The following is a 112,586-nucleotide window of genomic DNA, read 5'->3' as shown; positions in this document are numbered from 1 at the left end:
AAGGACTTCGTGTCGACCATCCCGAAGAACACGAAGGCCCAGGCGCCCACCCCGACCGCGCCCACCAGGTACACCGGCCTGCGCCCGACCCGGTCGGACAGCGCGCCGAACAGCGGGATCAGCGCGAACTGGATCGCGGAGGCGATCAGGACGGCGTTCAGCGCGGTCTGCTTGGAGAAGTGGGCGTGGGTGACGGCGTAGGTGAGCACGAACGTGGTCATCACGTAGTAGGAGATGTTCTCCGCCATCCGCGCGCCCATGGCCACCAGCACCTCCCGCCAGTGGTCCCGCAACACCTCCACCAGCGGCAGCCGTTTGGCCGTGTTCCGCTCCTCCTGGCGCTTGTGCTGCGCCGCCAGCGCCTCCTTGAACAGCGGCGACTCGTCCACCGCGAGCCGGATCCACATCCCGACCACGACCAGCACCGCCGACAGCAGGAACGGCACCCGCCAGCCCCACGCCAGGAACGCCGCGTCCGACTGCACCGCCGTCATCAGCGACAGCACCCCGGCCGCCAGCAGGTTCCCGGCCGGCGCCCCGCCCTGCGGCCAGGACGCCCAGAACCCGCGCCGCCGCTGGTCCCCGTGCTCCGACACCAGCAGCACGGCGCCACCCCACTCGCCGCCGAGTGCGAAGCCCTGCACCAGCCGCAGCACCGTCAGCAGCACCGGCGCCGCGACCCCGATCGAGTCGTACGTCGGCAGCAGCCCGATCGCCGTGGTCGACCCGCCCATCAGCAGCAGGCTCACCACCAGCAGCTTCTTCCGTCCCACCCGGTCCCCGAAGTGACCGAACACCAGCGCCCCGAGCGGCCGTGCCGCGAACCCGATCGCGTAGGTCAGGAAGGACAGCAGCGTCCCGGTCAGCGGATCGCTGTGCGGGAAGAACAGCTTCCCGAACACCAGCGCCGCCGCCGTTCCGTACAAGAAGTAGTCGTACCACTCGATGGTCGTGCCGATCAGGCTCGCAGCCACCACTCTCGGGAGTGAACTGCTCGCCGCCGTACCTCGTGCGGAGGTGCTCATGGCCACCACTTCCAGAACCAGGGGGGAGACGATGTCGCCACAAGGTAGGAAGCACCCGACCCCGGGACTATGTGGACGGCCCACACAGTCCCGGGGTCGAATGTGCCTTCCTGTCCTATGAGAGGGGAGGCCTGACCGCCGGGCGCTCCCCGCTCAGTGGGCGGTCCAGCCGCCGTCGACGGGGAGGCTGGCGCCGGTGATGTAGGAGGCGGTGGGGGAGCAGAGCCAGAGGGCGAGTTGGGCGACCTCGTCGGGTTCGATGAGGCGCTTCACGGCGGTGCGGTCGAGCATGATCCGCTCGACCACCTCGTCCTCGGGGATGCCGTGGGCGAGCGCCTGGGCGGCGATCTGCTTCTCCACCAGGGGAGTCCGGACGTAGCCCGGGTTGATGCAGTTGCTGGTGACGCCGTACGGCGCGCCCTCCAGGGCGACGGTCTTGCTGAGGCCCTCCAGCGCGTGCTTCGCGGTGACGTACGCGGACTTGAAGGCGCTGGCGCGCAGGCCGTGGACGGAGGAGACGTTGACGACCCGGCCCCACTCCTGCTCGTACATGTGGGGCAGGGTGCGGCGCAGGATGCGGAACGGGGCCTCGACCATGACGCGCTGGATGAGCGTGAAGCGGTCGGGCGGGAACTCGTGCACGGGCGCGACGTGTTGGAGGCCGGCGTTGTTGACGACGATGTCGGCGTCGTCCGGCAGGGCGTCCACGGCCCCGGGGTCGGCGAGGTCGGCGACGATCGCGCGGCCGCCGATCCGCTCGGCGAGTTCCTCGGCCGGGCCGGCCGCGAGGTCGACGACGTAGACCCGGGCGCCGGCCCCGGCGAAGGCCTCGGCGCAGGCCCGGCCGATGCCCGAGGCGGCCCCGGTGACCATGGCCGTGCGGCCGGCGAGCGGGCGGGCAGTAGAGGTGTCCATGGCCGAGAACGGTAGGAATCCGGCGGCCCCGCTCCCATGTGGCGGAACGCCACAGCAGTCCGTTGGGCTGTGGTGCTGTCCGCCATGACACCGGAGCGGGGTCCGAACGGTGGATCGACCCTCGGAGAGGCCCTCGGGGAAGCCCTCGGAACGGCCGGTGGTTCGACCCCGGACGACCAAACCCGAGATGGCCCCGCTTCCCCGAAATGGGCGCGGTTGCTTCACCCGTTCGGTGGATTGCTCGGTCAGATCCACCCATAGCGCCCGAATGCTCGCTACATTCACGCCGATTCCCGACAGGGGGCGCCGCCCCGGGCCGCCGAAGTGCTGGTGAAGCCCGGTGCGACGTCCGAGAGGTGTTGACAGACATGCCCCAACGGCCTGCAACCGACAGCCCGGCGTACGGACCGCTCGACCCGCTCGGCCAGCACCGAGGGACGGTCGGCCGGACCCTTCCGGACGCCCCCGACGCCCTGACCGCCGACACGCTGACCGCCGACGCCCCGGACGCCGAGGACCGGCGGCTGCCGGTGCAGGCCACACCCGACCGGCACGAGAACCCCGCCGCGCCCGTGCCCGGCCCTCCCCGCGGCCCCGGCCACTCCGGCCCGGCCCCGCAGAACGGCCAGCTCGCGGCGCTGATCGAGGAGGCCGGCTTCTCGCACGCGGGCCTCGCCCGCCGGGTCGACCAGCTCGGCCTGGAGCACGGCCTGGACCTGCGCTACGACAAGACCTCGGTCACCCGCTGGCTGCGCGGCCAGCAGCCGCGCGGGGCCACCCCGGCGCTGATCGCCGAGGTCTTCACCCGCCGCCTCGGCCGCCGCCTCACCGCCCAGGACCTCGGCCTGGACGCCTGCGCCCCGGTCTACGCCGGCCTGGAGTTCGCCGAGACGCCGCAGGAGGCGGTGGACATCGTGGCGAGCATGTGGCGCAAGGACAACGGCCCGCAGTCCGAGCTGCGCCGGATCGCCTTCACCCCGGCCGGCCTGGTCGTCCCCAGCCGGGACTGGCTGATCGGCCGCACCGACGAGCGGGTCGCCCGGGACGGCTCCACCCTGACCCGCTCGGACGCCGCCGCCGGCCCGCCGTCCGGCAGCGCCACCTCCGCGGCCATCACCGGCGCCCCGGCGCCGGGCGCGCCCGGCGCGTCCCCCGGGAGCCCGGCACGCGGCCCCGCCCCCGGCGTCCCCGGGGCCCCCACCGCCCGCAGCACGGCCGGGACCACCGGCACCGCCCCCACCATCGGCCGGGTGCCGATCCAGAGCCGCCGGCCGCCGGTCGCCGTCGAACCGCCGTACACCGACCCGGCCCGCGAGTCCCGCCCCACCCTGCGGGTCGGCCGCGGCGACATCGCCGCCATCCGCGCCGTCGGCGACCTCTTCCGCGCGCTCGACCACGCCTACGGCGGCGGCCACGCCCGCCAGGCGCTGGTCCGCTACCTGGAGAGCGAGGCCGAGCCGATGCTGCGCGGCCGCTACGGGGAACAGATCGGCCGGGCCCTGTTCGGCGCGGTCGCCGACCTCACCAGGCTGGCCGGCTGGACGTCCTTCGACATCGCCGCGCACGGCCTCGCCCAGCGCTACTTCGTCCAGGCGCTGCGCCTCTCCCAGGCCGCCGGGGACCGCGCGCTCGGCGGCTACGTGCTGGTGACGATGAGCCAGCAGGCCGTCCACCTGGGCCACGGCCGGGAGGCGGTCCAGCTCGCCCGGGTCGCCCAGCAGGGCGTGGGCACCGCCGTGCCGCCGGTCGTCCAGTCGCTGATGCACGCCGCCGAGGCGCGCGGGCACGGGCTGCTGGGCGACGTCCGGTCCTGCACCACCGCCCTGGTGCGCGCCGAGCGCTCCCTGGCGGCGGCCCGGACGGGCGACGAACTGCCCTCCTGGGCGCGGTACTTCGACGAGGCCCAGCTCTCCGACGAGTTCGCCCACTGCTACCGCGACCTCCAGCAGTGGCGGACGGCCGCGCAGCACGCCGAGAAGTCGCTGCGGCTGCGCTCGCCCGCCTACGCCCGCAGCCGGATCTTCTGCCGTCTGGTGCTGGCCACCGCCCGGCTCGGCATGGGGGACCTCGACGAGGCCTGCACCATGGCCACCGACGCGCTGCGGGCGGCGGGGGAGATGCGCTCGGCCCGCTCGCTGGAGTACGTCCGGGACTTCCACCGCCGCCTCACCCCCTACCGCGGCAGCCCGGTGGCCCGCGCCTTCGAGGAGACGGCCCGGCAGGCGGGGGTGATCTGACCGAAGGGCGGGTGGGGCCCGCCCCACGCACCCGGCGCACGGAGGTCCGGGCCCAGCGGCCCCGGCCCGGACCTCCGGCCGTTCCGCGGCGGCCGTCACCGGCGCGGAGCGGCCCGCGGACGGGCGGGAACGGGCGGGAACGGCTGGGAACGGCCGGGAACGGCGGCAGGAACACGGGCACCGGCCACGCGGTGCCCGTCGTTCCGGCGGGGCGCCGCGACGCCCGCCGAGGCCGAGGAGCCGGCCGATGCCGCTCGCCGTGCCCGCGCCTGTGCCCGGGCGCGGGCCCGGTCGTCAGGCCGCCGCCTCCGCCTCCCGGGCGTCGGCGGGGACACCGAGGTCGCCCAGCACCGCCTGTGCCGCCCGCCGCCCGGAGACCAGCGCGCCCTGCACGGTGCTGGTGTCCCGGTGGTCCCCGGCGACGTACAGCCCGGCCAGCAGCCGCACCGGGCGGCGGGGGTTGTGCGGCGGCGGCATCGCGGGCAGCGCGTCCGGGACGTGCCGCACGCCGAGGAACTGCCAGCCCGACGTCGAGCCGCCGTACAGCTCGGCCAGCCGGGTCCGGACGGCCGGCTCCAGACCGGCCGGGCCGCCCACGTCGAAGGCGCGCCGCCCGAGCACGGTGGTGGCGATCAGCGACTGGCCGGCCGGGGCGTAGGACGGGTGCAGCTCGCTGAGCACCAGTGAGTGCGAGACCAGCGGCGGGTGCCCGTTCGGCCGGTCGCCGTCGAGCAGCAGGACGGCCTCGCCCAGCGGGGCGGCGTCGGCGGCGTGGTAGAAGGTCGTGACGGGGTGGAAGTCCGGTAGCCGCAGCCCGGGCAGCAGTTCGGCGGCGGAGCGGGCGTCGGTGGCGACGATGACGGCCTGGGCGCCGATCCGCCCGTGCGCGGCGGTCTCCACGCCGTCCGCGGCGATCGAGGTGACCCGCACCCGGGTGCGGACGGTGCCGGCGGGGAGGGCGGCGGCCAGTTGGGCCGGTACCGCCGCGATCCCGGCGGCGGGCAGACAGAGCCGCCCGCGCGCGTACGAGCGCAGCACCAGGTCGGCGACCCGGCTGCTGGTCCCGAGCGCCGGATCGGAGAGCAGGGCGCTGAGCAGCGGTCGCAGGAAGCCGTCCACGGTGCGCTGGGCCAGGCCGTGGCCGGTCAGTGCGCGGGCGGCGGTGGTCTCCGGACGGGCCTGGAGCCGGCCGACCGGGGTGGCGGCGAGCCGGCCGAGCCGGCCCGCCAGCCGGGCCTTGTCCAGCGGGCTGCCGAGCGGGGACCGGGCGGCGGCCTGCCGGGCGACGGTGAGCTGGGGGTCCCCGGCGCGGTACCGGCGGCCGGCGCTGTGCACCAGCACGCCGGGCGCGAGCGGGCGCAGGTCGAGGCGGTCGAGGTCGAGCGTGCGGCGCAGCTCGGGGAAGGCGGTGTTCAACAGGTGACTGCCGTCGTCGAGCCGGAATCCGTCCTGTTCGCGGGTGGCCATCCGGCCACCGATCCGGTCGGTGGTCTCCAGGACCTGAACGGTGAGGCCGTGGCCGGTGAGCGCGCGGGCGGCGGCCAGGCCCGCGAGTCCGGCGCCGACCACGACGACGTCCGGGTCGGACGGCCGGCGGGCGCGGCGGGTGAAGTCGTACGTGGGCACTGGGGTGCTCCCTCCCTGGTCCCGGGGCTCCGGCCGACGCAGGCAGCGGGGTGCCGGGACACGGTCCGTGGAGGGTGATGCCCAGTCAGTGTGAGCATCAGACAAGCGCATCGGGCCGGATCCGAAGGCCGCGGAGGGTCCTGAGGCATCGGGCGGGGGAGTGGTCACGGACAGTGCGCCGTGGTGGCCGGGTTCGGGGGTCGGTGGGCGCGTACGGTCACCGGGGGCGTGCGACGCGCCCACCATGTGCTCCCGTGCGCCCCCTCCTCGGGCCCCCTCGGGCCCCGCTCGGCATATGCCGCTGGCCAGGGCGGATGCCGTCGTCGGAGTACATACGGGCTTCGCGCGACCCGCGCGCCCGCCTACCCTCCCGGCGCGCGCAGCCACCCCGCGCGCCCGCCGCCCAGCACCCGCCCCAGGGGCCGCACCGACCCGCGCACCCGCCCCGCCGACCGCGCCCGCCCCGTCGACCGCGCCCGCCCCGCCGGCCAGCACCCGGCACCCGCTCCGCGCGTGCCCCTGACGCCGCCCCGCGCACCCGTCACATCGCGGCGAGCACCGCCGAGTACACGTCCGGGTGGGTGAAGCGGAAGCCCGCGTCCAGCAGCCGCCGCGGCACCACCCGGTGGCTGCCGACCACCTCGATCGCCAGCTCGCCCAGCACCGCCTTGAGCACCGCCTCCGGCACCGGGAACGGCGTCGGCCGCCGCAGCGCCCGGCCCAGCGCGGTGGTCAGCTCGGCGTTGGTCGCCGGGTTCGGAGCGGTGAGGTTGAAGGCGCCGGAGAGGTCGTCGTGGTCGATCAGGAACCGCAGCGCGGCCACCTCGTCGTGCAGCGAGATGAAGCTCCAGTACTGCCGCCCGTCGCCGAGCCGCCCGCCGAGACCCAGCTTGAACAGCGGGAACAGCCGCCCGCCCGCCCCGCCGGCCGCGGACAGCACCATGCCGGTGCGCGGGTGGACGACCCGGATCCCGGCCCGCTCGGCCGGCCGGGCGGCGTCCTCCCACTCCCGGCAGACCTCGGCCAGGAAGTCGTCGCCGGCGGGGGAGTCCTCGTCGATCACCCGGTCGCCGGTCTGCCCGTACCAGCCGACCGCGGAGGCGCTCACCAGGACCTGCGGCGGCTCCTTGAGCCCGGCCAGGGCGACGGCCAGCGTCTCGGTGCCGTACACCCGGCTCTCCCGGATCTCCCGCTTGTAGGAGTCCGTCCAGCGGCGGTCGCCGACCCCGGCGCCGGCCAGGTGCACCACGGCCTGAACCCCGGTCAGTCCGTCCCGTTCGACCTCGCCGAGCAGCGGGTTCCAGCCGATCGCGGTGCTGCCGTCCGGCCGTGGGCCGGTCTTCGAGCGGTGCCGGACCAGCCGGACCACCTCGTGGCCGTCCGCCAGCAGGGAGCGGACGAGCGCCGAACCGATCAAACCCGTGGAACCCGTGACAGCGATGCGCATGCGCCCATCCTCGCAGCTCCCGCGCGCTCCCGCGGTGTTCCCGACCGGCCGTCACCTCCGCATGCGCCGTTAGCATGACGCGCATGCCTGACGACGATCTGATCATCCGTACGGCGCGGAGCGAGGACGAGCGCGAACTCGCCGTCCTCAACCACGCGGCCTGGTCCGTCCTGTCCGACGTCTCCCCGCAACCGCCCGTCGAGGACCCGCTCTTCGACGAGCGGCACGCCCCCGAGCACTACCTGCTGGCCGTGCTGGACGGCCGGATCGTCGGTTACATCCGGCAGGTCCCGGCCACCCGGCTGGCGAGCAACCGGCACGTGCGGCAGATCCAGGGCCTGGCCGTCGACGGCACCGTCCGCGGCCGGGGCATCGGCCGCCGACTGGTCGACGCGGCCTGTGCGGCGGCCCGGGCCGAGGGCGCCCGCAAGATGAGCCTGCGGGTGCTCGGCTGGAACGCTCCGGCCCGCCGCCTCTACGAGAGCTGCGGCTTCGTCGTCGAGGGCTCGCTGGCCGAGGAGTTCCTGATCGACGGCCGGTACGTGGACGACATCTGGATGGCCCGCGGCCTGGCCGACTGAGCGGCAGGGCACCCGCGCCCGCGCCGCCCTGCCCGCACCTTCCCGTCCCGCCCGCACCTTCCCGTCCCGCCCGCGCGCCGGCCGTTCGAACAGGCTTGCCGCCAAGGGAGGTTGGCCGTTCGCCGGGCGGTGCAGAGTCGTGACGGTCCCGACCTGTCTGGAGCGCCGCCGTGCCGGGTACCGTACGCCCGTGAGCAACTCGACGCCTCCCGGGTGGTACCCGGTCCCGGGTGCGGACGGCACCCCCGGTCACGAGCGCTGGTGGGACGGCAACGCCTGGACGGCCGAGGTCCGACCGCTCCAGGGCGGCGTCGCGGGCGGGCTCGCCGACGCCCCCACCCAGACCGGGTCGCCGTCCGACCGGAAGCCCGGCTACGGGTACCCGGGCGGCCCGGCGGCCCCGACCTACGGTTACCCGGGCCAGGACGCCCACCAGGCACCCGCCTACGGCTACCCCGGCCAGGACGCGTACCAGGCCCAGGCCCAGGGCGGTTACCAGGCGCAGGGCGGCTACCCCGGCCCGGCCCAGCGCGACTATCCGGGCCCGCCCCAGGGCGGTTACCCGCCCCAGGGCCCCGGCTACGGCCCCGGTTACGGCTACCCGGGCCCGGGCTACCCGCCGCCGGCCGGCCCGGCCCGACCGAAGACCGGTCTGATCATCGGCATCGCGGTCGCCGTGCTGGCGGTGGCCGGGATCGTCGCCGGGGTCGTCTTCAACAGCGGCGGCGACCACCGGGCGGACCCGACCCCGGACCCCACGGTCACCGCGCCCCGGAGCAGCAGCCCCACGCCGAGCCCCAGCCCCACCGCGCCCACCAGCAGCCCCGCGGCGCCCAAGCCCCTGCCGGCGGTCAAGAGCACCGTCCCCGACCCGGAGCACGCGATCACCGTGCCGGTCCTCGACGGCTGGGTGGTGTCCGACAACCCGCCGCACTCGACCGTCTACCTCGGCACCGACCGCTACACCTGCCCCGACGGCAGCTCCTGCATCCGCGGCCAGTTCTCGGTCGAGAAGGACATCGTCCAGGGCACCACGCCCAAGGCCGCCGCCGACGCCCAGATGCCCTCCTACGCCGGGCAGGTCTTCTCCGGCGTCAGCTCGCACACCGACGCCGGCTCCGGGTACATCAGCGTGGCCGGAGTGCTCGGCTACGCCACCCGCTGGCACATCCGCACCACGGACGGCACCCAGGGCTACGTCCTGCTGGCCGCCCTCCCGGCCAAGGGCGGTGGCTACGTGGTCATGGAGGGCGGCGTGGACGACAGTCCGGCCGCGCCGGACTTCGCGGTGCTGGACCAGATCCTCAAGGGCATCAAGCAGGACAGCTCCTCCGGCAGCAGCACCTGACCGCCCTCAGTCCCCGTACCGCTCCCAGAGCTTGGGGAAGCGCTTCGCCATGACGTCCGGATCGTCGAAGTCCAGCACCGGCCCGGCCGGCCGCTCGGGCTGCCGCACGCCCACCTCGGGCAGCGGCAGCCCGGTCAGCCGCTCGTACGCCTCGTCGGCGGCGTAGCCGAGGTCCTCGGCCTCGCCGTCCTCCTCCTCGTCGAACTCGGGCAGCAGGTCCGCCAGGTCGTCCGGATCGGTGAGCCCGCCCTCGAAGACCTCCCGGCCCTGGCCGATCAGCCAGGACCGGAAGTAGTCGAAGGTGTCGTCGGAGGCGCCGTCGAGCATCAGGTAGGCCGCGCCCCACAGGTCGTGGCGGTAGGCGCGCTGGAACCGCGCCTGGAACAGCCGGGCGAAGTCGATCACATCGTCCGGGGTCAGCTGGAGGAGCCGTTCCACCAGGAGGTCTGCCTGCTCGTCGGGGTCGCCGTCGGCGTCGTCCCGGGTGTCGTCGATGATCTGCCAGAAGTCCGTCTCGTCCATCACCGCTCCAGCATCCCCGTTCCGCCGCGTCCGTGCATGCCGCGACTCGGCGCGACTCCGGGACTCGGCGTGTCCGGGGGCCGGGAACGGCGGAACCCCGCGCCGTCCGGGGACGACGCGGGGTTCCGTGTGCGGGGTTCCGCGGGGACCTGGTGGGGTCAGAGGCCGAGCTCGACCTCGAACTCGCCGGCCTCCAGGATCTCCTTGACCGCGACCAGGTAGCGGGCGGCGTCGGCGCCGTCCACCAGGCGGTGGTCGTAGGAGAGCGACAGGTAGGTCATGTCGCGGATGCCGATGGCGGTGCCGCCGTCGGCCTCGATGACCACCGGGCGCTTGACGGTGGCACCGATGCCCAGGATGGCGACCTGGTTCGGCGGCACGATCACGGTGTCGAACAGCGCACCGCGGGAGCCGGTGTTGCTGATGGTGAAGGTGGCGCCGGACAGCTCGTCCGGGGTGATCTTGCTGTCGCGGACCTTGGTGGCCAGCTCGGCGGTCTTCTTCGAGATGCCGGCGATGTTGAGGTCGCCCGCACCCTTGATGACCGGGGTCATCAGACCCTTCTCGGAGTCCACCGCGATACCGATGTTCTCGGTGTCGAAGTAGGTGACCGTGCCCTCGGCGTCGTTGATCCGGGCGTTGACGACCGCGTGGACCTTCAGCGCCTGGGCGGCGGCCTTGACGAAGAACGGCATCGGGGAGAGCTTGACGCCCTCGCGGGCCAGGAAGCCCTCCTTGGCCTTGGCGCGCAGCGACATGATCTTGGTGACGTCCACCTCGACCACGCTGGTCAGCTGGGCCTGCTCGTGCAGAGCCTTCAGCATGTTGTCGCCGATGACCTTGCGCATGCGGGTCATCTTGACCGTCTGGCCGCGCAGGGCGGACGGCGAGGCGGCGGCCTTCGGCGCGGCGGCCGGGGCGGCAGCGGCGACCGGGGCCGGAGCGGCCTTGGCGGCCTCCGCGGCGGCGATGACGTCCTGCTTGCGGATGCGGCCGCCGACGCCGGTGCCGGCGACGGAGGCCAGCGCGACACCGTGCTCGGCGGCGAGCTTGCGCACCAGCGGGGTGACGTAGGCGTCACCGCTGTCGGCCACCGGAGCGGCCGGGGCGGCAACCGGGGCCGGGGCGGCAACCGGAGCGGCCGGAGCGGCAACCGGAGCCGGAGCGGCAACGGGCGCCGGGGCGGCGACCGGGGCCGGCGCCGGGGCGGCCGGGGCAGCGGCGACCGGCGCCGGGGCGGCAACCGGAGCGGCCGGAGCGGCGACCGGAGCCGGGGCGGCCGGGGCAGCGGGAGCCGGGGCGGCGACCGGGGCCGGGGCGGCGGCGACGGCACCGGCGGCGCCGATCAGCGCGAGCTGGGCGCCGACCTCGGCGGTCTCGTCCTCGCCGACCAGGATCTTCACCAGGGTGCCGGCGACCGGCGACGGGATCTCGGTGTCGACCTTGTCGGTGGAGACCTCGAGCAGCGGCTCGTCGATCTCGACGGTGTCACCCTCGGCCTTCAGCCAGCGGGTGACGGTGCCCTCGGTGACCGACTCGCCCAGCGCGGGCAGCAGCACCGGGGTGGCGTCGGCGGCCGGCGCGGCGGCGACCGGGGCCGGGGCCGGGGCGGCCGGGGCAGCGGCAACCGGAGCGGCGACCGGGGCCGGGGCGGCGACGGGCGCGGCCTCGACGGCGGGGGCCGCGGCGGCGACCGGGGCGCCCGAGCCGTCGTCGATGATCGCCAGCTCGGCGCCCACCTCGACGGTCTCGTCCTCGGCGACCTTGATCGAGGCCAGGATGCCGGAGGCCGGGGCCGGGATCTCGGTGTCGACCTTGTCGGTCGACACCTCCAGCAGCGGCTCGTCGACCTCGACACGCTCACCCTCGGCCTTCAGCCAGCGGGTGACGGTGCCCTCGGAAACGCTCTCGCCCAGCGCGGGCAGTGTTACTGAGACCGCCATGGTTTCAGCGACTCCTATCAAGTCTTGCGTACGGGAAGTACTTGCGTACGGGAAGTACCGGGAAAGGGGGTGGGGCGTGATCAGTCGTGCGCGTGCAGCGGCTTGCCGGCCAGCGCCAGGTGCGCCTCGCCCAGGGCCTCGGACTGGGTCGGGTGCGCGTGGATGAGCTGCGCGACCTCGGCCGGGAGGGCCTCCCAGTTGTAGATCAGCTGGGCCTCTCCGACCTGCTCGCCCATGCGGGCGCCGACCATGTGGACGCCGACCACGGCGCCGTCCTTGACCTGGACGAGCTTGATCTCGCCGGCGGTCTTCAGGATCTTGCTCTTGCCGTTGCCGGCCAGGTTGTACTTCAGGGTGACGACCTTCTCCTTGCCGTACAGCTCGACGGCCTTGGCCTCGGAGATGCCGACGGAGGCCACCTCGGGGTTGGAGTAGGTCACGCGCGGAACGCCGTCGTAGTCGATCGGCACCGGCTTGAGGCCGGCCAGGCGCTCGGCGACCAGGATGCCCTCGGCGAAGCCGACGTGGGCCAGCTGGAGGGTCGGGGCGAGGTCGCCGACGGCGGAGATGGTGGGCACGTTGGTGCGCATGTACTCGTCGACCAGGACGTAGCCGCGGTCCATCGCGACGCCGTTCTCCTCGTAGCCGAGGCCGGAGGAGACCGGGCCGCGGCCGATGGCGACGAGCAGCAGGTCGGCGTCGATCTGCTTGCCGTTCTCGGTGGAGACGCGGACACCGGTCTCGGTGTACTCGACGCCCGAGAAGCGGGCCTTCAGCTCGAACTTGATGCCGCGCTTGCGGAACGCGCGCTCCAGCAGCTTGGAGGAGTTCTCGTCCTCCAGCGGGACGAGGTGCGGCAGCGCCTCGACGATGGTGACCTCGACGCCGAAGGACTTCCAGACCGAGGCGAACTCGACGCCGATGACGCCGCCGCCGAGGATGACGGCCGACTTCGGGATGAAGCCGAGCTTCAGGGCGTGGTCGGAGGAGATCACGCGGTTGCCGTCGATCTCCAGGCCCGGGATCGAGCGCGGCACGGAGCCGGTGGCCAGGACGATGTGGCGGCCCTCGATGCGCTGGCCGTTGACGTCCACCGAGGTCTGCGAGGAGAGCTTGCCCTCGCCCTGGATGAAGGTGACCTTGCGGGAGGCCACCAGGCCCTGGAGGCCCTTGTACAGGCCGGCGATGACGTCGTCCTTGTACTTGTGGACGCCGTTGATGTCGATGCCCTGGAAGGTGGCCAGAACGCCGAACTCGGCGGCCTCCTTCGTCTCGTCCGCGATCTCCGCGGCGTGCAGGAGCGCCTTGGTCGGGATGCAGCCGCGGTGCAGGCAGGTGCCGCCCAGCTCACCCTTCTCGACCAGGGCGACGCTCAGGCCCAGCTGAGCGGCGCGGAGCGCCGCGGCGTAACCGCCGCTTCCGCCTCCGAGAATGACAACGTCGAAAACGGTGCTGGCGTCGTTCGCCACGTCACGTCCTCCATGCATGGGGTGGGTCGCCGGGCCGGTCGCGGTCCGGTGGGTCGGAAGCCTTTGTGGGGCGCCCAGTCGTGCCGGAAATACATCTTCGCACTTGTTCACGGTGGCTGATGTCCGGGTCCGCCCCAGGGGTGTCCCACGGAGCGGTCACCGGGGCGCGAACACCCCCGACGGAAGGGCATCATCGCAGCTCAGCGCGGTGTTGACAGCCGCCGGACGGGCGTCTTCCGCGTTGCCCGCCACAGCTTCTTCCGTACTGCGGAACAAAGTTTCGCCCGCAGCGAACAGAGGTGCGCCACGGCCACCGGTCCTACTCGCAGGTAACCGGGCCGGAACGACGGCGGGGCCCGGCGCACACGCGCCGGGCCCCGTCGCAGCGGGTCCTGGACCAGGGGGCGCCCCGGGTCCGGGGGGTGCCTGGTTCAGGGCATGCCTGGATCAGGCCTTGCCGTTCGCCCTCTGCTCGGCGAAGCGGACCAGGGTGCGCACCGCGCTCGCGGTGCCGCCCTTCGGGGTGTAGCCGTACGGCGCGCCCTCGTGGAACGCCGGACCGGCGATGTCCAGGTGCGCCCAGTCGATGCCCTCGGCCACGAACTCCTTCAGGAACAGGCCGGCCACCAGGCCGCCGCCCATCCGCTCGCCCATGTTGGCCAGGTCGGCGATGGTCGACTCGGTGAAGCCCTTGCGCAGGTCCGCCGGCAGCGGCATCGGCCAGGACTGCTCGCCCGCCTCGCCGGCCAGGACGTGCAGCTCCTCGCGCAGCTCGTCGCCGTTGGCCATCACGCCGAAGGTGCGGTTGCCCAGGGCCAGCACCATGGCGCCGGTCAGGGTGGCCACGTCGACGATGACGTCCGGGTTCTCCTCGCCGGCCCGCACGATCGCGTCGGCCAGCACCAGGCGGCCCTCGGCGTCCGTGTTCAGGACCTCGACGGTCTTGCCGCCGTACATCTTCAGCACGTCACCCGGGCGGGTGGCGGAGCCGGACGGCATGTTCTCGGCCAGCGCCAGCCAGCCCGTCACGTTGACGGCCAGGCCCAGGCGCTTGGCGGCCACCACGGCGGCGAACACGGCGGCGGCGCCGGCCATGTCGCACTTCATGGTCTCGTTGTGGCCGGCCGGCTTCAGCGAGATGCCGCCCGAGTCGTAGGTGATGCCCTTGCCGACGAACGCCAGGGTGGCCTTGGCCTTCGGGTGGGTGTAGGCCACCTTCACCAGGCGGGGCGGGTTCTCGGAGCCGACGCCGACGCCCAGCAGGCCGCCGAAGCCGCCCTTGGTCAGCGCCTTCTCGTCCAGCACCTCGACCTTGAGGCCGTGCTCCTTGCCGGCCGCCTGGGCGATCGCGGCGAAGCTCTTCGGGTTCAGGTCGTTCGGCGCGGTGTTGACCAGGTCGCGGGCCCGGTTCATCTCCTCGCCGACCGCGGCGGCGCGCTCCACGGCGGCCTTGGCGTCCTTGCTGCCCTTGCGGGCGGCCAGCAGGACCAGCTCGCCGACCGGCTCCTTGCCGTTGCCGTTGGCCTTGTACGTGCCGAAGGCGTACGAGCCGAGCAGGCCGCCCAGCGCGACCGCCTCGATGTCGGCGGCGGACTCGGCGGGCAGGGCCAGCGCGGCCTTCTTGGCGCCGGCCAGCGTACGGGCGGCGACACCGGCGGCGCGGCGCAGCGCCTCCAGCTGGTAGCCGTCCTCGGCGGCCTCGCCCAGGCCGACCGCGAGCACGAGCGCGGCCTTCAGGCCGGCGGGGGAGGGGACCTTGACGGCCTCGCCCTCGGCGCCGGTCGCGCCCAGGGTGCTGAGGACCTCGGTCAGCTTGCCCTCGAACGCCTCGTTGACGGCCTCGGCGCCGGGGGCCAGCACGATGCCCTTCGGGCCCTTCGCGACACCGATCACCAGGGCGTCCGCGCGCAGCGAGGCGGCGGAGGAGGTGCTCACAGACAATGCAGTCACGTAATGCGTCCTGTTCTTTCGCGGTCCACGGCCGGCCACGGCGAGGCTGCCGCACCGGCGCAGCCCGCCGTCGCAGGCCGTCCGCCGGCGGGCCTCCGGGGTCCGGGCCCCCTGGCGCGCGCGTCCGTCCGAGGCGGCCGCGCACACCAGAGGCCCCGGCTCCTCGGTGCGCGCCGGGCGGGCAGGACCTGCCACGGTGCAGGGCTGCGGTGCTCCACGCATGGTAGTCCGCATGCTGGGATCACGCGCCGCCCGGTATCAGCCGAGCAACGCCAGGGCGAACAGCGAGGCGGTCGCGGCGGTTTCGGCCATCGCGCCGAGCACGTCACCGGTGATCCCGCCGAACCTGCGCACACACCGTCCGAGCAGCAGTCGGGCGCAGCCCGTGCCGAGCGCAACGGCCAGCGGGAGACGGAGGGCTGACCATCCGTCGGACAGTCCCGCCGCGGCCAGGGCGAGCGCCGCGACGGCCGTCGCGGCGGCGGCTCCGACGGGCGCCACGGTGCCCGCCACCATCGCCCCCAGCCCGCCCGGCCGGGCGGCCGGCACCGACCGCAGGCAGCCCCAGGCGAGCGCGCACCGCGCGGCCGTCGCCGAGGCGAGCACCGCGAGCGCGCCGCGCAGCGGGGAGTGGGCGAACTGTCCGGCCAGCGCGGCCACCTGGGCGAGCAGGACGAGCACCAGGGTCAGCACGCCGAACGGACCGATGTCGGACTGCTTCATGATGCGCAGCGCGTCCTCGGCCGGCTTGCCGCTGCCGAGTCCGTCGGCGACGTCCGCCAGGCCGTCCAGGTGGAGTCCCCGGGTCAGCCCGGCGAGCACTCCCACCGCGGTCACCGCGCCGAGCGGCCCGCCCGCCCGCCAGGCCACCAGGGCCCCGGCCGTGGCGGCCAGCGCGCCCAGCACCAGCCCGACCAGCGGAGCCGTCAGCATCGCCCGGGCCGCCGCCGCCCGGTCCCACCGTTCCACCCGCACCCGCAGTACGGACAGCGTCCCGAACCCGAACCGCAGGCCGTCGGCCCAGGTGGCCCGATCGGTGCCGCTGGCCATGAACACGTTCCTCTCACGGCGGGAACGCCCCTGGCAGGGGCGTTCCCGGGTTGTCGTGCCGTCGGCCGGGGGCGCGGGCCGGTTCGCTACAGCTTCCGCAGCAGGTCCGCCGCCGAGGGCAGCCTCGGCTGCTCCTTCGGCGCGCTCGGCGCCATCGGCACGAACGGCTTCGGAGCCTCGTCCGCGAGCACGTCCCCCGCGGCCTGGAGCAGGGGCAGCGCCAGCAGCGCGCCGAAGCCCTCGCCCATGGTGATGCCCTGGTCCTGCAACGGCGTCAGGGTCAGCCGGTCGTACGCCTTCGCCTGGGCCGGCTCGCCGCTGGACTGCCCGGCCCGCCACCACTCGGGCGCCCGGAAGGCGATCCGCTGCGCGACCAGCGCACAGGCCGCCGAGACCACACCGTCCAGCACCACCGGCAGCCGCCGCACGGCCGCCTGGAGCAGGAAGCCGGTGATCGCCGCGAAGTCGGCCCCGCCGGTGGCGCCGAGCAGCGCGAGCTGGTCGCCGAGCACCGGCCGGGCCCGCCGCAGCGAGTCCCGGATCGTGGCGCACTTGACCATCCACACCCGGTCGTCGATCCCGGAGCCGCGCCCGGTCACCGCCGCCGCGTCCGTCCCGCAGAGCGCGCCGACCAGCACGCCGGCCACCGTGGTGGCGCCGACCCCGAGGTCGCCGAGCAGCACCAGGTCGGTGCCGGCCTCGGCCTCCTCGTCGGCGACGGCCATGCCGGCCCGGAACGCCCGGACGGTCTCCTGCGCGGTGAGCGCGTCCTCGACGTCGATCCGCCCGGAGCCGCGCCGGATCCGGTGGGTGACCACCTCGTCCGGGAAGTCGGCCGGGTCGGCGTCCACCGCGACGTCGACGACCCGCACCCGGGCGCCGTAGCGCGCGGCCAGCCGGGACACCGGCGCGCTGCCGTCGAGCACGGCCCGCACCCGGGCCGCGGTGCCGCCCTCGGCGGGCATCCGGGACACCCCGAGCGCCGCGACGCCGTGGTCGGCGGCGAACAGCAGCACCTTGGGAGCGGAGATCGGCCGCACCGGGGAGCGCCCCTGCACGGAGGCCAGCCAACTGCCCAGCTCCTCCAGCTTGCCGAGCCCGCCGCGCGGGCGGTCGGCCGCCTGCCAGCGCTCGTCGGCGGCCCGCCGGGCGCTCTCGTCGGGGCGCTCGACGAGAGAGGAGAACGTATCGAGATCCACGGTCGTGTCCATCGTCCGGAAGGCTACACGCCGAAGGTGTTCAGCCTGCGGCTGGCTTGACGGTCAGCACCTGCCCGGCCACGACCAGCAGGACCCGCTCCGAGGCGTCCGCCACGGCCATGTTGAGCCGGCCCAGGGTGTCGCGGAAGCGGCGGCCCGCGGCGGTGGCGGGGACGACGCCCATGCCGACCTCGTTGCTCACCGCGACGACCGTGCGCCCGGTGGCCGCCCAGGCGCGTGCCAGCGCCTCGCAGCGGCGCTGGACCGCGCTTTCGCCCCGGTCCGCCCAGACCTCGTCGTCCCAGGCGTCGCACTCGTCCATGACGGAGGTCAGCCACAGCGCCAGGCAGTCGACCAGCACCGGGGCCGGGTCGGTGGGGTCGGCCAGCACGGTCTCCAGGTCGCAGGTCTCGGCGGTGCGCCAGCTCGACGGGCGGCGCTCCCGGTGCAGCGCGACCCGCTGGGCCCACTCGGCGTCGCCGTCCCGGGTGCCGCCGGTGGCCACGTACAGGACGTCCGGGTGGTCGGCGAGCAGCTGTTCGGCGCGGGTGGACTTGCCGGAGCGGGCGCCGCCGAGCAGCAGGGTGCGGGGCAGCGGGGGACGGGTGGGCTCGGAGGGGGTCGCCATGCCGCCCATCCTGCCGGACCGGGCCGCCGGACCGGGCCGCCGGACCAGGCATACGGAAGATCGGGCCGGGCAGGCTATGGTGCGCAGCAACACAGGCAGCGTGGTCAGTGGGAGGAGCCGGCATGGTCTGGACGTGGCGGTACGAGAAGGCGGACGGCAGCGCGGTGACGCCCGGCGGCGGCCAGGAGGAGTTCGCGGGCCAGGGAGACGCCGAGACCTGGATCGGGGAGACCTGGAAGCAGCTCGCGGAGGACGGTGTGGACACCGCGGTGCTGCTGGACGACGACCGCGTCGTCTATGCGATGAGCCTGCGCGAGGAGTAGGCCCGACGGGGTGGGGCGGTCGCCCGGCGGCTGCTCCGCCCCGGATCCGCTCCGGCTTCGCCCGGATCGGCCCAGCCCCGGGCTACTTCGCCCCGATCACGTGCAGGAGCGCGGCGACCTGCCGGTACGGGTCGGTGCGGCCGGCCCGGTACTCGGCTTCCAGGAGCTGGGCCAGCTGCCGCCCGTCCACCGGCGGGGCCGCGTCGTCCGGGGCGTTGTCGGTGAAGACCCGCACGCCGTACCAGTGCCGCAGCGGCACCGACACCTCGGAGAGGGTGACGGTGAGGTCGCCGAGCCGGTCGGCCCGCGCGGCCAGCCCGAGCCGGTTGTAGTACCGGTCGCTCTCGAAGGCGTGCAGGGCGGCCCGCCAGTCCCCGGCGGCGGCCGGCCGCAGGGCGAGCGCGTCGCGGTTGCGGACCAGCAGCGAGAGCAATCCGCCGGGGGCCAGCAGCCGGGCCAGCGAGGCGATCATCGGATCGGGGTCGGGCAGGTACATCAGCACGCCGTGGCAGAGCACCACGTCGAAGCTGCGCGGGCCGAACCAGCGCCCGCACTGGTGGCCGTCGCCGCTGAGCAGCTGCATCCGGCCGCGGACCTCCGGCGGCTCCTCGGCGAGCGCCCCCTGGGCGACGCCGAGCGCGACCGGGTCCGAGTCGATCCCGGTGACGTAGTGGCCGGCCCGGGCCAGCCGCAGGGCCTGGGTGCCCTGGCCGCAGCCGATGTCGAGCACCCGCTGCGCGCTGCGCCCGGCGAGCTGCTCGGCGAGCTGGCGGGCGACGAGCTCCTGGCGGACGAAGTTGCGCAGCCCGCCGAGCCGGTCCAGCCAGGCGCCGGTGCCGCCCGCGAAGGACCCGCTGCGCGAGGGCAGCCTGCGCTCCTGGGCGAGACGGTCGTGGCCGCCGTCCCCCTGCCCCGGAAGCGCGTAGAGGCCGGGCCCCTCCCAGGACGGGGGGGCCCAGCCGGAGTCGACCGGTTCGGCGGTCAGGGCTTCTCCCCGCGCCGCACCTGCGGCTTGGGCAGGCGCAGCCGGCGCATCTGGAGGGTGCGCATGATGCCGTACGCGACGGCGCCGCGGGTGTTCTGCCCGGCGAAGCGCTCGGCGAGCTGCTTGCGCAGGCCGAAGCCGAGGCGGACGAAGTCCAGGATCACGAGCACGAAGAACAGCAGGAACAGCAGGGTGGAGAGCAGCTGGAGCGTCGGCACCTTGACGATGCTGAGCACCAGGATGACCACGGCGGCCGGCAGGAAGAACTCGGCGAGCGACCAGCGGGAGTCCACGTAGTCGCGGGCGAACTTGCGCACCGGGCCCTTGTCACGGGCCGGCAGGTGGCGCTCGTCGCCGTTCATCAGGGCCTGGCGCTGCTTCTCGCGCTCGGTGCGCATCCGCTCGCGCCCTTGACGGGCGGCCTCCTTGCGGTCCTTGGGCACGGTCACCCGGGTACGCCGGTTGGCCTCGGCCTCACTGCGCTTGGGGGTGGGGCGGCCCTTCTTGGCCTGCGGATCGCGGGCCTGGGTCGTCTCGTCCTGCTTCTCCAGCACGGTGGCGGAGGCGGCGGCATCATCTGAACGGCGTCGGAACACACCACCAGCGTACGGGGTGCGACGCGGCTTCCACGGGTGCCCTCGGACCCAAACGCATATCGATACCGCCAGGTCGCCGTCCGAAGCGGGTTTCCCGGGGCCTTCCCGTAGGGGATCAGTCGGATGGACGATGGGGGGTATGAGGGGCGGATCCACCCGGGGGAGGAGGAAACGCCACTGGTCCCTGTAGCAGTCTTGTTGCAGGCAGGTGCACTGCGGCGACGGGCTCGCTGCACATACACTCGTCGTGTCTGGTAACGAGATAAAGACCGCAGGCCGGAGAAGGGGGCACCCGAGGCCCATGAGCGACGGAATCATGAAGCGTATGGGGTTGATCTTCCGCTCCAAGGCGAACAAGGCCTTGGATCGGGCGGAGGATCCCCGTGAGACGCTCGACTACTCCTACCAGAAGCAGCTCGAACTGCTGCAGAAGGTACGGCGTGGTGTCGCGGACGTCGCGACCTCGCGCAAGCGGCTCGAACTCCAGCTGACGCAGCTGCAGCAGCAGTCCGCCAAGTACGAGGACCAGGGCCGCAAGGCGCTGTCGCTCGGCCGCGAGGACCTCGCCCGCGAGGCGCTGACCCGCAAGGCCAGCATGCAGTCGCAGATCACCGACCTGGAGACGCAGTACCAGCAGCTCCAGGCCGAGGAGGAGAAGCTCACGCTCGCCTCCCAGCGACTTCAGGCCAAGGTGGACGCCTTCCGCACCAAGAAGGAGACCATCAAGGCGACGTACACGGCCGCCCAGGCGCAGACCCGCATCGCCGAGTCCTTCTCCGGGATCTCGGAGGAGATGGGCGACGTCGGCCTGGCGATCCAGCGTGCCGAGGACAAGACGGCCCAGATGCAGGCCCGGGCCGGTGCGATCGACGAGCTGCTCGCCTCGGGCGCGCTCGACGACGCGAGCGGTCTCGGCCGCAAGGACGACATCGAGGCCGAGCTGGAGCGGGTGGCCGGCGGTTCCGACGTCGAGCTGGAGCTGGCCCGGATGAAGGCCGAGCTGTCCGGCCCCTCCTCGACCGGCCCCGCCGCGATCGAGCAGGGCAAGCAGGACGCCCAGCCGCAGCCGCAGCAGGACACCCCGCGCATCAATTACAACAAGTGATCTGAGCTCGACCCACGAACCAGGGAGACGCACGGCATGATCATGAGGGTCATGGGTGAGGGGCAGTACGAGGTGGGCGACGACCACCTGAGCCTGCTCAACGAGCTCGACGCCGAGCTCGTCACTGCGGTGGATTCGGGGGACGAGACGCTCTTCCGCCAGGCCTACGGCAAGCTCATCGACGCGGTGAAGCAGTACGGCACCCCGGTGCCGCTGGATTCGCTGGAGCCGTCCGAGCTGATCCTGCCGAGCGCCGACGCGACGATCGACGAGGTCCGCGAGCTGCTGATGGCCGACGGCGAGGGCGTGATCCCGGGCTTCCCCGAGTAGCGCCAGCGGCTGCTGCCAGACGAAAGGGCGGGCCCCCTCCGGTGGGAGGGGGCCCGCCCTTCGCCGTTGTCCGCGGGACGGGCTACGGCAGGGCCAGCATCCGGTCCAGGGCCGCCTTGGCGTGCTTCTCGGTCTCCGGGTCGACGGTGATCACGTTCGGTACCCGGCCCTCGACCAGCGACTCCAGTGCCCACACCAGGTGCGGCAGGTCGATCCGGTTCATGGTGGAGCAGAAGCAGACCGCGCGGTCCAGGAAGACGATCTCCTTGTCCGGGTGCGCCTTGGCCAGGCGGCGGACGAGGTTCAGCTCGGTGCCGATGGCCCACTTGGAGCCGGGCTCGGCGGCGTCCAGCGCCTTGATGATGTACTCGGTCGAGCCCACCATGTCGGCGGCCGCGACGACCTCGTGCTTGCACTCGGGGTGCACCAGGACGTTCACGCCGGGGATCCGCTCGCGGACGTCGTTCACCGAGTCCAGGCTGAACCGGCCGTGCACCGAGCAGTGGCCGCGCCAGAGGATCATCTTCGCGTCCCGCAGCTGTTCGGCGGTCAGGCCGCCGTTCGGCCGGTGCGGGTTGTAGACGACGCAGTCGTCCAGCGAGAAGCCCATGTCCCGCACCGCGGTGTTGCGGCCGAGGTGCTGGTCGGGCAGGAACAGGACCTTCTGGCCCTGCTCGAAGGCCCACTCCAGGGCGCGCTTGGCGTTGGAGGAGGTGCAGATGAGGCCGCCGTGCCGGCCGGTGAAGGCCTTGATGTCGGCGGAGGAGTTCATGTACGAGACCGGGACGGTGACGTCGGCTATGCCGGCGTCGGTCAGCACGTCCCAGCACTCGGCGACCTGCTCGGCGGTGGCCATGTCGGCCATCGAGCAGCCGGCCGCGAGGTCCGGCAGGACGACCTGCTGCCGCTCGCTGGTGAGGATGTCCGCGGACTCGGCCATGAAGTGCACGCCGCAGAAGACGATGTACTCGGCCTCGGGGCGGGCCGCCGCGTCGCGGGCGAGCTTGAAGGAGTCGCCGGTGACGTCGGCGAACTCGATCACCTCGTCGCGCTGGTAGTGGTGGCCGAGGATGAAGACGCGGTCGCCGAGCGCGGCCTTGGCCGCGCGGGCGCGCTCGACGAGGTTCGGGTCGGAGGCCGGGGGGAGGTCACCGGGGCATTCGACGCCGCGCTCGCTGTTCGGATCGGCCTCGCGGCCGAGCAGCAGCAGAGCGAGCGGCGTCGGAGTGGGGTCGACGCCGTGGGTCTCGGTGATGGTGGTGGTCACGGGCGGGTGCCCTTCTGTGCGGCCGAGCTAGCGGTGGGGCCTTTTCGTCTAACTGACGCTATCTATTCTAACCGCTTAGCGTCAGAGTGACGATGGCCATCCTGTCGATGTGACGAGAACCGCTCGCCGAAACGGACCCCCGGCGGAGCCCGATAGCCGATTCGGGGCAGTCCGGCGTGGCCGAATCGATACTTCGAAGCCCACGGGTATGGCTGAGCCATGAAAGCAATCGCGATCAACCGCTACGGCGGCCCCGAGGTGGTCGAGTACACCGACCTGCCCGACCCCAAGGTCGGACCCGACTCCGTCCTGGTCGAGGTCCGGGCGGCCGGGGTGAACCCGGTGGACTGGAAGGTCCGGGACGGCGCCCTGGACGGCATCCTCGACGCGCACTTCCCGCTGGTCATGGGCTGGGACCTGGCCGGCGTGGTGCGCGCCGTCGGCGGCGGGATCACCGAGTTCGCCCCGGGCGACGAGGTCTACGGCTACGTCCGCAAGGACGCCGTCGAGCACGGCACCTACGCCGAGTTGGTCTCCGCCCCGGTCCGCACCCTGGCCCGCAAGCCGGCCGCGCTGGACTGGGCGCAGTCCGGCGGCCTGCCGCTGGCCGGGCTCACCGCCCTGCAGGGCCTGCGGGCGCTGCGTCTCGCCGAGGGGGAGACCGTCCTGGTGCACGCCGCCGCGGGCGGGGTGGGCCACCTGGCGGTGCAGCTGGCCCGGGCCTTCGGTGCCCGGGTGATCGGCACCGCGGCCGAGCGCAACCACGACTTCCTGCGGGGCCTCGGCGCCGAGCCGGTGGTGTACGGCGAGGGCCTGGCCGACCGGGTCCGCGCGCTCGCCCCCGACGGGGTGGACGCGGCCCTCGACCTGGTCGGCCACGGTGCCGTCCAGGTCTCGGCCGGCCTGGTGGCCGACCCGGGCCGGATCGCCTCGACCACCGACTTCGGGGTCAAGGCGCTCGGCGGCCGGTACGTCTGGGTCCGCCCGGACGCCGGCGACCTCGCCGAGCTGGCCGCGATCGCCGACGACGGCCGGCTGACGGTCACCGTCGCCTCGACCTTCCCGCTGGCCCAGGCCGCCTCCGCCCAGGCGCTCAGCGCCGAGGGCCGCACCCGGGGGAAGATCGTGCTGCTCGTTCCGTGACGGCCTCCGGCCCGTCATCCTTCGGCGGTGAACTCGTCCAGGTCATCCGCCAGAATGGTGACGAACCGTTTCGGCAGTGGCAGCCCGCCGCCGGAGCGCCCCACCGACCCCCGTACGACCCGTGGAGCCCCGCACCCATGACCAGCAGCCGAGCGCACGAGGTGGTCGGGGCCGACCTGGACGAGACCGACCGGCTCCTGCTCGCCCGGCTCGGCAGCGACGGCCGTGCCTCGTACGCCGAGATCGGCCTGCAGGTGAACCTCTCCGCCACCGCCGTGCGCCGGCGGATCGACCGGCTGCGGGCGCGCGGCGTGGTGCGGGGCTTCACCGTGGTGCTCGACCCGTCCGTGCTGGGCTGGCAGACCGAGGCCTTCGTCGAGGTCTACTGCCGCGAGCGCACCGCCCCCGAGGAGATCCTCGCCAGCCTGCGGCAGTTCCCCGAGGTGATCGCCGCCTGGACGGTCACCGGCGACCCGGACGCCCTGGTGCACCTGCGGGCCGCCGACATGCGCCACCTGGAGGCCGTCATCGAGCGCATCCGGCGCGAGCCCGGAGTCCAGCGCAGCCGCTCCTCGGTGGTCCTCTCCCAGCTCATCGGGTGACCCGGGCGGTGTCCCGCGGGCCGTCGCCGGGCCCGCCGGGACCCACCGGACGCGACCTTCCCGGCCCCCACGCAGGAATCCTGCGCGGACCGGCCCGAAGACGCCCGAAACCTGCCTGACCAGCCGCGTTCCGACGCGCGGTGAGGCGCTCGTGCTGCCTACGCTGATCACGTCCGGTCGTCGCGGTGAGGCGTCCCGCCGGTCGGACGCCCCCCGACACCCCACGCCGAGAGGGACAGCCGTGTCCGCAGCACCCGACCGCATGCACCGGCCCGACAACGAACTGGTCGACCTGGTTTTCGACTACATGCGGGAGCGGCTGCAGTACGACCCCGTCCCGCTCGACCACCCCGGGGACGGCGAGCACCTGCGCGCCCAGCTGTCCGGCCTGCTGAACCAGGACGGCAACAACCCGGTCGACGTGCTCAAGCTGTACGACCACGAGCTGTCCCGGGCGGTCATCTCCGCCGACAGCCCGCGCTACCTGTCCTTCATCCCGTGCGCCCCGACCAAGGCCGCGCTGCTGTTCGACATGGTCGTCTCCTGCGCCTCCCTGCAGGGCATCTCCTGGCTGGAGGCGGCCGGCGCGATCGCCGCCGAGAACCAGGTGCTGCGCCTGATCGCCGACCGCGCGGGCCTGCCCCAGTCGGCCGGCGGCACCTTCGTCTCCGGCGGCTCGGCCGGCAACCTCTCCGCCCTGGTGGTCGCCCGCGACACCGCCCGCCGCCGACTGGGTGTCGGACCGGAGGCGCGGCTGCGGATAGCCGTCGCCGACCAGGTGCACTCCTCGGTCAAGAACACCTTCAACATCATCGGCGTCGAGGCCTTCAAGGTCCCGACCGTCGACCGCAGGTTCACCGGCGAGGCGCTGCGCGCCGCCCTGGCCGCCGACCCGAACCCGGAGACGGTGATCGGCGTCGTCGGCACCGCCGGCACCACCAACGAGGGCATCGTCGACGACCTCAAGGGCCTGGCCGAGGTCGCCCGCGAGCGCGACCTGTGGTTCCACGTGGACGGCGCCTACGGCGGCGCGGGCCTGTTCGCCCCCTCGGTGCGGGAGCGCTACGAGGGCATCGAGCACGCCGACTCCTTCGTGGTCGACCCGCACAAGTGGCTGTTCGCCCCCTTCGACTGCGCCGCGCTGATCTACCGCAACCCGCAGCTCGCCCGCGCCGTGCACACCCAGGACGCCTCCTACCTGGACGTCCTGCACACCGAGGGCGACGAGTGGAACCCCACCGACTACGCCTACCACCTGACCCGGCGCGCCCGCGGCCTGCCGCTCTGGTTCTCGCTGGCCGTGCACGGCGTCCAGGCCTACACCGACGCCATCGAGGCCGGCCTCACCCTGGCCCGCGAGACCGCGCAGCTGATCCGCGAGAACGAGCACCTGGAGCTGCTGTTCGACCCGCAGCTCTCGGCGGTCTGCTTCAAGCGCAAGGGCTGGACCAACGACGACTACTACCGCTGGTCGCAGCAGCTGCTCGCGGACCAGATCGGCTTCGTCACCCCCACCGGCTGGGACGGCGAGACCGTCGCCCGGTTCGCCTTCCTGCACCCGGGCACCACCATGGAGATGGTCCGGGAGATCCTGGACACCATGGCCTGAGCCCGCTCCCGTCACGGCCCCGTCGGCAGTCCCGGCGGGGCCGTACGCGTGCCCGCGCCCTACAGGAACGCCCCGCTCGGCAGGTACGGCGCCGGCGGCCGCATCCCGCGGACCCCGACGAAGCCTGCGGCCCGCGGCGTCAGCCCGACCTCCAGCCCGACGTCCAGCGCCCACTCCTGCTCCGCGGTCAGGTGCTCCACCCGCGCCTCGGTCCCCTCCGGCACCCGGGACAGCGCCTCGCGCAGCAGCCGGGCGGCGATCCGCTTGCTGGTGGCCGCGAGCAGCCGCACCACGCCGCCGTCCCGGTAGCAGTAGCCGCTGCCGGCCAGCGCGTCGGCGATCAGCAGCTCCTCGAAGTGGCCCAGCATCAGCTCGTGGTCCGGCCCGTGCGCGGACCCGCGCAGCCGCCGGTCCACCGAGTCCAGCAGGTGCAGGTGGGTGGCGTTGCCGCGGTGCACCGGGATGTCCCCCGGGTCGAGCAGCCCCTCCCGGTCCACCCGCCCGGCCAGCCGCATCGCCGGGTGCAGGGTGAAGCCGGCCAGCCGGTAGCGGCGGGCCGCCGCCGGGGAGTCCGCCGCGCAGACCATCCCGCGCAGACAGCCCCGGGAGTGCGCCGCCGCCCGTTCCAGCAGCAGCCGCCCGACGCCCCTGCCCTGCGCGGACGGCCGGACGGCGTACAGCGACGGCGCCCACAGGCCCTCCCGGCGGATCGACAGCACCGCCCCGACCGGCTCGCCGGCGCTCTCCGCCAGCCAGCAGCCGCCGGGATCGGTGCGCGCCAGGTGTCTGGTCCGGGCCAGTCGCAGCGGCGTCGGCCCCGGCGCCGCCGCGGCCGGGGAGGCGTCGGCGAACGCGGCGTCGGCGAGCTCCTGGACGGCCTCCGCGTCCGCGGCGGTGTCCCTGACCGGGCGAAGGATCATGGGAACCATCCTGGCGTCCGGCGGCCCGCCGCGGGGCCGGTTCGCCCGGATCCGCACCTCGCGCGGTGACCCGTCCCGCGGGGGTGTGCGAGCATGGGGAGCGTAGGGGACGCGGGTGGCACACCCGGCCCACGGATATTCGGTCGCGAACAGGCCGCAGAAATCAATCGCCGTCCGGGAAATGAAACCGGACGGCTGTTGGTTGGCACTGGCGGCAGACCGTCGTCAAGACCGGGAGAAAGCAGATGACCGTCCAGGACGAGACCACCGTCGAGAGTGGCATCCTCCTCACCGATGCCGCCGCGGGCAAGGTCAAGGCCCTGCTGGAGCAGGAGGGCCGCGAGGACCTCGCGCTGCGCGTCGCCGTCCAGCCCGGTGGCTGCTCCGGCCTGCGTTACCAGCTGTTCTTCGACGAGCGCTCGCTCGACGGCGACGTGATCAAGGACTTCGACGGCGTCAAGGTCGTCACCGACCGGATGAGCGCCCCGTACCTGGGCGGCGCCACCGTCGACTTCGTCGACACCATCGAGAAGCAGGGCTTCACCATCGACAACCCGAACGCCACCGGCTCCTGCGCCTGCGGCGACTCGTTCAGCTAGGCCCGCTGCGGAAGGCGGCCCCGGGGATCACCCCGGGGCCGCCTTCTCGTTTCCCGCCCGCGCGGGGCCGCCCGGCGCCCGCGGGGACGGCTACCGTCCGGCGACGTCCGGGCTCACCGGGTCCGGCCCCATGTGCGGGTCGCCCTCCAGCGGCAGCTCCTGGCCGCTGGTCCGGTCGACGACGGTCCGCCCGGCCAGCGGCGAGCGCAGGTCGGCCGAGACCGACTGCCGCTTGGCCAGCGCGTTGCACACCTGCCCGGGCTGGACGGTGGGCGGGCCCGGCACGACCAGCACGTCCACCCGGCCCGGCTGGGACTCGTCCGCCTTCAGCGTGTACGTGGTGCAGACCCCGCCGAAGAAGTAGACGGTCAGCTTGGTGGTGCCGTCCACCCGGTAGGCGACCGGCGGACGGACGGGCGCGCCAGAACCGTTCGGGTTCGGCTCGCCCACCGCGATCCCGTTGCCCGGGGGAGTGCCGGGGGCCGGCTGCCCGGGCGCGGGCGAGGCCGGGGTGGGCGTGAAGCCGCCCGGCGGCCGGGCCGGCTGCGAGGCGCCGGAGGAACTCCCGGTCGGCGCCGCCGAGGACGGGCTCGCGGAGTCCGTCGGGGCCTGCGGGGAGGCACTCTCCGAGGCCGACGCGGCGGCCGAGCCGCTCGCCGCGGCGTCCGAGGCGGGCTTGCCGCCCCCGCCGCAGCCGGCCACCGTCATCACCGCCGCCAGCGCCAGACCCGCCAGGGCCACCGCCCGCCGACCGCGCCGGGGCATCGTCTCCGGTTCCATCTGCACATCCTCCCGAGGGTTCAGCGGTGCCGCTTCCTCGCCGCTCCGCGCGGATGTGACGTGCTCCGGTCGGATCCGGTTCCGTACCGGTCGGATCCGTTCCGGCGCGGGCTCAGAAGCCGTACTCGGCCATCCCGGCCACCATCCGCTGCGCCCCGGACGGGACCCGGAAGCCGGTCGGTGCGGGGGTGGCGGGCTGCGGACCGGCCGCGAGCTGCGGCCAGAACCGGCGCAGCCGCCGGGAGGAGTCCACCAGGGCGTCGAGCGTCTCGCCGTCCTCGGTCCGCAGGACGGGCGGGGAGCAGTGGTCGGTCATCATCGGGCATCGCTCCGATCCAGGGCCGTGGCCACGCTGCCACGGTCGACGGCGGGGCCCGCGCGACGGGCCCCCACGGCCGACCCTAGGCAGGGGCCCGGCCGCCCACCAGTGCTACCGGGAGGTAGTACACGTTCGAGGGCCACGGGTGCCACCATGGCCGTGCGGGCGGCAACTTGCGGCACTCTTGCCTGGGCGCTCCCCGGGGCCGGGTACCGTGGGTGGGTTCATCCCCGCCTGCCCGTTGGCCCCGCAGCCATCCTGAGGAGACCTTCCGTGCGTATCGCCGTTGCCGGCTCGATCGCCACCGACCACCTGATGACGTTCCCCGGCCGGTTCGCCGACCAGCTCGTCGCCGAGCAGCTGCACACCGTGTCGCTGTCCTTCCTGGTCGACACCCTGGACATCCGCCGCGGCGGCGTCGCGCCGAACATCACCTTCGGCATGGGTGTGCTCGGCCTGCGCCCGGTCCTGGTCGGCGCCGCCGGCGCGGACTTCGCCGAGTACCGCAGCTGGCTGGAGCGCAACAACGTGGACTGCGACTCCGTCCACATCTCCGAGACCCGGCACACCGCGCGCTTCATGTGCACCACGGACGAGGACCACAACCAGATCGCCTCGTTCTACACCGGTGCCATGGCCGAGGCCCGCAACATCGAGCTGAAGCCGATCGCCGACCGCGTCGGCGGCCTGGACCTCGTCCTGATCGGCGCCGACGACCCGCAGGGCATGGTCCGCCACACCCAGGAGTGCCGCACCCGCGGCTACGCCTTCGCCGCCGACCCCTCCCAGCAGCTGGCCCGCCTGGAGGGCGACGACATCCGCGAGATCGTGGACGGCGCCGCGTACCTCTTCACCAACGAGTACGAGGCCGCGCTGATCGAGAGCAAGACCGGCTGGGGCGCCGAGGAGCTGCTCACCCGCGTCGGCACCCGGATCACCACCCTGGGCAGCAAGGGCGTCCGGATCGAGCGCAAGGGCGAGGCGCCGATCCTGGTCGGCTGCGCCAAGGAGGAGGCCAAGGTCGACCCGACCGGCGTCGGCGACGCCTTCCGCGCCGGCTTCCTGGCCGGCCTGTCCTGGGACCTCGACCTGGAGCGCTCCGCCCAGCTCGGCTGCATGCTCGCCACCCTGGTGATCGAGACCGTCGGCACCCAGGAGTACGAGCTGCGCCCGGCCGCCTTCCTGAAGCGCTTCGAGGAGGCCTACGGAGCCGAGGCGGTCGCCGAGATCAGCGGGCACCTGGTCAAGTAGTCCGCCCCGCTCAGGAGCGACGCAGCACGAGGTAGGCCGAGCCCCGGTCGCCGCCGTACTCGGCGGCCGGGGCCTCGCCCGCGTACTCCTGCCCGCGCATCCCGCACCAGGCCGGGATGTCCAGCCGGGCCGCCTCGTCGTCCGCCAGCACCGCGACCGTGCCGCCCCGCGGCACCTCGCCGATCCGCTTCGCCAGCTCGATCACCGGCAGCGGGCAGCGCTTGCCCAGCGCGTCGATGACCAGCAGCGACTCCCGGGCCGCCGGCTCGGGTTCGGGCGCGGGCCCGGGCGCCGGCAGGTCCAGCCCGAGCGGCGCCCGGACGCCGGCCACCAGCTCCGGCAGCACCGCGAGGAACCGCTCCACGTCGGCCTCGGCCGTCCCGTACGGCAGCGAGACCCGCACGTTCCCCTCGGTGAGCACGCCCATCGCCGCCAGCACGTGGCTGGGCGTCAGCGTGGACGAGGTGCAGGAGGAGCCGGAGGAGACCGCGAAGCCCGCCCGGTCCAGCTCGGTCAGCAGCACCTCCCCGTCCACGTACAGGCAGGAGAAGGTGACGATGTGCGGCAGCCGCCGCACCGGGTCGCCGACCACCTCGACCTCGGGCACCAGCTGGGGTACCCGGGTGCGGATCCGCTCCACCAGCGCGTGCAGCCGGCTGTTCTCCCGCTCGGCCTCGGCGCGTACGGCGCGCAGCGAGGCGGCCGCGGCCACGATCGCGGGGACGTTGACGTAGCCGGGCACCCGGCCGCCCTCGCGCTCGTCGGCCGGCAGCGGCGAGGCGTACCGGACGCCCTTGCGCACCGCCAGCACCCCGACCCCGGGCGGGCCGCCCCACTTGTGGGCGCTCGCGGTCAGCAGCGACCAGCCCGCCGGGACGTCCATCCGCCCGGCGCTCTGCGCGGCGTCCACCAGCAGCGGGACGCCGGCCGCGGCGCACAGTTCGGCGACCTCGCCGACCGGCTGGACCGTGCCGACCTCGTGGTTGGCGCTCTGCAGCGCGGCCAGCGCGGTGTCCGGGCGCAGCAGCGCGCCGAAGGCCGCCGGGTCGGCCCGGCCGCCGCGGTCCACCGGCGCCACCGAGACCTCGCCCCCGCCCGCCAGGTGGCGTTCCGCGACGTGCAGCACGCTGGAGTGCTCCACCGCGGAGTGCGCGAAGTGGCCGCCGCGCCGCCGGTTCCCGGTCAGCGCGCCCAGCAGGCCGAGTTGGACGGCCTGGGTGCCGCTCGCGGTGAAGGCGATCTCGTCCGCCCGGGTGCCCAGCACCGCGGCCACCGTCTCGCGGGCGGCGTCCAGCAGCATCCGGGCCTGTCGGCCGGAGCGGTAGAGCCGGGCCGGATCGGCCCAGCCCTCGTCCAGGGCGGCGGTCAGAGCCTGCCGCGCGACGGGGTGCAGAGGGGCCGTCGAGGCCGCGTCGAAGTACACGGTGACATTTAACGACACACCCGGCCGGAGTCAGGGGCCCCTCGCACGGCTCACCCGCCGTCAGTCGATCATCCCGAATGTCCGCTTCGTCCGCGTCCGACGGGCCGTCACGGGCGTCGTCCGAGGTCATCCCCCGATCGGGCGTACGGACCTCGAATGCCTACGATGACCTGCGACGCAGCCCCCACCGGGCCTGATCGGGCTAGCGGGCGGCGCGTTACCGGGGGCTGCCCGTCAGGAGCGCATAAGGCTGGAGTAGGGTTTGGCCCGCATAAGCATTCAAACCGTGCCCGTGGACGGGTCGCCGGGGAGGCTCACACTCCTCCCCGGGGCGACGCGAAGGCGGGCGAGACTTCGGGAAGGCGCTACGTGAGTCCCAACGGCTCCGACCGCTCGCCGCAGCGCACGATGCGGCGGAAGCTGCCTCAGGCGCTGGCACTGGGCCTCGTCATCGCGACCGCCACCGGCTGCTCGGCCAACGACCTCCCCAGGCTTGGCCTCCCGAGTCCCGTCACCCAGGAAGGGCCCTTGGTCCTCCGGATGTGGCAGGGCTCCTGGATCGCGGCGCTGGTGGTCGGCGTACTGATGTGGGGTCTGATCATCTGGAGCGTGATCTTCCACCGGCGCAAGCGCACCGGTGTGGAGGTCCCTCCGCAGACCCGGTACAACGTGCCCATCGAGGCGCTCTACACCGCGGTCCCCATCATCATCGTCTCGGTCCTCTTCTACTTCGTCGCCCGCGACGAGGCGAAGCTGACCGCCACCTCCGAGAAGCCGCAGCACTACGTCAACGTGGTCGGTTTCCAGTGGAGCTGGGCGTTCAACTACGAGAACACCGAGACTCCCGACCCGGCCAACCGGGACGCCGCGTACGAGGTCGGTACGCCCAAGGACGCTCCGACGCTCTGGCTGCCGGTCAACGAGTCGGTTCAGTTCCGCCTCACCTCGCGTGACGTCATCCACGACTTCTGGCCCGTCAACTTCCTGATGAAGATGGACGTCGTGCCGGGCGTGGTGAACAAGTTCGAGGTCACGCCGACCGTCAAGGGCGAGTACATGGGCAAGTGCGCCGAGCTCTGCGGCGTCGACCACTCGCGCATGCTGTTCAACGTCAAGGTCGTCGACCGCGCCGACTACGACAAGCACCTGGCCGAGCTTCGTGCCAAGGGCCAGAACGGTGCGGTGCCCTCCGGCCTGATCACCATGGGAAGTGAAGAGAAGTGACAATCCTCAACGAGCCCGCCGCGGCCGGCGGGGGCGCCGAGGCCGTCACGGTCGGGGCGCAGCGGACCCGCAAGCCGGGTTCGACCATCATCAAGTGGTTGACCACCACTGACCACAAGACGATCGGCACGCTGTACCTGGGCACGTCGTTCGCCTTCTTCCTGATCGGTGGCATCCTCGCCCTGGTCATGCGTGCCGAGCTGGCTCGTCCCGGGACCCAGATCCTGTCGAACGAGCAGTTCAACCAGGCGTTCACGATGCACGGCACGATCATGCTGCTGATGTTCGCGACGCCGCTCTTCGCCGGCTTCGCGAACTGGATCATGCCGCTCCAGATCGGCGCCCCGGACGTGGCGTTCCCGCGTCTGAACATGTTCGCGTACTGGCTGTACCTCTTCGGCTCGACCATCGCGGTGGCGGGCTTCCTGACCCCGAACGGCGCCGCGAACTTCGGTTGGTTCGCCTACTCCCCGCTGTCCGACGCGGTGCACTCGCCCGGCATCGGCGGCGACATGTGGATCATGGGTCTGGCCTTCTCCGGCTTCGGCACGATCCTCGGCGCGGTCAACTTCATCACCACGATCATCTGCATGCGCGCTCCGGGCATGACGATGTTCCGGATGTCGATCTTCGTCTGGAACGTCCTGCTGACCTCGGTGCTGGTCCTGCTGGCCTTCCCGGTGCTGGCCGCCGCGCTGTTCGCCCTGGAGGCGGACCGCAAGTTCGGTGCCCACGTCTTCGACCCGGCCAACGGCGGTGCCCTGCTGTGGCAGCACCTCTTCTGGTTCTTCGGCCACCCCGAGGTGTACATCATCGCGCTGCCGTTCTTCGGCATCGTGTCGGAGATCATCCCGGTCTTCAGCCGCAAGCCGATGTTCGGTTACTCCGGTCTGGTCGCGGCCACCATCGCGATCGCCGGTCTGTCCGTGACGGTGTGGGCGCACCACATGTACGTCACCGGGCAGGTGTTGCTGCCGTTCTTCTCGTTCATGACCTTCCTGATCGCGGTCCCGACCGGTGTGAAGTTCTTCAACTGGGTCGGCACCATGTGGAAGGGCTCGCTGAGCTTCGAGACCCCGATGCTCTGGACGGTCGGCTTCCTTGTCACCTTCCTCTTCGGTGGTCTGACCGGTGTTCTGCTGGCCTCCCCGCCGATCGACTTCCACGTCTCGGACTCGTACTTCGTCGTCGCCCACTTCCACTACGTGGTCTTCGGCACCGTCGTGTTCGCGATGTTCGCCGGCTTCCACTTCTGGTGGCCGAAGATGACCGGCAAGATGCTGGACGAGCGCCTCGGCAAGATCACCTTCTGGACGCTGTTCTTCGGCTTCCACACCACCTTCCTGGTGCAGCACTGGCTCGGCGCGGAGGGCATGCCCCGCCGCTACGCCGACTACCTGGCCTCGGACGGCTTCACCACCCTGAACACCGTCTCGACCATCGGCTCCTTCGTGCTCGGCCTGTCGATCCTGCCGTTCCTCTACAACGTCTGGAAGACCGCCAAGTACGGCGAGAAGGTCACCGCGGACGACCCGTGGGGCTTCGGCCGCTCGCTGGAGTGGGCGACCTCCTGCCCGCCGCCGCGGCACAACTTCCTCACCCTCCCGCGGATCCGCTCCGAATCCCCGGCCTTCGACCTCCACCACCCGGAGATCGCCGCGCTGGACTACCTGGAGAACCACGGCGAGCCGGCCAAGCACCTCGCCGGTGTGACCCCGGCGAAGTACGACGCCCCGAAGCTGGGCAAGGGCAACAAGGAGGGCGACGCCTGATGAAGGAACAGGGAAAGATCTTCCTTGGCCTGTCGGTCTTCGTGCTGGCCATGGCCGTGACCTACGGCCTGTGGACCAACCACTCGGACAAGGGCATCGAGGCGGCCGGTACCACCGCGCTGTTCCTGGCCTTCGGCCTGTGTGCCTTCATCGGGTACTACCTCGCCTTCACCGCCCGCCGGGTGGACAGCGGCGCGGGTGACAACCCCGAGGCCGAGGTCGCGGACGACTCCGGCGAGCTGGGCTTCTTCGCCCCGCACAGCTGGCAGCCGCTCTCGCTGGCGCTCGGTGGCGCGCTCGCCTTCCTGGGCGTGATCTTCGGCTGGTGGCTGATGTTCTGGGCCGCCCCGATCATCATGATCGGCATCTTCGGATGGGTCTTCGAGTTCTACCGGGGCGAGAACCAGAACCAGTAGGTTCCCGCCTCCGCACCAGGGCCGGTCCTCCCGCACGGGGGGCCGGCCCTGCTGCGTCCCCCGGCGTTGCCGCGTTCCCCGGTCCTGCTGCGTCCCCGGGATGACGGCCTCACTCCGGTGGGTGAACGGGAAGTCCCTCGGATGTCGCTTCACCGGGGGGCGTTCCTACGATCTGATCAATCGTGCGAACCCTCGGAGGCGGTCATGGCCGACAGGCGTGGAATCGCAGCTCTAGGCGGCATCTCGCTGGCCCTCGCAGTGCTGGCCCCGCTGGCCGCCTGCACGGCCGGGGTCGACGAGCCCGCCGGGCCGCACCGGATCGACGCGGCCCCGCTGGTCCACCTCTCGGCGGACGGCACGGCCGATCCCTCCCAGCCGGTCACCGTGAGCGCCGTCCAGGGCAGCACGCTCACCGACGTCACCGTGGTCGGCCCGGACGGCCGGGTGGTCGCCGGGAAGCTCGCGGAGGACCAGCGCAGCTGGCAGACCACCGGCCGGCTGAAGGCCTCGACCGCGTACACGGTGCGGATCTCCGCCGACGACGGCAGGGGCGGCCGCGGCGACACCACCGCGAGCTTCAGCACCGTCGCCGCCCAGCGCCTGCTGACCGCCAAGCTCGGCCCGGACTCCTCCGGCACCGGCGTCTACGGGGTGGGCCAGCCGCTCACCGTGCAGCTCTCCGAGGCGGTGACGGACCCGCAGGCCCGCCAGGAGGTCGAGCGGGCCCTGACGGTCGGCTCCCAGCCCGTCGTCACCGGGGCCTGGTACTGGGTGGACGACAAGAACCTGCACTTCCGCCCGGAGTCCTACTGGCCGGCCGGCACGGCCGTCTCGCTGGCTTTCGACGGCACCGGCAGCCGGATCGCGGACGGCCTCTACGGCGGCGACCGCAGCTCGCTGAAGCTGCGGATCGGCGAGCGGGTGGAGTCGGTGATCGACGCGGCCGCCCACGAGCTCACCCTGAAGCGCGACGGCGAGGTGCTGAAGACCATCCCGGTCACCACCGGCAAGCCCGGCTTCGACACCCGCAACGGCGTCAAGGTGGTGCTCGGCCAGGAGCGGTCGGTCCGGATGAACGGCGAGACCATCGGCATAGCCGCTGGCAGCACGGAGTCGTACGACCTCGACGTGAAGTGGGCCACCCGGGTGACCTGGAGCGGCGAGTACGTCCACGCGGCGCCCTGGTCGGTCGGCTCGCAGGGCATCGAGAACGTCAGCCACGGCTGCACCGGCATGAGCACCGGCAACGCCGAGTGGTTCTACCAGCACACCCGGGTCGGGGACCTGGTGACGGTGGTGAACAGCCGGGGCGGCGCGATGGAGTCCTTCGGCAACGGCTTCGGGGACTGGAACGTCGCCTGGACGGACTGGGTCAAGCACAGCGCCTCGGGACAGCCCGTCAGCACCACCGCACCGCCCTCCCAGGCCCCCGCCGCGGGGATGATCCGCCCCGACCTCTGACGGGCCCGGGAGGGGCCCGTCAGCCCTCCGGGAAGGCCAGCCGCAGAGCGGTGTCCACGGCGGCCAGGGCGTCCGAGCGGGAGACGCCCAGGCGGCTCGCCCGGGCGGCGAACTCGGCGGCGGCCTCGGCGGTCAGCCGGTGGGCGGCGTCCCCGGTGGCGGCGATCAGCGTGCCGCGCCGGCCGTGGGTCTCCACCACGCCGTCCGCCTCCAGCTCGCGGTAGGCCCGGGCGACGGTGCCGGCGGCCAGCCCCAGCTCCTCGGCCAGGGCCCGGACGGTGGGCAGCCGCAGCCCGGTCGGCAGCTCGCCGGAGCGGGCCCGGTCGGCGATCTGGGCGCGGATCTGCTCGTACGGGGGAGTGGCCGAGGCGGGGTCGACGGACAGCTGCACGGGGGCTCCTGGTGGCGCGGCGGGCGGGTACGGGACTGGCAGACCTGGGAAAGCCCGAGGGCCGCCGACCAGAAGAACTCTGGTCAGCGGCCCTCGGGGTGGCGCTGTGGCGCTTACGGGATCAGTGGTGGCCGTGGCCGCTGGTGATCTCGTGGTGCTCCTCGGCGGTCGGCTTGGGGATCTGGCTGCCCTCGCCGTAGAAGCCGCGGGAGAGCTTGGCCCGGGTGCGGGTGAGGACGCCGGCCTTGCGGGCCACGCCGTTCTCGTCCGTCTGGGCCGGCAGCTCGACCGGCTGGTTCTGGTCGTGCGCGGTGAGCTTGAACAGGTCCTTCTGCGGCAGCTGGGCGTGCACCTCGATGAACTCGCCGTGCGGCAGGCGCTTGATGACGCCCGTCTCGCGGCCGTGCAGCACCTTCTCCTTGTCACGGCGCTGGAGGCCGAGGCACCAGCGCTTGGTGATGATGAAGACGACGACCGGGACGACGAAGAAGCCGACGCGGACGAAGTAGGTGATCGAGTTGATCGACAGGTGCAGGTGGGTGGCGAACAGGTCGTTGCCACCACCCATCAGCAGCACCAGGTAGAGGCTGATCCAGGCGGCACCCAGGGCGGTGCGGACCGGAGCGTTGCGCGGGCGGTCCAGGATGTGGTGCTCGCGCTTGTCGCCGGTGATCCAGCTCTCGATGAACGGGTAGACCGCGATCGAGACCAGGACCAGCGGGAAGATCGCCAGCGGGATCATGACACCCAGGTTGAGGGTGTGGCCGCCCCAGACGCTGATCTCCCAGCCCGGCATGACACGGATCAGGCCCTCGGAGAAGCCCATGTACCAGTCGGGCTGGGCGTCCGTGGAGACCTGGTCCGGACGGTACGGGCCGTACGCCCAGATCGGGTTGATCGTGGCGATCGCCGAGACGACGGCGATGAGGCCGAACACCAGGAAGAAGAAGCCACCGGCCTTGGCCATGTAGACCGGCATCAGCGGCATGCCGACGACGTTCTTCTCGGTCTTGCCCGGGCCCGCCCACTGGGTGTGCTTGTGGTAGAAGACCAGGATCAGGTGCGCCACCAGCAGGCCGAGCATGATGCCCGGGATCAGCAGCACGTGGATCGTGAAGAAGCGCGGCACGATGTCGTGGCCGGGGAACTCGCCCCCGAACAGGAACATCTGGACGTAGGTGCCGATCAGCGGGACGGCGAGGATCGCGCCTTCCATGAAGCGGATACCGGTGCCCGACAGCAGGTCGTCCGGCAGGGAGTAGCCGAAGAAGCCGTCGAACATGCCCAGGACCAGCAGCAGGAAGCCGAAGACCCAGTTGATCTCACGCGGCTTGCGGAACGCGCCGGTGAAGAACACGCGCATCATGTGCACGAGCATCGCGGCCACGAAGACCAGGGCGGCCCAGTGGTGGATCTGACGGATCAGCAGACCGCCGCGGACCTCGAAGCTGATGTCCACCGTGGAGGCGTAGGCCTCCGACATCGGGATGCCCTTGAGCGGCACGTACGAGCCGTCGTAGACGACCTCGGCCATCGAGGGCTTGAAGAACAGCGTCAGGTAGACGCCGGTCAGGATGATGATGACGAACGTGTAGAGGCAGATCTCGCCCAGCATGAAGGACCAGTGGTCCGGGAAGATCTTCCGCAGGTTGGCCTTGGCGAGGGAGTAGATCCCCAGCCGGCCGTCCGTCCAGTCAGCCGCGGCTTCCCACTTGTTGGCGGGCTTCTCACGCGTGCTGGAGGGCTTGGCGGCACCGGTCGTGGTGCTGCTCGCGCTACTCATCGAGCACGCTCCCAGTAGCTCGGGCCGACGGGCTCATCGAAGTCGCCGGTGGCGACCAGGTTGCCCTTCTCGTCAGTGATGATCTTCAGCTGCGGCAGCGGGTGACCGGCCGGGCCGAAGATGACGCGGGCGCCGTCCGCCAGGTCGAAGGTCGACTGGTGGCAGGGGCAGAGCGCGTGGTGGGTCTGCTGCTCGTACAGGCTGATCGGGCAGCCGACGTGGGTGCAGATCTTGGAGTAGGCGAGGATGCCCTCGAAGCCGAGCTCCTTGGACTTCTCGTCCTTGATGTCCTCGGGCGCGATGCGGACCAGCATCAGGGCGTCCTTGGCGATCCGCTGCTGGAAGTCCTCGCTGTGCGTGGACAGGCCCTCCGGCATGGCGAAGGTGAGCGAGCCGATGACGATGTCCTCGGGCTTCATCGGCTGCAGCGTGTTCATGTTGATCAGCGGCAGCGGCTTGGCCTCGGTCGCCTCCTTCCAACCGGTCTCCTTGAGCTTCTTCTCGGGAAGCGGGCCAAGGTCACGGAGCAGGACCACGCCGGAGAGCGGGACCAGCGCCATGGAGCCGATCAGGGTGTTGCGGATCATCTTGCGGCGGCCGAAGCCGGACTCGGCGGCGCCGGTCTTGAACTGCTCGATGACGTCCGCGCGGACCTCGTCGGAAGCCTCGATCGGGTGACGCTCGGCCGGCAGCTCGACGTCCGACATCAGGGTGCGGGCCCAGTGGACCGCGCCCGCGCCGATCATGAACAGCGCGATGCCCAGGGTCAGGCCGAGCGCGAAGTTCAGCGCGCTGACGTGACCGAGCGGGAAGATGTAGACGATCTTGTCCGGGTCGATGGCCACGTACGAGGCGATGAAGCCCACGGTGGCGAGCATCGAGATCACGAACATCAGCGAGACCTGGCGCTCGGCGCGCTGGGCGGCCCGCTCGTCGATGTCGGTGCGCCGGGGCTCGTGGGCCGGCAGGCCCGGGTCGGCGAACGGGCTGCCGTGGTCGGCCACCTCGCCGGCGGAGCCGTGCGGCTCCGGGAGCTTCTCTTCTGACATGTCGTGGCTCATGACTTCTTGGCCTTGGTGGTGTGGGCGGCGACCCAGATCGCGACCGCGATGAGCGTGCCGAGGCCGAAGATCCAGCCGAACAGACCCTCGGTCACCGGACCGAGGCTGCCCAGGGTGAGACCGCCGGGGTTGGGCTCATCGTTGGTGGTGTGGCGGACGAAGGCCACGATCTGCTTCTTCTGCTCCTCGGGCATGGTGGTGTCCGGGAACGACGGCATGTTCTGCGGGCCGGTCTGCATGGCCTCGTAGATGTGCTTGGCGTCCACGCCCTCGAGCGACGGGGCGTACTTGCCCTTGGTCAGGGCACCACCCTGGCCGGCGAAGTTGTGGCACTGGGCGCAGTTGGTGCGGAACAGCTCGCCACCCTTGGAGATGTCCTCGGGGTTGGTCGAGGTGAACTGCTCCTCCGTCGGGGTCACCGGGCCGGGACCGAGCGAGGCGACGTAGGCGGCGAGCTGGTCGATCTCGGCCTGCGAGTAGATGTTCTTCTTGCGCGGGACCTGGGCGCCGGGCTGCTGGGCGGGCATGCGGCCGGTGCCGACCTGGAAGTCGACAGCGGCGGAGCCGACGCCGACCAGGCTCGGACCGTCACTGCTGCCCTGGCCGTTCATGCCGTGGCAGGAGGAGCAACCGACGGCGAAGAGCTTCTTGCCCTCATCGATCGCGAGCGACTGCGCGGCGACGTCGGCCTGCGCCTTGTCGGCGGGCGCGAACGCGGCGTACAGCCCCCCGGTTGCCGCCAGGGCGAGAAGTAGGACGACCAGCGCCGCCAATGGGTGGCGCCGTCGTGCGGAGAGCTTTTTCACGGAATAACCCCGGTGTCAGGATCTGGTCGACTGGTGGGTGCACCCGGCGGCCGGTCTGGCCGGCACGAGGCTGCCTGTCTAGGGCTGCGCGCGCGGTCGGTCGGTGGGAGCGTCGGCACCGGCAGAAGCGGCCCGTCGCCGGTGAGGGCGGGGGCCGCAGCCGGTGGCCAGCGACCTGATCAGCTGGTTACTTGATCAGGTAGATGGTCGCGAACAGGCCGATCCACACGACGTCGACGAAGTGCCAGTAGTACGACACGACGATCGCCGCGGTGGCCTGCTCGTGCGTGAAGCGCTTGGCTGCGTACGTCCGTCCCAGGACCAGCAGGAAGGCGATCAGACCACCCGTCACGTGCAGCCCGTGGAAGCCGGTGGTCAGGTAGAACACCGTGCCGTACGGGTCGGAGGACAGCGACAGGCCGTCCTTCTTGACCAGCTCGGTGTACTCGAAGACCTGGCCGCCGATGAAGACCGCGCCCATGGCGAACGTGAGGATGAACCACGCCCGGAGCTTCTTCACGTCACCGCGCTCGGCAGCGAACACGCCGAGCTGGCAGGTGAGCGAGGAGAGCACCAGGATCGTGGTGTTGACCGAGGAGAAGGGCACGTTGAGGGCGTGGGCCTTCTCGGTCCAGAACTCCGGCCCCTTGACGGAGCGGAGCGTGAAGTACATCGCGAAGAGGGCCGCGAAGAACATCAACTCGGAACTGAGCCAGACGATCGTTCCGACGCTGACCATGTTCGGCCGGTTGACCGATCCGTGCGCGTGCCCGGTTTCTACTGCTGTTGCTGTCGCCACGACGGACATTATGTCGGTCCCTTATTCCGTCTTCACGTCGGGGGGTGTCCCTCGGAGTGTCCGGTGCGTGCGGTATGCCCCCTTGGGGGGTGCCGGGGTGCCCGGACGGGGGTTGAGCAGCGGCGTGTCCCTTTTCTGATGGTTCCTCGGAGGGGCCTGCGACCCCGTTGCCCGGCGCGTCGCTGCACGGTCGGAGCAGCCGTGGGAGGTAGGGGGACGGGCCCGGGGTCGGCCGTACGGGTGGACTGGACGGGATCGGGTGACGGGCCGTCCTCCGGGCGGGTGAGCCCGGGGCGCGGCGGCTCGGGACGGATCGTGCGCGAGGGGGACTCGGCGGAGGGTGATCGGGAGTAGCATCCGGATCAGGCGAACGTGGTCCGGATCACACTTGAGGGAGCAGGGTCCATGGCGTACACGACCGATGAGACGCTCACCGTCCTCGTCTACAGCGACGACCGCAACACCCGCGAGCAGGTGCTGACGGCGCTCGGCCGTCGGCCCGCCGAGGATCTTCCGGAACTGTCCTACCTGGAGTGCGCGACCACCCCCGCGGTGCTCAAGGCACTGGAGAAGGGGGGCGTGGACCTCTGCGTGCTGGACGGCGAGGCCGTTCCGGCCGGGGGGCTGGGGCTCGGGCGCCAGCTCAAGGACGAGATCTACGGCTGCCCGCCGGTGCTGGTGCTGATCGGCCGGCCGCAGGACTCCTGGCTCGCCGCCTGGAGCCGGGCGGACGCCGCCATCTCCCGCCCGGTGGAGCCGGTGGCGCTGGCCGGGGCGGTCGCCACCCTGCTGCGGGCGCGGCTGGCGAAGCGGACTCCGGTCGTCCGCTGAATTCCCCCCCGGCAACTGGAAAAGAGAGGGGTAGAAGCGGCCCCTTCGCTCGATAGGCTGGCTCCATCCGTACGGACGTCCCCCCGGAGCGGGGAACCGACAAACAGCTGGAGTCAGCCATGGTGAACGTGAACCCTGCGAACGGCGGTAGCGACCCCGCGCAGGTGATCCGCACCTGGCCGGACCTCCTGGCCGCGCTGTTGCAGGGGGAGGACCTCGACCGCGCGTCCACCGCGTGGGCGATGGACCGGATCATGAGCGGCGAGGCGTCCCCCGTGCAGGTGGCCGGGTTCATGATCGCTCTGCGGGCCAAGGGCGAGTCGGTCGAGGAGATCGCCGGCCTGGTCGACGCGATGTACGAGCATGCCGAGCCGCTGGAGATCCCCGGACCGGCGGTGGACATCGTCGGCACCGGCGGGGACCGGGCGAAGACCGTCAACATCTCCACCATGTCGGCGATCGTCGCGGCGGCCGCCGGCGCCAAGGTGGTCAAGCACGGCAACCGGTCGGCCTCCTCCGCCAGCGGCTCCTCGGACGTGCTGGAGAAGCTCGGGGTGGCGCTGGACCTCTCCGCGCAGCGGGTCGCCGAGGTGGCCGAGGAGGTCGGTCTCACCTTCTGCTTCGCGGCCAAGTTCCACCCCTCGATGCGGCACGCCGCCACCGCGCGGCGCGACCTCGGGGTGCCGACCTCCTTCAACATCCTCGGCCCGCTCACCAACCCGGCCAGGGTCACCGCGCACGCCATCGGCTGCTTCGACACCCGGCTGGCCGGGCTGATCGCCGGGGTGCTGGCCGAACGGGGCGCGACGGCGCTGGTCTTCCGCGGCGACGACGGGCTGGACGAGCTGACCATCACCACCACCTCGCAGGTCTGGCTGGTGCGCGACGGGGTGGTCACCGAGACCACCTTCGACCCGCGGGACGTCGGCATCGAGCTGGTCGGCATCGAGGCGCTGCGCGGGGCGGACGCCTCGTACAACGCCGAGGTCGCACGGCGGCTGCTGGCGGGGGAGCACGGGCCGGTGCGGGACGCCGTCCTGCTGAACACGGCGGCGGCGCTGGTCGCGCTGGACCTCGGCGAGGCGCCGCTCGCCGAGCAGCTGGCGGCCGGCATGGAGCGGGCCGCGGAGGCGATCGACTCCGGTGCCGCGCAGGACCTGCTGCGACGCTGGTCGGAGGCCACCAGCCGGATCTGAGGCGGTAGTTGGGGAGCCCGTGCCGGAACGCCGGCACGGGCTCCCGCGCTGTCCGGATGCTGGATGCCCGTTTGACCACCCGATGGACGCGGCCTAGAGTCTTGGCCAGGTCATGAGTGACAGTGCGAAGCCCCAGCTGGCTGTCCGGCAACCCTCCGTCCGTGGCGGGGTGCCCTGGGTGAGGACCGGGTCGTCACGGCAAGCCGTCCGTGCGACAAGCGCGGACGCCCGACGACTAGCACTCCCGGGGTCCCTCACCCCTGAAGGAGTGCATCCTCATGTCCCCTCTCGCCACCACCGAGACCTGCGCCCCGCTCGCCGTCCTCGGCGCCGACGTCCAGGTCCCGCTCGCCAACGGTGAGAAGGTCGGCTACGCGGCGCTGGACTACGCGGCCAGCTCCCCGGCGCTCCAGCGGGTGTGGGACGACGTCGCCGCCTACGCGCCGTACTACGGCAGCGTCCACCGCGGGGCCGGGTACCTCTCCCAGCTGTCCACCGACCTGTTCGAGCAGAGCCGCCGCACCGTCGGCGAGTTCCTCGACCTGCGCGAGGGCGACCAGGTGGTCTTTACCCGGGCCACCACCGACTCGCTCAACCTGCTGGCCGCGGCCCTTCCGGCCGGCACCCGGGTGTTCGCCTTCGAGACCGAGCACCACGCCTCGCTGCTGCCCTGGGCGCACGCCGGACTGGGCGTCACCTACCTGCGGGCGCCGCGCTCCCGGGCCGAGGCGGTGGCCGCCCTGGACGCCGCCCTCGCCGGGGCGCCCGAGGGCCCCAAGCTGCTCTGCGTCACCGGCGCCTCCAACGTGACCGGCGAACTGTGGCCGGTCGCCGAGCTGACCCGGACCGCGCACCGGCACGGCGCCCGGGTGGTGCTGGACGCCGCCCAGCTGGCGCCGCACCACCGGGTCTCGGTCCGCGAGCTGGACGTCGACTGGATCGCCTTCTCCGGCCACAAGATCTACGCGCCGTTCGGCGCCGGGGTGCTGGCCGGCCGGGCGGACTGGCTGGACGCGGCCGAGCCGTACCTGGCCGGCGGCGGGGCGACCCGGACGGTGGCCCGGGAGAGCGACGGCTCGGTGGCCGTGCAGTGGCACACCGGCCCGGCCCGGCACGAGGCCGGCTCGCCGAACGTCATCGGCGCCTACGCGATCGCCTCGGCCTGCCGGGCCCTGACCGAGGCCGGCTTCGACGCGCTGGAGGCCCGCGAGCAGCAGCTGATCGCCCGGCTGACGGCCGGGCTGGAGCGGATCCCGCAGGTCAAGGTGCTGAACCTGTTCGGCTCCGACTCCGCCCGGGTCGGCGTGCTGTCCTTCGTCGTCCGGGGCTGGAACAGCTCGCACTTCTCGGCCGCGCTGTCCGCCGAGTACGGCATCGGGGTGCGCGACGGCCTGTTCTGTGCCCACCCGCTGGTGCGCACGCTGCTCGGGGACGAGGACGTCGCCCCGTCCGAGTGCGGCGCGCCGGAGCCCTCGCTGCCGGGCGAGCGCAGCCTGAACGCGATCCGGGTGAGCTTCGGCGCCGGGACGCCGGACGAGCACGTCGACCGCTTCCTGACCGCCGTCCGGGAGCTGGTCACGGACGGGGCGGCCTGGAACTACCGCAACGAGGGCGGGCGCTGCGTCGCGACCGTGCAGATCGACCGGGGGCGGCGCGAGGGCTGAGCGCTACTCGTCCAGGCCGAGGGCGAAGGCGGCTTCCAGGTCGTGCTGGGAGTAGGTGCGGAAGGCGATCTGGGTCTCGGTGTGGGCCACGCCCGGGACCTTGTTGAGCCGGCCCGGGATGACCTCGGCCAGGTCGTCGTGCCGGCGCACCCGCACCATCGCCACCAGGTTGTAGCCCCCGGTCACCGAGTAGACCTCGCTGACGCCGTCGATGGCGGCGATGGATTCGGCGATCTCCGGGATGCGGTCGACACTGGTCTTGATCAGGACGATGGCGGTGATCACAGTTCGGGCTCCTTTGTGGGGTGCCGCCAGCGTATCGGGCGTCGGCCGGGTCGTCGCGGGGGGTGGCGAACCACGGTGCAGGCGTAGAGGAACCCGGCCGAGAAGCCGATCACGTGGACCAGGTACGCCACCCCGGGCCCGGCCGAGTGCACCGACCACCACTGCAGGGCGAACCAGAGGCCGAGCACCAGCCAGGCGGGGAACCGCAGCGGCAGGAAGAGCAGCAGCGGGACGAGGGTGGTGACCCGGGCCCGGGGGTGGAGGCGCAGATAGGCGCCGAGCGCGGCGGCGATCGCCCCGGAGGCCCCGATGAGCACCCGGGTGGAGTTCGGCGAGTGCGCCTCGGCGAGCGCGAAGCCGTACGTGGTCAGGCTGCCGGCGGCCAGGTAGAAGACGGCGTACCGTGCCCGGCCCAGACGCCGTTCGACGGTGGGGCCGAAGACCTGGAGGAAGAGCAGGTTCCCCAGTAGGTGGAGCCAGCCGGCGTGCAGGAAGAGCCCGGTGAGGACGGACAGGGCCGGGTGCTTGCCCGGGGTCGGGGCGGCCGGGCAGCCGGGGACCGGGTCGGGGGCCTCGGCCAGCTGCGCGGCGGTCAGCGGCCGCCCGGCCAGCACCTCGGCCGGGACGGCGCCCCAGCGCTGCTCGTACCGCTGCTCCGCGCAGACCCGGGCCAGGCCGGTGCCGTACAGCGGGTTGAGCCCGGCGGCCGGGCCGAGCAGGAAGACCAGGGTGTTGAGTGCGATCAGGGCGTAGCTGACCGCCGGGACGGTCGCGGCCGGGCGGCCGCCCCGGGCGGCGGTGTCGTCGGGGACCGCGAGCGCCATGCGGCCAAGCATCCCTCCGGGCGCCGCAGGTGACACGGCGGTTTACGGCAGGTGGACCAGTGCGGGTGTTCGGGCGACCGGTGGCCGCGATGGTTGCCCCAGGCAATAGGCTTGGGGCGGGCATTCCCGCCTCCCGCCGCCGATGCCGGGGCTCCGGGGGGAGCGCCTGGCCCACGAAGGGACCACCCGAGAGGACCCCCCGATGACCGTCCCCGCCCTGACCGCCGAGACGCGCTGGCGCTGCACCCTGTGCGGCAACCTCACCCGCTTCGACGTGACCCGCACCGCGCGGGTGACCGAGTTCCTGCACTTCGACCTGGCCGGCGAGTCCAAGGTCGAGGAGACCGAGGTGCTGAGCGAGACCATCGAGTCGGTGCGCTGCCGCTGGTGCAACGCGGTGGACCAGGTCGAGCTGGTGGCCCGCCCGGGTGCCGAGGGGGCGCAGGCCCCCACCGAGCAGGGCTGATCCCCGCCGCCGCGGCGGGTGGGTGCGCGGCGCACCCACCCGCGCCGCACGGGACAATGCAGAACAAGACGCACGGAGCGTGACGACAGGGGGAGGTCGCGGCCGTGCCCCGCTGGACCAGGATCGGAGCCGAGGACGTGGTGGACGCAGCGAAGGAGCCCGGCGAAGCCCAGGGGCTTCAGCCCGCTGCGGCCGAGGCCCGGGCCGGGGCGGCGGCCGGGGCGGCGAACGACTCCTCCGAGCCCGCGGCGGAGCACGCCGTCGAGAAGCTCGACCGGCCGCTGCCCGAGGGCGTGCGCCGGCGCGTGGTCGGGCTGGCCTCGGACGCGCTCGGCGGGCTTCCGGCGGGCGAGCTCCCGCAGAGCCTGCGTCAGTACGTGAAGTTCACCCCGGCGCGGCGGGCCAAGTACGCGGCCACCGCGCTGGCGGCGGCCCTGGAGGCGGAGCCGGCCTTCCGGGTGCGGATAGCGGAGCGGCTGCGCCTCGGGCAGCCGGACCTGGTGAAGGCGCTGGAGTCGGGCACCGTCCCGAGCGCCGCCGATCCGATGGACGTCGCGGCCGCCGCCTACCTGGTGCGTTCGGTGGGCTGGAGCCGGCTGGTGGCCGAGGCCGGCGAGGAGGCCGAGCGGGCCGGTGCCGAGGACGCGGCCGCGGAGTCGGCCCGGCTGGTGGAGAAGCTGCAGGCCGAGCTGGCCGAGGTGCGGGCCTCCGCGCGGGCGGACGTGGACCGGCAGCGGGCCGAGTCGGACGGCGTCCGCAAGGAGGCCGAGTCGCTGCGCAAGAAGGTGCGGTCGCTGGAGAGCGACACCCGCCGGGCGCAGGCCGAGACCCGCCGGGTGGCCGGCGAGCTGGAAGCGCTGAAGGCGCAGTCCGCGGCCGAGCGCGGTGCGGCCGAGACCGAGGCGCGCAGGCTCAGGCACCGGGTCTCGGAGCTGGAGAACGCGGTCGAGCAGGGCCGCCGGTCGGCCCGTGAGGGGCGCAGCGTCGAGGACATGCGGCTGCGGCTGCTGCTGGACACCGTGCTGCAGTCGGCCCAGGGGCTCCAGCGGGAGCTGGCGCTGCCGGTCTCCCAGATCCGCCCGGCGGACCTGGTGGAGGCGGTGGTGCCGGGGGCGGCCTCGCCCCACGACGTGGCCCGGCGCGGGCTGGCCGAGGACGATCCGGCGCTGCTGGACCAGCTGCTGGCGATCCCCCAGGTGCACCTGGTGGTGGACGGCTACAACGTGACCAAGACCGGTTATCCGACGCTGCCGCTGGAGCAGCAGCGGATCCGGCTGCTGGGCGGGCTGGCGATGCTGGCGCAGCGCACCCAGGCGGAGGTCACCTGCGTGTTCGACGGGCAGGACCTGGACGTCCCGGTGATCATGGCGCCGCCGCGCGGGGTCCGGGTGCGGTTCAGCCGGACCGGGGAGACGGCCGACGAGCTGATCCGCCGTCTGGTGCGGGCCGAGCCGCAGGGCCGTCCGGTGGTGGTGGTGTCCACCGACCGGGAGGTCGCGGACGGCGTGCGGAAGGCGGGCGCGCGCCCCGTGGCCTCGGTGCTGCTGCTGAACCGGCTGGCGCGCCCCTGACCCCGAGCGGCCGTGCGATGCCTGGTCAGGAGTGGTTCCGGGATGGTGTGCGGGTCCCGTGTCGTCAGTGTGCGGACCGGAGTTCACACCTTCGGGGGAGTGGCAAAACGGATAGATCTTCACTAGGGTCTGGCGTCAAACCTATTTTCCGGAATCTCATCCCATCAGGTGAGTCCGTTGGAAGAAGGAGCAGGACCCTTGGCCTCCCACCGCCGTCCCAAGCAGCCGAGCCGCGCGCGGATCTCCGTGCTCACCGCTGCTGCTGCGACCGCGGTCGCCCTCTCCGCCCAGGTGGCCGCGCACGCCGCGCCGCAGCCGAACAAAACGGACGTCAAGGCGCAGATCGACCAGCTCCAGGAGGAGCAGGAGCAGGCGGCGGAGAAGTACAACGGCGCCAAGGAGCGGGCCGACCAGCTGCGCAAGCAGGCCGACCAGCTGCAGGACCAGGTGGCCCGCAGCCAGGAGCAGATGACCCAGCTCCAGGGCGGCCTCGCCGAGGTGGCGGGCGAGCAGTACCGCACCGGCGGCATCGACCCGTCCGTCCAGCTGATGCTCACCTCCGACCCGTCCGGCTACCTGGAGAAGGCCTCCACCGTCCAGCAGGCCAGCAGCAGCCAGGCCGAGGCGCTCAAGGGGCTGCTGGACCAGCAGCGCCGGCTGGACCAGGAGAAGGTCGAGGCCTCCGCCGTGCTCGCCTCGCTGGACACCACCACCAAGGACCTGAACCAGGCCAAGGCGGACGTCAACACCAAGCTGAAGGCCGCCCAGGACCTGCTGAACTCGCTGAGCGCCACCGACCGCGCCGCGCTGAAGGCCCAGCAGGCGCAGGACGACCGCGCCTCGCGCGGCAGCGACCGGGTCGACCTCAGCAGCCTGCCGCCGGCCAGCGGCTACGCGGCCGTGGCGATGGCCAAGGCGATGAGCAAGCAGGGCTCGCCGTACGTGTGGGGCGCCACCGGCTCGACCACCTTCGACTGCTCGGGCCTGATGGTCTGGGCGTACGGGCAGGCGGGCGTCTCGCTGCCGCGCACCTCGCAGGAGCAGGGCCACTACGGCACCCGGGTGCCCTCGCTGGACCAGGCCCAGCCGGGCGACCTGGTGGTCTACGGCAACGACATGCACCACGTCGGGATGTACATCGGCAACGGCATGGTGGTCCACGCGCCGCACACCGGTGACGTGGTGAAGGTGATGAAGGCCGACGCGATGTCGATCAACACGATCCGCCGGGTCTGACGGCCCGACACGCCCGCGGGGCCCTTCCGGGGGCTGTGAAAAGCGCCACCCCTCGTTCGGGGGTGGCGTTCGGCTTTCCGTCCCTTCGCGACCACATGCTGAGAACTGATCAGCCATCTGTGTGCCAGTGGTCACCATCGGTCATTTTCACAGAAGAACTTGGGAAATCTTTGGTCTTTTTTCTGACAAGGATTTGAACCGATCACGGTTCAGTTACTAGGGTCGTGCCCTGAACCACCGCACTGTCGATCGCCCAGCCAGGGTGGCGGCGGTGGTTACCGTCGAGTTCGTGAGGCAGCGGGGCAGGTCGAAGCGACTGCCCGACAGGGGAGCCCAGTGTTTTGGGGGCGCTGCGGAGCGGAGCCGGGGAACCACGTTCCTCCGGGGTGAATCGACGCCAGGTCGGCCGATGGAACGGCCGTGAGGCGTCGTAGGGCATGCTTCCGGCCCGAACCCGTCAGCTCACCCGGTAGGCGGACGTAGGAAGAAGGAGTCCGCCTTCGTGGCGTCCCATCGTCGTCCCAAGCCCGCAGGCCGCGCCCGGGTCTCGATCCTGACCGGTGTCGCCGCGGCAGCCGTCGTCCTCTCCGCGCAAGGCGCCCACGCCGACCCGCAGCCGACCAAGGAACAGGTCAAGGGGCAGGTCGACCAGCTCAACGAGCAGGCCGAGATCGCGACCGAGAACTACAACGCGGCCCAGGCCAAGCAGCAGGAGCTGGAGAAGCAGGTCTCCGGCATGCAGGACCAGGTGGCCCGTCAGCAGGCCCAGGTCACCGAGCTCCAGGGCGGCCTGGCCGAGATCGCCGGCGAGCAGTACCGCAACGGGGGCATATCCCCGACCGTCCAGCTGATGTTCTCCTCCAGCCCGGACACCTTCCTCAGCCAGGCCGACGCGCTGAACCAGGCCGGCAGCACCCAGAAGGGTCAGCTGAAGGAGCTCCAGGAGCAGCAGCGCAAGCTCGACCAGGACCGCAACGAGGCCCAGGGCAAGCTCGCCGAGCTGGAGTCGACCACCCAGCAGCTGAAGGCCTCCAAGGAGGAGGTCCAGGGCAAGCTGAAGGCGGCCCAGGACCTGCTCAACACGCTGACCGAGCAGGAGCGCCAGGCGCTGCGCCAGGCCGAGGAGAAGGCCGCGGCCGACGCCAAGGCCAAGGCCGACGCCGCCCAGGCCCAGCAGCAGCAGGCCGACCGCGCCTCCCGCGACAACAGCCGCGGCGACCTCGCGGCCGGCTCGACCGCCTCGGCCGGCTCGACCGCCTCCTCCCCGGTGAAGGTGGCCCCGGGCAGCTCGCGCGGTGCCGCCGCGCTCTCGGCCGCCGCCTCCAAGATCGGCAGCCCGTACGTCTGGGGCGCCACCGGCCCGGGCTCCTTCGACTGCTCCGGTCTGATGGTCTGGGCGTTCAACCAGGCGGGCGTGTCGCTGCCGCGCACCTCGCAGGCGCAGGCCTCGGCCGGCACCCGGATCGGCTCGGACATCTCCCAGGCCCAGCCCGGCGACCTGCTGATCTTCTACACCGACGCCCACCACGTCGGCATCTACGCGGGCAACGGCCAGGTGCTGCACGCGCCCAAGCCGGGCGCGTCGGTGCGCTACGAGGCCGTCACCAACATGCCGCTGGCCTCCATCGTGCGGGTCTGATCACCGCTCGGACGCTTCCAGGCCCGGCCTCCCCCAGGGGAGGCCGGGCCTGCGGTTTTTCCTGCGGCTTTTCCCGAGGGCCGATCAAATGTCCGACAACAGCCTGAATATTCGGGTTGGCAGGGGTTTGGACTCGCTTGCCCTGACTCGCTAACGTCTGCCACCGGACTCCCGCTCGACGGCCGCCCGTCCCGGTGCGGCGGCGGGAGCCGCGCCGCAGGATTGGAGCCGCTGCCGCCATGCCCGTGCACCGCCGTTCCCAACTGCTCGCCCGGGCGCTGGTGCTGACCGCGGCCGCCGCCACCGCCCTGGGTGTGGCCGCCGGAGGCAGCGCCCAGGCCGCCCCCGGCAGCCCCGACCCGGGCGACCGCCAGGACGTCAAGACGCAGGTGGAACAGCTGTACGACGAGGCCGAGCAGGCGTCCGAGAAGGCCAACGCGGCGCAGGAGGCCCAGCGGCGGCTCCAGGGCGAGACCACGATCCTCCAGGGCGAGATCGCCGTGGCCCAGGACCAGCTCAACGGGCTGCGGGGCGACCTCGCGACGGTGGCCGGGGCCGAGTACCGCGGCGGCGGGATGACCCAGACCGCCCAGCTCATCCTCTCGCCCGACCCGGAGGGCTACCTGTCCCGCGCCCGCGCCCTGGGCCAGGCCGCCGCGCGCCAGCAGGAGACCCTGCACGAGCTGGTCGCCCGGCAGCGCCGGCTCGACCAGCGCCGGACCGAGGCGGCCGGCAAGCTCGACGAGCTGGACCGGACCCGCCGCTCGCTCGCCGACAGCAAGCAGCAGATCCAGCAGCGGCTGGCCAGGGCGCAGAAGCTGCTGAACGGTCTGGGCGCCGCCGAGCGGGCCCGGCTGACGGTCCAGGACGCCCGGGACGCCGAGCAGCGCGCCACCCGGGGCACCGACCGGCTGGACCTCGGCACCGCCCCGCCCGCCTCCGAGCGCGGGGCCGCCGCGCTGGCCGCCGCGGTGCGGATGATCGGCTCCCCGTACGTCTACGGGGCCACCGGCCCGCACGCGTTCGACTGCTCCGGTCTGATGTACTACAGCTGGCGGCAGGCCGGAGTGACCCTGCCGCGCACCTCGCAGGCCCAGGCGTACGCCGGGCAGCGGGTCAGCCTGTCCGAAGCGCGACCGGGAGACCTGGTGATCTTCTACCGGGACATGCACCACGTCGGCATGTACGCCGGCGGCGGCGTGATCGTGCACGCCCCCCGCCCGGGCGCCAAGGTCCGCTACGAGAGCGTCACCGCCATGCCGGTCTCCGGGGTGGTCCGGCTCTGAACGCCCCGCCGTCCGGCCCCGCCGACCCCACTGGCCCCGCCGGTATATCCGGCTCCCGCCCCCGCCGGACGCTGTCCCGGCGGGGCGCGCTGCTGCTCGCGGCCGGTGGGCTGGCCCAGCTGTCGCTGCCTCCGGCCGCCCCGGCGGCGCCCGCGGCCCGCTCGGCGGACCGGCACGCCGAGGTGGCCGCCGCGCTGGCGGAACGGGCGCGCTCGGCGCCGCCGTGGGCCGGGCTGCCGGTGGCCGGGGCGGGGTACCGCAACCTGGTGCTCGCCGCCTCCGGCGGGCCGGAGCGGCTGACCGCCGCCGCCGAACTGGCGGTGCGGATCGCCGGGTACGACGAGTACCCGGTGGTGTACCCGCGCCGGATCGAGCTGGTCCGGGCCGGCGACGGCTGGCGGGTCGAGCGCGAGGAGAGCGCGGGCGGCCCGCCCGCGCCGTGGGACTTCGGGCCGCTCCGGTCGGCTCCGGGAGCGAACTGCCTGGTGGTCGGGCCGGCCGCCGGGCCCGACCCGGCCGAGCTGGCCGCGGTGGGGGACCGGGCGGTGCCCGCCGTCACCGAGGTCTGGGGCGGCGCCTGGCCGGAGCGGCTGCTGCTGGAGCGGCCCGCCACCGGGGAGCAGTTCGCCCGGCTGCTGGAGGGCGACCCGGACGGCTGGACGGGCATGGCGGCGGTCACCGTGGCCGCCCCCGGCGCACCGTGGCACACCCCGGCGGACCGGGTGCTGGTCAACCCGGAGGTGTACGGGCGGCTCAGCGACTTCGGCCGCCAGGTGGTGATCACCCACGAGGCCACCCACGTCGCGACCAGGGCCGACACCCGGGCCTGGACCCCGCTGTGGCTCTCCGAGGGCGTCGCCGACTGGACGGCGTACCGCGACTCGGGCCGCAGCCCGCAGCAGGTCGCCCCCGAGCTGGCCCGGGACGTCGCCGCCGGGAGGACGCCCACCGCGCTGCCCGCCGACCGGGACTTCGCCGCCGGGGCCACCGGCATCGCCCAGGCCTACGAGCAGTCCTGGCTGGCCTGCGAGCTGATCGCCCGCACCCACGGGCCGCAGCGGCTGGTCGCCTTCTACCGCGCGATCGGCGCGGCCGACGGGCAGGGCGAGGACCGGGAGCGCCGCACCGACCGGCTGATGCGCCGCGAGCTGGGCGTCGGGCTGGAGGAGTTCACCCGGCAGTGGCTGGCGCGGATGGCGGAGCTGAGGGGCTGATCAGCGGCGCTGCTCGGCCGGGGCGCCCGGGTGGTCGATCCCGTCCAGCAGGTCCTGCTCGTAGGCGATGCCCGGGCGCACCGGGTAGCCGGCGGACGGCAGCGCGGCGGGCTCGCGGTCCAGCACCACGGTCGGCGGCAGCGGCGCCTCGCCGCGGGTCGAGCGCCAGAGCCGGACGCAGGAGAGCACGGCCGCGGCCAGCAGCAGCAGGTTGCGCGCGGCCAGCACGGTGACCGCCACCGGGTCGCTGGCCAGCACCTGGGTGAACATGGTCGGGAACTCGACCAGGGTCAGCGGGCAGGCGAGCAGGATCAGCACCGCCACCGGCCGCTGGCTGCTGTTGCGCACGGTCAGGCAGACGGCCGCGACGCCGACCAGCCAGACCAGGTACTGCGGGCTGATCACCCGGCTGGTCACCACGAAGATCAGCAGCGCGCACAGCGCCGCGTCGTACATGGTGGCCGCGCTGCGGCGCTTGGAGGTGTAGCGCCACAGCAGCAGCCAGGCGAAGCCCAGCACGGTGCCGGCCATCATCACCTTGCTGATCACGCTCACCCACGGCCCGAGCATCTCGGGGGAGCCGTAGTTCATCGTGACCCGGCCGTCCCAGCCGCCGGCGAGCCGGGCGAAGTGCAGCGGCAGCGCGCCGAGCGACTCGACCTCGATGCCGCGGTCCTTCTGGAAGGCCAGGAAGTCGAAGGCGCCGTTCATCCCGGCGGCCAGCAGGAAGCCGATCGAGACGGCGGTGGCGCCGGCCAGCGTCCAGGAACGGCGGGTGCGGCGGCCGGAGGGGGTGCCGATCAGGCCGAGCAGCGGCCAGATCTTGACGATGCCGCCCAGGCCCAGCAGCAGCCCGCCGACCGCCGGGCGGCGGATCAGCGCCAGCAGACCGGCCAGGGCGACCGCGGTGACGATGACGTCGAAGCGGTTGTAGATCATCGGGCCGAGCAGCGGGACGCCCACCACCCACATCCAGGCGCCGGTCAGCGCCCGGCCCCGGCGCAGGCCGGTGCGCACCAGCAGCGCGGCCGCGGCGGCGTCGGCGATCCCGCAGATCACCCAGAACGAGACCAGGTACGACCAGGGCAGCAGGCCCGGCAGCAGGATCACCAGGGCGGCGCCCGGCGGGTACTGCCAGGTGACGTCGTCGAAGGGGAAGGTGCCGGTCTGGAGCACGCCGTACCAGGCGTGGTAGATCATCCAGACGTCCGCCGTGACGTCGCCGCCGGGCGCCTTCAGCACGCCCGTCGCCAGCAGCACCAGCAGCGCGCGGGTGGCGATCCAGGTGGCGCCGAGCGCGGCGAGCGCCCCGAGCGGGCGGCCGAGGCGGCCGCGTGAAGAACCGGGCTCGGTGGCCGGGGCCAATTCCACTGCGCTCCCTCGTTCGTCTCGGACGTCCCCACCGGAGGCGTCGTGGAGACGGACGCCCGGGCCGCGTCGCACTGCGGCCTAGGTACTAGGACTGACCCGGGGGTCAAACGGTTGCCGTGCGCGGTTCCGTTCCCGGCGGGTCATGGTGTTGACCTATCGTACGGATCACCCAGCGGTACACCGCGCACCCCCCGACCGAGCGAGCCGTGGCCTGATGCACAGAACCTTGATCGTCACCAATGACTTCCCGCCGCGCCCCGGTGGCATCCAGGCCTTCGTGCACAACATGGCCGTCCGTCAGCCCGCAGGCAGTGTCGTGGTGTACGCCTCGACCTGGCGGGACGGCAGCGAGGTGGCCCGCTTCGACGCCGAGCAGCCGTTCCCGGTGATCCGGGACCGGACGAAGGTGATGGTTCCCACACCGCGGGTCACCCGGCGGGCCGCCGAGATCCTGCGCGCGGAGAAGTGCGACTCGGTCTGGTTCGGCGCCGCCGCGCCGCTCGGGCTGATGGCGCCCACGCTGCGCCGGGCCGGGGCCGGGCGGCTGCTCGGCATGACCCACGGCCACGAGGCCGCCTGGGCCCAGCTGCCGGTCTCCCGGCAGCTGCTGCGCCGGATCGGCGCCGGCACCGACGTGCTGACCTACCTGGGCGAGTACACCCGCTCCCGGATCGCCGCCGCGGTCGGGCCGCAGGCCGCGGCCCGGATGGTCCAGCTGCCGCCGGGCGTGGACGAGACGACCTTCCACCCGGGCTCCGGGGGCGCCGAGGTGCGCCGCCGGCTCGGGCTGGCGGACCGGCCGGTGGTGGTCTGCGTCTCTCGGCTGGTGCCGCGCAAGGGCCAGGACACCCTGATCGAGGCGATGCCGCAGATCCTCGCCGACGTGCCGGACGCGGTGCTGCTGATCGTCGGCGGCGGCCCGTACCGGGCGGACCTGGAGAAGCTCGCCGACGCCACGGGCGTGCGGGACTCGGTGCGGTTCACCGGCTCGGTGCCGTGGGAGGAGCTGCCCGCCCACTACGGGGCCGGGGACGTCTTCGCGATGCCGTGCCGCACCCGGCGCGGGGGGCTGGACGTCGAGGGCCTGGGCATCGTCTACCTGGAGGCCTCGGCGACCGGCCTGCCGGTGGTCGCGGGGGACTCCGGCGGCGCGCCGGACGCGGTGCTGGAGGGCGAGACCGGGTACGTGGTGCCCGGCGGCTCGGCCCCGGCGGCGGCCGAGCGGATCGTGCGGCTGCTGCGCGACGAGGAGCTGCGGCGGCGGATGGGCGAGGCCGGGCGGCGCTGGGTGGAGCGCTCCTGGCGCTGGGACCTGCTGGCCGGGCGGCTGACCTCGCTGCTGGCCGGGTGACGCCGACGGGCCCCGCCACCTTCCTGGAGTGGCGGGGCCCGTCCGGCGCCCGCGGTCGGGCCGCGTCGGGCGGCCGCTTCCGGCGGCTACTTCCGGTAGAGGGCCTCGATGTCGGCCGCGTAGTCCTTCAGCACGACGTTGCGCTTGAGCTTGAGCGAGGGCGTCAGGTGGCCGCTCTCCTCGGAGAACTCGGTGTCCAGCAGCCGGAACTTCTTGACCGCCTCGGCGTGCGAGACGGCGGCGTTGCCGTCGTCCACCGCGCTCTGGAGGGCGGCCAGCAGGTCCGGGTCGTCGGCGAGGTCGGCGACGGTGGCGCCGGCGGGCTTGCCGTTGAGCTCCTTCCACTTCGGGAAGAAGTCCGGGTCGACGGTGATCAGGCAGGCGATGAAGGGCTTGCGGTCGCCGACCACCATGACCTCGCCGACCAGGGCGTGGGCCCGGATCCGGTCCTCGATCACGGCGGGGGCGACGTTCTTGCCGCCGGCCGTGACGATGATCTCCTTCTTGCGGCCGGTGATGGTCAGGTAGCCGTCGGAGTCCAGCGAGCCGAGGTCGCCGGTGGCGATCCAGCCGTCCTTGAGGGTGTCGGCGGTGGCCTTCGGGTTGTTCCAGTAGCCGGTGAAGACGTGCGGGCCCTTGAAGAAGACCTCGCCGTCCTCGGCGATCCGCACGGAGGAGCCGGGCACCGGCTGGCCGACCGTACCGATCTTCGGCTTGTCCCACGGGTTGAAGGCGGTGGCCGCGCAGGTCTCCGTCAGGCCGTAGCCCTCCAGGACGGTGAAGCCGATGCCCCGGTAGAAGTGGCCCAGGCGCTCGCCGAGCGGGGCGCCGCCCGAGATGGCGTAGCTGGCCCGGCCGCCGAGGGCGGCGCGCAGCTTGCCGTAGACCAGCTTGTCGAAGACCGCGTGCTTGAGCCGCAGCACCAGGCCGGGGCCACCGGCGTCCAGCGCCCGGCTGTAGGCGATCGCGGTGTCGGAGGCCTTGTCGAAGATCTTGCCCTTGCCGTCGGCCTGGGCCTTGGAACGGGCGGTGTTGTAGACCTTCTCGAACACTCTGGGCACGCCCAGGATCAGGGTCGGCTTGAAGGAGGCCAGCTCGGCGGTGACGTCCCGGATGTCGGAGACGTGGCCGAGCTTGATCGGGGCCATCGCCGGGGCGATCTCGACGAGCCGGGCGAAGACGTGGGCCAGCGGCAGGAAGAGCAGGACCGAACTCTCGCCGGTGTTGAACATCGGGGCCAGGCGCTCGACGACGTTGCCGCACTCGGCCAGGAAGTTGCCGTGGGTCAGCTGACAGCCCTTCGGGCGGCCGGTGGTGCCCGAGGTGTAGACGATGGTGGCGATGTCGTCGGGGCCGGCGATCCGGCGGCGCTCCTCGATCGTCGCGTCCGGGACGTCCTGTCCGGCCTCGGCCAGGGCGGCGATCGCCCCGGCCTCGATCTGCCAGGTGTGCTTCAACTCCGGCAGCCGCTCGCGGACCGTGCCGACCACCCGGACGTGCTGGTCGGTCTCGGTGATCACGGCGACCGCGCCGGAGTCGCCGAGGATCCACTCGACCTGCTCGGCGGAGGAGGTCTCGTACACCGGCACGGTGATCGCGCCGGCCGTCCAGATCGCGAAGTCCAGCAGCGTCCACTCGTACCGGGTACGGGACATGATGGCGACCCGGTCACCCGCCTCGATACCGGCGGCGATCAGGCCCTTGGCGGTGGCGTGCACCTCGGCCAGGAACTGGACCGACGTCAACTCCTGCCACTGGCCGTCCACCTTCCGGCTGAGCACGGCGAGATCCGGGTGCATCTCGGCGTTCCGGTGCACCGGGTCGGCGAGGTTGCCGTTGCTCGGTACCTGGTAGAGGGCCGGAAGGCTGAAGTCGAGCAAGACTGCTCCTCGTACGCGACGCTGCGGGACGGCAGGACGTTACTGCCCGGTAGGCAGCTTCGACCAGAGGGGTCGGCTCCGGTGTTCGAAGTGTCACACCCGGCCGGGTCGGACCAGGCCGTGACCGGGTCGTTCGAATGGCACCCTACGACAGAGCAGGGCGACCGGCCGGTAACATGCCCGGCCGCCCGGCGCCCGCCCGCACCACGGCCGCCCGCCGGGCACGGCCCGCGCCGCCGCGCCGCCCGCCGGGCGCGATAGCCTGCTCCGGGCGGACCGGGCCGAGCGCGCCCCGGCCGGACCGGCAGGCAGAGGGACGAGGCGGAGGGCCATTCCAATGGCGGAGCACACCAGGTCGAGCATCACCATCGACGCGACCCCGGCCACGGTCATGGCCGTGATCGCCGACTTCGCCGCCTACCCGGCCTGGACCGGGGAGGTCAAGGAGATCGAGGTCCTCAAGGCCGGCGAGGACGGCCGCGCCGCCGAGGTCCGGCTGCTGCTCGACGCCGGCGCCATCCGCGACGAGCACGTCCTCGCCTACACCTGGGACGGCGACCGCGAGGTCTCCTGGACCCTCGTCCGCAGCCAGATGCTCCGCTCGCTGGACGGCTCCTACACCCTCGCCCCGCTGGCCGGCGGCCGCACCGAGGTGACGTACCAGCTCGCCGTGGACGTCAAGATCCCGATGCTCGGCATGATCAAGCGCAAGGCCGAGAAGGTCATCATCGACCGCGCCCTGGCCGGTCTGAAGAAGCGCGTCGAAGGCTGACACGACCGAACGGGGGGCCGGACGGCATGACGGCGACACGCACCATCCTGATCAGCGGTGACTCGGGGGCTCCCACGGTGGCCGCCGCCACCGCCCTGCACGCCGCCCGGCGCGGCCACCGCACCTGGCTGCTGGCCGCCGACGACCCGCACCGCGCCCTGGACTCCGCCCTCGGCACCCGGCTGGAGCCCGAACCGCTCCTCCACGCACCGGGCCTGACCGTCTCCCGGATCGACGAGCAGGCCGCCTTCCGCTACGCCGTCGGCGAGCTCACCGGCCGGCTCAAGCCCGCCCTCGACCTGCTCGGCGCCGAACAGCTCGACCCCGAGGAGCTCACCGCCCTCCCCGGCATCGCCCGGCTCGCCCTGCTGCGCGCCCTGCCCGCCGCCGACCAGGACGTCCTGGTCGTGCTCGCCCCGCCGCCCGCCGAGCTGATCGCCACCCTCGCCCTGCCCGAACAGCTCGCCCGCTACCTGGACCGGCTCGTCCCCGAGCAGCGGCAGGCCGCCCGGGCGCTGCGCCCGCTGCTGGCCGGGCTGGCCGGCGTCCCGATGCCCGCCGACTGGCTGTACGAGGGGCGCACCAAGGCCGTCGCGGCGCTCGCCGAGTCCCGCGCCGCGATCACCGGCCCCGGCACCAGCGTCCGGCTGGTCGTCCCGGCCGACGGCCACCCGTACCGCGAACTGCGCCGGATCCGGGCCGGACTCGCGCTGCACGGGCACCGGCCGGACGCCGTGGTGGTGCACGGAGCGCTGCCCGGGGCCGCCGTCTCCTCGCCCGACTCCTGGCTGGCCGCCCTGGCCCGCCGCCGGCAGGAGGAGCTGACCGCGCTCGCCGCCGAGACCGACGCCCCGGTGCTGGTCACCGGCCTGGCCGACGCCACCCTGGAAGCCGTCGCCGACCGGCTCTACGGGGACGGGGACGGGCCCGAGCGGCTCGCCCCCGGGCCCTGGCCGGTCGAGGACCGGCTCGCCGAGGAGGGCCTGCTGGTCTGGCACCTCGACCTGCCCGGCGCCGACCGCTCCGAACTGGACCTGGTCCGCCGGGGTGACGAACTGGTGGTCGGAATCGGCACCCACCGCCGGGTGCTCACCCTCCCGTCCGCGCTGCGCCGCTGCACGGTGGCCGGGGCGGGGCTGCACGACGGGGTGCTCTCGGTGCGGTTCGCCCCCGACCCGGCGCTCTGGCCCCGGGGCTGACGGGGGGTTCGGCGGCGCTCCAGCGGTGCTCCGGCGGGGGTCCGGCGGCTTTTCGGGCCGCCCGGCCGGTCGGGTAGCGTCGGGCCCAAGGGGCCGCGGGGTGCGGCCACGGCTGAGGAGGCGCCCGCGATGACCAGCACCGACGACCGCACCGAGCCCGGAGGCCGGCCGGACGGCGAGCAGGACGGCGAGCAGGGCGGCCAGGGGCACCCGTTCGGGCCGGAGCTGGGCCCGCTGGTGGACGAGGTGCGCCGGTTCGCCGGTGCGCTCGGCGACAAGGCCCAGGAGGCGAGCGCCACCACCCTGATCACCCTGTCCGGGCTGGCCGACCGGCTGCGCACCCAGCAGCCGGAGGTCTACTCCCACCTCGCCGCGGCCGGCACCGGGCTCGCCGCCGCGGGCGCCGAGCTGCTGGCCGCCTACCGCGCCGCCGTGGCCGGGCACGAGAGCCGCTGGACCGCCGGGCAGGGCGCGCCGACCGAGAAGATCGACCTCGACCTCGACCTCGACGGCGACCTCGGCGGCGATGTTGACGAGGCTGACGGGTCGTCCGTCAAGCAGTGAAACCGTGACTTTCGGAGGGTGATCGCGTTGCTCTCCTACGTCACGAAGAAGGAGATTAGATACGACTTTTGAAGCGTCACGGCCAGGCTGTCCCAGGATTGTCTTCGGATAATGTATGCGAGGCTGTGTACGGGGGCCGGGTTGGGCGGTAGCGTTCCGTCCAGCGGAACGAGTGAATAGCTGAGGGACACATGGCTCTGACCATCGGCGTCGATGTCGGCGGGACCAAGATCGCGGCAGGCGTGGTCGACGAGGCGGGCGCCATCCTGGCCCGGACCAGGGTGCCCACCCCGGCCGACCCGCAGTGGGCGGTCGACGCCATCGCGCAGGCCGTGCGCGAGCTCAAGGAGGAGCACCCCGGTGTCACGGCGGTGGGCGTCGGCGCCCCCGGGTTCGTCGACAGCAACCGCTCGACCGTGATCTTCGCTCCCAACATCGACTGGGAGAACGAGCCGCTGCGCGGCCGGATCGAGGAGCTCACCGGCCTGTCCACCGTCGTCGAGAACGACGCCAACTGCGCGGCCTGGGCCGAGTTCCGCTTCGGCGCGGCCGCCGACCACCGCGACATGCTGCTGATCACCGTCGGCACCGGCATCGGCGGCGGCATCGTCCTGGACAACCGGCTGCACCGCGGCCGCTTCGGCGTGGCCGGCGAGATCGGCCACCTCAACATGGTCCCCGACGGCCTGCTCTGCGGCTGCGGCGGCAAGGGCTGCTGGGAGCAGTACGGCTCCGGGCGCGCGCTGCGCCGCTACGGCCGGGAGAAGGCGGCCGCCGACCCGCAGCGCGGCCACCGGATGCTGGAACTCAACGACGGCGTGGCCGAGACCATCCGCGGCATCCACATCACCCAGGCCGCGGAGGAGGGCGACCCGCTCGCCCTGGAGTGCTACGCCGAACTGGCCGACTGGCTGGGCCGCGGCATGGCCGACCTCGCCGCGCTGTTCGACCCGGGCGTCTTCGTGCTCGGCGGCGGCGTCTCCGACTCCGGCCGACTGCTGCTCGACCCGGTCGCCAAGGCGTTCGAGCACTACCTGACCGGCGGGGTGCACCGCCCGCGCGCCGAGGTCGTGCTGGCCTCGATGGGCTCCGCCGCCGGCATCGTCGGCGCGGCGGACCTCGCCCGCACCGCCTGACCCCCTCCGAGCCCGCCGGCGGCGGTGCGACCGGGCCCCGACCGATCCCGGACGCACCGCCGCCGTCGCACGTCCCGGCCCGGCCGCGTACGGTCGGATCGATCCGGTGACCGCCCAGGGGAGGACCATGAGCGCCGCGACCACGACCACCGCCATGACCGGGACCACCGCCATGACCGGGACCGCCGCCGCGACCACGACCGCCGCGCGGGCCGAACCGCTGCCGCCGCCCGGCCCGGGCCGGCTGCGGCTGCTCAGCTACAACATCCGCTCGCTGCGCGACGACCGGCGGGCGCTGGCCCGGGTGATCCGGGCCTGCGAGCCGGACGTGGTCTGCGTCCAGGAGTCCCCGCGCTACTGGCGGCCCGAGGGCCAGGCCGCCTGGCTGGCCCGGAACACCGGCACGGCCGTGCTCGCGGGCGGCGGCCGCACCGCCGCCGGCCCGCTGCTGCTCGGCCGGCCCGGCGCGGTGGAACTGCTGGAGGTGCACGACCGGCTGCTGCCCAAGACCCGCGGCCTGCACGCCCGGGGCTTCGCCGGCGCGCTGCTGCGACTGCCCGGCACGGCGCCGTTCAGCGTCACCAGCTGCCACCTCAGCCTGGACCAGGAGGAGCGGCACGGGCAGTTCGAGCTGCTCCTCGACCAGCTCGCAATCGCCGAACTCGGCGTCGTGGCAGGGGACTTCAACGAGCACCCGGACGGGCCGGGCTGGCGGCTGCTGGCCTCGCGGCTCCAGGACGGGTACCCGACCGCGCCCTGGGGAGGCGAGTTCACCTCCGTGCCGGAGCGCCCCTACCAGCGGATCGACGCCGTGTTCGCCACACCCGGGATCACCGTCCTCGGCTGCGGGGTGCCGCACGGGCTGCCCGGCGTCACCGAGGCCGACCTGCGGGCCGCGACCGACCACCTGCCGGTGCTCGCCGTCCTCGAACTGCCGACGAGCCGACCGGGCGGCTGGCCGGTCGGTCAGCAGGTCGGTCAGCGGGTCCGCTAGACGACCGCGCCGTGGTCCGGGTCCTCCGGCTCGTCCTCGTCGCGGTCCTTCATCCGCGCGACCAGGGTCACGAAGCCGCCGAGGAAGGCGGTGATCCCGACCCAGGCGGGCCAGCCGGAGATCTCCCGCCAGACCACCGCGTCGACCAGCAGCAGCGCCGGGCCGCCGAGCACCGCCAGCCAGGCGAACTTGGCGGTCACGTCGGCGGCCGGCAGCGGCGGGGGCTCCGGCGGGACGAAGTGCCCCTCGTCGGTCTCCTCGGCCAGTTCGAAGTCGCGCGGGCCCGCGCCGCCCGCCGGCATCACCGGCCGGCCGGAGCGGGGGCGGGGCTGCGGGGCGAGGTCGGCCAGGTCGTCCTGGTCGCCGCGGCCGCCGGCGCCGCCTTCCTTGTAGCCGCCCTTGAGCTCGTTCTGCGCCCGGAGGTTCTCGACCTCGGGCCAGTTCGGGTTGTTGAGGTCGACCGGGTCGTCGAACTGTGCCACCAGGGCGGCGAAGATCGCGTCCTGCTCGGCCTGGCTGCGCTCGGGCGCACGGCGCGGACGGCGTTCGGCGGTGTCGCCCGCGGCCTCTCCCGCGGAGCCGGCGGCGGCGTCCCGGCCGGGTGGGGGCGTCGCCGTGCCCTCCGGGCCGGTACGGTCCGTCGGCGCACCGCCCGGGGTGGCGGCGTCCGTCCCGCCGTCCTTGGTCGCGCCGTCCTCGCGGGGAGTCTCGTCCCCGCCGCCCGCCGTGCTGCTCTCGTGCACTTCCGGCCCTTCAGCCATGGTGATCGTCGGATTCGACCCGGGTGACGCCCGCCGCGTGCGCGGGGGCCAGCCGTTGGATGAAGTCCTGGCCGGCCGCGAATATTTCCGCCGCGTCGTGGTCCAGCGTCGCGACGTGGAAACTGCGCTGGCACAGCCGCTCCGTCACGTCCGTCGAGGATATCCGGGCCAGTACCAGTTCCGAGTTGGCCGGCGAGACGACGTGGTCCTGCGGGCTGTGGAAGAGCAGCACCGGCTGGGTCACCTCCGGCAGCAGCCGCTGGACCTCCCGCCACAGCCGGCTCAGCGACCAGGCGGCGTGCAGCGGGGTGCGGTCGTAGCCGACCTCGACCGCACCGGCCCGGGCGATGTCGTTGGCGACCCCGGGCAGGCTGGGCAGCAGGTGGCGCAGCACCGGCAGCAGCACGCTCGCGGGGGTGTCCGAGCGCACCGACGGGTTGACCAGCACCAGCCCGGAGACCGTCGGCCCGTGCAGCGCGGCGAGCCGCAGCGCCAGCGCGCCGCCCATCGACAGGGCACAGACGAAGACCTGCTCGCACTCGTCGGCGAGCGCCAGCAGCTCGCGCTCGACCTCCGCGTACCAGTCCTCCCAGCGGGTGAGCTGCATGTCCTGCCAGCGGGTGCCGTGCCCGGGCAGCAGCGGCAGCGAGACGGTGAAGCCGGCCGCGGCCAGTTCGTCGGCCCACGGCCGCAGCGACTGCGGCGACCCGGTGAAGCCGTGGCAGAGCAGCACTCCCACCGGCCCGCCGGTGTGGCGGTACGGCTCGGCACCGGGCAGCAACGGCATGGCGGACTCCTTCGCGGGCGGGTGGCGCTGGGGGAGAGGACGCTGGAGGGGGAAGTGCTGCGAAATCGCATCGTCCCACGCTCCGCGCCGGGTCGTACACCCCCTGCGAAGGGGCCGGGCGCGGTCCGTACGGCGGGGGCGGGCACAGCGGACGGCCGCGGGGCATTAGGATCGACCGGTCCGCATAACAGGAGGCCCGGGTTGTTCTACCGACTGATGAAGATGATCGTCGCGCCACTGCTTCGGATCTTCTTCCGGCCCTGGATCGAGGGCGAGGAGAACATCCCCACCGAGGGTGCGGCGATCATCGCGAGCAACCACCTGTCCTTCTCGGACTCGTTCTTCTTCCCCGCCCTGATCAGGCGCCGGGTCACCTTCATCGCGAAGGCCGAGTACTTCAACACCCCGGGCCTCAAGGGCCGGCTGACCGCCGCGTTCTTCAAGGGCGTCGGCCAGCTGCCGGTGGACCGCTCGGGCGTGCGCGGCGCCGGTGAGGCCGCGATCCGCAGCGCCATCGCGGTGCTGGACAGCGGCGAGCTGTTCGGCGTCTACCCGGAGGGCACCCGGTCGCCCGACGGCAAGCTGTACCGCGGCAAGGTCGGCGGCCTGGCCCGCGTCGCGCTGGCCACCGGCGCCCCGGTGATCCCGGTCGCCATGATCGACACCGAGAAGGTGCAGCCGCCCGGCCAGGTGATCCCCAACTTCGGCATCCGCCCCGGCATCCGGATCGGCCGCCCGCTGGACTTCTCCCGCTACCACGGCATGGAGAACGACCGCTTCATCCTCCGTTCGGTGACGGACGAGGTGATGTACGAGATCATGCGGCTCTCCGGCCAGGAGTACGTGGACATCTACGCGACCGCCGCCAAGCGGCAGATCGCGGACGACAAGAAGAAGGCCGACGCCGAGCGCCGGGCCGCCGCCAAGGCGGAGAAGGCGGAGGCCGCCGAGGCCGAGAAGGCGGAGAAGGCGGAGAAGGCCGCCGAAGCGGAGAAGGCCGCCGAGGCGGGCACCTCGGAGAAGCAGCAGGAGAAGCCGGAGTAGGCGTCCGGACGGCCGCTCGGCCGCCCGGACGGGCCCAGGGGAGGGGCGGATGACGGACGACGGGGGCAGAGCCGGCGCGGTCGGCGGCACGGTGGCGGCCGGCGGCATGTCCGTCGAACTCCCGCTGTGGAAGGCGATCTCCTACTTCCGGGTGCTGGCCCTGTGCTACGCCCTGCTGCGGTACTTCAACTCGTACCTGCACTTCCTGCACCCGGTGGCCGGCTGGATCTTCCTCGGCGCGCTGACCCTGTGGACCCTGGCCAGCACCCGGGCCTTCGCCAACCCGCAGCGCTGCACCTGGTACGTCCTGGGCGCCGACCTCACCCTCGCCGTCACCGGCATCGTGATGAGCGGCATGACCGACTCCCCGGCCCGGATCAGCCACGGCGCGCCCACCCTGCCGACGATCTGGGCGGCCGGCACGGTGCTGGGCTTCGCCGCGAAGGGCGGCTGGCGCCCGGCGGCGGCCTCGGGCTCGGTGATCGGCGTCGCCAACATCCTCGGCCACGGCGGGCCGACCGGCGACAACATCCACAACATCGTGCTGCTGATGGTGGCCGGCTGCGCGATCGGCTACGTGATCGAGCTGGCCCGGGCCAGCGAGGCCACCCTCACCCGGGCGCTCCAGGTCGAGGCGGCCACCCGGGAGCGCGAGCGGCTCTCCCGGGACATCCACGACGGCGTGCTCCAGGTGCTCGCCCTGGTCCAGCGGCGCGGCGCGGAGCTGAGCGAGCGGACGGCCTCCGGCGCGGACTTCGCCGAGCTCGGCCGGCTGGCCGGTGAGCAGGAGCGCGCGCTGCGGGCGCTGATGACGGGCGGTCCGCTGCCAGCGCGGCGCGCGTCGCGGTCCGACGCCGCCGAGCCGCCGGACCCGCACGCGCCGTGCGACCTGACCGTGCTGCTGCGCCCGTACGCGGACGAGCGGATCACGCTCTCCGCCCCCGGCACCCCGGTGCTGCTGCCCGGTCAGGCGGCGGGCGAGCTCGCGGCGGCCGTCGGCGCGGCCGTCGACAACGTGCGCAAGCACGCGGGGGAGCGGGCCCGGGCCTGGATCCTGGTCGAGGACGAGCCGGAGGCCGTCACGGTCGGCATCCGCGACGACGGGCCCGGCTACGCCCCGGGCCGGCTGGGCGAGGCCGAACAGGCGGGCCGGCTCGGCGTCTCCCAGTCCATCCGCGGCCGGCTGCTGGACCTCGGCGGCACGGCCGAGCTGTACTCGGCGCCCGGGGAGGGCGTCGAGGTCGAACTGCGCGTCCCGAGGAAGGCCACTCAATGACCAGCCAGCCGATGACCGATCAGCCGACCGCCGACCGGCCGGTGCGGGTGATGGTGGTGGACGACCACCCGATGTGGCGGGACGCCGTCTCGCGTGACCTCGCCGAGGCCGGACTGGACGTGGTGGCCACCGCGGGCGACGGCGAGGAGGCCGTGCGCCGGGCCCGCGCCTGCACGCCGCAGGTGGTCGTGCTGGACCTCAACCTGCCCGGCCTGCCCGGTGCCGAGGTGTGCCGCCAGGTGGTCGCGCACGACCCGGCGGTGCGGGTGCTGGTGCTGTCGGCCAGCGGTGAGCACCAGGACGTGCTGGAGGCGGTGAAGTCCGGCGCGACCGGCTACCTGGTGAAGTCGGCCGGGCGGGAGGAGCTGCTGGACGCGGTGCGCCGCACGGCCGTCGGCGACGCGGTGTTCACCCCGGGCCTGGCCGGCCTGGTGCTCGGCGAGTTCCGCCGGCTGGCCGCCGAGCCGGCCCCGGCCTCGGCGCCGGCCGCCCCGCGGCTGACCGCCCGGGAGACCGAGGTGCTGCGGCTGGTGGCCAAGGGGCTGTCGTACCGGCAGATCGCCGACCGCCTGGTGCTGTCCCACCGGACGGTGCAGAACCACGTGCAGAACACGCTCGGGAAGCTGCAGCTGCACAACCGGGTGGAGCTGGTCCGGTACGCCATCGAGCAGGGCCTGGACGACGAGATCTGAGGGTCCGGCAGCGGCTGCGGCGCGGCCCCGGGCGGGTACGTCCGCCCGGGGCCGCGCCGTCGGCTCAGCGCAGTGCGGCCGTCGCCCCGCGCAGCAGGCCCGCCACGATGCCGACCCCGTCGCGGGTGAGCACCGACTCCGGGTGGAACTGGAGCCCCGCGAAGCCGTGCCCGCGCAGGGCGTGCACGTCGCCGGTGACGGCGTCCCGGGAGACCTCGACGCCCTCGGTGGCGAGCCGTGCCGCGTCGGCCTCCGAGCAGCGCGCGGTGAAGGTGTTGTAGAAGCCGACCGTCTGCTTGCCGCCGAACAGGTCGATGCGCTCCTGCGCCCCCTGGTAGGGGACGGCCTTGCGGCCCAGCGCGAGCCCGAGTTCGGCGGCCAGCAGCTGGTGGCTCAGGCAGACCGCGAGCAGCGGCGAGGTGCGGGCGCCGGAGCGGACGGCGGCCAGCGCGTCCGCGACGATCGGCCGCAGCAGCATCATCTTGGGGTCGTCCGCGAGCGCCGGGTCGCCCGGGCCGGGGCCGAGCACCAGTGCGCCCCGGTGCGCCGCGACCCGCTCGCGCAGCCCCGGCTCGTCGTACCGGGCCACCGTCACCCGGTGGCCGAGCGAGCCGAGCAGGTGGGAGAGCATCGAGGTGAAGGTGTCCTCGCCGTCCACGACCAGGGTCGGCTCGGTCTCGGTGATCTCGGCGGGCTGCTGCATCCGCAGCCAGAACGGCGCGAGGTCGGCCCGGCGGGAGTCCAGGGCGGCCTGCACCCGGTGGTCGTCGGCGAGCCGGGGCCCGACCGGGTGGGGCAGCCGGGCGGGCGTGGGCCGGGCGCCGATCGCGGTGAGCACTCCTGCGGCCTTGGCGTGGGTCTCGGCGACCTCGGACTCCGGGACGGAGTGGCGCACCAGGGTGGCGCCGACCCGGACGACCAGCCGGCCGGTGGCCGGGTCGATGTCGGCGGTGCGGATGCAGATCGGCGAGTCCAGCAGCTGCCCGCCGCTGGCGGAGCGGCCGATCAGGGCGAGCGCGCCGGAGTAGTAGCCGCGCCCGGTGGTCTCGTAGCGCTTGATCACCCGGGTGGCGTTCTCGACCGGGCTGCCCGTGACGGTCGCGGCGAACATCGTCTCGCGGAGCACCTCGCGGACGTCCAGCGAGGTGCGTCCGCGCAGCTCGTACTCGGTGTGGGCGAGGTGGGCCATCTCCTTGAGCCGCGGCCCGAGCACCTGGCCGCCGAGGTCGCCGACCGTGCACATCATCTTGAGTTCCTCGTCCACGACCATGGTGAGCTCCTCCAGCTCCTTGGGGTCGTGCAGGAACTGGAGCAGCGAGTCGAGGTCGGAGCCGCCGGCCGGGTAGCGGTAGGTGCCGGAGATCGGGTTCATCACGACGGTGCCGCCGCTCTGCCGGACGTGCACCTCGGGGGAGGCGCCGACCAGCACCCGGTCACCGGTGTGCACCAGGAAGGTCCAGTACGCGCCGCGCTCCTGCTCCAGCAGCCGGCGGAAGAGCGTCAGCGCGAGCTCAGGCGAGAAGTCCTCCAGCGTCGCGTGGAAGTCGCGCCGGATCACGAAGTTGGCGCCCTCGCCGTTGCCGATCTCGTCCCGGATGACCCTGCGGACGATCGACGCGTACGAATCGTCGTCCACATCGAACCCGCCACCGGCAAGTGAGACCGGCAATTTCGGTAGGGCATAAGTGAATTCGGCCAACGGCAGGGTGTGCTGCTCGGTCACCGAGAGGGCCTGCAGCGGGGTGTCGTCGTCGTGCACCTCGAAGCCGCGCTCGCGGATCTGGCGGTACGGGACGAGCGCGAGCAGATCGTGCACCGGGCCGCCGCCGGCCGGCGGGCCGCTGCGCACGGGCAGGTCGGCGAGGTGCTCGTAGCGGTCGACGGTGCCCAGCAGCACCTCGACGGTGTCCGGGCTGAGCCGGGGGGTGCGGCGGTGCAGCAGGGCGAACGCGGGGGCGTCCGGGCCGGTGAGGCGGGTGAGCAGGTCGACGGCGGTGGTCACGGGAACGGCTTCCTTCCGGGTGGGCTGGTGAGAGGCGGTGCAAGGTCCGCTCCCGGAGGGCCGTCTGCGCAGACGCCGACGGCCGCCCCGAGGGGCGGCCGTCGTGTTCGTCTAGGAACGCGTCGTTCGTGGGCCACCCTTGGGGGAGGCCCACCACCAGGAGTGGGTGTGGGGCGCGTGCATGGTTCGACCCTAGCGGATGCGCCGGGGCGGGTGAGGGCCGTCACGTCTTTGTCCGAGATATGTCTCATCCCTCGGGCAATAGTCACGAGTCACTCCTGTCACCCCGTAGCCTTGGCGATGTGACCGCTACGACTGAGACTTCGAGGGCTGCCCACTCCTGGCAGTCCCTGCCCGCGGCGCAGCAGCCTGAATGGCCGGACCAAGAGGCTCTGCGCAAGACCCTTGCCGAGCTCGCCTCCTATCCGCCGCTCGTCTTCGCCGGCGAGTGCGACCAGCTGCGCGCCCGGCTCGGGGCCGTGGCGCGCGGGGAGGCCTTCCTCCTCCAGGGTGGTGACTGTGCCGAGGCCTTCGACGGCGTCTCGGCGGAGCACATCCGCAACAAGCTGAAGACGCTGCTCCAGATGGCCGCCGTGCTGACGTACGCCGCCTCGGTGCCGGTGGTGAAGGTCGGCCGCATCGCCGGCCAGTACTCCAAGCCGCGCTCCAAGTCGACCGAGACCCGCGACGGCGTGACCCTGCCGGTCTACCGCGGCGACTCGGTGAACGGCTTCGAGTTCACCCCCGAGTCCCGCATCCCGGACCCGGAGCGCCTGAAGCGGATGTACAACGCGTCCGCCGCGACGCTCAACCTGGTGCGCGCGTTCACCACCGGTGGTTACGCGGACCTGCGCCAGGTGCACGCCTGGAACCAGGACTTCGTCCGCAACTCGCCGGCCGGCCAGCGCTACGAGCAGCTCGCCCGGGAGATCGACAACGCCCTGGCGTTCATGAGCGCCTGCGGCGTGGTGCCGGAGGAGTTCAAGGCGGTCGAGTTCTTCTCCTCGCACGAGGCGCTGGTCCTCGACTACGAGACCGCGCTGACCCGCGTGGACTCGCGCACCGGCGAGCTGTACGACGTCTCCGGCCACATGGTGTGGATCGGCGAGCGCACCCGGCAGCTGGACCACGCGCACATCGAGTTCGCCTCCAAGATCCGCAACCCGATCGGCGTCAAGCTCGGCCCGACCACCTCGGTGGACGACGCGCTCGCCCTGATCGAGAAGCTGGACCCGGAGCGCGAGCCCGGCCGCCTGACCTTCATCACCCGGATGGGCGCGGGCAAGATCCGCGAGCACCTGCCCACCCTGGTGGAGAAGGTCACCGCCTCCGGCGCCAAGCCGGTGTGGATCTGCGACCCGATGCACGGCAACACCTTCGAGGCCTCCAGCGGGCACAAGACCCGCCGCTTCGACGACGTCCTGGACGAGGTCAAGGGCTTCTTCGAGGTGCACCGCGCGCTCGGCACCCACCCGGGCGGCATCCACGTGGAGCTGACCGGCGACGACGTCACCGAGTGCGTCGGCGGCGGCGACGAGGTCCTGGTGGACGACCTGCACCAGCGCTACGAGACGGCCTGCGACCCGCGCCTCAACCGCAGCCAGTCGCTGGACCTGGCGTTCCTGGTGGCGGAGATGTACCGCGGCCAGTAGGTCCGGCGTCCGTCGGATGTGACGAAGGCCCCTCCGGATTCGGTGCTCCCGAGCCCGGAGGGGCTTTTTCGTACCCGTTTGCCCGGGTAAGGTAAGCCTCAGTGAACTAAGGCGAACCTTAGTCAAGATCCATTCCGCTCCACCCCGGGAGAGACCGCGATGTACGTGTGCATGTGCCATGCGGTCACCGAGGACCAGGTGAAGAAGGCGATCGACGGCGGCGCCAGCACCCCGCGCCAGATAGCGAAGGGCTGCCGGGCCGGCACCGACTGCGGGTCCTGCGTGCGCCGCATCCAGGCGCTGCTCGGCGAGCACGGCGCCCGCCCCTGCCCGACCGCCCGGCTGGCCGCGAAGCTCGGCCTCGCGGACCCGGAGGCCCCGGCCGCCCCGGCCCCCGCCCCGAAGGCCGCGCCGGTGGTCCCACTGCGGGCGGCCTGAACGGCCCGGGCCGTCCGGGCCGCCCGGGAGGACCGCCTCAGGACTCCGGCTGCTCGATGACCTGAGCGAGGTAGAGCGCCTCGCCGAGCTTGTCCAGCAGCTCCAGCTGGGTGTCGAGGTAGTCGATGTGGTGCTCCTCGTCGGCCAGGATGTCCTCGAAGATGTTCGCCGAGGTGACGTCGTTCTTGGCCCGCATCACCACGATCCCGCGCTTGAGCCGGTCGATCGCCTCAACCTCGACCTGGCGGTCCGCCTCGAACATCTCCTTGACCGTCTGGCCGATCCGGACGTGGAACAGCCGCTGGTAGTTGGGCAGCCCGTCCAGGAACAGGATCCGGTCGGTGAGCGTCTCGGCGTGCTTCATCTCGTCGAAGGACTCGTGCCGGGTGTACTTGGCGAGCTTCGTCCAGCCGAAGTTCTCCTGCATCTTGGCATGCAGGAAGTACTGGTTGATCGCGGTCAGCTCGGCGGTGAGCTGCTCGTTGAGGAACTCGATGACCTCGGGATCGCCCTGCATGGTGATGCCTCCTGCGTGAGTCCTGTCCTGCGTCCTGTGCTGGGTCCTGCGCTGCGCATCCTGGCACCGCTTCGGGAGGAAATTCCAGTAAGTTCACACTCACTAGGAGATGTGGCGGAATATCCGATTCATCACGGAACGTGCTGGTGGGGGCTCGACCGTTGCTCCGTACGGGCCGGGGCGCGAATCCGCGCAAAGGGGCGCGCGCCGAGGCTCGTCCGCCGTCTGTCACCATGGATCCATGGGTCAGTCGAAACACGAACCGCTTCCGCCGTCTGACCCGAGGCTCCCCCCGGGCCAGCGCGCGCAGCGCGGCTGGCCCGCCCTGCACTACGGGCCGGTGCCCCGCTTCAAGCCGCTGACCTGGGACCTCCAGGTGTTCGGCGCCACCGCCTCGGCGGAGAAGCACAGCTGGGACTTCGAGGCCTTCTGCGCCCTCCCGCGCACCACCGTCGTCGGGGACATGCACTGCGTGACCAAGTTCTCGGTGCTCGGCAACGAATGGACGGGCGTGTCGGCCGCCGCCGTGCTCGACCTGGTGCCCCCGGCACCGGGCGTCACCCACGTCATGGTCTGGGCCGAGTACGGCTACAGCGCCAACCTGCGGCTGGCCGACTTCGCCGACCCCCGCACCCTGCTCGCCACCCACCGCAACGGCGAGGCGCTCACCGCCGAGCACGGCTTCCCGGTGCGGCTGGTGGTGCCGCGGCTGTACGCCTGGAAGGGCCCCAAGTGGGTGCGCGCGGTGGAGTACATGCGGGCCGACCGGCGCGGCTTCTGGGAGGAGCGCGGCTACCACAACCTCGCCGACCCCTGGCGCGAGCAGCGCTACTCCTACCAGGAGGAGCCCGGCGACGGGCCGCTGCGCTGAACCCCTCGCGGCGGCCGAGCGGGCCGGACGCGGCCTAGAACAGCGAGAACTTGACCGTCACCACGCTGCGCTGCGGGCGCCGCTCGCCCGCCGCCGGGCTCTGGCCGGAGGAGGTGACCGCGCCGAACACGTCCCAGCCGCTGGTCTGCATGGTGAAGCCCGCCGCCTGGAGCGCCTTCTGCGCCTCGTCCTTGCCCATCCCCGTGACGTTCGGGACCGGCACCATGCCCTTGCTGACCACCAGCGAGACCGCGGAGTTCTCCTGCAGCAGCTGCCCGGCCGCCGGCGAGCTGCTGATCACCGAGCCCTCGGGCACGGTGTCGTCGTAGGTCTCGGTCACACCGCCCCTGGTCAGCTGGGCGCCGGCCAGGGCCGAGGCGGCGTCGGCGGAGCTCTTGCCGGCGAGGTCCGGCACCGCGATCCGCTTGGGGCCCCTGGAGACGGTGACGGTGACGCTGTCGCTCTTGCGGGTGCGCGCCCCCACCCCGGGATCCACGGAGATCACCTGCCCGGACGGCACGGACTCGCTGAACACCTCGACGAACCTGCCGTGCAGGCCCTCCTTGTCCAGGACCCGCTGCGCCTCGGCCCGGTCCTTGCCGAGCACGCCCGGCACCGCGCCGTACAGCCCCTCGGAGATCCCGTAGGTGGCGCCGCCGATCGCCAGGACCAGGGCGGCCACCGCGGCCGTCCAGATCAGCGGCCCGCGGGGGAGACGGCGGCGCGGCGTGGCCGGCCGGCGCCGCTGCACCGGGGTCGGCTCGTCGTACGGGCGGGGCTCGGCGAGCAGCTCGTCCATCAGCTCCGGCGGCATGTCCAGCACGCTGGTGCGCTCGGTCGGCGGGGCGTCGGCGGGCCGCGGCAGCGGCTGGACCACCGAGGTCGGCTCGGTGGTCGGGTAGCGCGGGCCGGGCCGGGTGGAGGCCGGCGGCTCGGCGTCCAGCTCGGCCGGGGTGAGGGTGCGGCGCACCCGCTGGAGGGCGGCGAGCAGCTCGACCGCGTCGTACGGGCGGGCGTCGGCGGACCGGGCGCAGGCGCCGGCCACTATCGCGTCCAGTTCGGGGCCGACGGCGGGGGCGACCAGCGAGGGGGCCGGGACGTCCTCGTGCAGGTGCTTGTACATGACCTGGACGGGATTGTCGCCGGTGTGCGGGCGGCGGCCGGTGAGCATCTCGTACAGCAGGATGCCGGCCGCGTAGACGTCCACCCGCTGGTCGGTCGGGGCGTCCGGGAGGATCTGCTCGGGGGCCAGGTAGGAGACGGTGCCCATGACCGTGCCGCCGGTGGCGGTGGTGGTCGAGGTGGGCGCGCCGTCGGCGGTGCCGAGCACCCGGACCAGGCCGAAGTCGGCGACCTTGACCAGGCCGCCGTCGGTGATCAGCACGTTCTCGGGCTTGACGTCGCGGTGGACCAGCCCGGCCCGGTGGGCGGCGCCGAGCGCGGCCAGCACCGGCTCCAGCACGTCCAGAGCGGCCCGGACGGACAGCGCGCCGCGGTCGCGCAGCAGGTCGCGCAGGGTGCGGCCGGGTACGTACTCCATGGCGAGGAAGACGTGACCGCCGTCCGCGCCCTGGTCGAAGACGGTGACCACGTTGGGGTGGGTGAGCTTGGCGACGGCCTTGGCCTCGCGGATGAAGCGGGCGGTGAACCCCTCGTCGCCGGCCAGCGAAGGGTGCATCACCTTGAGTGCGACCACGCGGTCCAGACGGGTGTCGGTGCCCTTGTAGACGGTGGACATCCCGCCGGTCGCGACGCGCTGCTCGACCCGGTACCGGTTGTCGAGCAGGGCGCCGATCAAGGGGTCGTGCAGTGCCATGTCCACTCGGAGAGTCTAGAGCCGCCCGGGACGGCCGGTCCCGGAGGACACCGCCTCCGGGACCGGCTTGTGACATGCGCGACGGTTCAGAACGCGGGGTGCTCGCGGGTGTCCAGGTCGGCCCGGCCGGCCATCGCGGAGGAGGCCTCGGCGTGGAAGCGGCGCGGGATCCGGCCGGCCCGGTGGGCGAGCCGGCCCGCCTCGGCGGCGTGCCGCATCGCCTCGGCCATCAGCACCGGGTCCTGAGCCCTGGTCACCGCGGAGGCGAGCATCACCGCGGCGCAGCCCAGCTCCATCGCCAGCGCCACGTCGGAGGCGGTGCCGGCGCCCGCGTCCAGGATCACCGGGACGCCCGCACCCTCCACGATCAGCTGGAAGTTGTGCGGGTTGCGGATGCCCAGGCCCGAACCGATCGGCGAGCCCAGCGGCATGATGGCCGCGCAGCCGACGTCCTCCAGCTTGCGGGCCAGCACCGGGTCGTCGTTGGTGTACGGCAGGACGGTGAAGCCGTCGTCGACCAGCGTCTCGGCGGCGTCCAGCAGCTCGATCGGGTCGGGCAGCAGGGTGCGCTCGTCGGCGATCACCTCCAGCTTGACCCAGTCGGTGCCGAGCGCCTCGCGGGCCAGTCGGGCGGTCAGCACGGCCTCGCCGGCGGTGAAGCAGCCGGCCGTGTTGGGCAGCACCCGGATGCCGTTGCGGGTCAGTACGTCGAGCACGGAGCCCTGGGTGGTGGCGTCGACCCGGCGCATGGCGACGGTGGTCAGCTCGGTGCCGGAGGCGAGCAGCGCGCGCTCCAGGACCTCCAGGCTGGGGGCGCCCCCGGTGCCCATGATCAGCCGGGAGGAGAAGGCCGTCCCGGCGATGGTCAGAAGGTCGTCGGCCATGGTTCAGCCTCCCTGCACGGCGGTGAGGATCTCGATCCGGTCGCCGCCGGCCAGCGCCGTCCCGGGCCACGAACCGCGTGGCACCACGGCCTCGTTGAGCGCGGCGGCGACACCGGTGTTGGCGGCGCTGACGGCGGCCACCACCTCGGCGAGGGTGGTCGTGGCGGACACCCGGCGGGGCTCGCCGTTGACGGTCAGGGCGATCTCGTTCGGGGTGATCTCGTTCGGGGCGATGTCGGTCATGCGGAGGCCTTCGCAGCGGGGGGTTCGGGGGAGAAGCGCAGGGGCGTGAACGGCCTTGCCGTTTCGGGGACTTCACCGGTGGCCAGGTACTCGGAGAGCAGGTCGGCGGTCACCGGGGTGAGCAGCACGCCGTTGCGGTAGTGGCCGGTGGCGGCGACCAGCCCGGGCAGTGACGTCGGGCCGAGCAGCGGGGCGTTGTCCGGCGAGCCGGGGCGCAGCCCGGCGGAGGTCTCCAGCAGCGGGAGTTCGGTGATTCCCGGGACCAACTCGTGCGCGTCGCGCAGGAGTTCGTACACCCCGCCGGCGGTGACGGTGGTGTCGTAGCCCTGCTCCTCGGTGGTCGCGCCGACCACCAGCTCGCCGTTCTCCCGGGGCACCAGGTACAGGTGCCGGCCGCGGACGACGGCGCGGACGTTGCGGGACAGGAACGGGCGGTAGGCGTCCGGGACGTGCAGCCGCAGCACCTGCCCCTTCACCGGGCGGATCGCGGGCAGCACACCGTCGGGCAGGCCGGGCAGCCGGTGGCTGTGCGGGCCGGCGGCGAGGACGACCTGCCCGGCGCCCACCCGTTCCCCGGTCGAGAGCCGGGCGCCGGTCGCGCGGCCGTCCTCGACCAGCAGCTCGACGGCCTCGGCGCGGTGCAGCAGGACGTCCGCGTTCTCGCAGGCGGCGGCCAGGGCGGTGAGCAGGCGCCGGGGGTCCACCTGGTGGTCGTCCGCGACGTGCAGGCCGCCGCGCACGCCGGGGGCGAGCATCGGCTCCAGCCTGCGGGCCTCCCGGCCGGTCAGCCAGGTCGAGTCCAGGCCGAGCCGCTGGTGGAAGGCGTGCAGCTCGCGCAGTTCCTCGCGGTCGTCGGAGTCCAGCGCCACGGCGACGGTGCCGCAGCGGCGGTAGCCGGTGTCCCGGCCGCCGCTCGCCTCGGAGAGCTCGGCGGCGAAGGCCGCGTACCGCTCGTTCGAGGCCATCCCGAGGCGCAGCAGCGGCTCCTCGCCGTACTGCAGCTCGGTGACCGGGGCGAGCATCCCGGCCGCGACCCCGGCGGCCCCGCCGCCGGGGGAGGGGTCGACCACGATCACGTTCCGCAGCCCGCGCTGCGCGGCGCGCCAGGCGACGGCGAGGCCGATGACGCCCCCGCCGATCACCAGCACGTCGGCGTGGGCGCCTGATGGCAAGCGTGACAAAGCTGCTCTTCTCCCTTCGCCGGTATGACCCGGATCAGGTTCGGACGGTCGCAGGCCGTGCCAGCCCGCCTCTCAGCCCGGTGCGCCGGGCTCCCGTGTGGTGCCCCCACCTTAACGCCGGGGGTCGGCCCGGCCGAAGGCCCGTACAGCGGGCGGACGGCCCGCAGGCCGCCGCGTCGCGCTGAGTACAGTGACGGGCGTGGCAGAGCTGAGCGGAACGGATCAGGTGGTCGTCGTCGGAGCCGGGCTGGCCGGGGCGCAGTGCGCCCTCAAGCTGCGGCAGGGCGGCCGGCAGGGGCCGATCGTGCTGGTCGGCGAGGAGCCGCACGCGCCGTACGACCGGCCGCCGCTCTCCAAGGACGTGCTGCTCGGCAAGGCCGACTCCACCGCCCTGGACATCGACTACGGGCAGCTCGGCATCGAGCTGCTCACCGGCCGCCGGGCCACCGGCCTGACCCCCGGCGTGCTGCACACCGACGGCGGCGACCTCCCGTACGGCTCGCTGGTGATCGCCACCGGCGCCGTTCCGCGGGCCCTGCCCGGGGCCGAGCGCGCGCACCTGCTGCACACCCTGGACGACGCCCTGGCGCTGCGCGCGCTGCTGCGCCCCGGGCTGCGGCTGGTGCTGGTCGGCGCGGGCTGGATCGGCGCCGAGGTGTCCACCGCGGCCCGCGCGGCGGGCTGCGAGGTGACCGTGGTCGAGGCCGGCCCGGCGCCGCTGCCCGGCGCGCTGCCGACCGAGGTCGGCTCGGCGATGGCCGCCTGGTACGCCGGGGCCGGGGTCGACCTGCGCTGCGGGGTCGGCGTGGCCGCCGTCGAGCCCGGCGCGGTGCTGCTGGCGGACGGCTCGCACCTGCCCGCCGACGAGGTGGTGGTCGGCATCGGGGCCCGCCCCGCGACCGGCTGGCTGGCCGGAACCGGGGTCGAGCTGGACGCGGCCGGCGCCGTCGTGGTGGACGGGCGGCTGCGCACCTCGGTGCCCGGCGTGTTCGCGGCCGGCGACTGCGTCAGCTACCCCTCGGCCCGGGCCGGGGCCCGGCTGGCCGTCCAGCACTGGGACCACGCCCTGCAGTCCGGCGAGGCGGTGGCCGCAGCCGTCCTGGGCGCGGACGCGCCGGCCTACGACCCGGTGCCGTACTTCTGGTCCGAGCAGTTCGGCCGGATGGTCCAGTACGCCGGCCGGCACGCCGAGGGCGACGAGCTGCTGTGGCGCGGCTCCCCGCGGGACGGCGACTGGTCGGTGCTCTGGCTGCGCGACGGCGTGCCGAGCGCGCTGCTGGCCGTGGACCGGCCGCGCGACCTCACCCAGGGGCGGAGGCTGATCGAGCGCGGTACGGCCCTGGATCCGGCCCGGGCGGGCGACCCGGCGGTGCCGCTGAAGTCGGCCGTCGCGGGGTAGTGCCTGGTGCGCGGTGGGCCGCGGAGGTGGCAGTCTGGTGGCGTGAGTGAGATCGAAAGCAAGATTGAAGCCCTGGTCACCGACTGGATGTACCTGCCCGACATCTCGGAGCAGTGGGGGGTCCGGGTCACCGAGGTGCGTGACCTGGTCAAGAACGGCGGCCTGATCGCCGTCCGGCGCGGGCCGAACAAGTCGCTGCAGGTCCCGGCGGCGTTCATCGACGGCCCGGGCCTGGTCAAGCACCTGTCCGGCACCCTGACCGTCCTGCGGGACTGCGGGTACAACGACGTGGAGATCCTGGAGTGGCTCTTCACCGAGGACCCGTCGCTGCCCGGCAGCCCGATCCAGGCGCTCCGGGAGAACCGCGGCACCGAGGTGAAGCGCCGCGCCCAGGCGATGCTGATCTGATGGCGGCGGACACGCTGCGTACCCGGCTGGCCGACGCCCGGCTCTACCTGTGCACCGACGCCCGCCGGGAGCAGGGCGACCTCGCCGAGTTCCTGGACGCGGCGCTGGCGGGCGGGGTGGACATCGTCCAGCTGCGGGACAAGGGCCTGGAGGCCAAGCAGGAGCTGGAGGCCCTGGAGGTCTTCGCCGACGCCTGCCGCCGGCACGGCAAGCTGCTGGCCGTCAACGACCGCGCCGACGTCGCCCACGCGGCCCGGCCGGACGTGCTGCACCTCGGCCAGGACGACCTGCCGGTGCAGGCCGCCCGGGCGATCCTCGGCGAGGACGTGCTGATCGGCCGTTCCTGCCACGCCGAGTCCGAGGTGGACGCGGCGATCGCCGAACCCGGTACGGACTACTTCTGCACCGGCCCGGTCTGGCCGACCCCGACCAAGCCGGGCCGCCCGGCCCCGGGCCTCGGCCTGGTCTCGTACGCGGCGAAGCAGGACACCGACCGGCCGTGGTTCGCGATCGGCGGGATCGACCTCGGCAACCTGGACGAGGTGCTGGCCGCCGGTGCCCGCAGGATCGTCGTGGTGCGGGCCGTCACCGCCGCGGCGGATCCGCGGGCGGCCGCCGCCGAGCTGTCCCGCCGGGTGCGCGCCGCGCTCTGACCGGCCCGGATCAGCGGGATCCGGGGGCCCGCAGGCCCCCGGGGCCGTCGCCGTCCGTCAGTACTTGCGGACGGTGGCGGCCTCGGCCAGGGCCAGCAGCACCGTACGGGCCCGGTCGTCGGCGAGCGGAGCGGCCTCCAGCGCGGCCAGCGACTGCCGCATCAGCTCCTCGATCCGGTGCTCCACCAGCTCGGGCGCGCCGCTGCGGGCGACCAGCGCGCGCAGCTCGGCGACCTCCGGGGCCGCCAGGTCCGGCGCGCCGAGCCGCTCGTCCAGGTGCCGGGCGTCGGCGGCCGGCAGGCCCCGCATCGCGTGCGCGACCAGCAGGGTGCGCTTGCCCTCGCGCAGGTCGTCCCCGGCCGGCTTGCCGGTGACGGCCGGGTCCCCGAAGACGCCGAGCAGGTCGTCGCGCAGCTGGAAGGCCTCGCCCAGCGGCAGCCCGAACGCCCCGTAGGCCTCGACCAGTTCCGGCCCGGCGCCGGCCAGCAGCGCACCCACCTGCAGCGGCCGCTCGATGGTGTACTTCGCGGACTTGTAGTGCAGCACCGTCCGCGCCCGGTCCAGCGCGCCCTCGTCGGTCGAGTCGCCGGCCACCGGCTCCAGGACGTCCAGGTACTGGCCGAGCATGACCTCGGTGCGCATCAGGTCGAACACCGGCTTGGCGGCGAGGACGGCGGCCGGCTCCAGGCCGGAGCGCAGGAACAGCTCGTCGCACCAGATCAGCAGCAGGTCGCCGAGCAGAACCGCGGCCGAGGTGCCGTACTGCTCGCGGTCGCCGCGCCAGCCGCTGTCCCGGTGCAGCGCCTCGAAGCGGCGGTGGACCGAGGGCAGGCCGCGGCGGGTGTCGCTGCGGTCCATCAGGTCGTCGTGCACCAGGGCGCTCGCCTGGAGCAGCTCCAGGGCGGCGGCCGCGTTGGCGATCGCCTCACCGGTGGCGCCCCCGGCCGGGCCGCCGGCGCCGCGCCAGCCCCAGTAGCAGAAGGCCGGGCGCAGGCGCTTGCCGCCGTCCAGCAGGAAGTCGCGCAGCGCGTCGGCGGCGGGGGCCAGCCGGGGCGAGATCTTGTCGAGCAGCACGGACTGGCCGTCCATGAACGCGGCGAGCGCCGCGTTGACGCGGGTGCGGACGTCCTCCACGTCAATGGGGTTGGCCGCACTGGGGTTGGCCGGCCGGGTGCTGGACGAGGTCACGATGGGGCTCCGCTGGTTCTCTGGGGTGCAGCAAGCGTAACGGTGCGGCTGGGAACGGGTGTGCGAGCGGCCCCGCGGGGGGCCCGGAGGAGGCGCCGCGGGACGGGGCCGGGGTGAACCGGAACCTCTTCCATCTCTTGTCTCAATAGGTGGAATACGGTTGTCCGGCCCCTTCGAACGCCGGATAGCCTGCCAGCATGGCACTCGGTATCGCTTCCACGAGAACGGATCGCGCACTGACGGTGCGCGACCTCCTGGCGGCCGGAAAGCGCTCCTTCTCCTTCGAATTCATGCCGCCGCGCACCGAGGTCGGCGAGCAGAAACTCTGGGACGCCATCCGTCGGCTCGAACCGCTCGACCCGAACTTCGTCTGTATGACCTACGGCGCCGGCGGCTCCTCGCGCGAGCGCACCGTCAACATGGTCGGCCGGATCGCGACCGAGACCACCCTGACCCCGGTCGCCCACCTCACCGCGGTGGACCACTCGATCGCGGAACTGCGCAACATCATCGGCCAGTACGCCGACCAGGGCGTGCGGAACGTCCTGGCGGTCCGGGGCGACCCGCCCGGCGACCCGATGGGCGAGTGGGTCAGCCACCCCGAGGGCGTCACCTACGCGTACGAGCTGGTGGAGCTGATCAAGGGCATCGGCGACTTCTGCGTCGGCGTCGCGGCCTCGCCGAACATGCACCCGCGCTCGACCGACTGGGACGAGGACATCCGGCACTTCGTGGCGAAGATCCGCTCCGGGGCCGACTACGCGATCACCCAGATGTTCTTCGAGGTGGACGACTACCTGCGGCTGCGCGACCGGGTCACGGCCGCCGGCTGCGAGACGCCGATCATCCCGGAGATCATGCCGGTCACCAACGCCAAGCAGCTGGAGCGCTTCCCCCAGCTCAGCGGCTCGGCCTTCCCCGCCGACCTGGAGGCCCGCCTGCGGGCGGCCATCGACGACCCGGCGGCGCTGCGGGCCATCGGCATGGAGCACGCCACGGCGATGGCCGAGCGCCTCCTCGCCGAGGGCGCGCCCGGTCTGCACTTCATCACGCTGAACCACTCGACGGCGACGCTGGAGATCTACCAGAACCTGGGGCTGCACCAGCGCTGACCGGCGGGCCGGGCCCGCGCCCGCGCAGCGCCGACGCCGGGTGTTCACGAGCCCGTCACCGCACCGACGGTGACGGGCTCGGTCGTGTGCGGCCGCCGTCCGGGGCGGTGGGAACGCGATGCGGTACCCCGGCCGTTGAACCGGTACAGTCGCCGCACACGCGCGGCGCACGAGCGCGGGTACGCGACTGGAGGTAGCGGGCGGATGGGCATCGGATACCTGCTGCTGTACGCCGCGTTGGCGGTGGTGGCGCTCTGGTTGGTCGCCGAGGTGCTGCTGCAGAACCGGGCGCCGCTGCACTGGCGGGCCCTGGCCCTGGCCGGCTTCCTGGGCGTGGCCGCCGGGATGGTCCTCGGCTCGGTCGTGGTGATCGGGGCCGGCGCCGCGCTGTTCGCGGTCGGCCAGACCTTCGTCACCCTCGCGGTCAAGCGCGGCCACCAGGCCGGCTGGTCCCTGCGGAAGGCCGACGGCAGCCTGCCCGGCCCGCTCGCCAAGGTGCCGCTGCTGGGCGCCCTGACCGGCGGCGCCGCCGCGGTGGCGGCCGTCGCCGTCGCCAGGAAGCGGGTCGGCGAGGTCAGCGCCGTCGAGGAGACCCGGGCCTCCGCGCCGGTCCCCGTCGAGGTGCCCGACGAGGTGCCCGCGGTCGAGCAGACCGCCGCCTTCGAGATGCAGGAACTCGCCCAGGACGGCGTCTACGCCCCCGGGTACTACGAGCAGCAGCAGCCGCAGGTCCAGCAGCAGCACCAGGACCCGTACGCCGCCGCCTACCAGTCCGGCTACGACCAGCAGCAGTGGCAGACCCAGCAGCAGCCCGCCTACGCCTACGAGCAGCAGCAGTCCTACGGCGGCTACCCCCAGCAGCAGGACCCGTACGGCGGCTACCCGCAGCAGCAGGACCAGCAGCAGGACCCGTACGCGGGCTACCAGCAGCCGCAGCACCAGCAGACCTGGGACCCGAACGCCCAGCCCCAGCAGCAGTGGCAGCCGCAGCCCGACCCGCAGGTCCAGGGCATCCCGCAGCAGCCGGCGTACGACCAGAACTACGGCTACCAGCAGCAGCAGAACACCTGGCACCAGGGCTGACCCGGCAGGGGCCCGGCAGCCGAGGCCGACCGGGCCGGGCCGCCGGGCCCTACGCCGGGCCGATCAGCCCGGCAGTGATGCAGGCCGACATGCCGACGCGGGCGAGGCCGCCACCGGGGTGGGCGTTGCCGCCGACCAGGTAGAGGCCCGGGACGGGCGACTCATTGGCGGCGTGCAGCCCCGCGTACGAACCCGCGAGCACCGGGCGGGCGACCGAGCCGAACAGCGCGCCGGTCTCCCGGCGGGTGTCCTCCGGGGTGCGCACGACCCGCCACAGCACCCGCTCGCGCAGTCCCAGGCCGGCCGCGTCGACGTGGGCGAGCAACTGGTCGGCGTAGCGGTCGGCGACACCGGGGGCGGTCCAGTCGACGTCCTCCTCCTGGGCCGGGACGGTCGCGGTCAGCACCACGCTCTCGTGGGCGTCGTCGGGGCGCAGCGCCGGGTCGTCCGGGCGGAGCACCTGCACGGTGGGACGCTCGCACAGCGGCGCGGACAGCGTGAGGGCGTTCTCCTCGGCGGCCGGGTCCACCGCGTGGACCACCGTCCGGTGCGCGGTGCCCTCGGGCCGGGGCCCGCGCAGGGCGAGCAGCACGCTGAACCGGCCGGGCACCTCGAACGGCTCCCAGTCCTCGGCCGGCACCCCCGGCCACTCGGCGATGCCGTGGCGGAACAGCGCGCGGGTGTCCATCGCGGAGATCACCAGGTCCGCGTCGATCCGGCCGTCCGCCGTCCCGACCCCGCACGCCCGGCCGTTCTCCACGACCACCCGGGTGACCGGGGTGTCGAAGCGGAACTCGACCCCGCGCAGCTCGCAGCGCCGGTACACGGCGTCCGCGAGCGCGCGCAGGCCGCCCCGGACGTACCAGACGCCGAAGGACTGCTCCATGTACGGCAGCACGGCGGCCCCCGCCGGGGCCTGCCCGGGCAGGAGGCCGTACCGCAGCGCGGGCTCGCCCAGCAGGGCGGTCAGGCCGGGGTGGCCGCCGAGCTGCCGCCGCGCCACGTCGGCGAGGCTCCACGGCCGCGGGCGGCGCAGCCGGGCCAGGCCGGTGCGCGGCGCTACGGGGTACGGGTCGGTGTCCACCCGGGCCCGGCCGGCCGGGGACAGGACACCGAGGTCGGCCGGGAGCGCCTCCTCCAGCAGCGGGCGGCGGGTGGCCTCCCAGACCGTCCGGCCGTGGTTCATCACCTCGCTCCAGCGGGCGCCGGAGCCCGCGCCGAAGGCGGCGTCCAGGGCCTGGCTGACACCGCCGCGGGAGGCGTTGGGCAGGGTGACGGCGGTGCCGTCGGGGAACAGGTGCCGGCTCTCCGGGTCGACCGGGGCCAGCTCGACCAGCTGCTCCAGCGGCTCCTTGCCGGTCTTCAGCGCGAGGTCGCGGTAGACGGCCGGGAGAGAGAGCAGGCCGGGGCCGGTGTCGAAGGCGAAGCCGTCGCGCTCGTACCGCCCGACCATGCCCCCGTACGTGCCGCCCGCCTCGCAGACCGTCACCCGGTGGCCGAGGGTCGCCAGCCGGGAGGCCGCCGCGAGCCCGCTCATTCCTGCGCCGATGACGACGATCTTTGCCATGGCCCCGATCCTAGGACGAGCTTTACGCCGTGCCCGCAGTGCCCGCCGCCCGGGCGGTCCTGCGTTCGCGGCGGCGGGCCCGGAACGCGCGGATCTTCGTGATCACCAGCCGGACCAGCAGCAGGCCGGCGACCAGGACCGCGGCGGCGACCGAGGCGGCCAGCCAGGGGTGGAAGATCGCCAGCGTGACCAGGCCGGCCACCGAGAGGTCCTCGGCCATGCTGACCACGATGTTGCTGACCGGTTCCGGGGAGGTGTTGACGGCCATCCGCAGCGAGGACTTCACCAGGTGGCTGACCAGCGCCGAGGTGCCGCCCATCGCGCCGGCCGCGACCTCGCTGAGCGAACCGGGGTCGTTGCTCGCGATCAGCACGCCGACGGTGGCACCGGCGATCGGCCGGATCACCGTGTGCACGACGTCCCAGACGCTGTCCACGTACGGGATCTTGTCGGCCACCGCCTCCAGCGCGAACAGCACGCCCGCCACCACCAGCACGTCCGTGCGCTCCAGCGCCTGCGGCACCGAGTCCGCGTCACCGAACCTGCCCAGCAGGCCGAGCAGCAGCACCACCGCGTAGGCGTTGATGCCGCTGGCCAGCCCGCTGGTGAAGATCAGTGGCAGGACCGTCATCGCGTCCCCCTCCTCGTCATCGCGTCCGCTCCTCGTCCGGCGGGGCCGGTTCCGCCCGGCCCCGCCGTACCGTACCGGCACCCGGGACGCCGTGGACGCACGCCGCGGTTCCGGCGGACGGCGGGCCGGGACGGACTGAGTACGGATACTCAGATTCGCGGTTGAGTACGTCAGCGGATGGCCGACGACCTGCGCGGACGGGAGAGTGGTGGCACCCGGGAGGGCGGCGCGTCGGGCGCCCGGCCCGCCCGGGCGGCGGATCCGTCCGTCTCCCGGCCGCTCAGGCCGGGGGAGGCGGCGGACGGACCGCCACGGGGCTGGTCGTGGTCCCCGCACCGCCGACACGGGGCGGCGGAGCGGGCCGGGGGGAGACCGGCCGCGAGGGGGAGTTCGCCGCCGCCGGCCAGGGGGTGGACCGGCGGAGCGACGACACGGCGGCGGCGCGGAACCGGGGGAGGACCGCGCCTGCCGCCGCTACCCCGTTTCCGGCCTCCCTACGGCCTTTCCGGACTCCTTACGGCCCCTTCGCGCCGCAGGAGCGGCCTTCCGGGCCGGATTGTCAGTGGTGCCGTTCACGATGGGAAGGCACGGACCACCCGGTCCGCGCGCTGCCTCGGAACGGGGGAGACCATGACCATCAGTCGTCCTGAGCCCGTCACCGCCCGCCTCCACTCCGCCGCCCTGCCACAGCTCCCGGGTCCGTCCGCCCGACGCCCCGCCGGAGCGGACGTCCACCCCGTGCTGCGCCGGACCGCCGCGCCGCCGGCCGCCCTCGACCTGCTCGCCGACGCCCACCGCACCCTCGTCCTGGCCCGCGCCCTTGAGGACCCGCTGGAGCGCTACGCCACCGCCCACCTGGCCGCGCTGCGCACGGTGGCGGCCGTCCTGGCGGTGCGCGGCCGCCCGGAGAAGAGTCCGCGCCGCCGCAAGGCCATCCGCAGCGCCTGGGAGGTGCTGCCCGAGGTGGCCCCGGAACTCGCCGAATGGGCGCTCTACTACGGCGCCGGCGCCCGCCGCCGGGCCGCCGCCGAGGCCGGGATCAGGGGCGCCGCCTCGGCCCGCGACGCCGACGACCTGATCCGCAACTCCGCCCTCTTCCTGCGCCTGGTCGAGCGGCTGCTCGGCCTGCACGCCGCGCCGCCGCCGCCCCGGCTGCCACTGGAGGCCGACGAGCCGCCGGCCTGACAGGCTCTAAGGTGGAGGCATCCTGATCGAACTGCACGTGCCAAGGAGCCCCACCTTGTACCCGACGCGTCCCCGCAGTGCCCTGCGTACCGCCGTGGTGTGGGAGGTGGTCCGGGCAGCCCTGGAGAAGCGGGCGGCCGAGCTGGACCAGCCGGTGCTCGACGTGGTCGACACCGGCGGCGGCACCGGGAACTTCGCCGTGCCGGTCGCCAAGCTCGGCCACCGCGTCACCGTGGTCGACCCGAGCCCGGACGCCCTGTTCGCCCTGGAGCGCCGGGCCGCCGAGGCCGGTGTGACGGACCTGGTGCGGGCTGTCCAGGGCGACACCCAGACCCTGCCCGAGCTGGTCGCTCCCGGCAGCGTGGACGCGGTGCTCTGCCACGGCGTGCTGGAGGTCGTGGACGACCCGGCCGAGGCGCTCGGCAGCCTGGCCGGCACCCTGCGCGCGGGCGGTGTGGTCAGCCTGCTGGCGGCCAACCGCAACGGCGCCGTGCTGGCCCGCGCGCTGGCCGGCCACTTCAACGAGGCCCGCACCGTGCTCTCCGCCACGGACGGCCGCTGGGGCGCGCAGGACCCGATGCCGCGCCGCTTCACCGGCGAGGAGCTGGGCCGGCTGGCCGAGGCCGCCGGCCTGCGGGTGGAGTCGGTGCACGGCGTACGGGTCTTCGCCGACCTCGTCCCCGGGGTGCTGGTGGACGCCGAGCCGGGTGCCCTGGACGCGCTGCTGAAGCTGGAGGAGGCCGCCGCCGAGCAGCCCGCGTTCCACGCCGTGGCGACCCAGCTGCACCTGCTGGCCACCCTGGCCTGAGGCGTTCCGTCCGGCACGCGCTCCTCTCGGGGCGCGTGCGCCCCTTCACGAACCCTGCCACCGTCGTACGGTTTTTTTGCACACCGTACGGCGGCGGTTCGCGCCCCGGAGGCCTGGCGGTTCCCCGCCCGTAGCCCGTCCGTGCGCCGGTCGGCCCCCGGTCGCTCCGCGCCGCCCGGTGGCAAACCTGCCCAGGTCCGGGACGATTCCATCCGATCGGGCACTTGTCCGGGGCGTGGCGCGTTGACTCCGATGCGGCCGTCCCCGCTCGAAGTGGCCCGTCCCACGCGGCGCAGACCACTCCGTAACGGGCCCACGGACCGTATGATCTGGGTAAAGCCGGAAAGCATGACAGCCGGACGCGTGGGGCATATGGACGACACGGGCCGGGTCCCCCGCACGGGCGTCCGACCGTGTGCCCCAAGGCTGATTGGACTTGCCTCCCCGACCGGGGTGGGCGGACCGGTCGCACGCGCGACCGACGAGTAGGAGGACTCCGTGCCGCTCTCGGAGCACGAGCAGCGACTGCTCGACCAGATGGAGCGAGCGCTGTATGCCGAAGATCCCAAATTCGCGTCTGCGCTTGAGGGAACCGGGCTGCGCACCTACACCCGTCGGCGGGTCTACCTGGCCGTCGCCGGCTTCGTGGTGGGCATCGGCCTGCTGATGGGCGGCATGGTCGTGCCGGACCAGATCTGGGTCAGCGTCGTGGGCTTCCTGGTGATGCTCGGATGTGCGGTGTTCGCCGTGACCGGCTGGCGCCGGGGGCCCGCGGGCCAGGGCACCGGGGCCCGCCCGGCCGCCGCCCCGCGCCGCAAGGCCGGGATGATGGACCGGGTGGAGCAGCGCTGGCAGCGCCGTCGGGACGAGCAGACCGGGGGCTTCTGAGCCGCCCGGCCGATGGCCGGAGCCGATGGGTACGAAACAGACGAAGCCGGGGCGGGCAGTCGATCGACTGCCCGCCCCGGCTTCGTGTCCGGATCAGGACCCCGGCGTCACGATCCCGGCGTGGACCGCTTGCGCCGGGTGAAGACCCGCCGCACCGGCGCGCGGACCGCCTCGACCGCCCGGCCGACCCGGCTGCCGACCGCCGCCCGGGCCGCCCGCACCGCGTCGGAGATCCGCCACCACAGCTGGGCCGAGGACGGCGGCAGCAGCAGCGCCCTGGTCCGCCCGGCCCGGCCGGCGCTCGCCCGCAGCCCGCGCCGGACGGTGCGGACGTCGGAGGCCAGCGGCTCCGTGGTGGGCCGCCCGGGCGGGGCGTAGAGCACCCGCTCGGTGGCCAGCGCCAGCCGGCCGGTGGCGGCCGAGGAGTCCGCGTCCAGCTGCGCCTTCTCGGTGATCCGGCGGGCCGCCGAACGCGGGGTGCGTGACTCGTCCGGGGGAATTCCGAGGTCCCAGGCGGAGTCGATCAGCTCGTCCCAGGCGGCCAGCACCTGGGCGTCGGTCAGCTCCGCCGGCCCGCTCCCGCCGGGCCCGCGCCGGCCCCCGCCGCCCAGTCGGCGGCGGCGCACGGCGGCGCGCCAGAGCATCGGGGCGAGCAGCAGTGCGATCAGCACGAGCACCGCGGCCAGGGTGCCGAGCACCTGTGGGGAGAGCAGCCAGGACTCCTCGGCGGCCGTGGCGACGGCCTTGCCCTTGGTGTCGCACTCGCCCAGCTGGCGCTGCTTCGGGGTGCAGTCCGAGCTGGAGGTCGGCGCCGGGGCGGCCGAGGCACTCTGCGGGGCGGTGGTCGCCTGCTGGGTCGGCGCGCTGGTCGGGGCGCTGGACGCCTCGGTGTAGCGGGCCGGGACGCCGCGGCTCGGGGTCGGCTCGAAGCGCAGCCAGCCGTAGCCGGAGAAGTACAGCTCGGGCCAGGCGTGGTACATCCGGCCGGTCACCGAGTAGACGCCGCCGCCCTTGCTGTCGCCGGGGGTGAAGCCGACGGCCACCCGGGCCGGGATCTTCAGCACCCGGGCCATCGCCGCCATGGTGGAGGCGAAGTGCACGCAGAAGCCGCGGCGGTCGCGCAGGAAGACGGCGATGGCGTCGCTGCCGGTGCCGCCGTTGACCGCGGTGTCGTACGTGAAGTCCGGTCCGGTGAACCAGTTGACCAGCGCTGTCGCCCGGTCGTAGTCGTTCCGGGCGCCGGCGGTGACGGCCTTGGCCTTCTCGGCGACGACCGGCGGCAGGTCGGCCGGGACGGCGGTGTAGTGCTCCCTGATGTCCTGCGGCGCGGTGGCCGCGAGGCGCAGGTCGTTGGCGCCGGGCCGCAGGTCCAGCGCGCTGACGTGGTAGCTCAGATTGCGGATCGCCTTGTCGTTGGCCGGCAGGACGGTGCGGGTCAGCGGGTCGAGCTTCCAGTCGCCGGGCTTGGGGACCTGGACGGAGGCGGCCGGGTAGGGCATCGGCAGCCAGCTGCCCTCCAGCCGGTCGCCGATCTTGAAGTCGCCCTCGATCCGGGGGAGCTGGGCGTCGCGCAGGCCCTCGGGGGTGGGCAGCGTCGCCGGGAGGTCGGTGACCGTGGTGCTGCCGAGCTTCCAGTTGGTGCCGTCGAACTGGTCGAGCGAGCCGGTCCGCAGATAGGTCTGATCGGCCAGCGAGCCGTCCAGGGTGTAGGTGAGCAGTTCCGCGTCGGTCGGCCTGGTGACCGCGGCCTCCAGGCTGACCAGCGGGTCGAGGCTGGTCGACAGGCTCCCGCCGACGCCCTTGCCCTTCGACCCGCCGGAGCCGGAGTTCAGCAGTCCGGAGCTCCAGTGCGGCAGGACCACCGGCAGCAGCAGCGCCACCGCCAGGGCCAGCACGCCGACCTGCCGGCCGCCCGGGCTGACCCGGCCGGACTCCACCGAGCCGCGCGCGCCGCCGTAGAAGACCCGGCCCCAGCGGGAGACCCGGTCCTGGCCCTCGGCGAACAGCAGCAGCAGGTAGCCGGCCGCGGCGACGGCGAACCAGACCCAGCTGCCGTGCTCCCCGGCCAGGCCGTTGCCGACCGAGTACAGGGCCAGCAGCGGCAGCCCGGCCAGCGCCGAGCGCCGGTAGGTCACCGCGACGGTGTCCACCGCGACGGCGATCAGGCCGATCGCCGAGACCAGGATCAGCCGCAGTCCGGCGGTGGGCGGAGCCGGGATGGCGTACTGCTGTATGTCGTCCAGGCCGGAGGTGAGGACCTGGTCCAGGACCCGCATCGTGGCCGGCCCGGGCAGTACCCCGCCGGCGCCCGCGAAGCCGAGCAGCAGCAGGAGGAGCAGCACCAGCAGCTGCCCGACCGGCACCGTCCAGCGGTACAGCGGGGAGCGGCGCAGGCCCGCGCCGACCGCGGAGATCACGGCGATCACCAGGACGGCGTGGGTGAACCAGCTGCGGGTGGTGAGCAGCGGCATCATGCACAGCGAGGCGAGGGCGGTGGCCAGCGCCGAGTACGCGGTCAGTTTGGCCCGGGTGGTCACGCGCCGGCCTCTTCTCGGTAGGGGGCGGTCGTCCTGCTGCCGTCGGCGGCCCGCCACAGGTCCGGTACGGAGTCCCCGGCCCGCACCGGGATCACGGTCCACCCGGACTCGCGCAGCTGCCGGACCCGGGCGCGGAAGTCGTCGCCGCCGGTGTCCGGGGCGAGCATCCGCAGGCCGGCCCAGGTGCCGGTGTCCAGCAGGAGGGCGATCGCCCCGCCGGCGCGGCTGCGCAGCCGGCCCAGCCGGGCGGCCTGGGCGTCGTCCAGGTCGCCGAGGACGGCGACCAGCAGGCCCTCGCCGCCGGCACGCAGCGGGTCCTCGGCGCGGGAGAGGGTGCCGCCGTCGGACAGGTCGGCGACGGCGAGGGCGTCGAGGATCAGCCCGGAGGTGGCGGCGCTGCCGTGGCCGCCGCCCGCGCCGGGCGCGGGCACGGACAGCCCGGTGTCGGTGAGCAGCCGGGTCTGGTAGCCGCGCTCCAGCAGGTGCGCGCAGACCGAGGCGGCGCAGCCGACCGCCCACTCGAAGGAGGAGGCGGGGCCGCTGCCCCGGTGGGCGATCTCCCGGGTGTCCAGCACGACGGTGGCCCGGGCCTGCCGGGGCTGCTCCTCGCGGCGCACCATCAGCTCGCCGTACCGGGCGGTGGAGCGCCAGTGCACCCGGCGCAGGTCGTCGCCGGGCCGGTACTCGCGCAGGATCACGTCGTCGTCGCCGGCCAGCGCCAGGGTGCGGCTGTGGCTCTCGCCCTGGCCGATCCACTCGCCGCTGAGCCGTACCGACGGCAGCGCCTGGACCTGGGGGACGACGGTGAGGACGTCGGAGGCGGTGAAGGCGCGGGTCACCTCGCACATCCCGAACGGGTCGGACAGCCGCAGCTGGAGCGGCCCGAGCGGGTAGCGGCCGCGCAGGTCGGAGCGGACCCGGTAGGAGACCTCGCGGTGGCCGCGCGGCTCGACCCGGTCCAGCACGAAGCGCGGGCGCGGCCCGAGCACGTACGGGACCTTGTCCTCCAGCAGCAGCACGCCGGTGGGCACCCGGGAGACGTTGTCGACCCGCAGGTGGACCCGGGCCTCCTGGCCGGCGACGGCCCGGCGCGGGCTGAGCCGGCGTCCGCTGGCCACCCGGTAGCGGGTGTTGGCGACCACCACCACGGCGACCAGCGGCAGGGCGGCGAGCAGGACGCCGACGCGCAGCAGGGCGTCCTGGTCGAGCAGGTAGGAACAGACCACCGCGGTGACCCCGGCGGCGAGGAAGGACCGCCCCCGGGTGGTGAGACCGCGGAACCCGGCCCGCAGTCCCGAAGCGGAGTCGGACTGGGTCACCTCAGCCCCTCCGGACGGCCGGGCCGCCCTGCGGGCGCGGCAGCGGCAGCCGGGCGACCAGGTCGGTCACGATCTGCTCGGAGGTGCGGCGGCTGAGCTGGGTCTCGGCGGTCGGCATCAGACGGTGCGCCAGGACCGGGACGGCGAGGCGCTGGATGTCGTCCGGGGTGACGTAGTCGCGCCCGTCCAGCGCGGCGGCGGCGCGGGCGGCCCGGACCAGGTGCAGGGTGGCGCGCGGGGAGGCGCCCAGGCGCAGCTCCGGGCTGGTGCGGGTGGCGCCGACCAGGTCGACGGCGTAGCGGCGGACCGGGTCGGCGATGTGCACGCCGCGGACCAGGTCGATCAGCTTGAGGATGTCGGAGGCGTGCGCGACCGGCTGGAGGTCCTCCAGCGGGCTGGCGCCGGCGTGCACGTCCAGCATCGCGAGCTCGGCCTCGGGGCTGGGGTAGCCGATCGAGATCCGGGCCATGAAGCGGTCGCGCTGGGCCTCCGGCAGCGGGTACGTGCCCTCCATCTCGACCGGGTTCTGGGTGGCCACGACCATGAACGGCGAGGGCAGCTCGTAGCTGGTGCCGTCGATGGTGACCTGGCGCTCCTCCATGGACTCCAGCAGCGCGGACTGGGTCTTGGGCGAGGCGCGGTTGATCTCGTCGCCGACCACGACCTGGGCGAAGATCGCGCCCGGGCGGAACTCGAAGTCGTGCCGCTGCTGGTCGTAGATGTTGGTGCCGGTGACGTCCGAGGGCAGCAGGTCGGGCGTGAACTGGATGCGGCGCACGGTGCAGTCGAGCGAACGGGCGAGCGCCTTGGCCAGCATGGTCTTGCCGACGCCGGGCACGTCCTCCAGCAGCAGGTGGCCCTCGGCGAGCAGGACGGTCAGGGCGATCCGGACGGCCTCCGGCTTGCCCTCGATCACGCTCTCGACGTTGGCACGGACGCGGTCGACGACCGCGGCGAGCTCGGGGAGCCCGACCGGCTGGTACCCGTTCGCCCTCTGCTGCTCGCCCCCCGCAGGACTGCCGAGTCCGGCCTGATCGTTGTAGCTCGTCACCCGTTTACGCTCCCTGGCACCCTGTGCCCGCCCCGTCCCGAGGCCGGGCCCCACCCCATGCTTGACGCGGCCGTCCCGGGGGCGGTTCCGAACGAGGATCCGGCGCCGGGAAAGGCGGCCTGCGGCCTGGCCGCCCCAGGTGGTTCGGGGTCCGACCGGCAGGCGCATTCTCCCCCGCGGGATGGCCAGAAGTCACCATTCGGAGGTTCCCGAATGCCTGGACCGCGGGTGGCCGGTCCGCTCGTCTCCGGGCGGCTGCGGCGGGCCCGGGGACGAGCGGACGGAGAACTCAGTCGATCTCGCGCAGCAGGCCGGTGTGGACGTCGAAGACGAAGCCGCGGACGTCGTCGGTGTGCAGCAGGAAGGGAGAGGTGCGGACGCGCTGCATGGACTGGCGGACGTCGCCGTCCAGGTCGACGAAGGCCTCCACCGCCCACTGCGGGCGCTGGCCGACCTCCAGTTCCAGCTCGCGGCGGAAGTCCTCGGTGAGCCCGAGCAGGCCGCAGCCGGTGTGGTGGATCAGCGCGATCGAGCGGGTGCCGAGGGCGCGCTGGCTGATGGTCAGGGAGCGGATGGTGTCGTCGGTGACGACGCCTCCGGCGTTGCGGATGACGTGCGCGTCGCCGAGTTCGAGGCCGAGCGCCGCGAACAGGTCGAGGCGGGCGTCCATGCAGGCGACCACGGCGATCTTCTGCACCGGGCGGGCGTCCATCCCGCCGTCCTGGAAGGTCACGGCGTAGGTGCGGTTGGCCGTGACGAAGCGGTCGATGACGGTGGGTCTGGCAGGAGCGGCAGCGGCGTTCGGCGAGGGCCGGTCGGGTGTCACTGTCATGGTGGCGACGTTAGTGCGGATCGGGACCGCGCGGTGGAGCGGGGAGCTACAGAACCGGGCGCCGCGATCGGGTGCATCGCCACAACCGGAGGGTCCGTCCGGGCCGGTACGGGGTGACCCGCACGCGGGGCGGGAAGGGGGCGCGCGCCGGCCGTCGAAGGCCCCCGATCCGTGCCGCCACCGGTCCACCCGCACGCCCGCGACCTGCGGTGATCCGTACCGCCGCCCGGGTGGTGCGCCGGAGCGGACCATTGACTGGCAAGGCCCGCGCGATAGAGTTTGCGGCGCAGTGGAGCACACCCGCCGGGGCCCGTCAACCGGGCCTTCCCGGCCGGTGCGGCCCGGTCGACGCGGTCCGTGGCCTCCTCCCGCTCCGTGCCCACCTGGCGCACCTTCCCCGGCGCCGGGCGGTCACGACCTTCCCCTTGAGCGGGCGGGGACCACGGGCCGCTTCGTCGTGCCGGGGCACGGTGGGCGAGAATGGTCGCAGCTCCCGGACGTCGGGCTGCTCCGCACCTGAGGAAGGGCGCCACCGCGCATGACCACCAACGAACCGGGCCCCAAGCACGTTCCGGTGATGCTCCAGCGGTGCATGGACGCCCTGGCCCCGGCGATCTCGCGCCCCGGTGCCGTCGTGGTCGACGCCACCCTCGGCCTCGGCGGGCACAGCGAGGCGCTGCTGACCCAGTTCCCGCAGGTGCGGCTGGTCGCGGTGGACCGCGATCCGGTGGCGCTGAAGCTGTCCGGCGAGCGGCTGGCCCCGTTCGGCGACCGGGCCACCCTGGTGCACGCCGTCTACGACGAGATCCCCGAGGTGCTGGAGCGCCTGGGCATCGACGAGGTGGACGGCGTCCTGTTCGACCTCGGCGTCTCCTCGATGCAGCTGGACGAGGCCGAGCGCGGCTTCGCGTACGCGCAGGACGCGCCGCTGGACATGCGGATGGACCAGACCCGGGGGATCAGCGCGGCGGAGGTGCTGAACACCTACAGCCACGGCGACCTGGCCCGGATCCTCAAGGTGTACGGCGAGGAGCGGTTCGCCGGGAAGATCGCCTCGGTGATCCTGCGGGAGCGGGAGAAGGAACCGTTCACCAACAGCGCGCGTCTGGTCGAGTTGGTGCGCAACGCCATCCCGGCGGCGACCCGTCGGACCGGCGGGAACCCGGCCAAGCGGACGTTCCAGGCGCTGCGGATCGAGGTCAACGGCGAGCTGGAGGTCCTGGACCGGGCGATCCCGGGCGCGCTGGACGTCCTCGCGGTGGGCGGCCGGATCGCGGTGATGTCCTACCAGTCGCTGGAGGACCGCCTGGTCAAGCAGTGCTTCGCCGCCGGTGCGACCAGCACCGCTCCGCCGGGCCTGCCGTTCATCCCGGAGGAGCACCAGCCCTGGCTCAAACTGATCACTCGCGGTGCCGAGCTGGCCACCGAGGAGGAGATCGAGGAGAACCGGCGTGCCGCGCCCGTGCGGCTGCGGGTGGCGGAGAGGATCAGGGACCGTAGCAAGCGGGGCTGACGAACCGGTCCCGGCGGGTCCGAAGGGCGGAGGAGAGCGGTGGGGCCGGTGGCCGGTGAGGTCCGGGCGGGGCGGGGAGGACTCCCGAGGCAGGGCAGGGCACGGATCACGGTCCGGCCGGGCAGGCGCCCGGTGCGGCGGCGCACGCCGTTCGCGGTGCTCATCGTGGTGCTGCTGGCGGCCGGGCTGCTCGGCCTGCTCACGCTGAACACCGCGCTCAACGAGGGCTCCTTCGAGCTGTCCCGGCTGCAGAAGCAGACCACGACGGCGACCGACGAGCAGCAGGGCCTCCAGCACGAGATCGACAAGAGCTCGGCGCCGGACGCGCTGTCGCGGCGCGCGGCCGAGCTCGGCATGGTCCCGGCCGGCGGCATGGCCTTCCTGGACGTCCCGAACGGCGGCAAGGTGATCGGCACCCCGGGCCCGGCGCAGGACAGCCCGCCGGTCAAGCGCTCCACGGCCGAGCCGTGGCCGACCAGGGCCCAGCCGAGTGCCGCCCAGCCCGGCGCCGGACCGTCGCCGGCCGCGCCGCAGCCGGGCGGTGCCCCGTCGCCCGCCGCCCCGCCGCCGGCGCCGACCCCGGCGGCGTCCGCCGGTGACTCGGTGATCCAGCTCAACCCGGTCCCGCCCGCCGCGGGCGCGAAGCCGAGCGGGGGTGCCGGCCGGTGAGCGGGCGGAACGGGCGAACCGTCAACAGGTACGAATGGTGCGAAGCGTCCGCCGAGCGCAGCGAGGTGGTCGCATGAGCACTCCACGTCAGCCCACCAGTGGGTCCGGCGGCGGCAACGGCCGCCGTCCGGTGCCCCGCGGCGGCGCGCCGCGCGCGCAGTCCGGCTCCGGCCGCGGCCAGCCGGTCAAGGGCCAGCCCACGAAGGGCCAGCCCGCGAAGGGCCAACCGGCCAGGAGCCAGCCGGCGAAGGGGCAGCCCGCCCGCAGCCAGTCGGCCAAGGCCCAGCCCGCCAGGTCGGCCTCCGTCGGCCGTACCCCGCGGGCGCCGCAGCAGCGCGGCCCCGAGGGACGCCCGCCGGCCCGCAGCCAGGCGGCGGTGCGCCCGCGGAGCCGTCCGTCGCTGCGCCCCAAGGCGCTCAAACTGGCCGAGCCGAAGCGCCGGCTGCGGGTGATCAGCGTGGTGCTGTCGCTGGTGTTCTCCGTCTTCGCGGGCCGCCTGGTGCAGCTCCAGCTGGTGGACGCCGACGCGCTGGCCGCCGACGCCAACACCAACCGCTACCTGAACATCCCGATCACCGCCGAACGCGGCTCGATAACGTCCTCCGACGGGGTCTCGCTGGCGGCCACCGTCGACGCGTACGACATCACCGCCGACCCGGCGATGTTCACCCCGGAGGCGACCGGCATCCCGGACGCGCCGGAGCAGGCGGCCGCGCTGCTGTCGCCGATCCTCGGCGTGCCCAAGGAGAAGATCGCCGCCGACCTGCACACCCCCAAGAGCCGTTACAAGCGGCTCGCGGCCCAGCAGACCCCGGCCGCCAAGAAGCAGATCAGCGACCTCAAGTCGGGCCTGGAGAAGCAGGCCGGCTCGCGGGCCTGCCAGGCCCAGAAGAGGCTGCTCGGCAAGCCCGCCGACCAGGGCGGACGCACCCGGGTGGACAACGAGTGCGCCAACCCGCTGGCCGGGGTGTTCAACCGGGAGACCCAGAAGCGGATCTACCCCGCGGACGGGCTGGCGGCCAACCTGGTCGGCTTCGTCAACGCCGAGGGCGAGGGCGCCGGCGGCCTGGAGCTCCAGTACCAGAAGCTGCTGGCCGGCAAGGACGGCCACAGCAGCTACGCCCAGTCGGGCGGGCGGCTGGTGCCCACCGCGGGGGGCTCGATGGAGCCGGCCGTGCCGGGCGACGACGTGAAGCTGACCATCAACCGGGACATCCAGTGGGCCGCCCAGCGGGCGATCACCGACCAGGTGGCCAACTCCGGCGCGGAGAAGGGCTACGTGGTGGTCCAGGACGTGAAGACCGGTCAGGTCCTCGCGATGGCCACCGCGCCCGGCTTCAACCCGAACGACCTGAGCCTGTCCAAGCAGGCGCAGCTGGGCAACCCCGCCCTGGCCGACGCGTACGAGCCGGGCAGCACCGCCAAGCTGATGAGCCTGGCCGCCGTGCTGGACTCCGGCAAGGCGACCTGGGACACCAAGGTCACCGTGCCCAACCGGCTGGTCCGGGCCGGGCAGCAGTTCAAGGACGACATCGACCACGACCCCTGGTACCTGACCCTGGCCGGGGTGCTCGCCAAGTCGTCCAACATCGGCACCATCGAGGCGGTCGAGACCCTCGGCGACGGCGACCAGCTGAAGGCCAACCAGGTGCTGGACGGCTACATGCGCAAGTTCGGCGTGGCCCGGCCGACCGGCCTGGGCTTCCCCGGGGAGACCCCCGGGATGCTCAAGAAACCGGAGGACCTGGTCGCCTCGGAGAAGTACAACATCTCCTTCGGCCAGGGCCCGCTGCAGATGAACGCGCTGCAGGCCACCTCGGTCTACTCCACCATCGCCAACGGCGGGGTGCGGGTCGCGCCCAGCATCGTCCAGGGCGTCACCGACCCGAACGGCAAGTACACGCCGAGCGCGCCGGGGGAGCAGACCCGGGTGGTCAGCCCGGAGACGGCCAAGACCCTCACCTCGATGCTGGAGTCGGTCGTCGACGACGAGCAGGGCACCGGCGGCAAGGCCGCCATCTCCGGCTACCGGGTCGCGGGCAAGACCGGCACCGCCAACCGGGGCGCCGCCAACGGCGTCGGCTACGACGGCTACACCGCCTCCTTCATCGGCTTCGCCCCCGCCGACGCCCCCCGGTACACCGTCTCCTGCACCCTCCAGGGCCCGGTCAACGGCCACTTCGGCGGCCAGCTGTGCGGCCCGGTGTTCAAGCAGGTGATGGAGTTCACCCTGAAGACCATGCAGGTCCCGCCGAGCGGCAGCCAGGCGCCCAACCTCACCGTCGACTGGAAGCCGTGAACGAGCGATGAGCAACGAACCGGCCGGGCCGGAGCACGGCGCGGCGAAGGGCCGGTTTGGCCCTGGACACCCTTCGGCGGATAGCCTTCCCGCCGTGCCGAAACCCGATCAAACCACCGTGAGTCCGCCCCGCCCGACCGGGACCACCGCCCTGCCGCTCGCCGAGCTGGCCGCCGAACTGGGCCTGCCGCCCGTCGAGGGCGGCGCCGTCAGCGGTGTCACCCACGACTCCCGCGCGGTCCGCCCGGGCGACGTGTACGTGGCCTTCCCGGGCGCCAACCACCACGGCGCGGCCTTCGCGGCCAAGGCCGCGGAGTCCGGCGCGGTGGCGGTGCTCACCGACCCGGCCGGCGTCGAGCAGGCGGCCGCCACCGGCCTGCCGCTGCTGGTCGTCGACCGGCCGCGGGCCGTCATGGGCGAGCTGGCCGCGATCGTCTACGGCCGCCCCTCCCGGCGGCTGCTGATGCTCGGGCTGACCGGCACCAACGGCAAGACCACCACCTCCTACCTGGTCGAGGGCGGCCTGCGCGGCGCCGGGCGCAGCCCGGGCGTGATCGGCACCGTCGAGATGCGGGTCGGCGAGGAGCGGATCAAGAGCGAGCGCACCACCCCCGAGGCCACCGACCTGCACGCGATCCTCGGCGTGATGGCCGAGCGCGGCGCCGACGCGGTGACCATGGAGGTCTCCAGCCACGCCCTGGTCTTCGGCCGCACCGACGGCGTCGCGTACGACGTCGCGCTGTTCAACAACCTGACCCCCGAGCACCTCGACTTCCACCCGGACATGGAGGACTACTTCCAGGCGAAGGCGCGGCTCTTCCAGCCCGGCAAGTCCCGCCGGGGCGTGGTCAACCTGGACGACGAGTACGGCCGCCGGCTCGCCGCCGAGGCCGAGATCCCGGTGACCACCTTCTCCGCCACCGGCGCCGCCGGGGCCGACTGGCGGGCCGTGGACGTCCGACTCGGGCCGGTCGGCTCCACCTTCAGGGTGCTGGGCCCGGACGGCGCCGAGGCCGACGCCTCCGTCCCGCTGCCCGGCCCGTTCAACGTCGCCAACGCGCTCGCCGCGATCACCGTGCTGGTCGCCGCCGGGCTGCCGCTGGAGCGGGCCGTGGCCGGCGTCGCCGCCGTCCCCGGCGTGCCCGGCCGGCTGGAGCGGGTGGACGCCGGACAGCCGTTCGTCGCCGTCGTCGACTACGCCCACAAGCCGGACGCCCTCCAGGCCGTCCTCGCCTCGCTGCGCCAGGTCACCGAGGGCCGGCTGCACGTCGTGGTCGGCTGCGGCGGCGACCGCGATCCGCACAAGCGCGGCCCGATGGGCGCCATCGCCGCCCGCCTGGCCGACACCGCCCTGCTGACCAGCGACAACCCGCGCAGCGAGGACCCGTTGGCGATCCTCGCCACCATGCTGACCGGCGCCGCCGCGGTGCCCGAGGCCGAGCGCGGAGCCGTCCTGGTCGTCCCCGACCGGGCCGAGGCGATCGCACTCGCCGTCGCCCGCGCGCGGGCGGGGGACACCGTGCTGGTGGCCGGCAAGGGCCACGAGCTCGGCCAGTACGTACGAGACGAGATCCGCCCCTTCGACGACCGGGAGGTGCTGCGCGAGTCCATCGCGCGGACCGCGGCCGCGCGGGGCGACCGAGGAGTAGAGCAGCAGTGATCGCACTGACCCTCGCCGAGGTGGCCGCCGCCGTCGGAGGCACGCTGGACGGCGCCGACCCGGACGCCCTGGTCACCGGCCCGGTCGAGGTCGACTCGCGGAAGGTGGTCCCCGGCGGCCTGTTCGCGGCCTTCGTCGGCGAGCACGTGGACGGCCACGACTACGCGGCCAAGGCGGTCGGGGACGGCGCCGTCGCGGTGCTGGCCTCCCGCCCGGTCGGCGTGCCCGCCGTCCTGGTCGACAGTGTGGTGGAGGCGCTCGGCAGGCTGGCGCGCGCCGTGGTCGCCCGTGCCGAGGGCACCGCCGTGGTCGCGCTGACCGGCTCGGCCGGCAAGACCAGCACCAAGGACCTGATCGCCCAGCTGCTCCAGCGCCACGGCGAGACGGTCTACCCGCCCGGCTCGCTCAACAACGAGATCGGCCACCCGATGACCGCGCTGCGGGTCGAGGCCGGCACCCGGCACCTGGTGATGGAGATGGGCGCCCGGCACAAGGGCGACATCGAGTACCTCACCTCGATCACCCCGCCCCGGATCGGCCTGGTCCTCAACGTCGGCACCGCCCACGTCGGCGAGTTCGGCTCCCAGGAGGCGATCGCCGAGGCCAAGGGCGAACTGGTGGAGTCGCTGCCCGCCGACGGTGCCGCGATCCTGAACGCGGACGACCGGCTGGTGCGCGCGATGGCCTCCCGCACCAAGGCGAAGGTGGTCCTGTTCGGGGAATCACCGGACGCCCACGTACGGGCCACCGACGTTCGCCTGGACGCCACCGGGCGGCCATCCTTCACGCTCACCACCCCGGCCGGTTCCGCGACCGTGCAGCTGCGCCTGTACGGTGAGCACCACGTCTCGAACGCCCTCGCCGCCGCCGCGGTGGCGGTGGAGCTCGGGATGTCCGTCGACGACACCGCGGCAGCCCTGGGCGAAGCGGGTGCGCTGTCCCGCTGGCGCATGGAGGTCGTCGACCGGGCCGACGGTGTCACCGTCGTGAACGACGCCTACAACGCGAACCCCGACTCGATGCGGGCCGCGCTGCGGGCGCTCGTCTCGATCGGGGGCCGGGGCCCGGAGCGCCGCCGCACCTGGGCGGTGCTCGGCGAGATGCGGGAGCTCGGCGAGGAGAGCCTGGCCGAGCACGACGCCATCGGGCGGCTCGCGGTCCGGCTCGACGTCACCAAGCTGGTGGCGGTCGGCGGACGCGAGGCGGCCTGCATGGAACTCGGCGCGAGGAACGAAGGTTCGTGGGGTGAGGAGTCGGTGCTGGTGTCCGACGCGGACGCGGCGGTCGAGCTGCTGCGCAGTCAGCTGCGGCCGGGGGATGTGGTCCTGGTGAAGGCTTCCCGTTCGGTGGGGCTGGAGAAGGTGGCCGAGGCCCTCCTGGCGGACGGTGTGGCCGAATAATGAAGCAGATCCTTTTCTCCGGGATGATCGGTCTCATCCTGTCGCTGCTCGGCACCCCGGCCCTGATCAAGGTGCTCGCGAAGCACGGCTACGGCCAGTACATCCGTGACGACGGCCCCAAGGCGCACCACAGCAAGAAGGGCACGCCCACCATGGGCGGCATCGCCTTCATCCTGGCGACCCTGATCGCGTACTTCGCCACGAAGGCGATAACGGGCGAGAGCCCGACGGCCTCCGGGCTGCTGGTGCTCTTCCTGACCGCGGGTCTCGGCCTGGTCGGCTTCCTGGACGACTACATCAAGGTGGTCAAGCGCCGCTCGCTGGGCCTGCGGGCCAAGGCGAAGCTGGCCGGCCAGTCGATCGTCGGTCTCGGGTTCGCCGTCCTGGCGATGCAGTTCCCGGACGACCGCGGGCTCAACCCGGCGTCCCAGAGCCTGTCCTTCGTCCGGGACTTCAAGTGGGCGATCGGCCCCGTCCTGTTCGTCATCTTCGCGTACTTCATGATCGCCGCGATGTCGAACGGCGTGAACCTGACGGACGGTCTGGACGGCCTCGCCACCGGTGCCTCGGTGATGGTCTTCGGCGCCTACACCTTCATCGGCATCTGGGAGCACACCCAGAGCTGCGCCTACGCCATCACCGCGACCGCCAACTGCTACGACATCCGCGATCCCCTGGACCTCGCCGTCGTGGCCTCCGCCCTGATGGGCTCCTGCTTCGGCTTCCTGTGGTGGAACACCTCGCCCGCCAAGATCTTCATGGGTGACACCGGCTCGCTCGCCCTCGGCGGCGCCCTGGCCGGTCTGGCGATCTGCTCCCGCACCGAGCTGCTGCTCGCCCTGCTCGGCGGCCTCTACGTGATCATCACCCTCTCGGTGATCATCCAGGTCGGCTCCTTCCGGATGACCGGCAAGCGCGTCTTCAAGATGGCGCCACTGCAGCACCACTTCGAACTCAAGGGCTGGACCGAGGTCCTGATCGTGGTCCGGTTCTGGATCATCCAGGGCCTGTGCGTCGCCGTCGGCCTCGGACTGTTCTACGCGGGATGGGTGACCGGATGACCGACCCCGACCTGACCAACCCGGACTTCGGCGGCCTGCCGGTCGCCGTCGCGGGGCTCGGCGTCTCCGGCATCAGCGCCGCGCGCGTCCTGCACGGCCTCGGCGCCCGGGTCACCGTGGTGGACGGCGGCAGCGGGCCCGGCCTGGTCGCCCGGGCCGCTGAGCTGGAGGCGCTGGGCGTCACCGTGCGGCTCGGCGACGGGGCGAGCCTGCCCGAGGGCACCGAACTGATCGTCACCTCGCCCGGCTGGGCGCCGGACAGCCCGCTGTTCGCCGCCGCCGAGGCGGCCGGGGTGCCGGTCTGGGGCGACGTCGAGCTGGCCTGGCGGCTGCGCAGGCCGCTGCCCGGTACCGGCGAGCCCGCTCCCTGGCTGGCCGTCACCGGCACCAACGGCAAGACCACCACCGTCCAGATGCTCGCCTCGATCCTCACCGCCGCCGGCCGGCGCACCGCCGCGGTCGGCAACGTCGGGGTCTCGGTGCTGGACGCGGTGCTCGCCGAGGAGCCGTACGACGTGCTCGCCGTCGAGCTCTCCAGCTACCAGCTGCACTGGGCGCCCTCGCTGCGCCCGTACTCGGCGGCGGTGCTCAACCTGGCACCCGACCACCTCGACTGGCACGGCTCGATGGAGGCGTACGCCGCCGACAAGGGCCGGATCTACGAGGGCAACGTCGTCGCCTGCGTTTACAACCTGGCCGACCCGGCCACCGAGGCGCTGGTCCGCGAGGCCGACGTCGAGGAGGGCTGCCGGGCGATCGGCTTCGGCCTCGGCGCGCCCGGCCCGTCGAACTTCGGCGTGGTGGACGGACTGCTGGTGGACCGGGCCTTCGTCGAGGACCGGGCCAAGAACGCGGCCGAGCTGGGCGCCGTCGAGGACGTCAACCCGCCGGCCCCGCACAACATCGCCAACGCGCTCGCCGCGGCGGCGCTGGCCCGGTCGTACGGCGTCGACCCGAAGGCCGTCCGGGAGGGCCTGCGGGCCTTCCGCCCGGACGCCCACCGGATCGCCGAGGTCGGCGTGGTCCGCGAGGTCGCGTACATCGACGACTCCAAGGCCACCAACACCCACGCGGCGGCCGCCTCGCTGGCCGCCTACCGGCCGATCGTCTGGATCGCCGGGGGCCTGGCCAAGGGCGCGACCTTCGACGACCTGGTGCAGGGCGCGGCCGAGCGGCTGCGCGGGGTGGTGCTGATCGGCGAGGACCGGGCGCTGATCCGGGAGGCGCTGGAGCGACACGCTCCGGATGTGCCGGTGATCGAGGCGGCCGAGGGCCAGACTGGCGCGGTGGCGATGGCCGAGGTCGTTCGAACGGCCGCGTCGCTCGCCCGATCGGGTGACACGGTGCTGCTGGCACCGGCCTGCGCCTCGATGGACATGTTCACCAACTACGGCGAGCGCGGCGACCTCTTCGCGGCGGCCGTCCGGGAGCTGGCGGGCGAGTAGGCGGTCCGGCGCGGGCGTCGGACGGAGAACAGTGAGCGGGGAGCGGTGGCGGGGCAGGGCAGAGCGGATTCCGGCGTTGAGAAGCGGGACGCCGCCGAGCCGATGAGAGTGATCTCCGCCACCACGACCAAGTACAAGTCGGCCGGTCCACTGGCCCGCGTCCAGGCCTTCCGGGCCCGGGTCCGGTACTGGCTGGACCGGCCGCTCACCCCGTACCTGCTGGTCGTCGGCAGCACCCTGCTGCTGGTCGTGCTCGGTCTGATGATGGTCTTCTCGGCCTCGCAGATCCTCGCCCTGAACCAGCACCACACGGCGCAGTACTACTTCCTCAAGCAGTTGATCGCGGCCATCCTCGGCCTGGTCCTGCTGATCGGCTTCGCCTCCGTCCCGGTGGCCGTGCTGCGGGTGATCACCTACCCGGTGATGATCGCTGTGATCGGCGCCCTCACGCTGGTGGCCATCCCCGGCATCGGGGTGCGGATCAACGGCAACCAGAACTGGCTGGACTTCGGCTTCTTCCAGTTCCAGCCCTCGGAGTTCGCCAAGCTCGCGCTGGTGCTCTGGGGCGCCGACCTGCTCGCCCGCAAGCAGAAGGCCGGCACCCTCAACTCGTGGAAGCACCTGCTGGTGCCGCTGGTGCCGGGGGCCCTGCTGCTGCTCGCGCTGATCATGTTCGGCGGCGACATGGGCACCTCGATGATCCTGGTGGCCATGGTGTTCGCGCTGCTCTGGATGGTCGGCGCGCCGCTGCGGCTGTTCGTGGCCACCCTCGGGGTGGCGGTGGTGGTCTGCACCGCCCTGGTGGTCACCGTGCCGCACCGGGCGGAGCGGCTGAGCTGCATCGGCGTCACCAAGCTCGACCCGGAGGGCGCCTGCTTCCAGGCCCTGCACGGCGTCTTCGCGTTCGCCAACGGCGGCGGCTTCGGCACCGGCCTCGGCGCCGGCGTGGAGAAATGGGGCCAGCTGCCCGAGGCGCACACCGACTTCATCTTCGCCGCGACCGGCGAGGAACTCGGTCTGGTGGGGACGCTGTCGGTCCTCGGTCTCTTCTCGGCACTAGGCTACGCGGGTATCCGTGTGGCCATCGGTACGAAGGACCCCTTCGTCAGGTACGCCGCGGGAGCCGCCACCACCTGGATCATGGCGCAGGCCATGATCAACCTGGGGTCGGCGCTGGGACTGCTGCCCATCGCGGGCGTCCCGCTCCCGCTGTTCTCCTACGGCGGTTCCGCCATGCTGTCGGCCATGTCCGCGATCGGAGTGCTGCTGTGCCTGGCGCGCAGTACCTCGGGCGCGAAGGCGGCCCTGGCCGCCCGGAGCAAGAACTCCCGGATCAGGAGACAACTGGCCCGGGTGCTGCCACGACGACGAACCACAGCGCGCCCGGCCCCGGGGCCGGCACGCAGGGAGCGGTGAATTTCGGTGCATGTCGTACTCGCCGGCGGGGGGACCGCCGGTCACATCGAGCCGGCCATGGCCCTCGCGGATGCCCTCCGCAGGCACGACCCGTCCGTCGGGATCACCGCCCTGGGCACCGAGCGCGGACTGGAGACCCGGCTGGTCCCCGAGCGCGGCTACCAGCTGGAGCTCATCCCGGCCGTGCCGCTGCCCCGCAAGCCCACCCCGGAGCTGATCACCGTCCCCGGCCGGCTGCGCGGCACGGTCCGGGCCGCCCAGGAGATCATCGAGCGGGTCAACGCGGACGCCGTGGTCGGCTTCGGCGGCTACGTCGCGATGCCCGCCTACCTGGCCGCCAAGCGGGCCGGCGTGCCGATCGTGGTGCACGAGGCGAACGCCCGCCCGGGCCTGGCCAACAAGATCGGCGCCCGCTACAGCGACTTCGTGGCGGTCTCCACGCCGGACAGCAAGCTGCGCGACTCCCGGTACATCGGCATCCCGCTGCGCCGGACCATCGCCACCCTGGACCGCGCCGCGGCCCGCCCCGAGGCCCGCCACTACTTCGGCCTCGACCAGCGGCTGCCCACCCTGCTGGTCTCCGGCGGCTCCCAGGGCGCGCGCCGGCTCAACGAGACGATCACCGCGATCGCCCCGCGGCTCCAGCAGTACGGCGTGCAGATCCTGCACGCGGTCGGCCCGAAGAACGAGCTGCCGCAGGTGGCGGACGTCCCCGGGATGCCGCCGTACCGCCCGGTGCCGTACCTGGACCGGATGGACCTGGCCTACGCGGCCGCCGACATGATGCTCTGCCGGGCCGGCGCCATGACGGTGGCCGAGCTGGCGGCCGTCGGCCTGCCCGCCGCCTTCGTCCCGCTGCCGATCGGCAACGGCGAGCAGCGGCTGAACGCCCAGCCGATGGTCAAGGCCGGCGGCGGCCTGCTGGTGGACGACGCCGAGCTGACCCCGGACTGGGTGCTCCAGAACGTGCTGCCGGTGCTCACCGACCCGCAGCGGCTGTGGGACATGAGCCGGTCGGCCGCCGAGTTCGGCCGCCGGGACGCCGACGACCTGCTGGTCGGCATGGTCTACGAGGCGATCCAGGCCCACCGCGGCGGCCGCCGCCGTGGCTGACGGCCGGCTCGCCGACCCGTTGGAGGAGGAGTTGGAGGTGGAGGAGTCCGCTCCCCGCCTCCGGCTCTCCCGGCGGGGCATCGTGGTGCTGGGCGTGCTCGGCGCCACGGTGCTCGGCGTGCTGGCCTGGCTGGTGTTCCTCTCCTCGGTCCTGGACGTGCGCAGCGTCGCGGTCCAGGGCATGAGCGACGACAAGTTGACGGCGGACCAGGTCCGCGCGGCGGTCGGCGGGCTCGGTGACGGCCCGCTGGCGCGCGTGGACCTGGACGACGTCCGGCACCGGGTGGAGGGGATCCCCCGGGTGGCCGAGGCCGAGGTGTGGCGGGGCTGGCCGCACACCCTGCGGGTGAAGGTCGTCCAGCGCAAGGCGGTGGCCGCCGTCAAGGGGGATGACGGCCAGTTCACCCAGGTGGATGCCGGGGGCGTGAGCTTCGCCACCGAACCGGCTCCGCCGGAGGGCGTTCCGGTGGTCGAGCTGCGACTCAGTCAGCAGGCGAACGACGTGGACGGGGTGATCTCCCGTCCGCAATTGGTGCAGGGCGCGGTGGCGGTGGCCGCCGGGCTGCCGCCGGAGGTCGCCAAGCGGGCCGGCTCGGTGCTGGTGCACTCCTACGATGACATCGAGTTGCAGCTCAGCGGGGGTGCGACGGTGCGCTGGGGGAGTCCGGAGCAGATCGACCGGAAGGCCAGGGTGCTGGTCGCACTGATGAACCAGAAGGGCACGAACTTCGACGTGACGGCGCCGGAGGCGCCGGCGGTGTCGGGATGATCCGGTAGGTTCTCTGCCTGAGGGAGGGGTTGACGCCTTGAAGTGTCGGCCCGACTCTTGGTGGTCACCCCCGGTTTCCTATGCCGGCCGATGATCACATAGGCTCAAAAGAAAAAGGGAAGCTCGGCGTGTTCGTTGAAACGCGTGCCCGGAGCCACCTAGTGTCCTGTGTCACCAGACTGTGTTTCCTGGTGATGTGACGGAGGCACAGAACTAACCCTAAAGGTCAAGTTTAGGGTTGGGGTCGGCGGTCGGCATTTCGGACATTCAGTCAGAAACCAGGCTCCCTACCCATCGACATCCGTCGGTACGGCCCCGCCCCGGGTCGGGCCGACCCGGAAATTCGAGGCGAGAGGCCTTCGACGTGGCAGCACCGCAGAACTACCTCGCAGTCATCAAGGTCGTCGGAATCGGCGGCGGTGGTGTCAACGCCATCAACCGGATGATCGAGGTCGGTCTCAAGGGCGTCGAGTTCATCGCGATCAACACCGATGCGCAGGCCCTCCTGATGAGCGACGCCGACGTCAAGCTCGATGTGGGCCGTGAACTCACCCGGGGCCTCGGCGCCGGCGCCAACCCCGAGGTCGGCCGGAAGGCCGCCGAGGACCACCGCGAGGAGATCGAGGAGGTCCTCAAGGGGGCCGACATGGTCTTCGTGACCGCCGGTGAGGGCGGTGGCACGGGCACGGGCGGCGCGCCCGTCGTCGCCAACATCGCGCGCTCCCTGGGCGCCCTGACCATCGGCGTGGTCACCCGTCCGTTCACCTTCGAGGGACGGCGCCGGGCCAACCAGGCCGAGGACGGAATCGCCTCCCTGCGCGAAGAGGTCGACACCCTCATCGTGATCCCCAACGACCGACTGCTGTCCATTTCGGACCGCCAGGTCAGCGTGCTCGACGCTTTCCGCTCGGCCGACCAGGTCCTGCTCTCCGGTGTCCAGGGCATCACCGACCTGATCACCACCCCGGGTCTGATCAACCTCGACTTCGCCGACGTCAAGTCCGTGATGTCGGAGGCCGGTTCGGCGCTCATGGGCATCGGCTCGGCCCGCGGTGAGGACCGCGCCAAGGCCGCCGCCGTGATGGCGATCTCCTCGCCGCTGCTGGAGGCCTCGATCGACGGCGCCCGCGGCGTGCTGCTGTCCATCTCGGGCGGCTCCGACCTCGGCCTGTTCGAGATCAACGAGTCGGCCCAGCTGGTCAGCGAGGCCGCCCACCCCGAGGCGAACATCATCTTCGGTGCGGTCATCGACGACGCGCTCGGCGACGAGGTCCGGGTCACCGTCATCGCGGCCGGCTTCGACGGCGGGCAGCCGCCGGCGATCGTCCGCGACCCGGTGGTCAAGTCCACCGCTCCGGAGCGCCCGGCCACCCCGCCGGCCGCCCCGGAGCGTCCGGCCGGCCGCCCGTCCTACGGGAGCATCGGCTCGGTGACGTCCCGCTCGGAGGGCGAGTCCTCGACCGCGTCGTCGAGCCGGACCGCCGAGACCTCGGCCACCACCACCGCCGCCCCGGTGCCGCCGCAGGTGCAGCCGGCCCGGCAGCCGTTCGTGGAGAGCCCGGCAGAGGAGCTCGACGTCCCGGACTTCCTTAAGTGATCGATCACTCGATCCGCGCGGGTGCTCACTTCGCCTTCACCTCCCGGTGGGGCGGGGTGAGCACTTCGCCGTACGGGGAGCTCAACCTCGGCGGCGCGGTGGGGGACGACCCGGAGGCCGTGCGGGAGAACCGGGCGCTGGCCGCCCGGGAGCTGGGTCTCGACCCGGCCGACGTGGTGTGGATGAACCAGGTGCACGGCGCCGAGGTCGCCGTGGTGACCGGGCGCCAGCCGCCCGGTCAGGCCCCGACGGTGGACGCGGTGGTCTCCGACCGGCCGCTCGCGCTGGCGGTGCTGACGGCCGACTGCACTCCGGTGCTGCTGGCCGATCCGGTGGCGGGCGTGGTGGGCGCGGCCCACGCGGGCCGGCCCGGGCTGGCGGCCGGGGTGGTGCCCGCGGCCGTCCGGGCGATGGTCGAACTGGGCGCGGAGCCCTCGCGGATCACCGCCGCCACCGGGCCCGCGGTCTGCGGCCGCTGCTACGAGGTGCCGGCGCAGTTGCGCGCCGAGGTCGCCGCGGTGGTGCCGGAGGCCTTCGCCGAGACCTCCTGGGGGACTCCGGCGCTGGACGTGCCGGAGGGAGTCGCGGCCCAGCTGGCCGCGGTGGGGGTCAAGGAACTGGTGAGATCACCGGTCTGCACCCTTGAATCCGCCGATCACTACTCCTATCGCCGCGAGCAGCGCACCGGCCGGCTCGCGAGCTACGTCTGGTTGGGCTCTGATCACTGATGACGAACGACATCTACGGACCGTTCCCGGGAAGCCCCGAGTTCACCGCGGCGCTGACGGAGGGCCAGCGGGACCGGTACGAGGAACTCGGCACCAACCTCGACGTGGTCGAGCGCCGGATCGCGGACGCGTGCGCGGCCGCCGGGCGCGCCCGGGAGGAGGTCACCCTGGTCGTCGTCACCAAGACCTACCCCGCCGAGGACACCGCGCTGCTGGCCGGTCTCGGGGTGACGGACGTCGCGGAGAACCGGGACCAGGACGCCGCTCCCAAGGCGGAGCAGTGCAGAAACCTTCCTCTTGACTGGCACTTCGTCGGCCAGCTGCAGACCAACAAGGTCCGCTCGGTCGTCCGCTACGCGAACCACGTGCACTCGGTGGACCGGCTCCGGCTGGTCGAGTCGCTCTCCGCGGCGGTGCTCAAGGCGGAGCGCCCGGAGCTGGGCTGCCTGGTGCAGGTGGCGCTGGACAAGGCGCACGGGGAGGGTGAGCACCGGGCGGGGGTCGCGCCGGAGGACGTCGCGCAACTGGCCGACGCGATCGCCGACACGCCCGGGCTGCGGCTGGACGGTGTGATGACCGTCGCTCCGCTGGCCGGCCCGCTGGCCGGAGACCCGGCCCGGGCCTTCGATCGGCTGGCGGAAATCGCAACCGCCGTACGGGCGGCCCATCCGGCTGCCACCATGGTCTCCGCAGGGATGAGCGGTGACCTTGAGCAGGCGATTGCCGCCGGAGCGACACATGTGCGCGTCGGAACGGCGGTACTCGGAGTGAGGTCACCCCTCAGGTAACGTCACCGGGTAAGTAGATCAGACAGCAGGACAAAATAGGACAGAATCTAGCAGCTCTTCGGAGCGCTAGCGAACCGTGGATCGCAGCTCCGCGGCCCCCACTCCACGCATCTGACCGGCCGTCGGGCTGACACGCCGTCGTGGAGGGACCGCGGAATCCGCAGGCGGGGCCGTACGGCCCGGGCCGGAGCCGGTCCGTACGGAACGAGCGAAGCGACCATCAGAAGGTGCGCGCATCGCGAAGCCGCCACCGAGCGCGAGCGAGGTGGCTATGAGCGGAGGAGACAGGAGCATGGCCGGCGCAATGCGCAAGATGGCGGTCTACCTCGGCCTCGTGGAGGACGAGACGTACGACGGCCAGGGGTACGACCCCGACGACGACTACGACGCGGACCCCGAACCGATCCGGACGGGCCAGCGGACCGAGGACATCCCCCGGCCGGCCCCGGCTCCCGCGGCCGCCGCGCCCGCCCCGGTCTCCTCGATCACCCCGCAGCCGGTGCCCGCGGCGGTGCCGATCCGCCAGGAGACTCCGAGGATGGCCCCCGTGTCGTCCATCACACCCGAACGTCGCCACAACCTGGAGAAGAGCGCACCGGTGATCATGCCCAAGGTCGTGAACGAACGAGAGCCCTACCGCATCACCACGCTGCACCCCCGGACCTACAACGAGGCCCGTACCATCGGGGAACAGTTCCGTGGCGGGACCCCCGTGATCATGAATCTGACCGAGATGGACGACACCGACGCGAAGCGCCTCGTAGACTTCGCGGCTGGACTCGTCTTCGGTCTGCACGGCAGTATCGAGCGCGTGACACAGAAGGTGTTCCTGCTGTCGCCTGCTAACGTCGATGTCACGGCGGAGGACAAGGCTCGGATCGCCGAGGGTGGGTTCTTCAACCAGAGCTGACCCGGCCACGACTTTACGTGTGGATCTGATCAACAGTGGTTGGCGACAGGTGACGAGCGGCAGGCCCGAGGGATCGGGACCGGGGAGAGGGATACGCGATGGACATCGTGTGGGCGGTGCTCTACTACGCCCTGACCGTCTTCCTGGTGTTCCTGCTCGTACGGCTGGTCATGGACTGGGTCTTCCAGTTCGCGCGTTCGTGGCGGCCCGGCAAGGCCATGGTCCTGGTCCTGGAGGCCACGTACACTGTCACGGATCCGCCGCTCAAGCTTCTTCGGCGGCTCATTCCGCCGTTGCGTTTCGGGGGCGTGGCGCTCGACCTGTCCTTCTTCGTACTGATGATCATTGTGTATGTCCTGATCTCGCTTGTGCACCCCTAGTCGTAGGTGAGCGATGCGACAGGATGCCGGTGTGCCGACGATCACGTTGAGGTGAAGAGATGCCATTGACCCCCGAGGACGTTCGGAACAAGCAGTTCACGACCGTCCGCCTGCGTGAAGGCTATGACGAGGACGAGGTCGATGCCTTCCTCGACGAGGTCGAGGCGGAGCTGACCCGCCTCCTCCGGGAGAACGAGGACCTGCGCGCCAAGCTGGCCGCCGCGACTCGTGCCGCCGCGCAGAACCAGGCCAACCTGCGCAAGGAGCCGCAGCAGGACGCGCCCCGACAGGGCGGCGCTCCGGTGCCGGCCGCCATATCCGGCCCGCCGGTCCCCGGCCAGCAGGGTCCGGGTGGTCCGCAGCAGATGGGCCCCGGCGGCCCGCAGCAGATGGGCCCGGGTGGTCCCCAGCAGATGGGCCCCGGCCCTCAGCAGCAGCAGCAGCAGATGGGCAACCAGCCCCTCGGCCTGCCCGCCGGATCCGCGCCGCAGCTTCCCGCCGGCGGCCCGCAGCAGCAGATGAACCAGACCATGGGCGGCCAGCAGCAGCTGGTCCAGCCGATGGGCGGTCAGATGCTGCAGCCCATGGGCGGTCCCGGTGGCCCGCAGCAGATGGGCAACCCGATGGGCCAGGGCATGGGCCAGCAGCAGATGCAGCCGATGGGCGGCCCCATGGGCGGCCCGCAGCAGATGGGCGGCCCCATGGGCGGCCCGATGCAGCAGCAGGGCCCCGGCGGCGACAGTGCCGCCCGCGTGCTGGCGCTCGCTCAGCAGACCGCCGACCAGGCGATCTCCGAGGCCCGTTCCGAGGCCAACAAGATCGTCGGCGAGGCGCGCAGCCGGGCCGAGGGCCTGGAGCGCGACGCCCGTGCGAAGGCCGACGCGCTGGAGCGGGACGCGCAGGAGAAGCACCGCGTCGCGATGGGATCGCTGGAGTCGGCGCGGGCCACGCTGGAGCGCAAGGTCGAAGACCTGCGGGCGTTCGAGCGTGAGTACCGCACGCGACTGAAGTCGTACCTGGAGACCCAGCTGCGCCAGCTGGAGTCGCAGGCCGACGACTCGCTCGCTCCGCCGCGGATCCCCGCCACCGCGTCGCTGCCGCCGGCGGCCTCGTCGATGGCCTCGGCCGGTGCCGGTGCGATGAGCAGCGGTGCGCCGAGCTTCGGCGGCAACCAGCCGTCCTTCGGAGGCAACTCGCCGTCCTTCGGCGGGAACAGCGCCTTCGGCGGCAACACCTCGGCGCCGAGCTTCGGCGGGCAGTCGACCGGTGGCAACAGCGGTGCGCCGCAGATGCAGCCGGCCGGGATGACCCAGCCGATGGCGGCCGTCCGACCGCAGCCGCCGCAGCCGATGCAGCAGGCTCCGGCGCCGATGCGGGGCTTCCTGATCGACGAGGACGGCGACAACTGAGGTTGTAGCAGAGCCTTTTGAGGGCGCCCCCTTTTCGACCTCCGGGTCGGGGAGGGGGCGCCCTTGTTTGTGGTGGGGTGGGTGGTTCTCGGGTGGGTGGGTGGTTCTCGGGTGGGTGGGGGCTTTCGGGAGGGTGGGGGGCCGGGGGCGGCTCCGGGGGTGGGTGCTCCGGGGGCTGGGTGATTTTAAAAAATCCCACCCCCAGGGGGGGGCGCGGGGC

At 73.2% G+C, this 112,586-nt stretch carries 102 protein-coding genes and 3 riboswitches (1 of these 105 running past the window's edge); of the genes, 60 read left to right on the top strand and 42 right to left on the bottom strand.

Annotated elements, in window-relative coordinates:
- Together ACGFSC_RS30625 and ACGFSC_RS30620 are read right to left on the bottom strand one after the other, a co-directional pair.
- Window positions 1–1,025, bottom strand: partial view of an MFS transporter gene (locus tag ACGFSC_RS30625; protein ID WP_359897000.1) — the 5' portion only. Its footprint begins 385 nt before the window's first position; the window shows 1,025 of its 1,410 coding nt (coding positions 1–1,025); its start codon is at window positions 1,023–1,025; the stop codon falls past the left edge of the window.
- A 153-nt stretch (window positions 1,026–1,178) separates the two neighbouring features.
- Complete coding sequence (locus ACGFSC_RS30620; RefSeq protein WP_359897001.1) at window positions 1,179–1,940, bottom strand: 3-hydroxybutyrate dehydrogenase; 762 nt, start codon at window positions 1,938–1,940, stop codon at window positions 1,179–1,181.
- Between the two features lie 368 nt (window positions 1,941–2,308).
- Between ACGFSC_RS30620 and ACGFSC_RS30615 the strand changes: the two genes are divergently transcribed.
- Window positions 2,309–4,177 (top strand): regulator, encoded by a 1,869-nt coding sequence (locus tag ACGFSC_RS30615; RefSeq protein WP_359897003.1) that lies wholly within the window; start codon window positions 2,309–2,311, stop codon window positions 4,175–4,177.
- A 294-nt stretch (window positions 4,178–4,471) separates the two neighbouring features.
- Here the strand turns inward: ACGFSC_RS30615 and ACGFSC_RS30610 are convergent, their stop codons facing one another.
- Window positions 4,472–5,803 (bottom strand): FAD-dependent oxidoreductase, encoded by a 1,332-nt coding sequence (locus ACGFSC_RS30610; RefSeq protein WP_359897005.1) that lies wholly within the window; start codon window positions 5,801–5,803, stop codon window positions 4,472–4,474.
- Window positions 5,804–6,344: 541 nt separating this feature from the next.
- On the bottom strand, window positions 6,345–7,250 hold the full coding sequence (locus tag ACGFSC_RS30605) for a TIGR01777 family oxidoreductase (RefSeq protein WP_359897007.1): 906 nt from the start codon (window positions 7,248–7,250) through the stop codon (window positions 6,345–6,347).
- 83 nt (window positions 7,251–7,333) lie between these two features.
- On the opposite strand from ACGFSC_RS30605, the gene ACGFSC_RS30600 reads away from it, so the two are divergent.
- Together ACGFSC_RS30600 and ACGFSC_RS30595 are read left to right on the top strand one after the other, a co-directional pair.
- Window positions 7,334–7,831: a GNAT family N-acetyltransferase gene (locus ACGFSC_RS30600; protein ID WP_359897009.1), complete on the top strand. Its 498-nt coding sequence runs from the start codon at window positions 7,334–7,336 to the stop codon at window positions 7,829–7,831.
- 190 nt (window positions 7,832–8,021) lie between these two features.
- Window positions 8,022–9,179, top strand: a complete 1,158-nt coding sequence (locus ACGFSC_RS30595; RefSeq protein WP_359897011.1) for a DUF2510 domain-containing protein — start codon at window positions 8,022–8,024, stop codon at window positions 9,177–9,179.
- A gap of 6 nt (window positions 9,180–9,185) precedes the next feature.
- On the opposite strand, the gene ACGFSC_RS30590 is transcribed toward ACGFSC_RS30595, so the two are convergent.
- The 7 genes from ACGFSC_RS30590 to cobU all read right to left on the bottom strand — a co-directional run bounded on the left by ACGFSC_RS30590 (window position 9,186) and on the right by cobU (window position 17,940).
- Window positions 9,186–9,701 (bottom strand): DUF4240 domain-containing protein, encoded by a 516-nt coding sequence (locus ACGFSC_RS30590; RefSeq protein WP_359897012.1) that lies wholly within the window; start codon window positions 9,699–9,701, stop codon window positions 9,186–9,188.
- 158 nt (window positions 9,702–9,859) lie between these two features.
- On the bottom strand, window positions 9,860–11,644 hold the full coding sequence (sucB, locus tag ACGFSC_RS30585) for a 2-oxoglutarate dehydrogenase, E2 component, dihydrolipoamide succinyltransferase (RefSeq protein ID WP_359897014.1): 1,785 nt from the start codon (window positions 11,642–11,644) through the stop codon (window positions 9,860–9,862).
- A gap of 80 nt (window positions 11,645–11,724) precedes the next feature.
- Window positions 11,725–13,131 (bottom strand): dihydrolipoyl dehydrogenase, encoded by a 1,407-nt coding sequence (lpdA, locus tag ACGFSC_RS30580; protein ID WP_359897017.1) that lies wholly within the window; start codon window positions 13,129–13,131, stop codon window positions 11,725–11,727.
- Between the two features lie 429 nt (window positions 13,132–13,560).
- Window positions 13,561–15,063 carry a leucyl aminopeptidase gene (locus ACGFSC_RS30575; protein ID WP_359897019.1) on the bottom strand — a complete coding sequence of 501 codons (1,503 nt, stop codon included), beginning with the start codon at window positions 15,061–15,063 and terminating at the stop codon, window positions 13,561–13,563.
- 258 nt (window positions 15,064–15,321) lie between these two features.
- Entirely contained in the window at window positions 15,322–16,113 is a 792-nt protein-coding gene (locus ACGFSC_RS30570; RefSeq protein ID WP_359897020.1) for an adenosylcobinamide-GDP ribazoletransferase, read from the bottom strand.
- 86 nt (window positions 16,114–16,199) lie between these two features.
- On the bottom strand, window positions 16,200–17,324 hold the full coding sequence (locus tag ACGFSC_RS30565) for a nicotinate-nucleotide--dimethylbenzimidazole phosphoribosyltransferase (protein ID WP_359897022.1): 1,125 nt from the start codon (window positions 17,322–17,324) through the stop codon (window positions 16,200–16,202).
- Window positions 17,325–17,352: 28 nt separating this feature from the next.
- Window positions 17,353–17,940 carry a bifunctional adenosylcobinamide kinase/adenosylcobinamide-phosphate guanylyltransferase gene (gene cobU, locus ACGFSC_RS30560; RefSeq protein ID WP_380353207.1) on the bottom strand — a complete coding sequence of 196 codons (588 nt, stop codon included), beginning with the start codon at window positions 17,938–17,940 and terminating at the stop codon, window positions 17,353–17,355.
- Window positions 17,941–18,062: 122 nt separating this feature from the next.
- On the opposite strand from cobU, the gene ACGFSC_RS30555 reads away from it, so the two are divergent.
- Window positions 18,063–18,263, top strand: coding sequence for a hypothetical protein (locus tag ACGFSC_RS30555; RefSeq protein ID WP_359897024.1), 201 nt, complete (start codon window positions 18,063–18,065; stop codon window positions 18,261–18,263).
- Between the two features lie 82 nt (window positions 18,264–18,345).
- On the opposite strand, the gene ACGFSC_RS30550 is transcribed toward ACGFSC_RS30555, so the two are convergent.
- Complete coding sequence (locus ACGFSC_RS30550) at window positions 18,346–19,086, bottom strand: methyltransferase domain-containing protein (protein WP_359897136.1); 741 nt, start codon at window positions 19,084–19,086, stop codon at window positions 18,346–18,348.
- 158 nt (window positions 19,087–19,244) lie between these two features.
- Entirely contained in the window at window positions 19,245–19,844 is a 600-nt protein-coding gene (locus ACGFSC_RS30545; protein WP_359897026.1) for a DUF3043 domain-containing protein, read from the bottom strand.
- 316 nt (window positions 19,845–20,160) lie between these two features.
- Here ACGFSC_RS30545 and ACGFSC_RS30540 point away from each other — a divergent pair, with 316 nt between their 5' ends.
- Both ACGFSC_RS30540 and ACGFSC_RS30535 read left to right on the top strand, forming a co-directional pair.
- Window positions 20,161–20,949, top strand: coding sequence for a PspA/IM30 family protein (locus ACGFSC_RS30540; RefSeq protein ID WP_359897138.1), 789 nt, complete (start codon window positions 20,161–20,163; stop codon window positions 20,947–20,949).
- A 36-nt stretch (window positions 20,950–20,985) separates the two neighbouring features.
- Window positions 20,986–21,279, top strand: a complete 294-nt coding sequence (locus tag ACGFSC_RS30535; protein WP_359897028.1) for a hypothetical protein — start codon at window positions 20,986–20,988, stop codon at window positions 21,277–21,279.
- Between the two features lie 82 nt (window positions 21,280–21,361).
- On the opposite strand, the gene nadA is transcribed toward ACGFSC_RS30535, so the two are convergent.
- Entirely contained in the window at window positions 21,362–22,546 is a 1,185-nt protein-coding gene (gene nadA / locus ACGFSC_RS30530) for a quinolinate synthase NadA (RefSeq protein WP_359897029.1), read from the bottom strand.
- A 219-nt stretch (window positions 22,547–22,765) separates the two neighbouring features.
- Here nadA and ACGFSC_RS30525 point away from each other — a divergent pair, with 219 nt between their 5' ends.
- The 3 genes from ACGFSC_RS30525 to ACGFSC_RS30515 all read left to right on the top strand — a co-directional run bounded on the left by ACGFSC_RS30525 (window position 22,766) and on the right by ACGFSC_RS30515 (window position 25,900).
- Window positions 22,766–23,689: an NADP-dependent oxidoreductase gene (locus ACGFSC_RS30525; RefSeq protein ID WP_359897031.1), complete on the top strand. Its 924-nt coding sequence runs from the start codon at window positions 22,766–22,768 to the stop codon at window positions 23,687–23,689.
- A 137-nt stretch (window positions 23,690–23,826) separates the two neighbouring features.
- Window positions 23,827–24,291, top strand: a complete 465-nt coding sequence (locus ACGFSC_RS30520; RefSeq protein ID WP_359897033.1) for an Lrp/AsnC family transcriptional regulator — start codon at window positions 23,827–23,829, stop codon at window positions 24,289–24,291.
- 241 nt (window positions 24,292–24,532) lie between these two features.
- On the top strand, window positions 24,533–25,900 hold the full coding sequence (locus ACGFSC_RS30515; protein WP_359897036.1) for a pyridoxal-dependent decarboxylase: 1,368 nt from the start codon (window positions 24,533–24,535) through the stop codon (window positions 25,898–25,900).
- A gap of 59 nt (window positions 25,901–25,959) precedes the next feature.
- Here the strand turns inward: ACGFSC_RS30515 and ACGFSC_RS30510 are convergent, their stop codons facing one another.
- A complete protein-coding gene (locus ACGFSC_RS30510; protein ID WP_359897037.1) occupies window positions 25,960–26,820 on the bottom strand; it encodes a GNAT family N-acetyltransferase in 861 nt (286 codons plus the stop codon).
- Between the two features lie 245 nt (window positions 26,821–27,065).
- Between ACGFSC_RS30510 and erpA the strand changes: the two genes are divergently transcribed.
- Window positions 27,066–27,419 (top strand): iron-sulfur cluster insertion protein ErpA, encoded by a 354-nt coding sequence (gene erpA, locus ACGFSC_RS30505; protein WP_359897039.1) that lies wholly within the window; start codon window positions 27,066–27,068, stop codon window positions 27,417–27,419.
- A 90-nt stretch (window positions 27,420–27,509) separates the two neighbouring features.
- Here erpA and ACGFSC_RS30500 read toward each other — a convergent pair whose 3' ends face one another.
- Together ACGFSC_RS30500 and ACGFSC_RS30495 are read right to left on the bottom strand one after the other, a co-directional pair.
- Window positions 27,510–28,199 (bottom strand): hypothetical protein, encoded by a 690-nt coding sequence (locus ACGFSC_RS30500; RefSeq protein ID WP_359897041.1) that lies wholly within the window; start codon window positions 28,197–28,199, stop codon window positions 27,510–27,512.
- A gap of 112 nt (window positions 28,200–28,311) precedes the next feature.
- Window positions 28,312–28,518, bottom strand: coding sequence for a hypothetical protein (locus ACGFSC_RS30495; RefSeq protein ID WP_359897043.1), 207 nt, complete (start codon window positions 28,516–28,518; stop codon window positions 28,312–28,314).
- A gap of 273 nt (window positions 28,519–28,791) precedes the next feature.
- On the opposite strand from ACGFSC_RS30495, the gene ACGFSC_RS30490 reads away from it, so the two are divergent.
- Window positions 28,792–29,769 carry a carbohydrate kinase family protein gene (locus tag ACGFSC_RS30490; RefSeq protein WP_359897044.1) on the top strand — a complete coding sequence of 326 codons (978 nt, stop codon included), beginning with the start codon at window positions 28,792–28,794 and terminating at the stop codon, window positions 29,767–29,769.
- Between the two features lie 10 nt (window positions 29,770–29,779).
- Here ACGFSC_RS30490 and ACGFSC_RS30485 read toward each other — a convergent pair whose 3' ends face one another.
- On the bottom strand, window positions 29,780–31,192 hold the full coding sequence (locus ACGFSC_RS30485) for an aminotransferase class V-fold PLP-dependent enzyme (protein WP_359897046.1): 1,413 nt from the start codon (window positions 31,190–31,192) through the stop codon (window positions 29,780–29,782).
- Window positions 31,193–31,561: 369 nt separating this feature from the next.
- Here ACGFSC_RS30485 and coxB point away from each other — a divergent pair, with 369 nt between their 5' ends.
- From coxB to ACGFSC_RS30465, 4 genes are all read left to right on the top strand, one after another.
- On the top strand, window positions 31,562–32,416 hold the full coding sequence (gene coxB, locus ACGFSC_RS30480) for a cytochrome c oxidase subunit II (RefSeq protein WP_359897048.1): 855 nt from the start codon (window positions 31,562–31,564) through the stop codon (window positions 32,414–32,416).
- A complete protein-coding gene (gene ctaD, locus ACGFSC_RS30475) occupies window positions 32,413–34,188 on the top strand; it encodes a cytochrome c oxidase subunit I (protein ID WP_380353216.1) in 1,776 nt (591 codons plus the stop codon). Before coxB ends, ctaD begins: the two co-directional genes overlap by 4 nt.
- On the top strand, window positions 34,188–34,604 hold the full coding sequence (locus tag ACGFSC_RS30470) for a cytochrome c oxidase subunit 4 (protein WP_359897049.1): 417 nt from the start codon (window positions 34,188–34,190) through the stop codon (window positions 34,602–34,604). Before ctaD ends, ACGFSC_RS30470 begins: the two co-directional genes overlap by 1 nt.
- Before the next feature lie 204 nt (window positions 34,605–34,808).
- Entirely contained in the window at window positions 34,809–36,065 is a 1,257-nt protein-coding gene (locus ACGFSC_RS30465; RefSeq protein ID WP_359897050.1) for an Ig-like domain-containing protein, read from the top strand.
- A gap of 19 nt (window positions 36,066–36,084) precedes the next feature.
- Here ACGFSC_RS30465 and ACGFSC_RS30460 read toward each other — a convergent pair whose 3' ends face one another.
- The 5 genes from ACGFSC_RS30460 to ACGFSC_RS30440 all read right to left on the bottom strand — a co-directional run bounded on the left by ACGFSC_RS30460 (window position 36,085) and on the right by ACGFSC_RS30440 (window position 40,914).
- Entirely contained in the window at window positions 36,085–36,456 is a 372-nt protein-coding gene (locus ACGFSC_RS30460; protein WP_359897052.1) for a GntR family transcriptional regulator, read from the bottom strand.
- A gap of 121 nt (window positions 36,457–36,577) precedes the next feature.
- Window positions 36,578–38,239 carry a ubiquinol-cytochrome c reductase cytochrome b subunit gene (locus ACGFSC_RS30455; protein ID WP_359897054.1) on the bottom strand — a complete coding sequence of 554 codons (1,662 nt, stop codon included), beginning with the start codon at window positions 38,237–38,239 and terminating at the stop codon, window positions 36,578–36,580.
- Window positions 38,236–39,288, bottom strand: coding sequence for a Rieske 2Fe-2S domain-containing protein (locus ACGFSC_RS30450; protein ID WP_359897056.1), 1,053 nt, complete (start codon window positions 39,286–39,288; stop codon window positions 38,236–38,238). Before ACGFSC_RS30450 ends, ACGFSC_RS30455 begins: the two co-directional genes overlap by 4 nt.
- A gap of 8 nt (window positions 39,289–39,296) precedes the next feature.
- Window positions 39,297–40,106, bottom strand: coding sequence for a c-type cytochrome (locus tag ACGFSC_RS30445; RefSeq protein ID WP_359897057.1), 810 nt, complete (start codon window positions 40,104–40,106; stop codon window positions 39,297–39,299).
- A gap of 187 nt (window positions 40,107–40,293) precedes the next feature.
- Window positions 40,294–40,914 (bottom strand): heme-copper oxidase subunit III, encoded by a 621-nt coding sequence (locus ACGFSC_RS30440; RefSeq protein ID WP_049651835.1) that lies wholly within the window; start codon window positions 40,912–40,914, stop codon window positions 40,294–40,296.
- A gap of 396 nt (window positions 40,915–41,310) precedes the next feature.
- Between ACGFSC_RS30440 and ACGFSC_RS30435 the strand changes: the two genes are divergently transcribed.
- The 3 genes from ACGFSC_RS30435 to ACGFSC_RS30425 all read left to right on the top strand — a co-directional run bounded on the left by ACGFSC_RS30435 (window position 41,311) and on the right by ACGFSC_RS30425 (window position 44,596).
- Complete coding sequence (locus ACGFSC_RS30435) at window positions 41,311–41,736, top strand: hypothetical protein (protein ID WP_359897059.1); 426 nt, start codon at window positions 41,311–41,313, stop codon at window positions 41,734–41,736.
- A 119-nt stretch (window positions 41,737–41,855) separates the two neighbouring features.
- Entirely contained in the window at window positions 41,856–42,932 is a 1,077-nt protein-coding gene (trpD, locus tag ACGFSC_RS30430; RefSeq protein ID WP_359897061.1) for an anthranilate phosphoribosyltransferase, read from the top strand.
- Window positions 42,933–43,040: 108 nt separating this feature from the next.
- A riboswitch (SAM riboswitch) is annotated at window positions 43,041–43,159 on the top strand.
- A 51-nt stretch (window positions 43,160–43,210) separates the two neighbouring features.
- The gene (locus ACGFSC_RS30425; protein WP_359897063.1) at window positions 43,211–44,596 is read left to right on the top strand and encodes an aminotransferase class V-fold PLP-dependent enzyme; all 1,386 of its coding nucleotides are present in this window, start codon (window positions 43,211–43,213) and stop codon (window positions 44,594–44,596) included.
- Between the two features lie 3 nt (window positions 44,597–44,599).
- Here the strand turns inward: ACGFSC_RS30425 and ACGFSC_RS30420 are convergent, their stop codons facing one another.
- On the bottom strand, window positions 44,600–44,881 hold the full coding sequence (locus ACGFSC_RS30420; RefSeq protein ID WP_049651832.1) for an Lrp/AsnC family transcriptional regulator: 282 nt from the start codon (window positions 44,879–44,881) through the stop codon (window positions 44,600–44,602).
- Window positions 44,878–45,705 carry a rhomboid family intramembrane serine protease gene (locus tag ACGFSC_RS30415; protein WP_359897065.1) on the bottom strand — a complete coding sequence of 276 codons (828 nt, stop codon included), beginning with the start codon at window positions 45,703–45,705 and terminating at the stop codon, window positions 44,878–44,880. The genes ACGFSC_RS30420 and ACGFSC_RS30415 overlap by 4 nt, the downstream gene beginning before the upstream one ends.
- Window positions 45,706–45,907: 202 nt before the next feature.
- Here ACGFSC_RS30415 and ACGFSC_RS30410 point away from each other — a divergent pair, with 202 nt between their 5' ends.
- The 6 genes from ACGFSC_RS30410 to ACGFSC_RS30385 all read left to right on the top strand — a co-directional run bounded on the left by ACGFSC_RS30410 (window position 45,908) and on the right by ACGFSC_RS30385 (window position 53,117).
- Window positions 45,908–46,171, top strand: a complete 264-nt coding sequence (locus ACGFSC_RS30410) for a hypothetical protein (RefSeq protein ID WP_359897066.1) — start codon at window positions 45,908–45,910, stop codon at window positions 46,169–46,171.
- 104 nt (window positions 46,172–46,275) lie between these two features.
- Window positions 46,276–47,742 carry an NYN domain-containing protein gene (locus tag ACGFSC_RS30405; RefSeq protein WP_359897068.1) on the top strand — a complete coding sequence of 489 codons (1,467 nt, stop codon included), beginning with the start codon at window positions 46,276–46,278 and terminating at the stop codon, window positions 47,740–47,742.
- A 198-nt stretch (window positions 47,743–47,940) separates the two neighbouring features.
- Window positions 47,941–48,978: an NlpC/P60 family protein gene (locus tag ACGFSC_RS30400; RefSeq protein ID WP_359897070.1), complete on the top strand. Its 1,038-nt coding sequence runs from the start codon at window positions 47,941–47,943 to the stop codon at window positions 48,976–48,978.
- Window positions 48,979–49,316: 338 nt separating this feature from the next.
- Window positions 49,317–49,470, top strand: a riboswitch (cyclic di-AMP (ydaO/yuaA leader).
- Between the two features lie 10 nt (window positions 49,471–49,480).
- The gene (locus ACGFSC_RS30395; RefSeq protein ID WP_359897073.1) at window positions 49,481–50,617 is read left to right on the top strand and encodes an NlpC/P60 family protein; all 1,137 of its coding nucleotides are present in this window, start codon (window positions 49,481–49,483) and stop codon (window positions 50,615–50,617) included.
- Window positions 50,618–50,856: 239 nt separating this feature from the next.
- On the top strand, window positions 50,857–51,903 hold the full coding sequence (locus tag ACGFSC_RS30390) for an NlpC/P60 family protein (protein WP_359897074.1): 1,047 nt from the start codon (window positions 50,857–50,859) through the stop codon (window positions 51,901–51,903).
- 182 nt (window positions 51,904–52,085) lie between these two features.
- On the top strand, window positions 52,086–53,117 hold the full coding sequence (locus ACGFSC_RS30385; protein ID WP_359897076.1) for a hypothetical protein: 1,032 nt from the start codon (window positions 52,086–52,088) through the stop codon (window positions 53,115–53,117).
- Here the strand turns inward: ACGFSC_RS30385 and ACGFSC_RS30380 are convergent, their stop codons facing one another.
- Window positions 53,118–54,488, bottom strand: a complete 1,371-nt coding sequence (locus ACGFSC_RS30380; RefSeq protein WP_359897078.1) for a glycosyltransferase 87 family protein — start codon at window positions 54,486–54,488, stop codon at window positions 53,118–53,120.
- Window positions 54,489–54,702: 214 nt separating this feature from the next.
- On the opposite strand from ACGFSC_RS30380, the gene ACGFSC_RS30375 reads away from it, so the two are divergent.
- Entirely contained in the window at window positions 54,703–55,839 is a 1,137-nt protein-coding gene (locus ACGFSC_RS30375) for a glycosyltransferase family 4 protein (protein WP_359897079.1), read from the top strand.
- A gap of 86 nt (window positions 55,840–55,925) precedes the next feature.
- On the opposite strand, the gene ACGFSC_RS30370 is transcribed toward ACGFSC_RS30375, so the two are convergent.
- On the bottom strand, window positions 55,926–57,719 hold the full coding sequence (locus ACGFSC_RS30370; protein WP_359897081.1) for an AMP-dependent synthetase/ligase: 1,794 nt from the start codon (window positions 57,717–57,719) through the stop codon (window positions 55,926–55,928).
- A 337-nt stretch (window positions 57,720–58,056) separates the two neighbouring features.
- Between ACGFSC_RS30370 and ACGFSC_RS30365 the strand changes: the two genes are divergently transcribed.
- The 5 genes from ACGFSC_RS30365 to ACGFSC_RS30345 all read left to right on the top strand — a co-directional run bounded on the left by ACGFSC_RS30365 (window position 58,057) and on the right by ACGFSC_RS30345 (window position 62,384).
- On the top strand, window positions 58,057–58,491 hold the full coding sequence (locus tag ACGFSC_RS30365) for an SRPBCC family protein (RefSeq protein ID WP_359897082.1): 435 nt from the start codon (window positions 58,057–58,059) through the stop codon (window positions 58,489–58,491).
- A gap of 26 nt (window positions 58,492–58,517) precedes the next feature.
- Window positions 58,518–59,690: an ArsA-related P-loop ATPase gene (locus ACGFSC_RS30360; protein WP_359897084.1), complete on the top strand. Its 1,173-nt coding sequence runs from the start codon at window positions 58,518–58,520 to the stop codon at window positions 59,688–59,690.
- 129 nt (window positions 59,691–59,819) lie between these two features.
- On the top strand, window positions 59,820–60,254 hold the full coding sequence (locus ACGFSC_RS30355; protein WP_359897086.1) for a DUF5304 family protein: 435 nt from the start codon (window positions 59,820–59,822) through the stop codon (window positions 60,252–60,254).
- A gap of 191 nt (window positions 60,255–60,445) precedes the next feature.
- Window positions 60,446–61,390 carry an ROK family glucokinase gene (locus ACGFSC_RS30350; protein ID WP_359897088.1) on the top strand — a complete coding sequence of 315 codons (945 nt, stop codon included), beginning with the start codon at window positions 60,446–60,448 and terminating at the stop codon, window positions 61,388–61,390.
- Window positions 61,391–61,562: 172 nt separating this feature from the next.
- Window positions 61,563–62,384, top strand: a complete 822-nt coding sequence (locus tag ACGFSC_RS30345) for an endonuclease/exonuclease/phosphatase family protein (protein ID WP_392864275.1) — start codon at window positions 61,563–61,565, stop codon at window positions 62,382–62,384.
- Here ACGFSC_RS30345 and ACGFSC_RS30340 read toward each other — a convergent pair.
- Window positions 62,381–63,127, bottom strand: coding sequence for a hypothetical protein (locus tag ACGFSC_RS30340; protein WP_359897092.1), 747 nt, complete (start codon window positions 63,125–63,127; stop codon window positions 62,381–62,383). The genes ACGFSC_RS30345 and ACGFSC_RS30340 overlap by 4 nt on opposite strands.
- Window positions 63,128–63,137: 10 nt before the next feature.
- Window positions 63,138–63,932: an alpha/beta fold hydrolase gene (locus ACGFSC_RS30335; RefSeq protein ID WP_359897094.1), complete on the bottom strand. Its 795-nt coding sequence runs from the start codon at window positions 63,930–63,932 to the stop codon at window positions 63,138–63,140.
- A 201-nt stretch (window positions 63,933–64,133) separates the two neighbouring features.
- Here ACGFSC_RS30335 and ACGFSC_RS30330 point away from each other — a divergent pair, with 201 nt between their 5' ends.
- Genes ACGFSC_RS30330 through ACGFSC_RS30320 form a run of 3 tightly spaced genes read left to right on the top strand, consistent with a single transcriptional unit; the run spans window position 64,134 to window position 66,944 of the window.
- On the top strand, window positions 64,134–64,976 hold the full coding sequence (locus ACGFSC_RS30330) for a lysophospholipid acyltransferase family protein (protein ID WP_359897096.1): 843 nt from the start codon (window positions 64,134–64,136) through the stop codon (window positions 64,974–64,976).
- 49 nt (window positions 64,977–65,025) lie between these two features.
- Entirely contained in the window at window positions 65,026–66,252 is a 1,227-nt protein-coding gene (macS, locus tag ACGFSC_RS30325; RefSeq protein ID WP_359897098.1) for a MacS family sensor histidine kinase, read from the top strand.
- Window positions 66,249–66,944, top strand: coding sequence for a response regulator (locus ACGFSC_RS30320; protein ID WP_380353246.1), 696 nt, complete (start codon window positions 66,249–66,251; stop codon window positions 66,942–66,944). Before macS ends, ACGFSC_RS30320 begins: the two co-directional genes overlap by 4 nt.
- Window positions 66,945–67,008: 64 nt before the next feature.
- Here the strand turns inward: ACGFSC_RS30320 and ACGFSC_RS30315 are convergent, their stop codons facing one another.
- A complete protein-coding gene (locus ACGFSC_RS30315; protein ID WP_359897100.1) occupies window positions 67,009–68,946 on the bottom strand; it encodes an anthranilate synthase family protein in 1,938 nt (645 codons plus the stop codon).
- A gap of 242 nt (window positions 68,947–69,188) precedes the next feature.
- Between ACGFSC_RS30315 and ACGFSC_RS30310 the strand changes: the two genes are divergently transcribed.
- Complete coding sequence (locus tag ACGFSC_RS30310) at window positions 69,189–70,598, top strand: class II 3-deoxy-7-phosphoheptulonate synthase (RefSeq protein WP_380357613.1); 1,410 nt, start codon at window positions 69,189–69,191, stop codon at window positions 70,596–70,598.
- A 159-nt stretch (window positions 70,599–70,757) separates the two neighbouring features.
- Window positions 70,758–71,036, top strand: a complete 279-nt coding sequence (locus ACGFSC_RS30305) for a (2Fe-2S)-binding protein (protein ID WP_359897103.1) — start codon at window positions 70,758–70,760, stop codon at window positions 71,034–71,036.
- Between the two features lie 37 nt (window positions 71,037–71,073).
- Here the strand turns inward: ACGFSC_RS30305 and bfr are convergent, their stop codons facing one another.
- Window positions 71,074–71,553, bottom strand: a complete 480-nt coding sequence (gene bfr / locus ACGFSC_RS30300; protein ID WP_359897105.1) for a bacterioferritin — start codon at window positions 71,551–71,553, stop codon at window positions 71,074–71,076.
- A gap of 241 nt (window positions 71,554–71,794) precedes the next feature.
- Between bfr and ACGFSC_RS30295 the strand changes: the two genes are divergently transcribed.
- Window positions 71,795–72,424, top strand: a complete 630-nt coding sequence (locus ACGFSC_RS30295) for a sulfite oxidase-like oxidoreductase (RefSeq protein ID WP_359897107.1) — start codon at window positions 71,795–71,797, stop codon at window positions 72,422–72,424.
- 34 nt (window positions 72,425–72,458) lie between these two features.
- Here ACGFSC_RS30295 and pknB read toward each other — a convergent pair whose 3' ends face one another.
- From pknB to thiO, 4 genes are all read right to left on the bottom strand, one after another.
- Window positions 72,459–74,240, bottom strand: a complete 1,782-nt coding sequence (gene pknB, locus ACGFSC_RS30290; protein ID WP_359897143.1) for a Stk1 family PASTA domain-containing Ser/Thr kinase — start codon at window positions 74,238–74,240, stop codon at window positions 72,459–72,461.
- An 86-nt stretch (window positions 74,241–74,326) separates the two neighbouring features.
- Window positions 74,327–75,124 carry a thiazole synthase gene (locus tag ACGFSC_RS30285; RefSeq protein WP_049655375.1) on the bottom strand — a complete coding sequence of 266 codons (798 nt, stop codon included), beginning with the start codon at window positions 75,122–75,124 and terminating at the stop codon, window positions 74,327–74,329.
- 3 nt (window positions 75,125–75,127) lie between these two features.
- Window positions 75,128–75,367 carry a sulfur carrier protein ThiS gene (gene thiS, locus ACGFSC_RS30280; RefSeq protein WP_359897109.1) on the bottom strand — a complete coding sequence of 80 codons (240 nt, stop codon included), beginning with the start codon at window positions 75,365–75,367 and terminating at the stop codon, window positions 75,128–75,130.
- Entirely contained in the window at window positions 75,364–76,539 is a 1,176-nt protein-coding gene (thiO, locus tag ACGFSC_RS30275) for a glycine oxidase ThiO (RefSeq protein ID WP_359897111.1), read from the bottom strand. The genes thiS and thiO overlap by 4 nt, the downstream gene beginning before the upstream one ends.
- A gap of 3 nt (window positions 76,540–76,542) precedes the next feature.
- Window positions 76,543–76,655: riboswitch (TPP riboswitch) on the bottom strand.
- An 83-nt stretch (window positions 76,656–76,738) separates the two neighbouring features.
- Between thiO and ACGFSC_RS30270 the strand changes: the two genes are divergently transcribed.
- From ACGFSC_RS30270 to thiE, 3 genes are read left to right on the top strand one after another with little or no spacing between them, the layout of a single operon-like run.
- Complete coding sequence (locus tag ACGFSC_RS30270; protein WP_359897112.1) at window positions 76,739–77,947, top strand: FAD-dependent oxidoreductase; 1,209 nt, start codon at window positions 76,739–76,741, stop codon at window positions 77,945–77,947.
- 42 nt (window positions 77,948–77,989) lie between these two features.
- Window positions 77,990–78,355: an Rv2175c family DNA-binding protein gene (locus tag ACGFSC_RS30265; protein WP_189915099.1), complete on the top strand. Its 366-nt coding sequence runs from the start codon at window positions 77,990–77,992 to the stop codon at window positions 78,353–78,355.
- Window positions 78,355–79,008, top strand: a complete 654-nt coding sequence (gene thiE / locus ACGFSC_RS30260) for a thiamine phosphate synthase (RefSeq protein ID WP_359897114.1) — start codon at window positions 78,355–78,357, stop codon at window positions 79,006–79,008. The genes ACGFSC_RS30265 and thiE overlap by 1 nt, the downstream gene beginning before the upstream one ends.
- 57 nt (window positions 79,009–79,065) lie before the next feature.
- Here thiE and ACGFSC_RS30255 read toward each other — a convergent pair whose 3' ends face one another.
- Window positions 79,066–80,196, bottom strand: coding sequence for a polyprenyl synthetase family protein (locus tag ACGFSC_RS30255; RefSeq protein WP_359897116.1), 1,131 nt, complete (start codon window positions 80,194–80,196; stop codon window positions 79,066–79,068).
- A gap of 197 nt (window positions 80,197–80,393) precedes the next feature.
- Between ACGFSC_RS30255 and metF the strand changes: the two genes are divergently transcribed.
- Window positions 80,394–81,308: a methylenetetrahydrofolate reductase [NAD(P)H] gene (metF, locus tag ACGFSC_RS30250; protein ID WP_359897118.1), complete on the top strand. Its 915-nt coding sequence runs from the start codon at window positions 80,394–80,396 to the stop codon at window positions 81,306–81,308.
- A gap of 204 nt (window positions 81,309–81,512) precedes the next feature.
- The gene (locus ACGFSC_RS30245) at window positions 81,513–82,391 is read left to right on the top strand and encodes a hypothetical protein (protein ID WP_359897120.1); all 879 of its coding nucleotides are present in this window, start codon (window positions 81,513–81,515) and stop codon (window positions 82,389–82,391) included.
- Window positions 82,392–82,440: 49 nt separating this feature from the next.
- On the opposite strand, the gene ACGFSC_RS30240 is transcribed toward ACGFSC_RS30245, so the two are convergent.
- Together ACGFSC_RS30240 and ACGFSC_RS30235 are read right to left on the bottom strand one after the other, a co-directional pair.
- A complete protein-coding gene (locus ACGFSC_RS30240; protein ID WP_359897121.1) occupies window positions 82,441–83,958 on the bottom strand; it encodes an NAD(P)/FAD-dependent oxidoreductase in 1,518 nt (505 codons plus the stop codon).
- Between the two features lie 22 nt (window positions 83,959–83,980).
- The gene (locus tag ACGFSC_RS30235) at window positions 83,981–84,589 is read right to left on the bottom strand and encodes a DUF4126 domain-containing protein (protein ID WP_359897122.1); all 609 of its coding nucleotides are present in this window, start codon (window positions 84,587–84,589) and stop codon (window positions 83,981–83,983) included.
- A 636-nt stretch (window positions 84,590–85,225) separates the two neighbouring features.
- Here ACGFSC_RS30235 and ACGFSC_RS30230 point away from each other — a divergent pair.
- The 3 genes from ACGFSC_RS30230 to ACGFSC_RS30220 all read left to right on the top strand — a co-directional run bounded on the left by ACGFSC_RS30230 (window position 85,226) and on the right by ACGFSC_RS30220 (window position 87,470).
- Complete coding sequence (locus tag ACGFSC_RS30230) at window positions 85,226–85,774, top strand: SAV_6107 family HEPN domain-containing protein (RefSeq protein WP_380635781.1); 549 nt, start codon at window positions 85,226–85,228, stop codon at window positions 85,772–85,774.
- Window positions 85,775–85,829: 55 nt separating this feature from the next.
- Window positions 85,830–86,582 carry a methyltransferase domain-containing protein gene (locus tag ACGFSC_RS30225; RefSeq protein WP_359897125.1) on the top strand — a complete coding sequence of 251 codons (753 nt, stop codon included), beginning with the start codon at window positions 85,830–85,832 and terminating at the stop codon, window positions 86,580–86,582.
- A gap of 498 nt (window positions 86,583–87,080) precedes the next feature.
- Window positions 87,081–87,470: a DUF3040 domain-containing protein gene (locus ACGFSC_RS30220; RefSeq protein WP_049651927.1), complete on the top strand. Its 390-nt coding sequence runs from the start codon at window positions 87,081–87,083 to the stop codon at window positions 87,468–87,470.
- 107 nt (window positions 87,471–87,577) lie between these two features.
- On the opposite strand, the gene ACGFSC_RS30215 is transcribed toward ACGFSC_RS30220, so the two are convergent.
- From ACGFSC_RS30215 to ACGFSC_RS30200, 4 genes are all read right to left on the bottom strand, one after another.
- On the bottom strand, window positions 87,578–90,007 hold the full coding sequence (locus ACGFSC_RS30215; RefSeq protein ID WP_359912841.1) for a DUF3488 and transglutaminase-like domain-containing protein: 2,430 nt from the start codon (window positions 90,005–90,007) through the stop codon (window positions 87,578–87,580).
- Entirely contained in the window at window positions 90,004–91,326 is a 1,323-nt protein-coding gene (locus ACGFSC_RS30210) for a DUF58 domain-containing protein (RefSeq protein ID WP_359912838.1), read from the bottom strand. Before ACGFSC_RS30210 ends, ACGFSC_RS30215 begins: the two co-directional genes overlap by 4 nt.
- 1 nt (window position 91,327) lies before the next feature.
- Window positions 91,328–92,377, bottom strand: coding sequence for an AAA family ATPase (locus tag ACGFSC_RS30205; protein ID WP_380357231.1), 1,050 nt, complete (start codon window positions 92,375–92,377; stop codon window positions 91,328–91,330).
- A gap of 289 nt (window positions 92,378–92,666) precedes the next feature.
- The gene (locus ACGFSC_RS30200; protein ID WP_224283459.1) at window positions 92,667–93,209 is read right to left on the bottom strand and encodes a carbonic anhydrase; all 543 of its coding nucleotides are present in this window, start codon (window positions 93,207–93,209) and stop codon (window positions 92,667–92,669) included.
- A gap of 538 nt (window positions 93,210–93,747) precedes the next feature.
- Here ACGFSC_RS30200 and rsmH point away from each other — a divergent pair.
- From rsmH to ACGFSC_RS30120, 16 genes are all read left to right on the top strand, one after another.
- Entirely contained in the window at window positions 93,748–94,722 is a 975-nt protein-coding gene (gene rsmH / locus ACGFSC_RS30195; protein ID WP_359912834.1) for a 16S rRNA (cytosine(1402)-N(4))-methyltransferase RsmH, read from the top strand.
- A 132-nt stretch (window positions 94,723–94,854) separates the two neighbouring features.
- Window positions 94,855–95,391: a cell division protein FtsL gene (locus tag ACGFSC_RS30190; RefSeq protein WP_359912831.1), complete on the top strand. Its 537-nt coding sequence runs from the start codon at window positions 94,855–94,857 to the stop codon at window positions 95,389–95,391.
- A 73-nt stretch (window positions 95,392–95,464) separates the two neighbouring features.
- Window positions 95,465–97,690 (top strand): penicillin-binding transpeptidase domain-containing protein, encoded by a 2,226-nt coding sequence (locus tag ACGFSC_RS30185; RefSeq protein WP_359912828.1) that lies wholly within the window; start codon window positions 95,465–95,467, stop codon window positions 97,688–97,690.
- 7 nt (window positions 97,691–97,697) lie between these two features.
- Window positions 97,698–99,350 carry a UDP-N-acetylmuramoyl-L-alanyl-D-glutamate--2,6-diaminopimelate ligase gene (locus ACGFSC_RS30180; protein ID WP_359912825.1) on the top strand — a complete coding sequence of 551 codons (1,653 nt, stop codon included), beginning with the start codon at window positions 97,698–97,700 and terminating at the stop codon, window positions 99,348–99,350.
- Window positions 99,347–100,750, top strand: coding sequence for a UDP-N-acetylmuramoyl-tripeptide--D-alanyl-D-alanine ligase (murF, locus tag ACGFSC_RS30175; RefSeq protein WP_359912822.1), 1,404 nt, complete (start codon window positions 99,347–99,349; stop codon window positions 100,748–100,750). The genes ACGFSC_RS30180 and murF overlap by 4 nt, the downstream gene beginning before the upstream one ends.
- Window positions 100,750–101,811, top strand: a complete 1,062-nt coding sequence (mraY, locus tag ACGFSC_RS30170; protein WP_359827635.1) for a phospho-N-acetylmuramoyl-pentapeptide-transferase — start codon at window positions 100,750–100,752, stop codon at window positions 101,809–101,811. The genes murF and mraY overlap by 1 nt, the downstream gene beginning before the upstream one ends.
- Entirely contained in the window at window positions 101,808–103,256 is a 1,449-nt protein-coding gene (gene murD / locus ACGFSC_RS30165; RefSeq protein ID WP_359912819.1) for a UDP-N-acetylmuramoyl-L-alanine--D-glutamate ligase, read from the top strand. Before mraY ends, murD begins: the two co-directional genes overlap by 4 nt.
- A gap of 102 nt (window positions 103,257–103,358) precedes the next feature.
- Window positions 103,359–104,672 (top strand): putative lipid II flippase FtsW, encoded by a 1,314-nt coding sequence (gene ftsW / locus ACGFSC_RS30160; RefSeq protein ID WP_359912816.1) that lies wholly within the window; start codon window positions 103,359–103,361, stop codon window positions 104,670–104,672.
- 6 nt (window positions 104,673–104,678) lie between these two features.
- The gene (murG, locus tag ACGFSC_RS30155) at window positions 104,679–105,785 is read left to right on the top strand and encodes an undecaprenyldiphospho-muramoylpentapeptide beta-N-acetylglucosaminyltransferase (RefSeq protein ID WP_359912813.1); all 1,107 of its coding nucleotides are present in this window, start codon (window positions 104,679–104,681) and stop codon (window positions 105,783–105,785) included.
- Window positions 105,778–106,554, top strand: a complete 777-nt coding sequence (locus ACGFSC_RS30150; protein WP_359912810.1) for an FtsQ-type POTRA domain-containing protein — start codon at window positions 105,778–105,780, stop codon at window positions 106,552–106,554. Before murG ends, ACGFSC_RS30150 begins: the two co-directional genes overlap by 8 nt.
- Before the next feature lie 364 nt (window positions 106,555–106,918).
- The gene (ftsZ, locus tag ACGFSC_RS30145; protein WP_359912807.1) at window positions 106,919–108,151 is read left to right on the top strand and encodes a cell division protein FtsZ; all 1,233 of its coding nucleotides are present in this window, start codon (window positions 106,919–106,921) and stop codon (window positions 108,149–108,151) included.
- Entirely contained in the window at window positions 108,148–108,879 is a 732-nt protein-coding gene (pgeF, locus tag ACGFSC_RS30140) for a peptidoglycan editing factor PgeF (protein ID WP_359912804.1), read from the top strand. Before ftsZ ends, pgeF begins: the two co-directional genes overlap by 4 nt.
- Window positions 108,879–109,667, top strand: coding sequence for a YggS family pyridoxal phosphate-dependent enzyme (locus ACGFSC_RS30135; RefSeq protein WP_359912801.1), 789 nt, complete (start codon window positions 108,879–108,881; stop codon window positions 109,665–109,667). The genes pgeF and ACGFSC_RS30135 overlap by 1 nt, the downstream gene beginning before the upstream one ends.
- Before the next feature lie 292 nt (window positions 109,668–109,959).
- Entirely contained in the window at window positions 109,960–110,577 is a 618-nt protein-coding gene (locus ACGFSC_RS30130; protein ID WP_224276937.1) for a cell division protein SepF, read from the top strand.
- A 98-nt stretch (window positions 110,578–110,675) separates the two neighbouring features.
- Window positions 110,676–110,957 (top strand): YggT family protein, encoded by a 282-nt coding sequence (locus ACGFSC_RS30125; protein ID WP_030060143.1) that lies wholly within the window; start codon window positions 110,676–110,678, stop codon window positions 110,955–110,957.
- A gap of 59 nt (window positions 110,958–111,016) precedes the next feature.
- Window positions 111,017–112,366 (top strand): DivIVA domain-containing protein, encoded by a 1,350-nt coding sequence (locus ACGFSC_RS30120; protein WP_359912798.1) that lies wholly within the window; start codon window positions 111,017–111,019, stop codon window positions 112,364–112,366.
- Window positions 112,367–112,586 lie beyond the last annotated feature (220 nt).

It is taken from the genome of Kitasatospora sp. NPDC048715 (assembly GCF_043198905.1).
Lineage (GTDB): Bacteria > Actinomycetota > Actinomycetes > Streptomycetales > Streptomycetaceae > Kitasatospora > Kitasatospora lactacystinica.
Note: the sequence above shows the minus strand (reverse complement) of the source record. Positions and strands in the feature narration are given on the sequence as shown.

Bases quoted from the DNA above. Each gene is read 5' to 3' on its own strand.
- ACGFSC_RS30360 (WP_359897084.1), top strand. From the start codon at position 58,518: ATGACGGCGACACGCACCATCCTGATCAGCGGTGACTCGGGGGCTCCC.
- ACGFSC_RS30590 (WP_359897012.1), bottom strand. From the start codon at position 9,701: ATGGACGAGACGGACTTCTGGCAGATCATCGACGACACCCGGGACGAC.
- ACGFSC_RS30615 (WP_359897003.1), top strand. From the start codon at position 2,309: ATGCCCCAACGGCCTGCAACCGACAGCCCGGCGTACGGACCGCTCGAC.
- murD (WP_359912819.1), top strand. From the start codon at position 101,808: ATGACCGACCCCGACCTGACCAACCCGGACTTCGGCGGCCTGCCGGTC.
- ACGFSC_RS30620 (WP_359897001.1), bottom strand. From the start codon at position 1,940: ATGGACACCTCTACTGCCCGCCCGCTCGCCGGCCGCACGGCCATGGTC.
- mraY (WP_359827635.1), top strand. From the start codon at position 100,750: ATGAAGCAGATCCTTTTCTCCGGGATGATCGGTCTCATCCTGTCGCTG.
- ACGFSC_RS30130 (WP_224276937.1), top strand. From the start codon at position 109,960: ATGGCCGGCGCAATGCGCAAGATGGCGGTCTACCTCGGCCTCGTGGAG.
- ACGFSC_RS30180 (WP_359912825.1), top strand. From the start codon at position 97,698: ATGAGCAACGAACCGGCCGGGCCGGAGCACGGCGCGGCGAAGGGCCGG.
- ACGFSC_RS30455 (WP_359897054.1), bottom strand. From the start codon at position 38,239: ATGAGTAGCGCGAGCAGCACCACGACCGGTGCCGCCAAGCCCTCCAGC.
- ACGFSC_RS30345 (WP_392864275.1), top strand. From the start codon at position 61,563: ATGACCGGGACCGCCGCCGCGACCACGACCGCCGCGCGGGCCGAACCG.
- ACGFSC_RS30390 (WP_359897074.1), top strand. From the start codon at position 50,857: ATGCCCGTGCACCGCCGTTCCCAACTGCTCGCCCGGGCGCTGGTGCTG.
- ACGFSC_RS30335 (WP_359897094.1), bottom strand. From the start codon at position 63,932: ATGCCGTTGCTGCCCGGTGCCGAGCCGTACCGCCACACCGGCGGGCCG.
- ACGFSC_RS30540 (WP_359897138.1), top strand. From the start codon at position 20,161: ATGAAGCGTATGGGGTTGATCTTCCGCTCCAAGGCGAACAAGGCCTTG.
- ACGFSC_RS30375 (WP_359897079.1), top strand. From the start codon at position 54,703: ATGCACAGAACCTTGATCGTCACCAATGACTTCCCGCCGCGCCCCGGT.
- ftsW (WP_359912816.1), top strand. From the start codon at position 103,359: ATGAGAGTGATCTCCGCCACCACGACCAAGTACAAGTCGGCCGGTCCA.
- ACGFSC_RS30440 (WP_049651835.1), bottom strand. From the start codon at position 40,914: ATGTCCGTCGTGGCGACAGCAACAGCAGTAGAAACCGGGCACGCGCAC.
- ACGFSC_RS30415 (WP_359897065.1), bottom strand. From the start codon at position 45,705: ATGGCGCTCGCGGTCCCCGACGACACCGCCGCCCGGGGCGGCCGCCCG.
- ACGFSC_RS30570 (WP_359897020.1), bottom strand. From the start codon at position 16,113: ATGGCCAGCGGCACCGATCGGGCCACCTGGGCCGACGGCCTGCGGTTC.
- ACGFSC_RS30435 (WP_359897059.1), top strand. From the start codon at position 41,311: ATGGCGTACACGACCGATGAGACGCTCACCGTCCTCGTCTACAGCGAC.
- ACGFSC_RS30410 (WP_359897066.1), top strand. From the start codon at position 45,908: ATGACCGTCCCCGCCCTGACCGCCGAGACGCGCTGGCGCTGCACCCTG.
- ACGFSC_RS30235 (WP_359897122.1), bottom strand. From the start codon at position 84,589: ATGACGGTCCTGCCACTGATCTTCACCAGCGGGCTGGCCAGCGGCATC.
- ACGFSC_RS30450 (WP_359897056.1), bottom strand. From the start codon at position 39,288: ATGTCAGAAGAGAAGCTCCCGGAGCCGCACGGCTCCGCCGGCGAGGTG.
- ACGFSC_RS30245 (WP_359897120.1), top strand. From the start codon at position 81,513: ATGGGCATCGGATACCTGCTGCTGTACGCCGCGTTGGCGGTGGTGGCG.
- thiE (WP_359897114.1), top strand. From the start codon at position 78,355: ATGGCGGCGGACACGCTGCGTACCCGGCTGGCCGACGCCCGGCTCTAC.
- ACGFSC_RS30470 (WP_359897049.1), top strand. From the start codon at position 34,188: ATGAAGGAACAGGGAAAGATCTTCCTTGGCCTGTCGGTCTTCGTGCTG.
- ACGFSC_RS30510 (WP_359897037.1), bottom strand. From the start codon at position 26,820: ATGATCCTTCGCCCGGTCAGGGACACCGCCGCGGACGCGGAGGCCGTC.
- erpA (WP_359897039.1), top strand. From the start codon at position 27,066: ATGACCGTCCAGGACGAGACCACCGTCGAGAGTGGCATCCTCCTCACC.
- thiS (WP_359897109.1), bottom strand. From the start codon at position 75,367: ATGACCGACATCGCCCCGAACGAGATCACCCCGAACGAGATCGCCCTG.
- ACGFSC_RS30535 (WP_359897028.1), top strand. From the start codon at position 20,986: ATGATCATGAGGGTCATGGGTGAGGGGCAGTACGAGGTGGGCGACGAC.
- ACGFSC_RS30500 (WP_359897041.1), bottom strand. From the start codon at position 28,199: ATGGAACCGGAGACGATGCCCCGGCGCGGTCGGCGGGCGGTGGCCCTG.
- ACGFSC_RS30305 (WP_359897103.1), top strand. From the start codon at position 70,758: ATGTACGTGTGCATGTGCCATGCGGTCACCGAGGACCAGGTGAAGAAG.
- ACGFSC_RS30320 (WP_380353246.1), top strand. From the start codon at position 66,249: ATGACCAGCCAGCCGATGACCGATCAGCCGACCGCCGACCGGCCGGTG.
- pknB (WP_359897143.1), bottom strand. From the start codon at position 74,240: ATGGCACTGCACGACCCCTTGATCGGCGCCCTGCTCGACAACCGGTAC.
- ACGFSC_RS30525 (WP_359897031.1), top strand. From the start codon at position 22,766: ATGAAAGCAATCGCGATCAACCGCTACGGCGGCCCCGAGGTGGTCGAG.
- ACGFSC_RS30185 (WP_359912828.1), top strand. From the start codon at position 95,465: ATGAGCACTCCACGTCAGCCCACCAGTGGGTCCGGCGGCGGCAACGGC.
- ACGFSC_RS30355 (WP_359897086.1), top strand. From the start codon at position 59,820: ATGACCAGCACCGACGACCGCACCGAGCCCGGAGGCCGGCCGGACGGC.
- bfr (WP_359897105.1), bottom strand. From the start codon at position 71,553: ATGCAGGGCGATCCCGAGGTCATCGAGTTCCTCAACGAGCAGCTCACC.
- ACGFSC_RS30365 (WP_359897082.1), top strand. From the start codon at position 58,057: ATGGCGGAGCACACCAGGTCGAGCATCACCATCGACGCGACCCCGGCC.
- ACGFSC_RS30565 (WP_359897022.1), bottom strand. From the start codon at position 17,324: ATGGACACGACCGTGGATCTCGATACGTTCTCCTCTCTCGTCGAGCGC.
- ACGFSC_RS30240 (WP_359897121.1), bottom strand. From the start codon at position 83,958: ATGGCAAAGATCGTCGTCATCGGCGCAGGAATGAGCGGGCTCGCGGCG.
- ACGFSC_RS30120 (WP_359912798.1), top strand. From the start codon at position 111,017: ATGCCATTGACCCCCGAGGACGTTCGGAACAAGCAGTTCACGACCGTC.
- ACGFSC_RS30295 (WP_359897107.1), top strand. From the start codon at position 71,795: ATGGGTCAGTCGAAACACGAACCGCTTCCGCCGTCTGACCCGAGGCTC.
- macS (WP_359897098.1), top strand. From the start codon at position 65,026: ATGACGGACGACGGGGGCAGAGCCGGCGCGGTCGGCGGCACGGTGGCG.
- ACGFSC_RS30495 (WP_359897043.1), bottom strand. From the start codon at position 28,518: ATGATGACCGACCACTGCTCCCCGCCCGTCCTGCGGACCGAGGACGGC.
- ACGFSC_RS30310 (WP_380357613.1), top strand. From the start codon at position 69,189: ATGTCTCATCCCTCGGGCAATAGTCACGAGTCACTCCTGTCACCCCGT.
- ACGFSC_RS30350 (WP_359897088.1), top strand. From the start codon at position 60,446: ATGGCTCTGACCATCGGCGTCGATGTCGGCGGGACCAAGATCGCGGCA.
- ACGFSC_RS30125 (WP_030060143.1), top strand. From the start codon at position 110,676: ATGGACATCGTGTGGGCGGTGCTCTACTACGCCCTGACCGTCTTCCTG.
- ACGFSC_RS30285 (WP_049655375.1), bottom strand. From the start codon at position 75,124: ATGGCCGACGACCTTCTGACCATCGCCGGGACGGCCTTCTCCTCCCGG.
- lpdA (WP_359897017.1), bottom strand. From the start codon at position 13,131: ATGCATGGAGGACGTGACGTGGCGAACGACGCCAGCACCGTTTTCGAC.
- sucB (WP_359897014.1), bottom strand. From the start codon at position 11,644: ATGGCGGTCTCAGTAACACTGCCCGCGCTGGGCGAGAGCGTTTCCGAG.
- ACGFSC_RS30465 (WP_359897050.1), top strand. From the start codon at position 34,809: ATGGCCGACAGGCGTGGAATCGCAGCTCTAGGCGGCATCTCGCTGGCC.
- ACGFSC_RS30600 (WP_359897009.1), top strand. From the start codon at position 7,334: ATGCCTGACGACGATCTGATCATCCGTACGGCGCGGAGCGAGGACGAG.
- ACGFSC_RS30425 (WP_359897063.1), top strand. From the start codon at position 43,211: ATGTCCCCTCTCGCCACCACCGAGACCTGCGCCCCGCTCGCCGTCCTC.
- trpD (WP_359897061.1), top strand. From the start codon at position 41,856: ATGGTGAACGTGAACCCTGCGAACGGCGGTAGCGACCCCGCGCAGGTG.
- ACGFSC_RS30200 (WP_224283459.1), bottom strand. From the start codon at position 93,209: ATGACAGTGACACCCGACCGGCCCTCGCCGAACGCCGCTGCCGCTCCT.
- rsmH (WP_359912834.1), top strand. From the start codon at position 93,748: ATGACCACCAACGAACCGGGCCCCAAGCACGTTCCGGTGATGCTCCAG.
- ACGFSC_RS30135 (WP_359912801.1), top strand. From the start codon at position 108,879: ATGACGAACGACATCTACGGACCGTTCCCGGGAAGCCCCGAGTTCACC.
- ACGFSC_RS30555 (WP_359897024.1), top strand. From the start codon at position 18,063: ATGGTCTGGACGTGGCGGTACGAGAAGGCGGACGGCAGCGCGGTGACG.
- cobU (WP_380353207.1), bottom strand. From the start codon at position 17,940: ATGGCGACCCCCTCCGAGCCCACCCGTCCCCCGCTGCCCCGCACCCTG.
- metF (WP_359897118.1), top strand. From the start codon at position 80,394: ATGGCACTCGGTATCGCTTCCACGAGAACGGATCGCGCACTGACGGTG.
- ACGFSC_RS30605 (WP_359897007.1), bottom strand. From the start codon at position 7,250: ATGCGCATCGCTGTCACGGGTTCCACGGGTTTGATCGGTTCGGCGCTC.
- ACGFSC_RS30520 (WP_359897033.1), top strand. From the start codon at position 23,827: ATGACCAGCAGCCGAGCGCACGAGGTGGTCGGGGCCGACCTGGACGAG.